Annotated in this window: 113 protein-coding genes, 1 tRNA gene, 2 rRNA genes and 1 pseudogene (2 of these 117 only partly in view); 62 read left to right on the top strand and 55 right to left on the bottom strand. The window is 40.2% G+C overall.

Translation table 11 applies throughout. The annotated features are described in order from the left end of the window. The 5 genes from K1720_RS04170 to K1720_RS04150 form a co-directional block, all read left to right on the top strand. Positions 1-138 carry the end of an ABC transporter permease gene (locus K1720_RS04170; protein WP_251950151.1) on the top strand. The gene continues 1,707 nt to the left of window position 1, outside the view, so 138 of the gene's 1,845 nt are visible here — the last part of the coding sequence; the start codon falls outside the window, past its left edge; its stop codon occupies positions 136-138. A 9-nt stretch (positions 139-147) separates the two neighbouring features. Further along, entirely contained in the window at positions 148-1,209 is a 1,062-nt protein-coding gene (locus K1720_RS04165) for an ABC transporter ATP-binding protein (RefSeq protein WP_251950150.1), read from the top strand. A 28-nt stretch (positions 1,210-1,237) separates the two neighbouring features. Further along, positions 1,238-1,840, top strand: coding sequence for a DUF447 domain-containing protein (locus K1720_RS04160; protein ID WP_251950148.1), 603 nt, complete (start codon positions 1,238-1,240; stop codon positions 1,838-1,840). A 56-nt stretch (positions 1,841-1,896) separates the two neighbouring features. Next, on the top strand, positions 1,897-3,951 hold the full coding sequence (locus K1720_RS04155; RefSeq protein ID WP_251950146.1) for a metallophosphoesterase family protein: 2,055 nt from the start codon (positions 1,897-1,899) through the stop codon (positions 3,949-3,951). Between the two features lie 81 nt (positions 3,952-4,032). After that, the gene (locus tag K1720_RS04150) at positions 4,033-4,644 is read left to right on the top strand and encodes a hypothetical protein (protein WP_251950145.1); all 612 of its coding nucleotides are present in this window, start codon (positions 4,033-4,035) and stop codon (positions 4,642-4,644) included. On the opposite strand, the gene K1720_RS04145 is transcribed toward K1720_RS04150, so the two are convergent. Then, the gene (locus tag K1720_RS04145; protein ID WP_251950143.1) at positions 4,645-6,795 is read right to left on the bottom strand and encodes a restriction endonuclease; all 2,151 of its coding nucleotides are present in this window, start codon (positions 6,793-6,795) and stop codon (positions 4,645-4,647) included. It lies immediately after the preceding gene. Between the two features lie 186 nt (positions 6,796-6,981). Here K1720_RS04145 and K1720_RS04140 point away from each other — a divergent pair, with 186 nt between their 5' ends. Further along, on the top strand, positions 6,982-8,223 hold the full coding sequence (locus tag K1720_RS04140; protein ID WP_251950141.1) for a phosphoglycerate kinase: 1,242 nt from the start codon (positions 6,982-6,984) through the stop codon (positions 8,221-8,223). Here K1720_RS04140 and K1720_RS04135 read toward each other — a convergent pair. From K1720_RS04135 to K1720_RS04125, 3 genes are read right to left on the bottom strand one after another with little or no spacing between them, the layout of a single operon-like run. Continuing rightward, positions 8,213-8,983 (bottom strand): ABC transporter permease, encoded by a 771-nt coding sequence (locus K1720_RS04135; RefSeq protein WP_251950139.1) that lies wholly within the window; start codon positions 8,981-8,983, stop codon positions 8,213-8,215. The two genes, K1720_RS04140 and K1720_RS04135, sit on opposite strands and share 11 nt — an antisense overlap. A gap of 4 nt (positions 8,984-8,987) precedes the next feature. Then, positions 8,988-9,968 carry an ATP-binding cassette domain-containing protein gene (locus tag K1720_RS04130; protein ID WP_251950137.1) on the bottom strand — a complete coding sequence of 327 codons (981 nt, stop codon included), beginning with the start codon at positions 9,966-9,968 and terminating at the stop codon, positions 8,988-8,990. Between the two features lies 1 nt (position 9,969). Continuing rightward, positions 9,970-10,425, bottom strand: a complete 456-nt coding sequence (locus tag K1720_RS04125) for a PadR family transcriptional regulator (RefSeq protein ID WP_251950509.1) — start codon at positions 10,423-10,425, stop codon at positions 9,970-9,972. Positions 10,426-10,521: 96 nt separating this feature from the next. Between K1720_RS04125 and K1720_RS04120 the strand changes: the two genes are divergently transcribed. The 7 genes from K1720_RS04120 to K1720_RS04090 all read left to right on the top strand — a co-directional run bounded on the left by K1720_RS04120 (position 10,522) and on the right by K1720_RS04090 (position 16,061). Continuing rightward, on the top strand, positions 10,522-10,956 hold the full coding sequence (locus K1720_RS04120) for a DUF6849 domain-containing protein (RefSeq protein WP_251950135.1): 435 nt from the start codon (positions 10,522-10,524) through the stop codon (positions 10,954-10,956). Beyond that, on the top strand, positions 10,919-11,623 hold the full coding sequence (locus tag K1720_RS04115; RefSeq protein WP_423837321.1) for an endonuclease III domain-containing protein: 705 nt from the start codon (positions 10,919-10,921) through the stop codon (positions 11,621-11,623). The genes K1720_RS04120 and K1720_RS04115 overlap by 38 nt, the downstream gene beginning before the upstream one ends. A gap of 50 nt (positions 11,624-11,673) precedes the next feature. Next, positions 11,674-12,342: a TIGR00266 family protein gene (locus K1720_RS04110; protein WP_251950131.1), complete on the top strand. Its 669-nt coding sequence runs from the start codon at positions 11,674-11,676 to the stop codon at positions 12,340-12,342. A 34-nt stretch (positions 12,343-12,376) separates the two neighbouring features. Continuing rightward, the gene (locus tag K1720_RS04105) at positions 12,377-13,153 is read left to right on the top strand and encodes a sugar phosphate isomerase/epimerase family protein (RefSeq protein WP_251950129.1); all 777 of its coding nucleotides are present in this window, start codon (positions 12,377-12,379) and stop codon (positions 13,151-13,153) included. A 133-nt stretch (positions 13,154-13,286) separates the two neighbouring features. Then, entirely contained in the window at positions 13,287-14,708 is a 1,422-nt protein-coding gene (locus K1720_RS04100) for an acetate--CoA ligase family protein (RefSeq protein ID WP_251950127.1), read from the top strand. A gap of 35 nt (positions 14,709-14,743) precedes the next feature. Next, the gene (locus tag K1720_RS04095) at positions 14,744-15,451 is read left to right on the top strand and encodes an acetate--CoA ligase family protein (RefSeq protein ID WP_251950125.1); all 708 of its coding nucleotides are present in this window, start codon (positions 14,744-14,746) and stop codon (positions 15,449-15,451) included. A gap of 160 nt (positions 15,452-15,611) precedes the next feature. Continuing rightward, complete coding sequence (locus tag K1720_RS04090) at positions 15,612-16,061, top strand: ester cyclase (protein ID WP_251950124.1); 450 nt, start codon at positions 15,612-15,614, stop codon at positions 16,059-16,061. Between the two features lie 46 nt (positions 16,062-16,107). Here the strand turns inward: K1720_RS04090 and K1720_RS04085 are convergent, their stop codons facing one another. Continuing rightward, positions 16,108-17,160: an MBL fold metallo-hydrolase gene (locus K1720_RS04085; protein WP_251950123.1), complete on the bottom strand. Its 1,053-nt coding sequence runs from the start codon at positions 17,158-17,160 to the stop codon at positions 16,108-16,110. Positions 17,161-17,162: 2 nt separating this feature from the next. Next, complete coding sequence (locus K1720_RS04080; protein ID WP_251950122.1) at positions 17,163-18,266, bottom strand: MFS transporter; 1,104 nt, start codon at positions 18,264-18,266, stop codon at positions 17,163-17,165. 120 nt (positions 18,267-18,386) lie between these two features. On the opposite strand from K1720_RS04080, the gene K1720_RS04075 reads away from it, so the two are divergent. Beyond that, complete coding sequence (locus K1720_RS04075; RefSeq protein WP_251950121.1) at positions 18,387-19,049, top strand: M48 family metallopeptidase; 663 nt, start codon at positions 18,387-18,389, stop codon at positions 19,047-19,049. Then, positions 19,046-19,801, top strand: coding sequence for an MBL fold metallo-hydrolase (locus K1720_RS04070; protein ID WP_251950120.1), 756 nt, complete (start codon positions 19,046-19,048; stop codon positions 19,799-19,801). The genes K1720_RS04075 and K1720_RS04070 overlap by 4 nt, the downstream gene beginning before the upstream one ends. On the opposite strand, the gene K1720_RS04065 is transcribed toward K1720_RS04070, so the two are convergent. The 3 genes from K1720_RS04065 to K1720_RS04055 are packed head-to-tail and all read right to left on the bottom strand — an operon-like array spanning position 19,798 to position 21,390. Next, positions 19,798-20,211, bottom strand: coding sequence for a secondary thiamine-phosphate synthase enzyme YjbQ (locus K1720_RS04065; protein ID WP_251950119.1), 414 nt, complete (start codon positions 20,209-20,211; stop codon positions 19,798-19,800). The genes K1720_RS04070 and K1720_RS04065 overlap by 4 nt on opposite strands. Next, entirely contained in the window at positions 20,186-20,488 is a 303-nt protein-coding gene (locus tag K1720_RS04060) for a VanZ family protein (RefSeq protein ID WP_251950118.1), read from the bottom strand. Before K1720_RS04060 ends, K1720_RS04065 begins: the two co-directional genes overlap by 26 nt. Next, positions 20,485-21,390, bottom strand: a complete 906-nt coding sequence (locus K1720_RS04055; protein ID WP_341480976.1) for a thiamine-phosphate synthase family protein — start codon at positions 21,388-21,390, stop codon at positions 20,485-20,487. Before K1720_RS04055 ends, K1720_RS04060 begins: the two co-directional genes overlap by 4 nt. A gap of 89 nt (positions 21,391-21,479) precedes the next feature. Between K1720_RS04055 and K1720_RS04050 the strand changes: the two genes are divergently transcribed. After that, positions 21,480-23,018: a D-glucuronyl C5-epimerase family protein gene (locus tag K1720_RS04050; protein WP_251950117.1), complete on the top strand. Its 1,539-nt coding sequence runs from the start codon at positions 21,480-21,482 to the stop codon at positions 23,016-23,018. Positions 23,019-23,068: 50 nt separating this feature from the next. Here K1720_RS04050 and K1720_RS04045 read toward each other — a convergent pair whose 3' ends face one another. Further along, entirely contained in the window at positions 23,069-23,653 is a 585-nt protein-coding gene (locus K1720_RS04045; protein WP_251950116.1) for a hypothetical protein, read from the bottom strand. A gap of 129 nt (positions 23,654-23,782) precedes the next feature. Here K1720_RS04045 and K1720_RS04040 point away from each other — a divergent pair, with 129 nt between their 5' ends. From K1720_RS04040 to K1720_RS04005, 8 genes are all read left to right on the top strand, one after another. Next, positions 23,783-24,979: an aminotransferase class V-fold PLP-dependent enzyme gene (locus tag K1720_RS04040; protein ID WP_251950503.1), complete on the top strand. Its 1,197-nt coding sequence runs from the start codon at positions 23,783-23,785 to the stop codon at positions 24,977-24,979. A 34-nt stretch (positions 24,980-25,013) separates the two neighbouring features. Beyond that, positions 25,014-25,649: a class I SAM-dependent methyltransferase gene (locus K1720_RS04035; RefSeq protein ID WP_251950115.1), complete on the top strand. Its 636-nt coding sequence runs from the start codon at positions 25,014-25,016 to the stop codon at positions 25,647-25,649. A 181-nt stretch (positions 25,650-25,830) separates the two neighbouring features. Further along, the gene (locus K1720_RS04030) at positions 25,831-27,033 is read left to right on the top strand and encodes a hypothetical protein (RefSeq protein WP_251950114.1); all 1,203 of its coding nucleotides are present in this window, start codon (positions 25,831-25,833) and stop codon (positions 27,031-27,033) included. Between the two features lie 30 nt (positions 27,034-27,063). Next, entirely contained in the window at positions 27,064-27,648 is a 585-nt protein-coding gene (locus K1720_RS04025) for a hypothetical protein (RefSeq protein WP_251950113.1), read from the top strand. 72 nt (positions 27,649-27,720) lie between these two features. Then, a complete protein-coding gene (locus tag K1720_RS04020) occupies positions 27,721-27,996 on the top strand; it encodes a hypothetical protein (RefSeq protein WP_055280772.1) in 276 nt (91 codons plus the stop codon). Continuing rightward, a complete protein-coding gene (locus tag K1720_RS04015; RefSeq protein ID WP_251950112.1) occupies positions 27,996-28,796 on the top strand; it encodes a hypothetical protein in 801 nt (266 codons plus the stop codon). Before K1720_RS04020 ends, K1720_RS04015 begins: the two co-directional genes overlap by 1 nt. 11 nt (positions 28,797-28,807) lie before the next feature. Then, complete coding sequence (locus K1720_RS04010) at positions 28,808-29,389, top strand: AAA family ATPase (protein ID WP_251950500.1); 582 nt, start codon at positions 28,808-28,810, stop codon at positions 29,387-29,389. A 36-nt stretch (positions 29,390-29,425) separates the two neighbouring features. After that, positions 29,426-29,995 carry a hypothetical protein gene (locus tag K1720_RS04005; protein ID WP_251950111.1) on the top strand — a complete coding sequence of 190 codons (570 nt, stop codon included), beginning with the start codon at positions 29,426-29,428 and terminating at the stop codon, positions 29,993-29,995. Between the two features lie 21 nt (positions 29,996-30,016). On the opposite strand, the gene K1720_RS04000 is transcribed toward K1720_RS04005, so the two are convergent. Next, entirely contained in the window at positions 30,017-30,754 is a 738-nt protein-coding gene (locus K1720_RS04000) for a class I SAM-dependent methyltransferase (RefSeq protein ID WP_251950498.1), read from the bottom strand. 129 nt (positions 30,755-30,883) lie between these two features. Between K1720_RS04000 and K1720_RS03995 the strand changes: the two genes are divergently transcribed. Continuing rightward, positions 30,884-31,354, top strand: coding sequence for a flavodoxin family protein (locus K1720_RS03995; RefSeq protein WP_251950110.1), 471 nt, complete (start codon positions 30,884-30,886; stop codon positions 31,352-31,354). A gap of 666 nt (positions 31,355-32,020) precedes the next feature. Here the strand turns inward: K1720_RS03995 and K1720_RS03990 are convergent. From K1720_RS03990 to K1720_RS03980, 3 genes are all read right to left on the bottom strand, one after another. Continuing rightward, positions 32,021-32,929 (bottom strand): hypothetical protein, encoded by a 909-nt coding sequence (locus K1720_RS03990; protein ID WP_251950109.1) that lies wholly within the window; start codon positions 32,927-32,929, stop codon positions 32,021-32,023. A 221-nt stretch (positions 32,930-33,150) separates the two neighbouring features. After that, on the bottom strand, positions 33,151-34,500 hold the full coding sequence (gene glmM, locus K1720_RS03985; protein ID WP_251950108.1) for a phosphoglucosamine mutase: 1,350 nt from the start codon (positions 34,498-34,500) through the stop codon (positions 33,151-33,153). A 71-nt stretch (positions 34,501-34,571) separates the two neighbouring features. Next, positions 34,572-35,027 carry a hypothetical protein gene (locus tag K1720_RS03980; protein ID WP_251950107.1) on the bottom strand — a complete coding sequence of 152 codons (456 nt, stop codon included), beginning with the start codon at positions 35,025-35,027 and terminating at the stop codon, positions 34,572-34,574. Between the two features lie 127 nt (positions 35,028-35,154). Between K1720_RS03980 and K1720_RS03975 the strand changes: the two genes are divergently transcribed. The 4 genes from K1720_RS03975 to K1720_RS03960 are packed head-to-tail and all read left to right on the top strand — an operon-like array spanning position 35,155 to position 39,922. Next, positions 35,155-36,420, top strand: a complete 1,266-nt coding sequence (locus K1720_RS03975; RefSeq protein ID WP_251950106.1) for a BMP family lipoprotein — start codon at positions 35,155-35,157, stop codon at positions 36,418-36,420. Between the two features lie 49 nt (positions 36,421-36,469). Next, positions 36,470-37,999 (top strand): ABC transporter ATP-binding protein, encoded by a 1,530-nt coding sequence (locus K1720_RS03970; protein WP_251950105.1) that lies wholly within the window; start codon positions 36,470-36,472, stop codon positions 37,997-37,999. Next, positions 37,989-39,020 carry an ABC transporter permease gene (locus tag K1720_RS03965; RefSeq protein ID WP_251950104.1) on the top strand — a complete coding sequence of 344 codons (1,032 nt, stop codon included), beginning with the start codon at positions 37,989-37,991 and terminating at the stop codon, positions 39,018-39,020. The genes K1720_RS03970 and K1720_RS03965 overlap by 11 nt, the downstream gene beginning before the upstream one ends. Next, positions 39,017-39,922, top strand: coding sequence for an ABC transporter permease (locus K1720_RS03960; protein ID WP_251950103.1), 906 nt, complete (start codon positions 39,017-39,019; stop codon positions 39,920-39,922). Before K1720_RS03965 ends, K1720_RS03960 begins: the two co-directional genes overlap by 4 nt. Before the next feature lie 7 nt (positions 39,923-39,929). On the opposite strand, the gene K1720_RS03955 is transcribed toward K1720_RS03960, so the two are convergent. The 3 genes from K1720_RS03955 to K1720_RS03945 form a co-directional block, all read right to left on the bottom strand. Next, complete coding sequence (locus K1720_RS03955) at positions 39,930-40,898, bottom strand: metal ABC transporter solute-binding protein, Zn/Mn family (RefSeq protein ID WP_251950102.1); 969 nt, start codon at positions 40,896-40,898, stop codon at positions 39,930-39,932. A 543-nt stretch (positions 40,899-41,441) separates the two neighbouring features. Then, on the bottom strand, positions 41,442-41,771 hold the full coding sequence (locus K1720_RS03950; protein WP_423837320.1) for a hypothetical protein: 330 nt from the start codon (positions 41,769-41,771) through the stop codon (positions 41,442-41,444). Then, on the bottom strand, positions 41,746-42,393 hold the full coding sequence (locus tag K1720_RS03945) for a phosphoribosyltransferase (protein ID WP_251950101.1): 648 nt from the start codon (positions 42,391-42,393) through the stop codon (positions 41,746-41,748). Before K1720_RS03945 ends, K1720_RS03950 begins: the two co-directional genes overlap by 26 nt. 209 nt (positions 42,394-42,602) lie before the next feature. On the opposite strand from K1720_RS03945, the gene dmpI reads away from it, so the two are divergent. Continuing rightward, on the top strand, positions 42,603-42,791 hold the full coding sequence (gene dmpI / locus K1720_RS03940) for a 4-oxalocrotonate tautomerase DmpI (protein WP_251950100.1): 189 nt from the start codon (positions 42,603-42,605) through the stop codon (positions 42,789-42,791). A gap of 45 nt (positions 42,792-42,836) precedes the next feature. Here the strand turns inward: dmpI and K1720_RS03935 are convergent, their stop codons facing one another. Both K1720_RS03935 and cysS read right to left on the bottom strand, forming a co-directional pair. Continuing rightward, the gene (locus tag K1720_RS03935; RefSeq protein ID WP_251950098.1) at positions 42,837-44,150 is read right to left on the bottom strand and encodes a M20/M25/M40 family metallo-hydrolase; all 1,314 of its coding nucleotides are present in this window, start codon (positions 44,148-44,150) and stop codon (positions 42,837-42,839) included. A gap of 73 nt (positions 44,151-44,223) precedes the next feature. Then, positions 44,224-45,648: a cysteine--tRNA ligase gene (gene cysS / locus K1720_RS03930; RefSeq protein WP_251950096.1), complete on the bottom strand. Its 1,425-nt coding sequence runs from the start codon at positions 45,646-45,648 to the stop codon at positions 44,224-44,226. Positions 45,649-45,779: 131 nt separating this feature from the next. On the opposite strand from cysS, the gene K1720_RS03925 reads away from it, so the two are divergent. Beyond that, positions 45,780-46,646: an FKBP-type peptidyl-prolyl cis-trans isomerase gene (locus tag K1720_RS03925; protein ID WP_423837319.1), complete on the top strand. Its 867-nt coding sequence runs from the start codon at positions 45,780-45,782 to the stop codon at positions 46,644-46,646. 33 nt (positions 46,647-46,679) lie between these two features. Then, on the top strand, positions 46,680-47,276 hold the full coding sequence (gene mrtA, locus K1720_RS03920; RefSeq protein WP_251950094.1) for a CPBP family archaeomyxosortase MrtA: 597 nt from the start codon (positions 46,680-46,682) through the stop codon (positions 47,274-47,276). Here mrtA and K1720_RS03915 read toward each other — a convergent pair. Continuing rightward, entirely contained in the window at positions 47,263-47,931 is a 669-nt protein-coding gene (locus K1720_RS03915) for a DUF4097 family beta strand repeat-containing protein (RefSeq protein WP_251950091.1), read from the bottom strand. The two genes, mrtA and K1720_RS03915, sit on opposite strands and share 14 nt — an antisense overlap. Positions 47,932-48,217: 286 nt before the next feature. Between K1720_RS03915 and K1720_RS03910 the strand changes: the two genes are divergently transcribed. Together K1720_RS03910 and K1720_RS03905 are read left to right on the top strand one after the other, a co-directional pair. After that, positions 48,218-48,688, top strand: a complete 471-nt coding sequence (locus tag K1720_RS03910) for an L-2-amino-thiazoline-4-carboxylic acid hydrolase (protein WP_251950090.1) — start codon at positions 48,218-48,220, stop codon at positions 48,686-48,688. 139 nt (positions 48,689-48,827) lie between these two features. Next, positions 48,828-50,690: a prolyl oligopeptidase family serine peptidase gene (locus K1720_RS03905; RefSeq protein WP_251950088.1), complete on the top strand. Its 1,863-nt coding sequence runs from the start codon at positions 48,828-48,830 to the stop codon at positions 50,688-50,690. On the opposite strand, the gene K1720_RS03900 is transcribed toward K1720_RS03905, so the two are convergent. Then, positions 50,687-51,883, bottom strand: coding sequence for a PQQ-binding-like beta-propeller repeat protein (locus tag K1720_RS03900; protein ID WP_251950087.1), 1,197 nt, complete (start codon positions 51,881-51,883; stop codon positions 50,687-50,689). The genes K1720_RS03905 and K1720_RS03900 overlap by 4 nt on opposite strands. Before the next feature lie 25 nt (positions 51,884-51,908). Beyond that, positions 51,909-54,500 (bottom strand): ATP-dependent helicase, encoded by a 2,592-nt coding sequence (locus K1720_RS03895; protein ID WP_251950086.1) that lies wholly within the window; start codon positions 54,498-54,500, stop codon positions 51,909-51,911. 92 nt (positions 54,501-54,592) lie between these two features. On the opposite strand from K1720_RS03895, the gene K1720_RS03890 reads away from it, so the two are divergent. Then, entirely contained in the window at positions 54,593-54,883 is a 291-nt protein-coding gene (locus K1720_RS03890) for a hypothetical protein (RefSeq protein ID WP_423837318.1), read from the top strand. Here K1720_RS03890 and K1720_RS03885 read toward each other — a convergent pair. Further along, positions 54,859-55,971, bottom strand: coding sequence for an aromatic amino acid transport family protein (locus K1720_RS03885; RefSeq protein ID WP_251950084.1), 1,113 nt, complete (start codon positions 55,969-55,971; stop codon positions 54,859-54,861). The two genes, K1720_RS03890 and K1720_RS03885, sit on opposite strands and share 25 nt — an antisense overlap. A gap of 260 nt (positions 55,972-56,231) precedes the next feature. Here K1720_RS03885 and K1720_RS03880 point away from each other — a divergent pair, with 260 nt between their 5' ends. The 4 genes from K1720_RS03880 (at position 56,232) to K1720_RS03865 (ending at position 60,427) form a co-directional block, all read left to right on the top strand. Next, positions 56,232-57,536 (top strand): 2,3-diphosphoglycerate synthetase, encoded by a 1,305-nt coding sequence (locus K1720_RS03880; protein WP_251950082.1) that lies wholly within the window; start codon positions 56,232-56,234, stop codon positions 57,534-57,536. Beyond that, complete coding sequence (locus tag K1720_RS03875) at positions 57,533-58,432, top strand: 2-phosphoglycerate kinase (RefSeq protein WP_251950080.1); 900 nt, start codon at positions 57,533-57,535, stop codon at positions 58,430-58,432. The genes K1720_RS03880 and K1720_RS03875 overlap by 4 nt, the downstream gene beginning before the upstream one ends. 64 nt (positions 58,433-58,496) lie before the next feature. Further along, positions 58,497-58,907 carry a CBS domain-containing protein gene (locus tag K1720_RS03870; protein ID WP_055280801.1) on the top strand — a complete coding sequence of 137 codons (411 nt, stop codon included), beginning with the start codon at positions 58,497-58,499 and terminating at the stop codon, positions 58,905-58,907. 5 nt (positions 58,908-58,912) lie between these two features. After that, complete coding sequence (locus K1720_RS03865) at positions 58,913-60,427, top strand: metallophosphoesterase family protein (protein WP_251950078.1); 1,515 nt, start codon at positions 58,913-58,915, stop codon at positions 60,425-60,427. Here K1720_RS03865 and K1720_RS03860 read toward each other — a convergent pair. The 5 genes from K1720_RS03860 to K1720_RS03840 form a co-directional block, all read right to left on the bottom strand. After that, a complete protein-coding gene (locus K1720_RS03860) occupies positions 60,424-60,894 on the bottom strand; it encodes a hypothetical protein (RefSeq protein WP_251950076.1) in 471 nt (156 codons plus the stop codon). The genes K1720_RS03865 and K1720_RS03860 overlap by 4 nt on opposite strands. Positions 60,895-60,945: 51 nt before the next feature. Next, complete coding sequence (locus K1720_RS03855; RefSeq protein WP_251950074.1) at positions 60,946-61,542, bottom strand: potassium channel family protein; 597 nt, start codon at positions 61,540-61,542, stop codon at positions 60,946-60,948. Then, a complete protein-coding gene (locus K1720_RS03850; protein ID WP_251950072.1) occupies positions 61,529-62,146 on the bottom strand; it encodes a potassium channel family protein in 618 nt (205 codons plus the stop codon). Before K1720_RS03850 ends, K1720_RS03855 begins: the two co-directional genes overlap by 14 nt. Positions 62,147-62,204: 58 nt before the next feature. Next, entirely contained in the window at positions 62,205-63,392 is a 1,188-nt protein-coding gene (locus K1720_RS03845) for a magnesium transporter (RefSeq protein ID WP_251950071.1), read from the bottom strand. A 143-nt stretch (positions 63,393-63,535) separates the two neighbouring features. Beyond that, a complete protein-coding gene (locus K1720_RS03840) occupies positions 63,536-65,404 on the bottom strand; it encodes a phosphoenolpyruvate carboxykinase (GTP) (RefSeq protein WP_251950069.1) in 1,869 nt (622 codons plus the stop codon). A 116-nt stretch (positions 65,405-65,520) separates the two neighbouring features. On the opposite strand from K1720_RS03840, the gene K1720_RS03835 reads away from it, so the two are divergent. From K1720_RS03835 to K1720_RS03810, 6 genes are all read left to right on the top strand, one after another. Then, complete coding sequence (locus K1720_RS03835; RefSeq protein WP_251950067.1) at positions 65,521-66,606, top strand: nucleotidyltransferase family protein; 1,086 nt, start codon at positions 65,521-65,523, stop codon at positions 66,604-66,606. 10 nt (positions 66,607-66,616) lie between these two features. Next, positions 66,617-67,324, top strand: a complete 708-nt coding sequence (locus tag K1720_RS03830) for a phosphohexomutase domain-containing protein (protein ID WP_251950065.1) — start codon at positions 66,617-66,619, stop codon at positions 67,322-67,324. A 26-nt stretch (positions 67,325-67,350) separates the two neighbouring features. Further along, the gene (gene tmk / locus K1720_RS03825) at positions 67,351-67,983 is read left to right on the top strand and encodes a dTMP kinase (RefSeq protein ID WP_251950063.1); all 633 of its coding nucleotides are present in this window, start codon (positions 67,351-67,353) and stop codon (positions 67,981-67,983) included. Between the two features lie 301 nt (positions 67,984-68,284). Further along, positions 68,285-69,646 carry an acetate--CoA ligase family protein gene (locus K1720_RS03820; protein ID WP_251950490.1) on the top strand — a complete coding sequence of 454 codons (1,362 nt, stop codon included), beginning with the start codon at positions 68,285-68,287 and terminating at the stop codon, positions 69,644-69,646. Between the two features lie 3 nt (positions 69,647-69,649). Then, entirely contained in the window at positions 69,650-71,590 is a 1,941-nt protein-coding gene (gene iorA, locus K1720_RS03815; protein WP_251950061.1) for an indolepyruvate ferredoxin oxidoreductase subunit alpha, read from the top strand. Then, the gene (locus K1720_RS03810) at positions 71,587-72,195 is read left to right on the top strand and encodes an indolepyruvate oxidoreductase subunit beta (protein ID WP_251950059.1); all 609 of its coding nucleotides are present in this window, start codon (positions 71,587-71,589) and stop codon (positions 72,193-72,195) included. The genes iorA and K1720_RS03810 overlap by 4 nt, the downstream gene beginning before the upstream one ends. Before the next feature lie 65 nt (positions 72,196-72,260). Here the strand turns inward: K1720_RS03810 and K1720_RS03805 are convergent, their stop codons facing one another. From K1720_RS03805 to K1720_RS03785, 5 genes are all read right to left on the bottom strand, one after another. Further along, a complete protein-coding gene (locus tag K1720_RS03805) occupies positions 72,261-73,499 on the bottom strand; it encodes an ABC transporter permease (RefSeq protein ID WP_251950058.1) in 1,239 nt (412 codons plus the stop codon). Beyond that, positions 73,489-74,385, bottom strand: a complete 897-nt coding sequence (locus K1720_RS03800; RefSeq protein WP_251950056.1) for an ABC transporter ATP-binding protein — start codon at positions 74,383-74,385, stop codon at positions 73,489-73,491. Before K1720_RS03800 ends, K1720_RS03805 begins: the two co-directional genes overlap by 11 nt. Before the next feature lie 281 nt (positions 74,386-74,666). Further along, positions 74,667-75,047: an arginase family protein gene (locus tag K1720_RS03795; protein ID WP_341480980.1), complete on the bottom strand. Its 381-nt coding sequence runs from the start codon at positions 75,045-75,047 to the stop codon at positions 74,667-74,669. A gap of 344 nt (positions 75,048-75,391) precedes the next feature. Further along, positions 75,392-76,042: a histone deacetylase family protein gene (locus K1720_RS03790; protein ID WP_341480975.1), complete on the bottom strand. Its 651-nt coding sequence runs from the start codon at positions 76,040-76,042 to the stop codon at positions 75,392-75,394. A 30-nt stretch (positions 76,043-76,072) separates the two neighbouring features. Then, on the bottom strand, positions 76,073-76,642 hold the full coding sequence (locus K1720_RS03785) for a TATA-box-binding protein (protein WP_055280817.1): 570 nt from the start codon (positions 76,640-76,642) through the stop codon (positions 76,073-76,075). A 177-nt stretch (positions 76,643-76,819) separates the two neighbouring features. Between K1720_RS03785 and K1720_RS03780 the strand changes: the two genes are divergently transcribed. The 5 genes from K1720_RS03780 (at position 76,820) to K1720_RS03760 (ending at position 81,515) form a co-directional block, all read left to right on the top strand. Continuing rightward, positions 76,820-77,818 (top strand): M42 family metallopeptidase, encoded by a 999-nt coding sequence (locus K1720_RS03780; RefSeq protein WP_251950487.1) that lies wholly within the window; start codon positions 76,820-76,822, stop codon positions 77,816-77,818. Between the two features lie 13 nt (positions 77,819-77,831). After that, the gene (locus K1720_RS03775) at positions 77,832-78,596 is read left to right on the top strand and encodes a sulfite exporter TauE/SafE family protein (protein ID WP_251950054.1); all 765 of its coding nucleotides are present in this window, start codon (positions 77,832-77,834) and stop codon (positions 78,594-78,596) included. A gap of 59 nt (positions 78,597-78,655) precedes the next feature. Beyond that, positions 78,656-79,390, top strand: a complete 735-nt coding sequence (locus K1720_RS03770) for a sulfite exporter TauE/SafE family protein (protein ID WP_251950052.1) — start codon at positions 78,656-78,658, stop codon at positions 79,388-79,390. A 118-nt stretch (positions 79,391-79,508) separates the two neighbouring features. Beyond that, positions 79,509-80,657, top strand: coding sequence for a hypothetical protein (locus K1720_RS03765; protein ID WP_251950051.1), 1,149 nt, complete (start codon positions 79,509-79,511; stop codon positions 80,655-80,657). A gap of 12 nt (positions 80,658-80,669) precedes the next feature. Continuing rightward, a complete protein-coding gene (locus tag K1720_RS03760; RefSeq protein WP_251950049.1) occupies positions 80,670-81,515 on the top strand; it encodes a helix-turn-helix transcriptional regulator in 846 nt (281 codons plus the stop codon). 58 nt (positions 81,516-81,573) lie between these two features. Here K1720_RS03760 and metG read toward each other — a convergent pair whose 3' ends face one another. Beyond that, the gene (metG, locus tag K1720_RS03755; protein WP_251950047.1) at positions 81,574-83,757 is read right to left on the bottom strand and encodes a methionine--tRNA ligase; all 2,184 of its coding nucleotides are present in this window, start codon (positions 83,755-83,757) and stop codon (positions 81,574-81,576) included. 298 nt (positions 83,758-84,055) lie between these two features. Here metG and K1720_RS03750 point away from each other — a divergent pair, with 298 nt between their 5' ends. Then, on the top strand, positions 84,056-84,403 hold the full coding sequence (locus K1720_RS03750; protein ID WP_251950045.1) for a 6-pyruvoyl trahydropterin synthase family protein: 348 nt from the start codon (positions 84,056-84,058) through the stop codon (positions 84,401-84,403). A 54-nt stretch (positions 84,404-84,457) separates the two neighbouring features. Next, on the top strand, positions 84,458-85,630 hold the full coding sequence (locus tag K1720_RS03745; protein ID WP_251950043.1) for a nicotinate phosphoribosyltransferase: 1,173 nt from the start codon (positions 84,458-84,460) through the stop codon (positions 85,628-85,630). A 40-nt stretch (positions 85,631-85,670) separates the two neighbouring features. Here the strand turns inward: K1720_RS03745 and K1720_RS03740 are convergent, their stop codons facing one another. The 3 genes and pseudogenes from K1720_RS03740 to bpsA form a co-directional block, all read right to left on the bottom strand. Then, positions 85,671-85,850 carry a ferredoxin gene (locus K1720_RS03740; protein ID WP_251950041.1) on the bottom strand — a complete coding sequence of 60 codons (180 nt, stop codon included), beginning with the start codon at positions 85,848-85,850 and terminating at the stop codon, positions 85,671-85,673. A gap of 139 nt (positions 85,851-85,989) precedes the next feature. Continuing rightward, positions 85,990-86,295 (bottom strand): annotated as a pseudogene (locus tag K1720_RS03735) (metal-sulfur cluster assembly factor); the annotation flags it as partial. Positions 86,296-86,396: 101 nt separating this feature from the next. Beyond that, positions 86,397-87,449, bottom strand: coding sequence for a N(4)-bis(aminopropyl)spermidine synthase (gene bpsA, locus K1720_RS03730; protein WP_251950039.1), 1,053 nt, complete (start codon positions 87,447-87,449; stop codon positions 86,397-86,399). Positions 87,450-87,568: 119 nt separating this feature from the next. On the opposite strand from bpsA, the gene dph5 reads away from it, so the two are divergent. After that, positions 87,569-88,363 (top strand): diphthine synthase, encoded by a 795-nt coding sequence (gene dph5, locus K1720_RS03725; RefSeq protein WP_251950037.1) that lies wholly within the window; start codon positions 87,569-87,571, stop codon positions 88,361-88,363. Here the strand turns inward: dph5 and K1720_RS03720 are convergent. After that, positions 88,360-89,655, bottom strand: a complete 1,296-nt coding sequence (locus tag K1720_RS03720; RefSeq protein ID WP_251950035.1) for an NAD(P)-dependent malic enzyme — start codon at positions 89,653-89,655, stop codon at positions 88,360-88,362. The two genes, dph5 and K1720_RS03720, sit on opposite strands and share 4 nt — an antisense overlap. A 134-nt stretch (positions 89,656-89,789) precedes the next feature. On the opposite strand from K1720_RS03720, the gene K1720_RS03715 reads away from it, so the two are divergent. Next, entirely contained in the window at positions 89,790-91,127 is a 1,338-nt protein-coding gene (locus K1720_RS03715; protein WP_251950033.1) for an NCS2 family permease, read from the top strand. 29 nt (positions 91,128-91,156) lie between these two features. Here K1720_RS03715 and K1720_RS03710 read toward each other — a convergent pair whose 3' ends face one another. Next, positions 91,157-91,582, bottom strand: coding sequence for a metal-dependent transcriptional regulator (locus K1720_RS03710; RefSeq protein WP_251950031.1), 426 nt, complete (start codon positions 91,580-91,582; stop codon positions 91,157-91,159). Positions 91,583-91,741: 159 nt separating this feature from the next. Next, on the bottom strand, positions 91,742-92,323 hold the full coding sequence (locus tag K1720_RS03705) for an indolepyruvate oxidoreductase subunit beta (RefSeq protein ID WP_251950029.1): 582 nt from the start codon (positions 92,321-92,323) through the stop codon (positions 91,742-91,744). Positions 92,324-92,409: 86 nt separating this feature from the next. Here K1720_RS03705 and K1720_RS03700 point away from each other — a divergent pair, with 86 nt between their 5' ends. Next, on the top strand, positions 92,410-93,096 hold the full coding sequence (locus K1720_RS03700; RefSeq protein WP_251950027.1) for a class I SAM-dependent methyltransferase: 687 nt from the start codon (positions 92,410-92,412) through the stop codon (positions 93,094-93,096). 4 nt (positions 93,097-93,100) lie between these two features. Here K1720_RS03700 and lysS read toward each other — a convergent pair whose 3' ends face one another. Then, the gene (lysS, locus tag K1720_RS03695; protein WP_251950025.1) at positions 93,101-94,681 is read right to left on the bottom strand and encodes a lysine--tRNA ligase; all 1,581 of its coding nucleotides are present in this window, start codon (positions 94,679-94,681) and stop codon (positions 93,101-93,103) included. Between the two features lie 114 nt (positions 94,682-94,795). On the opposite strand from lysS, the gene K1720_RS03690 reads away from it, so the two are divergent. After that, positions 94,796-95,410 carry a diacylglycerol/polyprenol kinase family protein gene (locus tag K1720_RS03690; protein WP_251950023.1) on the top strand — a complete coding sequence of 205 codons (615 nt, stop codon included), beginning with the start codon at positions 94,796-94,798 and terminating at the stop codon, positions 95,408-95,410. Here K1720_RS03690 and K1720_RS03685 read toward each other — a convergent pair whose 3' ends face one another. The 9 genes from K1720_RS03685 to K1720_RS03645 all read right to left on the bottom strand — a co-directional run bounded on the left by K1720_RS03685 (position 95,411) and on the right by K1720_RS03645 (position 103,999). Next, complete coding sequence (locus K1720_RS03685; protein ID WP_251950021.1) at positions 95,411-95,977, bottom strand: DUF366 family protein; 567 nt, start codon at positions 95,975-95,977, stop codon at positions 95,411-95,413. It abuts the gene before it with no gap. After that, a complete protein-coding gene (locus tag K1720_RS03680; RefSeq protein ID WP_251950019.1) occupies positions 95,958-96,464 on the bottom strand; it encodes a magnesium-dependent phosphatase-1 in 507 nt (168 codons plus the stop codon). The genes K1720_RS03685 and K1720_RS03680 overlap by 20 nt, the downstream gene beginning before the upstream one ends. Before the next feature lie 135 nt (positions 96,465-96,599). Beyond that, positions 96,600-99,629, bottom strand: a 23S ribosomal RNA gene (locus tag K1720_RS03675). Positions 99,630-99,750: 121 nt separating this feature from the next. Further along, positions 99,751-99,827: transfer RNA gene (locus tag K1720_RS03670), tRNA-Ala, on the bottom strand. Positions 99,828-99,879: 52 nt separating this feature from the next. Then, positions 99,880-101,364: ribosomal RNA gene (locus K1720_RS03665) — 16S ribosomal RNA — on the bottom strand. The 16S and 23S rRNA genes sit together here with 1 tRNA gene alongside, the layout of an rRNA operon. A gap of 533 nt (positions 101,365-101,897) precedes the next feature. Continuing rightward, complete coding sequence (locus tag K1720_RS03660) at positions 101,898-102,131, bottom strand: hypothetical protein (RefSeq protein WP_251950017.1); 234 nt, start codon at positions 102,129-102,131, stop codon at positions 101,898-101,900. Between the two features lie 26 nt (positions 102,132-102,157). Continuing rightward, positions 102,158-103,012, bottom strand: coding sequence for a ribose-phosphate diphosphokinase (locus tag K1720_RS03655; RefSeq protein WP_251950015.1), 855 nt, complete (start codon positions 103,010-103,012; stop codon positions 102,158-102,160). Positions 103,013-103,058: 46 nt separating this feature from the next. Continuing rightward, positions 103,059-103,757: a DUF1614 domain-containing protein gene (locus K1720_RS03650; protein WP_251950013.1), complete on the bottom strand. Its 699-nt coding sequence runs from the start codon at positions 103,755-103,757 to the stop codon at positions 103,059-103,061. Positions 103,758-103,759: 2 nt separating this feature from the next. Then, entirely contained in the window at positions 103,760-103,999 is a 240-nt protein-coding gene (locus tag K1720_RS03645; protein WP_251950011.1) for a hypothetical protein, read from the bottom strand. A gap of 101 nt (positions 104,000-104,100) precedes the next feature. Here K1720_RS03645 and K1720_RS03640 point away from each other — a divergent pair, with 101 nt between their 5' ends. Both K1720_RS03640 and radB read left to right on the top strand, forming a co-directional pair. Continuing rightward, complete coding sequence (locus tag K1720_RS03640) at positions 104,101-104,739, top strand: MBL fold metallo-hydrolase (protein ID WP_251950009.1); 639 nt, start codon at positions 104,101-104,103, stop codon at positions 104,737-104,739. Between the two features lie 11 nt (positions 104,740-104,750). Further along, positions 104,751-105,440, top strand: a complete 690-nt coding sequence (gene radB, locus K1720_RS03635) for a DNA repair and recombination protein RadB (protein ID WP_251950008.1) — start codon at positions 104,751-104,753, stop codon at positions 105,438-105,440. Here the strand turns inward: radB and K1720_RS03630 are convergent. Both K1720_RS03630 and K1720_RS03625 read right to left on the bottom strand, forming a co-directional pair. Next, positions 105,412-106,827: a ribonuclease FAU-1 family protein gene (locus K1720_RS03630; RefSeq protein WP_251950006.1), complete on the bottom strand. Its 1,416-nt coding sequence runs from the start codon at positions 106,825-106,827 to the stop codon at positions 105,412-105,414. The genes radB and K1720_RS03630 overlap by 29 nt on opposite strands. After that, complete coding sequence (locus tag K1720_RS03625) at positions 106,793-107,551, bottom strand: hypothetical protein (protein ID WP_251950004.1); 759 nt, start codon at positions 107,549-107,551, stop codon at positions 106,793-106,795. Before K1720_RS03625 ends, K1720_RS03630 begins: the two co-directional genes overlap by 35 nt. A gap of 133 nt (positions 107,552-107,684) precedes the next feature. Here K1720_RS03625 and moaA point away from each other — a divergent pair, with 133 nt between their 5' ends. From moaA to taw22, 3 genes are all read left to right on the top strand, one after another. Then, entirely contained in the window at positions 107,685-108,605 is a 921-nt protein-coding gene (gene moaA / locus K1720_RS03620; protein WP_251950485.1) for a GTP 3',8-cyclase MoaA, read from the top strand. 304 nt (positions 108,606-108,909) lie between these two features. Continuing rightward, on the top strand, positions 108,910-109,773 hold the full coding sequence (locus K1720_RS03615) for a DUF835 domain-containing protein (protein WP_251950002.1): 864 nt from the start codon (positions 108,910-108,912) through the stop codon (positions 109,771-109,773). After that, complete coding sequence (gene taw22 / locus K1720_RS03610) at positions 109,745-110,758, top strand: tRNA (guanine(37)-N1)/4-demethylwyosine(37)-methyltransferase Taw22 (RefSeq protein ID WP_251950001.1); 1,014 nt, start codon at positions 109,745-109,747, stop codon at positions 110,756-110,758. The genes K1720_RS03615 and taw22 overlap by 29 nt, the downstream gene beginning before the upstream one ends. 60 nt (positions 110,759-110,818) lie before the next feature. On the opposite strand, the gene K1720_RS03605 is transcribed toward taw22, so the two are convergent. From K1720_RS03605 to K1720_RS03595, 3 genes are all read right to left on the bottom strand, one after another. Next, positions 110,819-112,270, bottom strand: coding sequence for a replication factor C large subunit (locus tag K1720_RS03605; protein ID WP_251949999.1), 1,452 nt, complete (start codon positions 112,268-112,270; stop codon positions 110,819-110,821). Between the two features lie 10 nt (positions 112,271-112,280). Continuing rightward, a complete protein-coding gene (locus K1720_RS03600) occupies positions 112,281-113,273 on the bottom strand; it encodes a replication factor C small subunit (RefSeq protein WP_251949997.1) in 993 nt (330 codons plus the stop codon). Between the two features lie 174 nt (positions 113,274-113,447). Continuing rightward, the gene (locus K1720_RS03595; protein ID WP_251949995.1) at positions 113,448-114,356 is read right to left on the bottom strand and encodes a hypothetical protein; all 909 of its coding nucleotides are present in this window, start codon (positions 114,354-114,356) and stop codon (positions 113,448-113,450) included. 346 nt (positions 114,357-114,702) lie between these two features. Between K1720_RS03595 and K1720_RS03590 the strand changes: the two genes are divergently transcribed. Further along, a protein-coding gene (locus K1720_RS03590) for a glycine C-acetyltransferase (RefSeq protein WP_251949993.1) crosses the window boundary here: on the top strand, positions 114,703-114,803 show its 5' portion. It continues 1,087 nt past the right edge of the window; the window shows 101 of its 1,188 coding nt (coding positions 1-101); its start codon is at positions 114,703-114,705; the stop codon falls past the right edge of the window.

Here is a 114,803-nt window from a genome sequence, read left to right as displayed (position 1 = left end):
GAAGTCTTAATGTCAGCTGCAGGTAGTATCAACATAGCAGCGGCATTAGGTGTGTTATTAATAGTTGTCCAAATCACGGCAATTGTTGTTGTGAATATTATTACAAAGCAAAGATACTCATTCATCGGATTAACATGAGGTGAGAAAATGGTCGAGGTTAAACTTGAGAACATAGTAAAAACATTTGGTGAAACCGTTGCACTAAAGGGTATTGATCTCCATATAAAACACGGGGAGTTATTTACTCTCCTCGGACCAAGTGGTTGTGGAAAATCAACCACTTTGAGAATAATAGCAGGTTTGGACTTTCCTGACAGTGGACACCTACATTTTGATGACGAGGATGTCACGTACAAAAGTTCGAGTGAAAGAGGTGCAGTTTTGGTCTTCCAAAACTATGCCTTATGGCCCCATATGACAGTATACGACAACGTAGCATATGGACTTAAGGTGAAGAAGCTTCCCAAACAAGAAATCGAGAAAAAGGTAAAATGGGCGCTTGAATTGGTTAAGCTCCAAGGTTACGAAGATAGATATCCAACTCAGCTGAGTGGAGGCCAGCAACAAAGGGTGGCAATAGCAAGAGCTCTCGTAGTTGAACCCAAGCTTCTACTCTTAGATGAGCCTCTCTCAAACTTAGATGCAAAGCTTAGACTTGAAATGAGATCCGAAATAAGGAGAATCCAAAGAGAACTTGGAATCACAGTTGTTTATGTTACTCATGATCAAGAAGAGGCCATGGCAATAAGTGATAGGATCGCAGTAATGAATATAGGTCAAATAGAACAGGTAGGAACTCCAAAAGAGATATATGAACAACCCAAAACAGAATTTGTTGCTTCTTTCATGGGTAAGACCAACGTAATCCCAGCGGAAGTCGTGGAAAGAGATGGGGACAAAGTAACAGTAGAGTTTGAAGGATTTAGGCTTGATGGTCTAACTTATACCGGAGAGAACGACAAAGTTGTGGTAGTGATAAGACCTGAACGTATCAGCTTACATCCCATCGAAAACGCTGTCTCAATAACTGGAAAAGTGGATCTAATAGAGTACTATGGCTTTTTCATCGAGGTTGTTGGACTATTTGGAGAAAGGAGAATAATAGCAAGGACAATAAATGATAGGGACGTTGTAGGCCTGAGACCCCAAGGAGACGTCACATTCTACATAGAGAGAGAAGACATCCTTGTACTTCCCAAGACTCTCTAGTTCCTCTCCTTTTATTGGAGGTCTTAGAATGGAAATGTTTGAAGAAGGCAAAGTGTATGAACTTCTCTTAGTCACAAAATCCAATGTAACCCCGGTGGGTGTTGTTAAAAAAGGAGACAAGTTTCATTTTAGACTATTTGAAGGAAAAAGTGCCAAAGATATAAGAAAACACCCTTATGGCGTCCTGCATATAACCTGGGATGTGGATATATTAGTAAGAACTGCTCTTAATTTACCCTGTGAATTGGAATGGGAGGATTCCAAAACAATTCCTTTAAAGAAAATAAAGAACTTGCCTAACATAGAAGGGAAAATAGAATTTCAAGATGACTTGATAAAAGACAGTCTTGGAGAAGCCCGAATCCTGAGATGTTCACTAATCCCTTCAAGAATCGAGGTGTTCCCAGTTTCCAATCCCCCTCTTAGTAGAGCAGATTTTTACCTTCTTGAGATGGCAATAAACCTCACTAGACTGTACGTGGCAACAAGAAAACTAAATGTGAAGGAAGCCCAAAATATATATTCAAAGATATGGATTGGATATAGAACCTACAAACGACTTGGAGGCAAAAATGAACTCGCAGAAAAGATTATGGGGTTTGCTACGGCAGCTTTAAGATGGAATCCTTGAAGTATTTCAAACAACAATTTTTTAATGTTTGAAATCGCTATTATTTTGGTGGTGCTATGAGAAGAATAGTTGCTTTTTTGTTAGTTCTTTTAACTCTGTCTTTAATTAATATAAACCAAGTAAGTGCAGAAGCCCTCCCGGGAGACGTGTTGAAGTATCCAATGCCCGGAGCCCCTGTCGTGGCACTTCCAGGAGAGGTTGTGGAGATACAGCCACAAGATGGAGTAGACATAAACTCTCTCTCAATAGTCTCTGTGTTGAATGGCCCATATGAGCTAGAGATCATTGAGAAAGGTGCTACACTAAAGGTAAAAGTTCCAGAGAACGTTGTTCCAGATGTGTATTTCCTTCAAATTAAATCAAACAAAGGAGAAGTAACAATTCCAGGTGCAGTTTGGATTCTCAAAGAGTATCCCAAAGTTCTTAGAATAGCCCATATGAGCGACACCCACGTTACAAGTGGTACTAAGTTTGGTTATGTTTGTGGAGAATACTTCCAGAGAGATATAAAAAGAATCCAAGAACTATGCGATGGAGGTATAATAGTCCCGTTACACAGCTATGTTGCAACAGATAGTGCTTATACATACTGGGCCATGGATGATAGAGTTGATGTTATGATAACCACTGGAGATGTTGTAGACACAGCAGGAGACGGAAAAGGATACAGGCTACTGCTTGATATAATCTCCCATGCAAATGCCGCTGGAAGGCCAACAATACTTGTTAAAGGAAATCATGATGATCCACCTAATTATTATCCCAGACTTATAGGACCTACGGACTACTACATAGTTATTGGAAAGTTTATCATAATAGCCCTCGACTCCCATGGAGATGAGGCCCACCCCTATATGAACCAGCTAGAATGGATGGAAAAAGTGCTTGAAGACCATCCCGATAAAATCCCAATAGTAATTGTCCACCACCCATATTGGTATTCTGCCCCGCAAGGATGGATCGGGGGTAGAATCGAGGGTGTTTCAGCATTCGATGACGAGGATTGGCAAGAAATGATACAATATGGTAGCTATTATTGGTTTGGAAGAAATCAAGAGTATCTTGACATAGCAAGGCGTTTCCTCCAAGATGTTGAGAAATACAACATTAAACTTATTATGAGTGGCCATATTCACCATGACAAACTCCACATTTACGTGGACAAAAACGGTAATGAGCACTGGTTTGTAACGTCAACAACTACGGGGGCCCCAGATAAAGAAACTAATCCCCCTAGGCCAGGCAGGAGTCCAACATGGTATGGGTCAAAGATAGTCGAGATAGATGAGAATGGAAACGTCAGACTTCCTGAAATTGAGGAAATGTTTGGAAGTCTCTTCAATGACTTTATCTCATTACCGGTTCCACAGGAGTTCATTACAGTCAGATGGACAACAGACTTTGGAAGTGCTGTAAAATTCATAAACCTCCTAGGAGAAGAAAGTGGAAAATTTGCCATTGAAATCCCAGACGGGGCCCAGGTTGACACGAGTGTAACAAACGTCACGTACAAGATCCTAGGAGAGAGAAAAATAGGAGACAAGACATATGAGCTCTTTGAAATAACTGTACCCAAAGGAATATCCCAGCTCGTTATAAGTAAAGGAAAAGACACGGAAAACCCCCAAGTGGATATCTCATATCTTACCCCATCCAAGCCTATGAAAGGAAAGCCATTTAAAGTTTATATCAGCGTAAAAGACAACTTAGGGATCAAGGATATTTATGTAGAAATTGAGGCAAATGGAGTTGTTACGAAGTATCCAGCAGTTCAAAGCAGCGGAGGACAAGCAGAGTACTTTATGGCCGAGATTCCAGGAGTTGATGCGGATGGATATATAATAAGGGCTGTAGCAATAGACTTCTACGGGAACAAAGCCAGCACAGAAAAAACCATAGGAGAAATAGAGACAAGTACAACTTCAACTCCCACTCAAACTACACCTTCCGAAACAACCACGTCCTCATCAACCCCACCAACAACCAGTTCTCCACCAGAAACTACTTCTTCCTCATCCCCCACAACGACAGAAGCGGGTGGGGTGTGTGGCCCTGCAGCAATTGTAGCTCTCGCCTTATTGCCATTACTCGCTGTTAAAAGGAAAAAATGATATTTCTTTTTTTAATTCTTCTTTTTCCCATATAGAAGAGTTTTTAAACCTACCCATCCTCCCCTCTCTAGGTGATGCCCTTTGAAATTTAAAGGGAAAGCTTTTGGAAATCTAGTTAGAATTGAATTTGATATACTAAACCTCAGCGAGCTTAGGATTGAGGATTTGAAGGATTTTGACATAGAGAATTTAAAAATTGAGCTTAGGCCAACCTCTTCTGGCATAAAGCTTATCGGGATATGGGAAGGCGAGATTGAAAACGCTGGTGAGGGAATGAAAAAAGCCCTAGAAGAGAGCTATAAGTTGAGAGACCGTTTATTGAATAGGATGAAAGCAAAAATTGAAAGAATGAGAAGTGTTATGAAGAAACTGGGATTTAATGAAGAGGTCTTAGGATATGGGAACATGATAAAATTCACAAAAAAAGTTGGGGGTTATGAAATAGCAGTTATGGCATCCTCGAAGGATGACGTTATTAGAGTGGAAGTCTATGGAAACGACAAAAAGGTCATTGGGCCTGAAATAGAAAACTTCTTTGAAGATGTAGACATTGAAGAGCTCGAAGTCTATGGACTAGATGAAGAAGGACAAGAAGAAAGGCTCGTAATAAACTTGGAGTTACCAGAGGAAGATGTACCAGAAACAAAAATAGTAGAAGCTATAAAGCTCATCGAAAGCCTCTTAATGACCTAATCACTTGTACTTTGCATCCAGCTGGAGTTTCTTTATTTTTGCCTTCAACCCTTTCCTCGGTATCATATCTTCTTTTAAGATTTTACCTGTACGAAGATCAACTTTTGCATAATAAAACCCATTATCCCCAGAAAGCTTTATAATCGCATACCCTCTTTCCTTGTGAACTATTATTGTTTCTGTTTTCGGATTTTTCTCAGCAAACTTCTCTGAAACATGAGACTGATAAGTTTCTTCAATTATAAATTCTGTTAGGAAAATATCACTCTTTAAGACTCTCCCTGAAACTCGTTCTATGAGAATCTCCCCCACACGTTCTTTACCCGCAAATTTTACCTTCCAGTTTTCATCAAGCTCTAACTCTTTAATATCTGCAGTAATTCCTTTTTCCTCTAAGAATTCTTTCGCTATTTTCTTCACAACATCTTCTTTCAAGTATTTATCGACTTCTGTTAGTAGTTTCCCATCTTTACTAAGAGAGAGTTTTAACAGAAGTTTGTCATTTTCGAGTTCTATCTTATAACTATCTTTTAAGTCCTCTACTTTCTTTATTCGCCAGTCAGGGTACTTTTTCGAGATTATTTTTTCAGCTTTTTCAGGAGTAATTTCCACAAAGTAATCCATTATATCCCCTGTCTTTCCATCAACCTTTACCAAAACTTTTCCATCCTCACTTTTAAGGAGTAGTTCTAGGTTCTTATGATCACGAACCTTAAAATCGCTGAGTTCTAGGTCTTTTATATCAAAATTAGCTTCAATAAGATCTTTCGCTATTTTCGCAAGATTATATGGGTGGACAAGCTTTTCTTTGACCACATAATCCCCTGTTTCCAAGTTAAACTCCAAAACTACAATACCTTCAGGTGCTAGTACATCAATAATTGCTTTATCCTCTCTTTCAGTAAAAGAAATAACTTTTCCTCCTGGGTATTTCTTTGAAACTTCAGAGAGAATCGCATCTCTCTTTATCTTCGATTTTCTCTTTAAAACCCTTCCACTATATATATGAACAGCTGCACCAAAAAGGAACCTGCTAACTTGACCATTTATTATAGCCACATTCTCTTTTGGTTCAAATGAAATCTCCCTAAGTTCTTCCCCAAGTAAATTCATGCACTCCTCCTTAGCAATTTCAATTAACTTCTCCCTTGAAAGAGGCTCTATTTTAACCCTGGCCTCTTTGCTTTTGAGATCAACCTCTCCCTTTGCGGAATTTATTCCAACTTGCAATTCCAGTAATACCCTTTTAGGAATATACACTTTCCTCCGAGAATGTAAGATAATACTACTTTGAGAGACTTTCAGATCCTCTGCAAGTCTAGACTTAACTAATAAAACCGCCTCATTTGGGGTTAATGGCTCAATGACCCTTATCTCTGTCGCTTTAATAGCAGACCCACTCTCTAAAAGGGCCTTGGACACTTTTTTATCTAATTCCTCATCCCTGCTCACAAAGGGCAATATTTCCTCCTTAGAGAATATTACAGCCTTATCTTTTGTATCTCCCACCAGAGCTGACCAAGAGAAGATATAAGCCGTTGAGGCTTCTAAGATCAAGGTTTTTAAAATAATATCTTCCTTCTTTATTTTATACTTTTTCTCAAGTAATGAGGATATTTGCTCAAAAACTTTATCTGGAGAGAAAGAGTACAAAAGTGGAGTATCTAGTCGTATTACCTTTAAAACAGCTTTTCGCTTCTCTTCCAATTTTTCCTGTTCTTTTTTTCTCGTGATTTTTTCGAGTAGTTCTTCACTCACTGGCACTTCTTTGTTGTTTAAATCTTCAACAAGCTTTTCACCATCCCATATAATTACCCTTCCTTTGTACTCCTTTCCAACTAGGAGTTTAGCATCTTTAGTATATCCATTTATTGAGACAAAAATCCCCTTATCAGCCTTTGCTCTCCCTATGGCTTCATTAAAATGCTCAATATCTTGAGAAGACGTTAGAGCTCCTGATTTTACTTTTATTACATATTTTTCAAATCCCGCAATAGGATCGTCCCTAAGAGCGAGAATATCTATCCCCCACTCTTCTGGGCTATCCACCATCTCTACATTCCTAAATCCCATCAGTTCGAGCAGGTTTACCAGAGTTTTGATAAGTGTTTCCCGAGAGGCCTCTTGTAAGATCTCTAAATTCCACTTCATAATATCACACCCAATTAACTCGCATACCTAAAATAATAGAGCAATTATAATATAAATCCCTTTTGCCCATTTTCCAACCTCTCATCTTTTCACCTAAAATTAAAAACCAATAGCCTACGCATCACCACTATAAGTGTTTAAAATAACCTTTTAACTTCCCAAAATTTACAAGAATCAGGTGAGAGCATGTTTAGACTACCAGAGTTCAATTACCACAATAAGGTCGTTTTTCTCAGAGCAGATCTCAATTCACCTGTAAAAGATGGAAAAATTATTAGTGACGCGAGATTTAGGGCCGTGCTACCCACTATACGCTACCTATTAGAGCATAAAGCAAAAATAGTGATAGGAACACATCAAAGCAAACCCTATGAAGAGGATTATTTGACCACAGAGCAGCATGCTGAAATTTTGAGTTCTCTTCTAGGGGTGGATGTGGGATATGTGGAAGATATTTTTGGAAAATGTGCGAGAGATGCTATAAACTCTCTAAAGCCAAGTGAAATTTTAATGCTTGAGAATCTCAGATTTACAGCAGAGGAGACCAAACAACGACCATTAGAAGAATGTGAAAAGACCTATTTTGTTAAAAAATTGTCCCCCCTACTCGACTATGTTGTAACTGAAGCATTTGCTGCTACTCATCGATCTCAACCTTCGCTAGTTGGTTTTGCAAAGATAAAACCCATGATACCCGGGTTTTTAATGGAGAAAGAGATAAAAGCCCTAACAAAAGCCTACGAAAGCGAAGAAGGGCCTAAAGTGTATGTACTTGGTGGAGCTAAAGTTGAAGATTCATTAAATGTTGCAGAAAACGCTTTAAGAAATGGAAAAGCAGACTTAATTCTAACTGGAGGTTTGGTGGGACACATATTCACCCTCGCTAAAGGCTTTGACCTAGGAGATGCGAACATAAGTCTTTTAGAACGAAAAGGGTTAATAAACCTCGTAGATCGGGCTGAAAAAATTTTAAATGAGTTTTATCCATACATCCGAACCCCTGTAGATTTTGCAGTAGAATACAAAGGAGAGAGAGCCGAGATAGATCTTTTAAGTGACAAAAAATGGATATTCGATGAAAGACCCATTATGGATATTGGAAGCAGAACAATAGAAAAATACAGTGAAATCTTAAAAGAAGCCGCTATAATAGTAGCCAATGGTCCAATGGGAGTATTTGAGATCGAAGAATTTGCCAAGGGCACTATTGAGGTATTTAAAGCAATAGGAGAAAGCAACGCATTTTCTATAGTGGGGGGTGGGCACAGTATAGCCAGTATATATCAATATAATATAAAAGGAATTTCTCACATAAGCACAGGTGGAGGAGCAATGCTGACGTTCTTTGCAGGAAAGACTCTCCCGGTTTTAGAAGCTCTTAGAATAAGTTATGAGAAATTTAAAAATAAAAAAGATTTCAATCAATAGTCGCCTTTTCAAACTCTAACATCGCAAAACTGAGGAATACCAGCGCAAGTAATCCCAAAACTATCCAATCAGTCGTTATAGAGAATCTCGTAACATTAGATCCTACCAGATAATAGCGGGCCCCATCAACCGCATAAGTTAGTGGATTTATATATGCCAAAGCTTTCATCCAGCCAGGCATTGCCTCTATGGGATATATTGCACCACTAAGGAAAGTGAGTGGCATCATGAGAACCATCATTATCATCTGAAATCCTTCCATACTCTCCATTTTAAGCGCTAGAGTTGTTCCAAAGCCTGAGAATGCTATTGCTAAGAGGAATCCCATTACAAGAGCGGGTAAAACCCCAGAAAGTTTAAGATTTTCTGCTAAAAGAAACGTTAAGAGGAGTATTATGAGACCCTGAACTGTCGTAAGGAGAGAATCTCCAGTTAGTCTCCCAACAATAGCCTCTTTTCTTGATGCTGGTGCCACCAAAATTTCCTTAAGGAAGCCAAACTGCTTATCCCATATAACACTAACCCCACTTACAAAACTCTGATTAAATATAGTCATGGCAAATATACCTGGAGCCAAGAAAGTTAAGTAATCCACACCTCCAAATATTGTCCTAGCCATAGGAGTGTCGAAAACCTTACTCCAACCAAGACCAAAGAAAATCAACCATATAAGAGGGTTGATTATCATCCCCATAACTCTGGATCTCGCTCTAAAGAAACGCTTCGCCTGTCTGTAAATCATAGTAGTGAATGCCCTCATTTTATCACCTCCTCAGTCTCATACGAGCTATCATTTTGAGTGTACTTTCCCCACGTTCTTCTCTTATCTCTCTTCCCGTCAAGTGCAAGAAAACATCATTGAGTGTAGGTCTATGATAAGTAACCTCTAATATTTTAACTCCTTCTTTTTGAGCAAGGAGAAAGAGTTTTGGAAGGGCTTCTGCAGCATTTTCAACCTCTAAATGGACTCGATTACCACTAAGGAGCTTGCAACCTTTAATGAAATCAGATTTGAGACACTTGAGTTTTTCTGGAGCCTCAAGTTTAAGAGATATTACATCATTGCCCACCAGCTTCTTCAGCCCTTCCGCTGTTCCCTCTGCAATTATTTTTCCATGATCAATTATCGCAATTCTATCAGCAAGTTGCTCGGCCTCATCCATATAATGTGTTGTCAAGAAGATAGTCATGTTATGCTCTTCTTTCATTGCTTTAATGTACTCCCATATATGAGTCCTCGTCTGAGGATCAAGGCCTATTGTAGGTTCATCTAAGAAGAGGATTTCTGGTTCATGAAGAAGTGAACGTGCTATTTCAAGTCTTCTCTGCATACCACCACTAAATGTCTTTACAGGTTTATTCCTGAAATTCCAAAGCTCTACAAATCTCAGAAGCTTTTCTATTTTTTCTTTTAGTTCATTTCCATCCAGTCCATAAATTCTTCCATGAATGTACATGTTTTCATATGCCGTCAGCTCCCTATCCAAGCTAGGATCCTGAAAAACTATTCCTATCTTTTTTCTTACTTCTATTGGTTCCTTAACGACATCATGACCAGCCACAATAGCTTTTCCCGAAGTTAACCTAAGAAGTGTCGTAAGCACATGAACAGTAGTAGTTTTACCTGCGCCATTGGGGCCTAAAAATGCAAATATCTCTCCTCTCTTTACTTTAAAAGAGATTCCTCTAACGGCCTCAAAATTACCATACCTTTTAACTAAGTTTTCAACTTCAATTGCATACATGCTATTTCCCTCCTAAAATTATTAACCTAATTCTTCTCGTGAACTCCGTAATCTCGTTTGAAAGTGCCATTTTTTGCTCTCTGGTGAGCGAGGGAAGAACCCTTAGAACTTCTTTAATTACCTCTTTGAGTTCATTTCCTCCAAGACTTCTAAATTCCTTAAAGGATTCTATCATTCTGATAACTTCAAAGAGTTCATCTTTATGCTCATCGAGATATTCTACCCCTCTATCTGTTATCTGGTAGAGTTTCTTTTCTCTTTTACCTTCCCCAGCCACTTCAATCAGACCATTCCTTTTTAAACTTGATAGAATAGGATATATGGCTCCCGCACTTGGACTTGGGATCCCATATCTATTTTCAAGTTCGGACATTATCCCATATCCATGTTGTGGCTTTTCCTTTAGCAGATAAAGGATAAGGAGCTTAAGATGACCTTTATATTTTGGTCTTTCCATATGCATCACCAGATATATCAAAAGATATATCATTATAAAGCTTACGGTTCAAAACCCTTATTATAACTCATGAGTATATTGAGTTGGTGAAAATTCATGAAAGTTGTATTAAAGCCGCTTTTTGATGCTCCTTTAACACCTGACTTTATAGAGGTCATAAGAGCAAAACTTATAGGAAAAGAAATTAAAGAAGGGGATACTGTAGAGATAGAACTTTTGGGAAAGGCCCTTCAATTTAAGGTAATGTACAGTGAACCAAAACTCATAAGGGTAAACAAAAACACAAAAATAGAGCTTACTGAGGAGGAGATATTTAGCCTAACGTTGGATTTTGAAAAAGAGATTAGAGACGTGTTTCTCCTTAAAAAAAGGATCGTGATACTTCTTGAAAATGAAGTTCTGATTTTAAACCAAAAAGGGCACAAGATTTTTAACCAACGGTTCGACAATCTCAAAGAGGCCAAGGTCTCAGGTGAAATTATAGCGGTGATCCATGATGGGGGCAAAAAACTCACACTCATTCACCTTTGAAGAAAACTGGAATGAGAAGAAAAGGAGAGCTCATGAAATCGTAAAACGATTGATGAACTATCACCAAAGGGAAAAACTTCTAATTGGGGATCCTTATAAAACTCTTATTCATTGCATAATCTCTCAAAGAATGAGAGATGAAGTCACGTATAAAGTGTGGAAAATGTTATTTGAAAAATACAAAAACATTAGAACTATTGCTAAAATATCCCCTGAGGAAATGCAAGACTTCCTGCGAAAAAATGGAGTGGGACTTTGGAAAGCCAAGGGAGAGTGGATAGTTAAAAGTTCCCAGATAATCCTAGAGAAATATGGAGGTAAAGTTCCTGATAAAATTGAGGAACTTATGAAGCTCCCTGGAATTGGAAGAAAATGTGCAAACATCGTTCTGGCATATGGATTTGGACAACAAACAATCCCTGTTGACACTCATGTGAATAGAATAAGCAAACGTCTAGGCCTCGCACCTCCAAAAATTGCACCTGAAAAGGTCGAAGAATATTTAAAGGAATTAATCCCCGAGAGGCTATGGATATATGTAAACCATGCGATGGTAGACCATGGAAAAAGTATTTGTAGGCCCATAAAACCCAAATGCAGTGAATGCTTTTTACAAGATCTTTGTCCATACAATAAGGGGCTCATAAAAAAAGAAGATATAAAATAGATCAAAAAAGGTTTATATACTCCAAAATCCCAGTATTCTTGGTGTCACAAATGAGATATGAAATTATTCAAAGACCAAGCTTTAGCTTGGTCGAAATAGAACTTGAAGATGGGGAGGCCATAAAAGCCGAGCCCGGGGCAATGGTCCACATGAGCCCAAGTATAAAAATAGAAACAAAAACTGGAGGCATCTTTAAGGCCTTAAAGCGCTCAATGCTAGGAGGAGAGAGTATATTCATAAACACTTTTAGGGCAGAAGGAGAAAAAGGCACTATAGGTCTTGCCCCACCATATATGGGTGATATTGAGGCACTAGAGCTTAGAGGAACAATGTATGCTCAAAGTGGGGCATTTTTAGCAAGTTCCGAAACCATAGAAATAGACACTAAATTTGGTGGTGCAAAGACATTCTTCTCAAGAGAAGGTCTGTTCTTATTAAAACTAAGCGGAGAGGGCCCAGTATTTCTGTCCAGTTTTGGAGCAATCTACAAGAAAGAACTTCGAAACGAGAGGTTTATTATAGACACTGGGCATTTAGTTGCATTTACAGAAGGGCTTGACTTTAGAGTAAGAAGAGTCGGAGGAATTAAGAGCACAATTTTTGGTGGAGAAGGTCTTGTTGCTGAATTCTATGGTACTGGTACTTTATACATACAAACAAGGAGCATAGACAGCTTTTTGGACTGGTTGATACCATTTTTGCCAAGAGCTAGAGAGTGATATCTTTTTATACCCTCTTCTTTATGATTTTCGGGTGGAAAAAGTGATAGGAGTGTCAACACAAGCATTATACGACAAAAGCCTCAGTCTAGCTCTTTACAAGATAAGACAACTTAAAGTCAACTTTGTCGAAATAGTGAATGAAGGATACCATGCACTAAATAAATACAATTACAAAACTCATGTAGAGTTCTTAGAAGAGGCCAAATTAAAAAGCGTAATTCATGCACCGTTTAGTGACATAAACATTGGATCATTAAATGAAAAGATAAGAAGAGCATCACTAGAACTTCTCTTTGAAACTCTTAAAATTGCGCACTATATGGGCTCCATGCTAGTTGTGATTCATCCCGCGCATCATTCTCCTCTAAGTGGCCGTTTCCCAAAAGCATATGAAAAGATCCAGAAACGCTCACTAGAGGAAATTGACAAAGTAGCTCAAAAAGTAGGGATAAAAGTGGCCCTAGAAAATATGCCCTCTTTTTGGATTCTGGATGGCCAAACTCCAGAACGCATTAAAGAACTGGTAGAAGGAACCGATATATTTGTCACTTTTGACATCGGCCATTTAAATACAGTTAATGGAGAGTTCACGGAATTTATCAAACTCTTAAAGGACAGAATTATCTATGCGCATTTAAGTGACAATGATGGAGCGCATGACTCCCATCTAGCTCTCGGAGAAGGCAATGTACCCTGGAAAGACGTGATCAGACAAACCCCCAATGTTCCAATGTCACTAGAGGTAAAAAGCTTTGACGGAGTTCTTAAAAGCCTTGAATTTTTGGATGTTATGATAAACGCTGTTTGATGTTCCTTCAATTTTCGGGCAGTAATGCCCTTATTAATTCATCAAAGAGCTTATTTTACCCACATAAAACTTTTATACAGAAGAAGATAAAGTTCAAGTGGAAGATTATTCATAAAAATTTTGAGGTGATACCATGAAAAGCCCAAAAATCATCGAAGAACTTAAACCCTTCTTCGAACCCAATGCTGTTGCTATCATAGGAGCAACAGATAAAAAAGGAAAGGTTGGAAACGTCATTTTTGAGAACTTTAAGAAAAACAAAGAGCAAGGGGTTTTTAAAGGAAACATATACCCAGTGAACCCCAAGCTGGACGAGATCGAGGGATACAAGGTTTACAAAAGTGTGAAAGATCTCCCAGAGGATACAGACTTGGCAGTAATATCCATACCAGCCCCATTTGTCCCACAAACCATGAAAGAAATTGCCGAAAAGGGAATAAAGTCTGTGATAATCATTACGGGCGGTTTTGGAGAACTTGGAGAAGAAGGAAAGAAAATGGAAGAAGAAATCCTCCAGATAGCAAGAGAAAATGGGATAAGAGTTATAGGACCCAATTGTGTTGGTGTGTACGTCCCAGATACTGGAGTTGACACAGTTTTTCTCCCAGAGCAAAAAATGGATAGGCCAAAAAACGGTTCAATTGCATTTGTTTCCCAAAGTGGAGCCTTTGCTGCAGCAATGCTTGATTGGGCGGCCTTAGCAGGAATAGGAATTGGAAAAATGGTAAGTTATGGTAACAAACTTGATGTTGACGATGCTGATTTGATGGACTACTTCATACACGATGAAAGCATAAAGGTTGTTACCTTTTACATAGAGGGTGTAAAAGAAGGGAGAAAATTCATTGAAGCTGCAAAGAGAATAACAAAAGTGAAGCCAGTAATAGCTCTTAAGAGCGGGAGAACCGAATACGGTGCCAAAGCAGCCTCATCCCACACTGGATCATTAGCCGGAGCAGATACAATATACGATGCTGTGTTTAAGCAAACTGGAATTCTGAGAGCAGAGGACTTTGAGCACATGTTCGACGTCGCAAAGGCCTTCGCAAAGTGCAAACTTCCAAACGGAGACAGAATTGGAATCATTACTGATGGTGGTGGAGCAGGAGTTATGGCAAGTGATGCTGTTGCAAAATTTGGCCTCAAAATGGCCGAGCTTAGTGAAGAAACCATCAAATACCTAAAAGAGCACTTCCCACCACACGCCGTAGCTGGCAATCCAACTGACGTAGTAGGTGATACTGACGCTCAGAGATACAAATACGCTATTGAGGCCTTTGTAAACGATCCCAACGTAGACGCAATAGTTATAATAGTCCTCTTCCAAGTACCATTGTTAAACGAAGAAAAGATCATAGAAATTCTTGCAGATTACGCAAAGAAGAGTGAGAAACCAATAGTAGCAGTTGCAATGGGTGGTAAAAAGACAGAGTACTATGCAAAGATACTCGAGGATAAAGGAGTACCAGTATATCCCACACCCGAGAGAGGAGTTAGGGCGATAGCTGGACTCGTCCAATATGCAAAATACTTAGAAAAATTAAATGAGGAGTGATCTGCTCCTTATTTCCTTATTATGGAGGGAATAATATGAAAGAAGAAGCGTTAAAGGTAATTAAAGAGGTTTTGGCTCAGGGTAGGAAATCCTTAGTTGAATACGAAGCAAAACAGGTTTTAAAGGCTTATGGCTTACCCCTTCCAGAAGAAAAATTAGCAAAAACTGTGGATGAGGCCATAAAATATGCTAACGAAATTGGCTACCCAGTAGTCATGAAGCTAATGTCACCCCAAATCCTTCACAAGAGCGATGCAAAAGTTGTCATGCTCAAAATAAAGAACGATGAAGAACTTAAACAAAAGTGGGAAGAAATCCACGAGAACGCCCGAAAATACAGACCAGATGCAGAAATTCTCGGTGTCTTAATAGCTCCAATGCTCAAACTAGGAAGGGAGATTATCATTGGTGTTACCGAAGACCCACAGTTTGGACATGCAATAATGTTTGGTCTTGGTGGAATTTTCGTAGAAATTCTCAAGGATGTCACATTCAGAATAATCCCAATTGAAGAGAAAGACGCGTGGACTATGATAAAGAGTATTAACGGATACCCAATTCTAGCAGGTGCAAGAGGCGAACCACCAGCCGACATGAAAGCAATTGTTGACATGATGCTAAAAGTCTCACAGCTCGTTGATGACCTCAAAGATTACATTAAGGAAATGGACCTTAACCCAATCTTTGTTTACCCTGAAGGAGAAGGCGTGGTCATAGTAGATGCAAGAATTATCTTGAAGTAATGTCTTCTTTTGCTTTATATTTTTGGCTTTTCTCTTGGTAAAGTTAAATGTTACTTTATCTTGACATAATGCTAAAGTATATACACTTTGAGCACAGAACACGTAGACGGAGGAGTCTCATAAACCCCAACTTTCTTTCAGAAATACTAGCGATCGAATAATGAGACAGAAGCATGAAGGAGGTGATAAAATGAGGGCAGAAAAAGAAAGGATTATCCAGCAATCAGTAGACGAGCTCTGGAACAAAGGAGATGTCAGTCTAGCAGACAGGCTTTACGCACCCAATTTCATAAACCACGACCCTAGCAACCCTGACGTTACAAATCTCGAAACCTTTAAGCAATGGGTGCTCTTTTTACATAAAGTATTCCCAGATTTTCACGTAACTATTGAAGATACTATTGCTGAAGATGATAAAATAGTAAAGCGCTGGAGAGTTACTGGAACACAAAAAGATACGTTTATGGGAATCCCGCCAACCGGAAATGGAATAACCCTCGAGGGGATTGCTATATATCGGTTTGAAGAGGACAAAATTGCAGAGTTGTGGTGGGGTTACGATGTATTTGGCATGCTACAGCAACTTGGCGCATTTCCTCCAAAAGAATAGAGGGAATATCAGGGAGATGTTCTCTTTTTAATTTTAGATTTTCTAGTCATTTGATTTCTAAAACCTTTGGCTTCCTCCCTAAAAATTCCGCAGCCGTTAAGACTGTCTTACCGGCCTTTTCTGCTGCTTCCCACACTTCTTTTGTGTGTTCCCTAAAGTGGCGCTCTCTTGGTAGATGATGGTCATATATAATGACTTCCGCATCTATCACCTTTACAATTTTTACTGCATTTTCAATTGTTCTCCTTAAGTTGATCTTATTAAGGAGATAGCCAAGCATGTATGTCATGGGACCATCCAAAACAAGAATATCTGGATTTTCCTTGACTATCCACTCTGCATAATCCTCTATTATTGGCCCATTCAAATCACTTGAATGAATGAATTTTTCTTCTTTGCATTCAATCACTACCGAGATCACCCACCCCACCCTTGAAAACTCTATTCCATGAAAGAGAGGCCTTGTAAATCTAATTTCCGTGTCTCCAAATTGAAATGTTCCTCCATCAGCAAATATGACTTTGAAATTCCCAAAACTCATCTCAGGAATCCTAGGATTCTGGTTCCACTTATTAACCCTATTTTTGAACCATTTGAGACCTTTTTCAAGGAGTTGTTTCCTCCGCGTATTGTAATCACCAAAGTCTTTAGAAAATGCAATTGGTAACTCCTCTAACGGATTTGGGTACTCCTTTGATTCCGATTTTCTCCAAATATCCTCCAATTTTAGATCCCCAAAATATCTGTAGAGATTAGAGTAGAAATACTCCGCCCGTTCTCTCTGAGAATCGTTTATATACTCATTTGGATCCTTAACTAGGAGAAGTTTGCCTTTATACACGTCTAAATCACTTGGAAAGTAGTGATCATAGTGATAGTGTGTGATAACAACAATATCGGCCTTTTCACTGGCTCTCTTTATTGCCTTCTCGCCCTCAATAAGCCATTCGATTTTCTCTTCTTCACTCGCTGGAAAACTCGGTTGCATAATAGCAATTCCAGGATCTATTAAGATCGAGACATCAGAAGTCCTAACCAAGACACACGAGCTTTTAGCACCCAATGAATCAAACCAAATGGGCTTAAATGAGAGTGCCATGGTCATCCCCACTTCATACCCTTAAAAGCCGTTATAAATACCACCAATGCTGCCATTCCAAAAATACCAACAAAAGCAAACCCCACTTTAAAACCAAGAAATCCTACTATTATAGGCCCCAATGCCTGCCCTATATCCTTTATACTCTCCAAAAAACCTAAGGCCGTGCCTCTAAGTTTTGAGATCTCAGTTGCCAAGGGCTTAGTTGAAGCTTCACTCACCGAGGCTCCAAGAGAGAACAAAATAGCTCCTCCAATTATTAGTGGTAAAGAGCCTGAAAAAGCAAATATTAACATTGCAACGCTCACCATTCCCATTCCTACAATTATCGGCTTTATTCTCCCAATTTTGTCACTCAAATACCCCGCATAAGGTTTCACAATGGCCATTATAGAGATTTCAATTGTAAGAATCAACCCAGAGAGCCAAGCTTTATCTTCCAAGAAGTAAAATAGTGGCAAAAAGGTTTCAATACTCTGATAAGCCATATAAACAGCTGCATCTAACAGACCAAGTAACAAGATGGTAGAGCTAAATGAAAATTCAAACCTTCTTAGCCCCCCTTCTGCTTTAGGAAGTGTAAAGGTCAATGCCAATGTGATAAGACCAAGGATAGAACAGGAAATGAAGACGACCCAAAAACCAGCAAAGTATATCAAACTCCCTGCCAATACCGGAGCAATGGCCCTCCCCACCAAAGTCGCAGAGCTCAAGATCCCCATAAAAGTTCCTTTCCTTTCAGGATAGATATCACTTATTAATGCAAGAGACACCGGAACAAAAATTGCAGTTGCTATTCCATAATAAGCTCTTACCAAAGCGAGCGTTATGGCATCATCTGCAAAAAAGTATAGAAGGGGAGCTGAAAAGAAGACAAAACCACTTATTTTAAGTAATCTCTTTCTTCCATAGATATCACTTAGAAGACCAGAGGCAAAGTTTACAAAAATACCAGTTATCGTAGAAGCAGCCGCGATAATTCCAATTTCTCCCCTACTAAGTCCCAAACTTTGAGCATACAGTGGCAAGGTGGGAGACTTACTCATGGTTGAGCCAAGTATAGCGAAAAATCCAGCGATTAAGATTATATAAAGCGTCTTCCTCATATTTCCTCCCAATAAACTTTGTTCTTAAAGTATTAAATCTTTGTTCTATGTGCTACCATACGCTCAAAAGATGGGGCCTGAGTTATAAACACTTAAATCCTGAAAAGTATAAGAAAAAATATGCCAAAGATAAATCTTAATGGAAAGCAAGTACAATATGAGGTTAGCGTAAGAAGGGTAAGGTATGTGAGAATTTACATGACCCCAGAAGGAAAACTTTGGATAGTCTCTCCAACAAAAAAAGTTGAGCAATTTTTAAAGGAAAAAGAAGACTGGATTCTCTCAAAACTTCAAAAAATTGAAAAAGCAAAACAACTTTCAGGTTTTCCATACCTCGGAAAATTTTATTCCGTTAAAAATGGGAAAAAATTTGAAATTTCCGGGGAGGGTATTACACTTCCTTCAGAGGAAAAACTTGAGAAAACATTGAGAAAAGAGCTTAAAATCCTAATAACCCCAATTGTCCACGATAAATCTGAATATCTTGGAGTTAAACCTAAAAAGATCTTCATTCGTAAACAAAAAACAAGATGGGGGAGCTGTTCCCCAAGAGGGAATCTGAACTTTAATTTAGCCATGCTCGCTTTACCTCTGGAGCTTATAGACTATCTTGTAACTCATGAAACTGCTCATTTGATAGAGATGAATCACTCAAAGAGGTTCTGGAAGCTCGTTAGTCACTTCCACCCCGATTGGAGAAGAAAAAGAAGGGAACTGAAGGAGTGGTGGATAATAATCCACAACAATTCAATCTGGAAACAAATTCTGGAGGGGGAAAGATGAGAATCATTCTACTCGGATCTGGTTCTTATAGTGGCACCCCCAAACTTTTTTGCAGTTGTGAAAACTGCACTAGGGCAAGGAAATTTCCCGAGTATAAACGAACAAGATTTTCTATGTATATTCCTAAAATAAATGCTCTTATAGACCCCTCTCCAGATCTGCACTACCACCTCGAACATTTGAATGAAAAAATCGAGAGGGTCCTCATAACCCACCCACATTTTGATCACATAGCAGGTCTCCCAGAACTGCAGATTCTTAGGAGAGTGAGCTTTTATTCCCATGAAAAAACTCTTAAAATGGCAAAACTTTTGCAAGAGACATTTTTAGGTAACAGAGAATGGAGTTATGTCCCCCTTGAATTTAATAGGTGGTACAACTTTGGAAAGTTTAGAATAAAGCACTTTCCTACAACACATCAACCGGGGGATGTGTCCGGTGGATTCATCATTGAAATAAGAGAAAAAAGAATTGTAGTAACTGGCGATACCGGTCCAGAGATTTTAAAGGATAAGGAGCTATTAAACGAGCTCCATAGGGTCGATCTACTTGTCTCTGAGATGACACATAAACACTCAATACCAAAAACCCATTTAGGAGTTGAAGACGCCATTAAACTGGCTCAAAAAATAGATGCGAAAAAGACAATATTTGCCCACATAAGTCACTCAAACTACACTCATGAGGAGCTTGAAGAAAAAGTAGGAGATATCGGGATTGTAGGAAGAGATTTCATGATTCTACAGATTTAACTTCCTATAACCTGTACTATTACTTTTCTCCTTCTTGGTCTCACATCAAGTTCGACAAAAAATATCTGTTGCCATGTTCCCCTAATTACCCTGCCCTCAACAACAGGCAGCACCAATGACGGGCCCAACAAACTGGCTCGGAGATGTGAGTGGGCATTGTTGTCTATGAGATCATGCTTATAACCAGCCCCTTTTGGAACCAATTCTTTTAATAGTCTCTTAAAATCTTCAAGAAGTCCTCTTTCATGTTCTATTGTTACAATTGCTCCAGTTGCTCCTGGAACAAACACTAAAACTTGGCCGTTTTTAACCCCGCTTCTTTCAACAATCTCCTCAATTGCATATGTTATATCGATGAGATCAATTTCGCCATTAGTAGAGAATTTAAGTTCCTCCACCACTGCTTTCATTCCACCACCTCCAAGCAAGATATCCGATGGTAAATCCTATTAGATTTGCGCTCATATCTAGAAAGGAAAAACTTCTTCCCGGTACAAAAAGTTGTAGGAACTCAAATATTACTGGAAAGACAAGAAAAGCTTTGTTTGTACTTAAGATACCCAGTACGAAGAACTCCAAAAAGTGAATTATTTTGTCTCCCCCCATTATTCCTGAGGAAGGCACTTTAGGAGAAAGATTTGCATAAGCCAAAACAAGAAGATAGAGATAAGCAAATTTTTGTTTCATAAAAAGCTCTCCAGTCTTTTGACCTTTTCCACAACCTCTATAGGATCTTCTCCAAAGAGGTAAACACAGGGCTCTATTCCAAAGCCCCCTTTGTCCACAACAGCATCTAACTTGCCTCTTTTCTTAAATTCCTGAGCTATTAGTTGGATAGTCTCGTCTTCCTCACGCTCCTTTTTTTCCACAAACCCTATTGCAAACCCTGCCTTCTTAAGAGCGTCATAGATGTGTTCGTCATACTTTATATTAAGCACAGCTCTCACTTCAGGGAACATCTCTGAAATAGCTATTAAAACCTTCGCCATATGCTCACTTGCCCCAAATTCAGGAGGCAGAGCATACAGCTTATCTTTCACAACAGTTATTCTTCCCGGAATTGCAGCAACATCGTTCTTCTCCTTTGGATTTGAGACAGAATAAGCAAAGTTGCTTCTGATTTCAGGTATTAGCTTTAAAAACTTCATATCCTGTAAAAGTCCATTAAGGGCCAAATTGAGCTCTTCCAAAACTTGAGTTCTAGAAGGTTCTTCACTAAATATATCCTTACATAGAGACTCATCATCACTCCCAATATACTCCAAATATCCTTTACAGAGAATCCCACTCTTAAACATCTTGAAAAAAGCTCGATTTAAAAATCGTATCACGTCTTCTTTTCGTGCACCATAAATGATTAGGGCAGCGATTTCTTCAGATATTGACTCTACTTCTTTAGCGAGTTCTCCACCAAGCTCTTTGTATTTGCCAGCCAAGTATTTGCTCACCATTGCTTGGGTTATACCCAGATGTTCAGCTATTCTAGCCTGAGTAAATCCTTTAGAATACAAGATGCCAGCTACTTTGGCTCTTATATTTGGCATAACCTCTTCGGCCCAGAACTCACATGGAGTCTTCACACCTTTCACCAAATATTTACTTTTTAAAAACCCAGTTATAAACTTTTGCCAGAAAGCTTAATATTCTCCCTCTACGTTTCAATAATAGTGAGGGTACTATGAGAGAAGTTAAAATAATAACTTTTATTGTCATAATGATGCTTTCACTCGGTTGTATAACCGTAGAAGATAATATCTCCCATTCACCTCCCAATGAGAAGGTGGAAGTTTATATCCAAGTAGAAGAGAAGAGCGCCGTTTTTGAATTCTCCAGTTTCCAAGTAAAAGTAGGAAACAAAACTATAAACGAGTTAAATAAGCCAGTTTTTGTAGGATACGTTCAGAAAAAAGATAACGAAACGGAAATAATTTTTGTAGCGAACGTGAAAGCAACTGACTGGTATGGTAAAAAAGTCACTTCTAAAAAGTTAATAGCTCTTAAGCTGCCCGCAGGGGAGAGAGCACTTGTTACATTAGAAATCTACTATGAGGACGAGACACTTATGATCAAAGTTAACCCATACAAATCCGGAATAATTGGTAAAACTGTACCAGAAGAAATTTTTATGTCTCCCGAAGAAGCACTGGTGAAAAGACTCCAAGAAATCTATGGAGAAATTCCACCTAAGATCTCTGAAGAGATTCAGAAAAACAGGGAGATACAAGAAAAGTTCCTGGAAAAATACACAACCACAGGCAACTTAACTTATCTCCGTTCATATAGAGACTCCTTTTATGTAATCAGGGTGTTTGGAGAAATGGCAAAATGGAAAAAGCTAACTGCTCTTGATGTGAAAGCATTTAATATAACTTTGAAAGCGAACAACGAGTATTACTCTCTATATCCTTCTCCTCAAAGGGACTTTTCTGTGGTAATATTTTCCAAGGATACTCCCTACTATTCCCCTATAAGAATCAAGGGTTCCCTAAACATATCCCTACCTTTCCTATATTATAAAGGGAGAGGCTTAAGCTACTATCCAGTAAGCGCCCTTCACTGGGCCGAGATATATTTTCAAAGAGGGAGTTATGAAAAGGCATTAAGAATTCTAAACGACCTACACGACCTTATATACTATGGAGAGCATAACGGAGAAGAGTATGCTCTTTTCCTTAATTATTTTCATTTTGAGAATTCTTCCATCCCATGGGTTTCAGGTTACGCTCAAGGAATGGGAGCAGGCCTATACGCAAAAGCATACCAACTCACAGGCAAAAAAGAATACTTAAACACCGCAAAACTCCTCCTAAACTCATTTGACCTGCCTTTAGATATGAATGGGTTTGTAGCAAACACAAAGTACGGACCGTGGTACCTTGAGTATAACTACAACTCAAACGAGCTCGTATTAAATGGGCATATAATAGCACTTCAAGGTCTTTATTATTACTGGGAAGTTACTAAAGATGAGAAAGCATGGAAACTCTTTCAAAAGGGCGTTGAAAGTACCAAGAAAGGGCTTCAACTTTTTGACACAGGCTCTTGGAGCAAGTATTCAAACATCCATGGAGATGCAAGCGAGTTTTACCATCGATTACACATAAGACTGTTAAAGTGGCTCTATGATGTGACCAACGACGAATACTTCCTTCACTATGCTGAAAAGTGGAATGACTATTTAATTTACAGAGGTTTGCCTCCAGAAGAGCTTGGCTGAATGGAAATATCTTTTTAATCATCTAAGTTTTTGTAGAAAAATGAAAAAACTCACTCAAGAATGTGAGGTAATGCCCTAATAACAGGTAACGAAACAAGGATTCCAATTCCAACATCAACTGCACTCTGGATCGCATTTGGGATACCTATCACTAACCAGAATGGCATGTGAAACCACTCTTCAATAGCTGGAATAACCTGCTCTCTAGGTATGCCCAACCACAAGGGCAAAGCATAGTAGTAGTTCATTGCAACCATGGCAGGTATTCTTATTGCAATCCCCACCAAATAAGCAAATATCACGAATATTAGAAGCCTTTTCTCGGTGTAATTCCTAATGTCAAAGCCAGTAAGTTTTCTGGCAATCTCAAATCCTAAAATCACACTTAGCGTTGCAAAAAACTTCATGCTTGCCCCGAGCCAAGATGCCGAGGAAATCAGACTCAACCCAAAGAAAAGCAATACTAAAGCTGTTAAAGTGCTCCAAAATCCTGTAAGAACGTACAAAACTACTATTGGAACTGCCACCAGGTCTATACTCATTCCCCATTGAGTCGGAACTTTTAAGGGGGAGATCTGTAACACTAGTGACAAGCTTAAGAGCAATCCTATGATTCCTATTTCCCTAGCCTTCACTTACACCACCGTTACCATTTTGTTCCAATATTTATAAAATTTTGTTCCATAATTGGAATATCTGTCTGGACAAAATTGAGAAGCAAAGCCTTTATATGTTCCATGAAAATAAATCTTACGGTGGTTGCTATGAAAATACCGGATGATATTAGAAAAGACATTCCTTTAACTCAGGAGGTCATATATTTTGACAATACTGCCACCTCTCTAACCCCAATACCCGTAGTTGAGGCTATGGATGAGTATTATCTAAAGTATAGAGCCAACGTTCATCGCGGTGTTCACAGACTCTCACAAAAGGCAACCCATGAGTATGAGAAATCAAGAGAAGTTGTAGCTAAATTCATTGGAGCGAAATTTGAAGAGATCGTCTTCACAAAAAACACCAGCGAAAGCCTTAATCTGGCAGCTTTGGGACTCGAAGGAATCTTCAAAAAGGGCGATAAAATCGTGACCACTCCTTATGAGCATCACTCTGATTTACTCCCATGGCAACGCTTGGCCAAAAAGTTTGATCTAAAATTGGAAATAATTGAAGGAGATAACGAGGGAAACCTAGACCTTGCAGATGCAGAAAAGAAAATTAAAGGAGCAACACTTGTAGCAATCCAACATGTCTCCAATGCCTTAGGTGTAATACATGAAGTAGAAGAACTTGGAAAAATGGCAAAGGATGAAGGGGCTATATTTATTGTAGATGCTGCTCAAAGTATTGGACACATGGAAGTTAATGTTAACAAACTTCATGCAGACTTCTTAGCATTCTCAGGACACAAAGGGCCAATGGGGCCCACCGGAATTGGAGTCCTTTATATCAGAGAAGAGTTCTTTGACATCTTTGAGCCTCCGCTCATCGGAGGCGGGACAATTGAAGACGTCGATCTCCACAATTACACACTCACAGCCCCACCAGAACGCTATGAAGCAGGTACTCCCAATATAGGAGGGGCAATAGGGCTTGCAGCTGGAATAAAATACATAGAAAAGATCGGCTTAGATAAAATCGAAAAACAAGAACACAAACTCGTAAAGAGAACAACTGAAGGACTAACTGAACTCGAAATTCCATGGTATGGGCCAAGAAACTTGAAAAAACATGCAGGAGTCGTGAGCTTTAACGTTCCACCCTTGCATCCACACGACGTAGCAGCAATTTTAGATGAGCACAACATAATGGTTCGGTCTGGACATCATTGTGCCTTGCCAGTAATGAAAAAGCTCGGAATAAATGGAACTGTTAGAGCTTCGTTCCATGTCTACAATAGCCTCGAAGAAGTTGAGACTTTCCTAAGTGTCATGGAAGAGTTAGTTAAAAGCCTAAGCTGATTTTTTTCTTTAATATTGTGAGGGGAGTATAAGGATGATAGAAGGAATCCCAGCACCTGGAGCATATCTCTACAATTTTTTGACTAGAAAAAGGAAGAACCTCGATCGGGTGATCGCCGAGGAAATAACCAATAAAATTGAACATGGCAAGATATTGGACATTGGGACAGGCCCAGGCTTTATTCCAATCAAAATTGCGAAATTTAATCCAGACTTAGAAATAATTGGTATAGATATCTCAAAAACAATGATAAAGCTTGCAAAGAAAAATGCAGAAAAAGCTGGTGTTAACAATGTAACATTTGAGGTTATGAGCGCCTACAAGCTGAGATTTCTTGAGGAACAATTCGATCTTGTTACAAGCATTGGAGCTTTGCATCATTTTAATAATCCATTGAAAGCATTTAATGAAATGTACAGAGTCCTAAAATCCCAGAGAGAAGTATGGATTTACGATTTTATAACAGATACTCCGAAAAAGGACATGAGAAAATTTTTAGAAGAAGTCGGACTGCCAAAGTTCCCCTGGTCAATAGCATTTAGGCTCCATGGGCTTAATTACAGAGAATGGACAGGAGAGATTTCAAAAGCTGCAGAACAAAGCAAGTTTGATGATTACAAATTAGAAAGAAATAAAGCTCTTATGAAGCTTATTTTGAGGAAATTTTAATCAGTGTTTTAACTTAAAATACGTTTCTAATCGTTCAAGAGTTTGTATAATAAGTTTTTCTTCATTTAACTTGGAATTTCAGCTGTTTCTAAGTTTAGATCCATTTTTGGAACGTTCCGGAACGTTCTTTTCACCGAGTCCCTAAAATAGATAAAAAGACAAGTTAAGAATGGTGATGGACATGAAAGGGTTGAAGATCTGGTTGTTAATAGCCCTCTTGGTGGGGAGCATAATCCCAGCAGGTTTGAGCCTAGCAGATGAGAATGCCACTATAGAAAATGAAACAGAGCCCCTACCCCCTGAGATTCAAAATATAACTCAAGAGGAAAGGATAGCCAATCACATTGTTGTTGCCCTTGAAAGATTGAGCAACATAACAACAAAATTAATTAATAATGTAAATCTTCCTGAGAATTCAAGTATTATGAGACACTATCAATTAGCGGAACAATATAAAGAAGTGGCCATGAATGCATATGAAAGCGGCGACTATTACAACACAATAATAAACGGCCTCACTGCAATGCACCACTACAGAGAAGTGTTAAAAGGATTTAAAGAAGGAAAGGAGGAGCTTAGAGAACGACTTCCAGAAGAGATAAAGAGAATGGAAGGCTACTTCAGAATGGCCGAAAAGACGATAGAGATTGCTCAGAGACAGGGAATTGACGTAGGAAATGCGCCAGAGCTCTTAATAGAGACCAAAGAAGCTTATAAGACTGTACTTGAGGACATAAAAGCTAAAGATTTTGAAAAAGCTAAGGAAGATCTCGAAATCGCTAGAGAAAAGAAAGCTGCATTAGATGAAGAACTTAGAAGAATCAGAAAAGGGCTTGTAGAAGCAAATGCGGACAAAATAGTAAATGAATTCCTCGAGAAAGGTGCAAGAGGGATAGAAATAGCAGAGAAAGTCGTTGAAATGGCAGAAGAAAAGGGTTACGACGCTCATGAGCTCCAAGAGAGACTTGAGGCATTTAAAGATGTTTATAGTGAAGTTAAGGTCCTTGCAGATGAAGGTAAATACGATGAGGCTCTTCAAGTTATGAGAGAGAACACAGAGACAATAAAAGAATTCCACAGAGCAATGGCCTTCCTTCAGAAGAAATTCCATGAAAGAGAAGTCCAAGAGAGATTGGGAGACTTAAAGGCATTCCTTAGAGAGATGACCGGAAGAATTCAAAAGGATGCAAAAGCCTTGAAAGAGCTTAGGAGAAGAGGAGTGGATACCCGGAGAGCAGAACTCCAGCTTAAGACCTCTATACAAGAGATAAGGCTAGGAATTGAGTTACTCAAGCATAAAAAGCCAGCAGAAGCCAAGATGCACTTTGCAATAGCTCTAGACCTGCTTCACAAAGTTGATGAGTTTATCCTAAGGCACGCTTGATTTCTTTAAATTTTTGTGGAGGTGAAATGAATGAAAAGAGCTCTACTTGCCCTTTTACTTTTCATCCCTCTTGTGAATGCCCAGAGCATAAGCATTGCGCCATATGGAGATGGCTATGCAACTGTGGAAATTGAAGTACCTGTGGATGACTATGCAACTCAAGTTACAGTTTCTTTATTAGGTTCTCACTATGAGGATGTATTTGTTACTGATGTAAATGGAAACCCCCTCGAGTATTCCATAGAGGGAAACGAGATCACAGTAACCGTTCAAAACTCTCAAATAATAAAAATAGCATACTCCACTCCAGATCTAATGACCAAGGAAGGCCTTGTTTGGACTCTTTCATTAAAATCAGAAGCTCCAGTAGATGTAATTTTACCAGAAGAAGCAAGTTTGGTAGATATGAGTGAGTCACCCCTTGAAGTAGAAGGAAACAAGATAACAATGCCTGCAGGTGAAGTGCAAATAAGTTTCATCCTCCAGAATCTCGAAGAGCAAAAACCGGTCCAAGATATTAGCACAAACACAGGCAAGAATTTAACGAAAATTATTCTCCCTCTAGGAGCTCTTTTGGCATTCTTAGTTTTAGGATTCGCACTATGGAAAAGATGAATTTTTCTGGGTTTTTCTTTTCTTCAATTAAATTTATGAACCTACACTCATAAATTTCCTACTGGTGGTTCTATGTTAGTTGCAAAACCATGCACAAGCATGAAGGCCATAAACATCACCCCTCAAGAGAAATTTGATCTTGATCTAGAAGAAGTGTGTGAATGCCTAGCTGAGAGAGGATATCAAATAAAAAGAGTAACAAGGTTTCTAGCTCTTGTGAGAAAAGCATATGATATCAGCATATTCCCAAGTGGGAAGATAATAGTGAAAGAAACAGACAACAAAGAAGAAGCCTTAAAAATCGCTCAAGAAATTTACGAGTGTACAAAAGCCTATCGGGTGAGTTAATGTTTACCAAAGAAGCAATAGCAGAGAGAGTCAACAGAATAAGGAGAGATAACGGTTTTCCCATTGTACCCTTTGTAATAGATGAAGTAAGATACGATGAAGAAGGGGATAAATTATTTATAATCGCTAAAGATAGAAGTGATAAAAGTGCAATCATTGGAAACAGCTTCGTAATTGGGAAACTCAGAGAAGAACTCGGAATAAAACAAGTTACTGTTTACTCAAAACTTGACCTCATCATAAAGAGAAAAAAACTAGAAGAGAACTTGAGGAGAATCAAAGACACTCTTCTCGACTTTCTGACTCCTATAATAGAAGCAGAGTTTAATTTCCCTCCTCGAAAATGGCCTACTCTTAGCAACAATGGAAGAGCCCTCGTATTCCTCAGCTTCAATGCAAAAGCTATGGTAGGTTTTGCTGAAAAAGTTGGCCTAGAAGCCGAGAGAGTCGGAATCAAATATACCTTTCCAAAAATGGAATACACACCAATAGAAGGGTCTCTTAGGGAGCTCTTCTTTCCAGATGAGGAAAAGTTAAAGAAGATTGCTCAAGAAAGGAATATCAGAATAATTATTGCTGATTTTCCTTTTGATCTCAAGTTCCTTGATAATGTAGCTCTCCTTAATCCTCTCAGGTTCCTCCATATTGGATTCTTTGAGGCAAAATATTTCTTTGGGTTTGAAAGACCTGTCAGGGTGGATAAGAATGCAATGATAGATTTTGTCGTTGAAATGGTTGCTGAAGGCTTAATGGAATCAACAGATGGGGCAAACCTTATATGGTGGGCATGGAAAAGATAGAAGGTGGTAAAATGATAGTTGGCGTTGTGGGTAAAATTGCAGCAGGAAAAACCACAGTTGCAAAGTTTTTTGAAGAGAAAGGATTTTGCAGAGTTTCATGTAGTGATCCACTAATTGACCTTCTAACCCATAATTTAAACGATTATTCTTGGCTTCCTGAGATCCCAGAAAGGGGTGAGCCCACAAGAGACAGACTCATCGAATATGGAAAACACTTGAAGGAAACCTACGGAGAAGACATTCTTATAAGACTCGCCATAGACAAGAGAAGACATTGTAAAAACATAGTCATAGACGGAGTGAGGTCAAAGGGAGAAATAGAGGCTATAAAGAAACGAGGCGGAGTCATAATATATATAGAAGCGAGACCTGAGATAAGGTATGAACGATTGAAAAAAAGAAATGCTGGAAAAGACAAGGTGATAAAGAGTTTTGAAGATTTTTTGGACGCAGATAAAGCAGAAGAGAAACTATACCATACAAGCATGCTTAAAGATCTGGCTGATTTCTTGATTGTGAATGAAGGCAGTCTTGAAGATCTAAAAAATAGAGTTAAGACCATTATAAACTCCTTAACGTCTGGAAAAATTTAAAGGCTCTTCAAGATTTCCTTTTATTGGTGAGCTTCAATGAGAATAATTGTCCTTGCTCCCTGTCTTTTAAGCCCTTTCTACGTTTACCGAGGTCCAAAAGATAAGGAGTACAAAACTAGTAAAGAACTATTAAACCTTCTTGCAAAGCATGCAGAAGAAATAAGAGTCTTAACTTACCCCTGTCCCGAATATAAACTTATAGGATGGCCAAGACCCCCAATGAGCAAAGAAGTTTTCGAAAAACTTGGAATGCCTGAAGTTGCTAAAACCATTGTAAATTTTATTGAACGAGCTCTAACGGAAGAAAAACCTGAGAAGATAATTTTTGTTGGTGTCAAAGGTTCACCAACGTGTGGGGTATTCCATACGACTTCAAGTGATCCAGAAAAGTTCCCATATAGAGTAATCAAAGAATTCTCTTATCTAAACAAAGAAGAAAGAATAAAAGAGTCAAAAGAACTCATGGAAGAGCAGAACTTCAGAGTAATATTAGGAGAAGGTGTCCTTTTCCAAATTCTTAAGGAGAGATTTCCAGATGCCATCTACCTAGAATTTGACAAGGACAATATTGAAGAGAGTTTGAAAAAGCTCAGCAAGCAATTATAATCCAAAAGCCAACATAGAAAGCTATTTCCGAGGTTTCTCAGCTACCACCATTATTTCAATGTCATCCATATCTACTTTTCGCTTACCCCATCTCCCAGCTGTTCCTCCCCAAATAGCTTTTACTTCAAATCCAACCATTTTAAACATCAAATAAAGCTCTGTTGGGACATAAACTCGTTCTCGTATTGGAACTTTTGTGCCATCTGGTGCCTCAAGCTCCTCAAAGAAAGTCATGGTGTTTGGGTCAAATGCTCCAATAGCAATATCTTCGTTTGTGGCTTTTTTAATCCTTGAAAGTGCGCTTAGAGCTGTTAGTATAAACTTCCCTCCTGGTTTCAACGATTCATATATATTTCTTAAGATGGCCAAATCATGCTCTATCGGGTCGTCAGATGAACCAAGTAATGAAAAGGCCCCCTCACATAGACATATTACAGCGTCAAACTCTTCATTACGCTTAAATCTAGTTGCATCTGCTTTTATCCACTCAACTTTCACACCCTCTTTTTGAGCCCATTTTTTTGCCTTTTCAAGCATTTTCTGGGAAATATCGATCCCTGTGACACGATATCCTCTCTTTGCAAGCTCTATAGAGTGCCTTCCAACACCACAGCCCACATCCAATATCTTTGCACCTTCTGGAAGGTTAAACTCTTCTAGCAGAAATTCTATTTCCTCTTTCGTGTACTTGGTAAAAGGCTCCTGTAAGTAATAGTCAGATTCCTTGTCAAAAAACTCTTCCCATTCATGCTTTTTCATTGTGATCACAGTTAAAATTTGTTTTTTCAATTAAAAGCTTTTAGATCATCTAACAAAGTGTTAAAAAATAGAGTAGCAAGAATAAACTATAAGAAAATTTGTGAAGAATTATAAAAATAGGTGTGGAGTATGAATACTTTAATTATTTACGTTTCAATCCACCACAGAAATACTGAAAAGGTCGCAAAAGTCATGGCAAAAGCTCTTGACGCAGAACTCACAAAACCCTGGGGAATAACGCCAAAAGAACTTTTAAATTATGATCTTATAGGATTTGGTTCTGGAATATACTGGTGGAGACATCACTGGAGTCTTCTAAAGCTCGTGGAGGAACTCCCCATGATGAAAGGAAAAAGAGCCTTCATTTTTTCTACTGCAGGCATGAATATTCCTTTCTACAATCACCGCCAGCTAAAGAGAAAACTGAAAGAAAAAGGCTTTGAAATTGTTGGCGAGTTCTCGTGTAGGGGCTGGGACACCAATGGATGGCTTGCCAAAATAGGTGGAATAAATAAGGGGCACCCAAATGAGAGTGACTTGGAAAGAGCGAAGAAATTTGCCGAAAAGTTAAGGAGAAATTTACATCCTTCCCCGTTATGAAAGGGAAAGACTTCAAGCGATAACCCAAAAAACTGCTCCCCACGGCAGATATACTCACTATTCATTCAACACCATCAGTTAAAGAGGAAAGAGCGACGATGCAGCTATACTCTGTTAGGGGGAAAGACACAATACATTAGATCCTTGAATACACAATAAAAGAATGAATCGAATGAAACACAACGAAAAAAGCTGAAAAAACAATATAAATAGAGTAATGATATGGTATTTTTATAAAAAGAGATTTCCCAATGAGCCCTATTCCCACGAGCCATATAATCGGTGTATACGCGGGAGCCATGAATCCAAATACACTTTGACTCCAAGAAGATTCAGGAAAATATATCTGCATTACCCAAGACATAAAATATACACACATTCCAATTATATACATTAGAAAACCAATTTTTTGTTGTGGCTCATTGAGTTCTAATTTAAAGAGCAAGGGAAGAAAGAAAACAATTACTCTTAGGATCTTTTCGGGTATCCCGATAGATTTTGGTATACTACTCCAAAAGTGGCTCCTTTGATATGGCTCTGGTAGTTTGCTTGCAAATACGACATTCCATAAGAATACTGGAATTAATAAAATGAAGCAACTTCTCAAATAATCCATTATCCCCGTGATAACCATTATAATCCCTCCCAGTAACATTAGTTGAATTCTCAATTTCCGATATCCGATAGGATGCTAGAATTTGGCACATAGAACATATACCCTATTACTCCTCCATATATACATGCGGAGATAGTTGTTTCTATTGTGTGCCCTATCAAAACATCTGGTGGGAAAATTCCCTGCGCCATTATTATTTGAAAGCCATGATAACTGAACAGCAACATTAGACTTATCATTGTCTTTATTCTGCTACTGTTCATCAATATGATTGGTACTGAGAATACAACCCACAATAACCCTCTGATAAAATGATAAAGCAAAAACAACGGTCTCTCTTTCATTGTCATTATTATTTGACTTATGAAGTTCAATTGTTCCGTAGTCCCAGAGTAGAACAACCTGACGGCTTCAAATTGCCAAGCAACATAATAGCCAAAAAATAAGTATATTATTATATAAAGTAACGCAAAAACAGGAGCTTTTTTCACCCAACTCTCTATTTCAATCTTTGCCAAGACCTCTCTTATGATTATATTCTCTGTGGCCTTTTGTTTTCCGAAAATAATAACTGTAAGTGGAGCTACTATTATGGTTGTTATTACCCCTCTTAACATAATATTTAGGATCTCCATATTTGTCATAAAAGGAAAAGCTTCTCTAAAATAGAACGTTTCTATTTGTGCAACGAAATATTCTATTCCCCAAAAACTCAAACCTAAAGCCAAGATTAATTTAATCCCACTCCATTCTGACAATCTCACATTTACACTTAAGGCAATTGCTCCAAATAAAGAAACCAACAACATCAGTCCAAAAATAGTATTCTGCATATCTTCTGTTACTCTTGATGTAATTTCTGAAGACACCGGTATTATCAAGGTTGGTACCATAATCCCCACGACAAAAACTATTGTAAGTGCTAATATTCTTAATATGTCGGCAACAATGTTTCTCATGATAGCCCCTCTTGTTAATCCCCTTTAATTTCTTGAAATTTGATCTATTATCGAGGAATTGAATGGTTAAAATATAACCCTTTCGCTATCACTACTTTTGTTTGATTGTAGTTAACCTTAATGCGGAGTTAAATATTATTAAGCATAACAAAAGATCCTTGTCTCTATGAACCTGGCGTTCTCTTGACAAATATGCAAAAAACAACAGAGAAAATTCGAGTTCACGCCTCCCTTATTGCCCTCTTCACAACTTCTTTGGCATTCTTCATCAGCCCCTCCGCTTTCTCCTTCGTGTGTGCCTCAAGAGTAATGCGCATTATCGGCTCCGTCCCGCTCGGCCTGAAGAGAATCCACCACTCGTCGTTCTCAATCCTTACTCCATCAATCTCAATGAGCCTTTTGTAGGGGAAGCTCTTGAGCGCTTCTCTCTCTATGAGCTTCATAGCTTTTTTCTTCTTCTCGTTGGGACAGGGTATCTTTGCCCTGAGCGTCACGTAGCGCGGAACTTCCTTCGCGAGCTCGCTCAAAGGCCCAAGCTTGTCAATCATCTCCAAAACCAGTGCCCCAGCGAAGATTCCATCGGGGGTCAGGTTCCATTGAGGCATTATCCAAGTACCACTTGGCTCTCCTCCAAAGATAGCATTCTCTCTCATGATACCCTCAGCAACAGCAACATCACCAACCTTAACTCTAACAACCTCCCCCCCTAAAGGCTTAACGTAGTCATCAAGAGCAAAACCAGCATCCACAGTTGTTATTAGTTTACCCTTCCCGAACTTCTTAAGCATGTATGCACTTATAAGAGAGAGCATCACCTCGTACTCCACAAAGTTACCTTCGTCATCAACGACCCCAATTCTATCCGCATCCCCATCATGAGCTATACCAACGTCTGCCTTGAGTACTTTAACAGCCTTGGAAAGTCCTTCAAGACTTTTAGCATTTGGCTCAAGTTCCCTTATGAAATATCCACTTGGATGAGAGTTAAGGGAGATAACCTTATTTCCAAGTTCTCTTTGGAGATAAGGAGAAATCAACGCCCCCGCCCCATTACCTGCATCAACAATAACCGTATACCCCTTTGAAAGGTCAACCATCTCAAGAGCTTTTTTTATGTATTCTCTTTCAGGGTTAGCTGTTGTTAAGTTCCCAATCTCATTCCAAGGGGCTTTCTTAAAGCTCCTCTCTTCAAGGATCTTCTCAAGCTCATTTTCCATATCCCCTGTATAGGCCATCCCATTTGGCTGCCATACTTTAATACCATTATATTGTGAAGGATTATGTGAGGCTGTAATCGTAACTCCAGCATCTGCTTCATAAAGTCGAATAGCAAAGCCCGTGAGTGGAGTAGGAGAGAGACCAATGTCAATCACATCAATACCAGTACTCAACAACCCTGAAATTATGGCATTTTTTAGCATCTCACCACTCGTTCTAGTGTCCATACCGACAACAACTTTTCCCTCCTCTAAATAAGTCCCTAAGGCCCTCCCAACATTTAAAGCAAGTTCTGGAGTTAGCTTTTCATTAACGATTTCCCTTATTCCACTTGTGCCAAAATACTTCCCCATGATACTCACCATATGATTGCTAACACTAAAAAATACGAAGCAAAGTTAAAAGATTTTTCATTCCATTTCTTTTAGAATCTCCTAACATAGCTTTTCTTTTCAATGACCCTCCCCTTTTCAAGTCGATAAACATCAACTCTATCCATGCCCATAGTTTCCCGCTTATATGAGACAAGATAATCTATGAGTTCCTTAATATCATATTTGAAAAGGGAATCTTTGAAGTACCTCGGTTCGTAGATAAGGATAAGCCTATCCCTATGAGCAGTTATGAAAGAGTAGTACTTTTTTCGCTCTATTTTTGGTCTAGAGAGAAGAGAATAAATAAGATATCCATCAAACTCTACTCCCTCCTCGATATTCCCAATAAAAACATTTTCTGGGTAATTAACCTCAAAAGGAAGATACTCCACAAGAAAAGTATCTCCTCTAGAAAGCCAAGCATTAAGAAAGATCCTAGCAAGCTTCTTTGCATCCCCACTAACTAAAACTACACCAGTCTTAAGATTTGCTATCCTCTTAAGCATGAGTCTTCCCCCTTGTTAATAGAAGTAGTCCTTTTAAAAACATGCAGAATTGCACACCTAAACCATAAAATATATATTCTATTGTTCTCACTCCCATACGATAACCCCCATTATGGAGGTCGACCTAATGAAGAATAGAGGATTAGCAGTATTTTTGATAGGAGTTTTGCTGTTTAGTGTTGCCGTAAGTGGGTGTATTGGTGGAGAGAAAACAGAGACACAAACAACCACTCCCCAATACGCAGGAAAGATTGCAGTGGTTTATGATGTTGGTGGAAGAGGAGACTTAAGCTTCAACGACATGGCATACCTCGGAGCATCCAAAGCAGCTAAAGAATTTAACCTCGAGCTTAAGGAAGTACAAAGCAATACAGAATCAGATTATTTACCAAACCTCAGAAGCCTCGCCCAAACAGGAGAATACAATCTCATAATAGCCGTTGGTTTTATGATGACTGACGCAGTAACACAAGTAGCAGATGAATTCCCAGATCAGAAGTTCGCTATCGTTGATGGATTTATTCCAGACAAACCGAATGTCGTAAGCATCCTATTTAAGGAAAACGAAGGATCAGCCTTGATAGGAGCCCTTGCTGCTTTAATAGCCGCAAACGATGGAAAGGATAAGGTTGGAGCCGTCCTTGGTATTGAAATTCCAGTTCTTTACAAATTCGAAGGCGGTTACAGATTTGGAATTAAGTGGGCCGAGGATTACTACAAGCAAAAAACTGGAAATGAGGTAAAAATAGATCTTCTTTACACTTACACAGGTTCATTTACAGATCCTGCTAAAGGTAAGACAGCAGCCCAAGCCCAACTCGGACAAGGAGCTTGGGTAATTTACCAAATAGCTGGAGCTGTTGGACTTGGTGTCTTTGACGCTGTTGATGAGTACCTCAAGAGCCAAGGAAAGGAGATGGGCCCCCCATTCGCTGTTGGTGTTGACTCAGCCCAAGACTGGATTAAACCAGGCGTTATAATTGCTTCAATGATGAAGAGAGTAGATGTCGGTGTCTACAAGGCTGTTGAAATGGCCATTAAAGGCAACTGGCAAGGTGGAATAATGGAGCTTGGGCTTAATGAGCAAGGTGTTGGGGTAAGCACCATCGATGCAGTCAAAGAGATGTTTAACTCATTACCAGAAGACACCAAGCAGCAAAAACTCAAAGAACTAGGACTCGCTAGCGAAGATGAGCTCTTTGCTAAGCTTGAGGAAACGAGAAAACAAGTTCCAGACTGGATATGGCAGGCCGTTGCAGAGCTTGAAGAGAAGATCAAGAGTGGAGAAATAAAGGTCCCAATGGCAACCACCAAAGAACAAATCGAAGCCATAAGAAATGCCCAAACCTGGCAAGAAATGGAAGACTTAGCAAAACAATGGGAAAGCAGCTGATCTTTCCTTTCCTGTTTTTAACTTTTATAACCTTTTAGGAGGTGCATCTATGGAAGAAGTACCAATTATTGAAATGAAAGGGATTGTCAAAGTATATCCAGATGGCACAAAAGCCCTTAAAGGTGTTGATTTTTCCGTAAGAAAAGGTGAGATTCACGGGTTATTGGGTGAGAATGGAGCCGGAAAAACAACTTTAATGAAGATACTCTCTGGAATGCTTCATCCAACAGAGGGTAAAATACTTGTGAACGGAAAAGAAGTGAGATTTAAAAGTCCTGCTGATGCTCTTGCAAATGGAATTGGTATGGTTCACCAGCATTTCACGCTGGTAGATGTTTTTGATGGACTCCACAATATTATCTTGGGAATGGAGGGTCACGGTCTCTTCTCTAAAATAGATGTTGAAAAAGCGAGAAAAAAACTGCAAAAGCTTATGGATGATTTAAACTTTCAAGTTTCCCTTGATGTTCCTGTAGAAACCCTCCCAGTTGGTGTCCAACAAAGGATTGAAATTTTAAAAACCCTCTACAGAGACGTGGATGTACTTATTTTAGATGAACCAACTGCAGTGCTTACTCCAATAGAAGTGAAAGAGCTTTTCGAAGTACTCAAAAAGCTAAAATCTCAAGGTAAAACGATCATCTTTATCAGTCATAAACTCAAAGAAGTTATGGAGATAACGGATAGAGTAACCGTTCTCAGAAAAGGAGAACTAATAGGAACTGTAAATACAAGTGAAACATCCCCCAAGGAATTAGCCAAAATGATGGTAGGGAGGGAAGTGGTTCTCAAAATAGAGAAACCTCCAAAAGAAGCTGGTAAGCCAGTGCTGCAAGTGCAAGATCTGTGGGTAAGAGGGGACAGAGGTCAAGATGCTGTAAAGGGCCTGACATTTGAAGTGAGAGCCGGGGAGATTTTTGGAATAGCAGGAGTTGAAGGAAACGGACAAACCGAACTCATAGAAGCCATAAGTGGATTAAGAAAAATTGCAAAAGGTAAAGTCATTCTTAACGGAAAAGACATCACTGGAAGACCACCAAAAGAGCTCTACGATCTTGGAGTGGCCCACATTCCAGAGGATAGGATCCACATGGGCCTGGTAACCGAGATGAGTGTTGCTGAAAACTCAATCCTTGGACTTCACTGGAGAGACACATTTAGGGGCCCCGTGGGAATGCTAAGGTGGGATAAAGCTAAGGAACATGCGGCAAAACTTGTAGAGAACTTTGAGGTCTTGGTTCCAAGTATAGAGTCCCCAGCAAAGAGCTTGAGTGGAGGAAATCAACAAAAGCTTATTGTGGCAAGAGAAGTGAGCAAACAACCAGAATTCATTATAGCATCTCAGCCTACAAGAGGTGTTGATGTTGCTTCGACAGAGTACATAAGAAATTACTTGATAAAACTTAGGAATGAGAATAAGGCTGTTCTTTTAGTATCTGCAGATTTGGATGAAGTTCTCCAGCTTAGTGATAGAATGGCAATAATGTATGAAGGAAAGTTCGTTGGAATCGTAAAGCCTGAAGAAGTTACTGAAGAACAAATAGGACTAATGATGGGAGGTATAAAACATGAAAGCTAACATTAAAGGGTTCTTTAAGCCTCTTGTAGAAAGTCTAATAGCCATCATAATAGGAATGTTAATAGGTGCCATTATACTGGCATTCTCTGGATATAGTCCAACTGAGGCATATGTAGCCCTCTTTGATGGTGCATTAGGCTCCAAATATGGATGGGCTATGACCCTAAGTGCAGCAACGCCAATAATTTTAACCGCACTAACCTTTGGACTTGGTGCAAGGACTGGTTTATTCAACATAGGTGCCGAAGGAACAGTGTATTTTGGAGCTATAGCTGCAATTATCTTCACTAATATTCTGGGAAATGTTTTAATAGGACTTCTTGGTGGAATAATTGCGGGACTTGTGTGGATGTCCATTCCTGCCTTTTTAAAGGTCTTTAGAGGAGTTAATGAAGTTGTTTCTACAATCATGTTAAATTGGATGGCATATTTCATTGCCTTATACATAGTCCTTCAGAAGATACCCAATCCAGATGACCCAAACAAAACCATAGCCGTCCCTGTAAGTGCGAGATTTCCAATAGTAATAAGGGGAACAGAGTTATCATGGGCCTTTGTCATTTCCGTGGCAGCAGCTCTCATAGCATATTACATTCTCTGGCATACCACATTGGGCTATGAATTAAGAGTTAGTGGATATAACGAACGCGCAGCACGTTATGGGGGTATAAACCCCAAAAAAGCAGTGATATGGTCATTCCTATTAGGCGGAATTATGAGCGGTCTAGCTGGAGCTACTGAAGTCATGGGGAGACCACCAAGCTATGCAATAAGTCAGGGAATGGCAAACATTTATGGATACGGATTCGATGGAATTGGAGTCTCATTAGTGGGCAGAAACCACCCCATTGGAATAATATTCAGTGGAATATTCTTTGGTATGCTTAAAGCTGGAGCTACAGCTATGCAAATTGAAGCAGGAGTTCCTTTAGAGATGGTTAGAATGGTTCAAGGAATTATAGTCGTTACAGTCGCCATACCAGGACTTTTGGATCTATTGAAAAGGGTGGTGAGAAAATGATGGATGCAGTAATTTCAACCCTCATAGGAGCATTAACAACAATGGTCCCCTTGGTCCTTACAAGTGTGGGAGCAGTGGTAAGCGAGAGAGCTGGTGTAGTGAATATTGGATATGAGGGAATACTGCTCATGAGCGCATTTTTTGGAGCTATTTTTGCCGAAATTACTGGGAATCCATGGATAGGACTCCTAGGAGGGGCATTTGTAGGTGCACTCCTTGGAATGCTCCATGGATTCATAACAGTGTATCTAAAGGGAGATCACGTTATACCGGGTATAGGTGTCAATTTACTCGCATTAGGTATAGTAGCCTTTGGAATCCCTGCATATTGGGGAACAGCAGGTCAGCACCAAGTACCCTCAAACGTTAGAATAGAACCCCTGATAAAGACTGCCTACGGAAGTTTAAGTCCAATGGTCATCATAACAATAGTAATTACTGTGCTGACCCATTGGGTGCTCTTTAGAACTCCATTAGGACTTAGAATACGGTCTGTAGGTGAGAATCCAGAAGCAGCTGATGCGTTAGGTATTAACGTCGAACGTTATAGGTTTTTGGCCACAGTTTACGGAGCAACTCTTGCCGGCCTTGGAGGAGCTTTTATGAGTGTTGATTGGCTCGGTACAGTTACAAAACAGCTTTCAGCAGGAAGGGGTTTCATAGCATTAGCAAACATGGTATTCAGTGGATGGAATCCATTAAGAGCCCTTCTAGGAGGATTCATCTTTGGATTCTTTGACAACCTCTCAGTATGGGTCAGGACAACACCAGCAGTTCAGAAAGTTATTCCATGGCAGTTTGTGGCAACACTCCCCTATCTGGTGACTTTGATCATAGTTGCAGGAATAATAGGAAAAGTAAGAGTTCCCAAGTGGGATGGAAAACCTTACAAGAGAGAGTGATCTCTTTTTATTTCTTTATTATTACGCCTATAGCTGCTCCCAATGTTATACCCACTATAAACGAAAGGAAGATATAAGTGGTGTTCAAGCTTGCAGACTGAGGAACTTCTTTATATGGAGGCTCCTTAAATGCTAGGAGAATGTTAGCAGAATTTTGGGCAAGTACTTCCGAATATTTCTTGCCTATCCATGTCGTAGAGACTTCAACTGCTGGCACTCCACTTCTTCGTGAAAGCTCAAAAGCAGCCTCTTTTAAAGAGGTAGGAGAATCCTCAGAGTAGATTATCACGTCGATAGTTTTTGCTATTTCTAAAAGCTCATCTACACTTCTAGCCGGAACTTCCTCTTCAGGTCTTATTGAACTTACAACTTCCATCCCCATCCATTCCACTGCATACTGTTGAGAAGGAAGTTCAACTATTGCTCTTTTTCCCGTTATGTTAAGAGCTTGATAAGAAAGAATCATACCCTCTATCTTAGCTCTAAATAGAGAGTACTGGATATCAAAATAACTCTCATGAGGATAAAAAGCAGACAAAACATCTTTAACTGCATCAGCAATTGCAAGGGCATTGTATGGGTCAAGCCACACTCCATGAGGGTTATTCTTGTTATAGTACCACCTCTCAGGAAGATAATGAAAACCATGCTTTTGGTAATCTTCTATGCCCAAAACTTCTCCCTTCAAGATTCCTTCTTTCTCAATCTCCTCTATTTTTTCTTCAGCTGGTAAATGACCAATCGTGAGTATAACATCAGCCTTCTGAATTTTTTCAATTTGTTCTGGAGTAAGTTGGTACTGGTGTGGATCAACCCCTGGAGGGACAAGATATTCCACTTGAACACTTTCCCCAAAGGCTTCTCTAATTATTTCTGCTATCGGAGCTATGCTTGTGATTACTAGTGGTCTTTCTTGAGCTATGACTGGGGAAGAGAGTGAAAGCATGATTATCAAAAATATTATTATCTTTCTCATTTTAGGCCACCCTAATAATGTTGGGTTCAGATGTTTTAAAGTTTTGCAGAGATGCAAATAAGTGTAGAAAAGGAAATACAAAAATCCAACATACTATCTACTGACCTCCTCCCCGCCCTGAAGGGTGAGGATTAACCCCTCGCCATGAGCGGTTCGGTTTGCGGGCCCATCACTTACTTGGGTTGCCCCTTTCAGTTCAGCCCGCAGGCCCGGTCTTAGGCCCATTACCCCTACCGCAAAGCGGTTCGGGGTTATCGCCCCAGAGATCACCCTTCAGAGTTCTAAACCACTTGAAGGCGGTTTTAAGAGGACGCCTAACGGCGTCATCCTCCCAATAACGGGAGGACACGATGAACCCCTCATGGAGTTGTTCTTAAGTGGCCTCTTCAGGACTTTGTTACGTTGACAAGTTTAAAAAAGTTTCGGTGGTTTAAAGGTTCACTCGGACAGTTCACCACATCCCGTCCCAAAGGCGAGGCTTTCAAAAGCTAAGATAAGCTACCAAATATACGACGAAGCGAATATAGAGGAAGGATTCTATGTTCATTCATGACCGTTGCTTTTTCCATTCTTTATGTAAGGCTTTCCAATTGCTATGCTGAACCCTTTAAATGAGTCATCTTTGCGATGGAATTCTATGGCCAAGGGTAGATTGTTATCCTCGTTTATCACTATCCTCACGATTCTAGCCCTAGAGTGTCCATTTAAGTACTCCTCTTTTAGCTGCTCATAGTTTTCCAATGCCTCGTTGATGACTTCCTCGTGCATGTCGTAAATCTCTCTGGAATAGTTGCTGTGCTCCTTTATTGATTTTATCATATCTTCTTTATCCAAAGATATCACAACCTTAGGCTTTGCGCCAAGATTGCCCATCTGATTTAAATATCTTTCTCATCTGGGCAAATCTCAAGGCTTCCTCAAGCTTTTCTTTCGGAACCTCCATACCGTGTAATTCTTTAAACAACTCAACTATTTCATCCAAAGTGAGAGTTTCCTTCTCCTCAAAGAGGTTGTTTACAAGGTTTATCATATCCTCAACAAAATTCCATGGGAACACTATCCACGCCCAATCAATCTCTTCTCCAAAATAATCTGGCTGGAACTTCGAGGTTTTGATTGTCAAGAGCGTTGCAACTTTGATTTCAGCTGGGTTTTTACTCTCAACATAGTTCTTTGCAAGAGTTAGGCTTTCTCCTGTGTCGGCTATATCATCAACTATCAAAACTTTTTTACCTTCAAACTCATACTGAGTTCCATATTTCAGTCTTGCTTTTCCATCTGGGGTTGCCGTGACTCCCCAATGCTCTACCTTAATGCTTACAAGGTCTTTAACCCCGATATAATCACAGTAGAGCCTTGCAGCAATCCACCCTCCTCTTGCAAGACCTACAACAACATCTGGTCTCCACTCTTTCTCAAGAATCTTTGTTGCACCTTCTTTAGCCCATCTTTCTATATCGTCCCAAGAAGCTAAGTATGCTGGAAACTTTTTCATGATTTCCCTTACTGACGTTAATAAGAAGGAGATATTTAAGCTTTTCCCACCGACCTCTTTTAGTCGTAAACAACGAGACTTCCAGCCACAAAGGAAGTTAAAATGCCCGATCGTTTTGAAAACTTGGCAACCATTGCCACTTAAACAACTAAGAAAAGAGTAGAATTTTTAATATACTCTAAACTTTAATTTAAGAGTGGGTGAATGGAATGCCAACCATAATTGTCGAAGGCCCCCCAATTAGTGTTGAGAAAAAGAGAGAACTAGTGAAAAGGTTTACGAAAGTTGCATCAGAGATTTATGGGATAGACCATATAACAGTGATTATAAAGGAAAATTCTCCCGAGAATGTCGGAATTAATGGAGAATTATTGTTAGATTTCAAAAAGAAACAGTGAAAAAGAATGAACCCATCATACCCATATAATGTATTTCCAGGTTCCTCAGAGTAACTTAAGTGCAACTTTCTTGTACACTTCAGGCAATATTTTGAGCGATTCTATACTTACATATTCATTTGGTCCATGGATGTTTCCTCCTTTGGGACCAAAGTCTATTGCTTTAACTCCGTAAGGTGTGAAGAACCTAGAATCAGCAGCTCCTGGCCCTTCAACAGGTTCCACACTTTCACTGAATTCTCTGAGTGTTTCAAGCATTGATCTTACTATTCTCTCTTCTGGATGAGTAAAGAGGTAACCAGCCTTTTCATTACTTTTTACTATAAGTTCTGCCTCTGGAATATTAAAATCCAGTATTTCCCTCAGCACCTTTTCGATTTCTACCTGTGAATACCCCATCATTCGTATATCGAGTTTGAGAGTGTGTTTTCCATTTTGAGAGGAATAGAGGTTGGGAGTTATTGAAACCCCATAATCACTGTATTTTTCTGATTTTATTGATGCTCTAACTAATGGAACAATAGCCCTCAAGAGTTTAGTTAAACCCAAATCAACCTCTACATTTTCTCCCTCTCCTGGTTCAAGATATTTGAGAGTCACCTCACTTGGAACCACATTGGACTTTAGAAATCTGCCTTCGAGACTTACTGCAATAAAGTTTGTATTCCTCAAGAAATGGGAAAGAGATATCATTGGATGAGTATCAACTCCTGGAAGGAAATACGCAGCGTGTCGTGTTTCAATTACTGGAGTGTTTATTTTAAAGGTTGTCTCCTTTAGAATTCCTTTAATTGTAACTTTTTCTGCAGGAACAGTTATAGAAGCACCAAAACCTTTTCTCCTTCGGATTATTGGCCTCATTCCAATTCCATCGGCATTTATCATGTATTCTGGTAGGTTTTCCCTCTCTTTGAGTCTCTCAGCAATATGCATAGCTAGAGCTCCACCTATTTCCTCATCACCAGTAAATGCAAACAAAACTTTTCCATTAAGATCCATTTTTGAGAGCTCCCTAACAGCAAGCATCACTGCAGCAACATTTGATTTATCATCAGCGCTTCCTCTACCATAAGCCTTATCCCCCTTGATCGTTAGTTCGAAGGGTTCTGTCTCCCATTCTTCCCTATTCACTGGAACAACATCAAAGTGGGCCATGAAAAGCAATTTTGGTTTTCCTTTTCCAATTTCTCCGTAGACAGCATAGTAGCCGTTTCTCTCTATTAGTTCGCTTTCAATTCCCCATGAAGCTAAAGTATCCCTTATGAAGTGAGGACATTCTTTTGGTGGTTTTATTCCCCTTCCCGGATCATTTGTTGTGTCGAATTTTACAAGCTCAGAAAGAAGTTCAATTACCTCCATAGGAGTACACCATTAAGATTCTCATCGAAAGGATATTTAAAAATTGCTAAAGCCAAAATCAAAAAGAAGAGAGCTAAACATTTATCCTCTTCCAAATTGTCCCTTCGGGGGTATCTTCAAGCTGAATTCCTAGTTCTCTGAGTTCTGCCCTTATCTTATCTGCCAATTCAAAGCTCCTCTGCTTCCTAAGTGTGCTTCTCACCTCAATGAGCAACTCTATGAGTTCTTCTTCTTTGCTCTCTTTAGCTTCCTTAAAGTATTCCTCAAAGATCCCGAAAACTTCACTTATTATTCTGAAGAACTCAATGGCCTTTCTCAGTACACTTTCTTTTGGTTTCTCAACTTTTGTGAGATAAACGTTTACAGCATTTGCAACTTCAAATATAGGCTTCATAGCCTCAGCAGTGTTGAAGTCATCATCCATAGCTTCATAGAACTTCTTCTTAGCTTCTCTTATAACTTCATAGAGCTCAAATTCCTCTTTCTCCCATTTGAACGGTATCTCAGCTTTTTCCATTGCTATTCTTATGTTCTCAATGGTGTTATATAAACGCTCAAGGTTGTTCTTTGCATGTTGAATTCCTTCTTCTGTATAGTCAAGAGGAGAACGGTAGTGCTTTTGAAGGACAAAGAACCTTATAACTTCAGGTGAGTATCTTTCAAGGAGTTCCCTTATAGTGACAAAGTTTCCAAGACTTTTACTCATTTTCTCTCCTTTTACCATCACAAAGCCTGTGTGAAGCCAGTAACGAACCCATTCTACTCCCGTGCATGCCTCTGTCTGCGCTATTTCGTTTTCATGGTGCGGGAAGATCAAGTCATTTCCACCGCCATGGATATCAAAGCTCTCCCCAAGGTATTTCGTGCTCATGGTAGAACATTCTATATGCCACCCAGGCCTCCCTTCTCCCCATGGGCTGTCCCATTTTGGTTCTCCAGGTTTAGCCTTCTTCCAGAGAGCAAAATCCTCAGGATTTCTCTTTCCTTCTCCTGGCTCGACTCTTGCTCCTTTTCTGAGATCTTCAAGATTTATTTTACTTAGCTTGCCATATTCTCCATATTTTCTAACTTCAAAATAAACACCGTCACTACCTTCGTATGCGTATCCTCTTTCCTCAAGTTTTCTGACAAACTCAATTATATCCTGAATGTGCTCTGTAACTCTTGGATAAATATCGGCGGGTTTAACCTTCAACGACTTCATGTCCTCCAAAAAGAATTTTAAAAACCTCTCTGCAAGCTTATTTGGGTCTTCCCCTGTTTCCTGTGCCCTTCTTATGATCTTGTCATCTATATCAGTAAAATTCATCACCATTAAGACACTATATCCCTTATGCTCGAGGTACCGTCTTATCACATCAAAAGCTATGTAGGTCCTTGCGTGTCCAAGATGAGTGTAATCATAAACTGTGGGCCCACAAACGTACATCCTGACCTCGCCTTCTCTCAAAGGTCTGAATTCCTCTTTCTGCTTTGTCATCGTATTGTAAACTTTCATTTTTTCTACCACCCAGAAAAAGTTCTCTAAGGTTTTTATTAGATTATCGCTTTCGGCAAGTGCAAAGCTTAAAAACCCCATTCCATAATCTAAACCAGCTTTTGAAAAAAGGTAATCAGGAGGTTATGATTATGAAAGTGGCAAAGAAGGATGTAATAAAGCTTCACTACATTGGAAAGATCAAAGAGACTGGAGAGATATTTGATACAACTCATGAAGACGTTGCAAAAGAAGCTGGCATTTACAATGAAAAGGGCATTTACGGGCCAGTGCCAATAGCAGTGGGTGCTGGACATGTTATAAAAGGTCTTGACGAAGCTTTAGAAGGCCTGGAAGTTGGGAAGAAGTACACTCTTGAGATCCCTCCAGAAAAGGCCTTCGGGAAGAGAGATCCCAAACTCATAAAAACATTTACAATAGGCCAGTTCAGAAGACAAGGCATTTATCCATTCCCTGGACTTGATGTGGAAATAGAAACAGAAAGTGGAAAAAAACTCAAAGGAAGAGTTATGAGCGTTTCAAGTGGTAGAGTTAGAGTTGACTTTAACCACCCGTTTGCTGGGAAAACTGCAGTATATGAAGTCGAGATTCTTGAAAAAATCGAAGACCCAATAGAAAAAGTAAAAGCTCTAATAGACCTTAGAATCCCAAGAATCGACTTTGAAAAAGTGCAGATTGAAGTTGGCGAGAAGGATGTAAAGATAGACTTCGGAGAACAAACATTAGATCCAAGAACCCTTGTACTGGGTGAGATACTTTTAGAAAGTGACCTCAAGTTCTTGGGTTACGAAACAGTAGAATTCAAGCCTACAGTTGAAGATCTTCTAAAACCTCCAGAAGCTAAGATTGAAGAAGAGGAAACCGAAAAAGTTGAACCTGAGATGGAGGAGAAGACTGAAGAAGCACCAGAAGAAATCGCTAAGGAAGTTGAAGAAGCCGAAGAAATCGAAGAAGCCAATGAAGAAAGCACCGTAGAGAATGAAACCAAAGAGGAGTGATCTTCCCCACCCTCTTTTATTTGGTGGTCACCTTTGAAAAGCTCATTCGCCCTTTATCTCGTCGGAATTTTTCTCGTGATTCTTAGTCGTTCTTTAGGGACTAACATATATGAATGGGCTTTTTATAATATCCTCTTTTATGTGATAATTCCCCTTATAGTAGCGTACTCCCTTGGGTTTAAGCTAAATGAGATGGGGTTTAAATTTGGCAAAAAAGAAGGATATAAATGGGCGTTTATGCTTTTTTTCATGGCGCTTCCTATAAGCATGTATGCCTCCCGATTAGGCACCTTCAGAGATTATTATCCTATTTTCACCTACACGTCCTGGTCAGAGTTTCTCTTCAAAGAACTCCTCATCGGAGTTGTAATGTTTGCCCATGAGGCATTTTACAGAGGAATATTACTCTTTCCCCTGGCTAAGGAAAATGAGTGGCTCGGCATACTCGCACAAAATATCCCATATACTCTTGTACATATAGGAAAGCCAGCACTGGAGGTCCCTTATTCATTCTTTGCGGGAATAGCATTTGCAAAAATAGGTCTAAAAAGTGAGAGCTTTCTACCAAGCTTTTTTCTTCACTGGATGGGTGCAATAGTGTTTGATATCCTCTGCATCATCTCAGCTTAATTGTAATACTCCCATTCACTGCAGATATCTTCAGTTTGTGTCTTCCCTCTCCAAGAATCCCCATGAATGATTTTGGTCCGTAAATAGGTGTCTTTGAAATCTCTCCTGGTATGTCAGTAGTTATCTTTCCATTTACAGTACTTGCTCTAACTTCCACATTGGCGTTTTTTGGAACATAAACTTCAATACTGCCATTTACAGTAGATATACCAGCATCACTGCTAATTCTTGTCATTAATGCTTTTATTGTCCCATTTACGGTCGAAATTTTTCTAGGTTCAACATTCTCAACATGTATTCTCCCGTTTACTGTGGCTATTTTGTCCGCTTTTGAAATGTTTTTAACAGTTATCGAGCCGTTAACACTTGCCACCTCAATTTCAACTTCTTTCGGAATAAGAAGTTCAAAATTAACCGCACTTTCGCCAATGCTTATTCCAAAGCTTCTTTTCTGTTTCACCTTTATTATGAGTGTGTTTCCTTCTTTTTTGATTTTTATCTTAGGTTCAGCACCTAAAAGGCCCCACTTTTTCTCAGCTCTGAGTTTTAATGTATTCCCATCATAACCCTCCATTTTCACGTAACCGTTTATATTGCCAAGCTTTAACTTCATTCCGGGCTCCATTTTGTATTCTCTCTCAACTACTTCAATCATACCTATCACCTAATATATAATAGAGTGGTCAAGAGAAAATAAAAATGTGGTCAAAACTGATCAGTAGTCTGGCACTTCCAACACTCACGAAGCTCACTTCTACTAAAAGCTAGAATGAAAGTTTAAATATCTCTAGGAGCCTTTTTAGTATTCTCTTTAGTCTTATCCCTATTTCATAACTAAACCCACGCTAACCTAAAAGTTTATGGTACGATCTCACAAGAAGGTTTTTAGAGTTATTAAACAATGGTTCATGTGAGAAATCTACTGAAAAGGAGGTACTCTAATGAATGAAAAAAGTAATGTTCAAAAGATGGCTGAAATTATGGCTCTCCTCTTCTACCACCTTTCAAAAGAAGTAATAGACACCTTTGGAGAAGAAGGGAAAAAGGCCTTGGAACGAGCTATAGAGAAATTTGGATCGGAAAGAGGCGAAAATATTAGAAAGGATGTTTTAAGCAAGGGATTGCCTTTAACATTGGAAAACCTATCAAGATATTATGATATGCCATTGAAAGAAGCTTGGAAAAGTAAAGGAAAAGTTGATGAAACAACGTACTACAGTGAGGTAACTTTTTGTCCTTTTGCAAAAGTCTGGAAAGAGAAAGATGCAGGGGAAATAGGCCTCATATACTGTGAGCAAGATGTCGCATTGGTGAAAGCGTATAACTCCGATGTGGAGTTTAAAAGGCCCAAAAACGTGTTAAAAGGCGACGAAGTATGTTTATTTGATGTGAGGTTAAAAACTAAAAACTGACTTTTCTCTTATTTATCTATTTTCAAACCAAAGCATGATCGAGAGTATATTATCTAGCGACTTCCTACTCAAATAATGATTAGAAGAGGTTAGCGATATTCTTATTAACGTTAAATTTAATATCTTAATGGTGACTTCGATGGAAGATCCATACCTCTGGATGGAAAACCTAAGTGATGAGAGAGTGTTAAAGTTCATAGAGGAAGAAAACGCACACTTTAGAGAGTTCATTGGAGATATTCCAGACGAACTTATAGACGATGTTAGGGAGTACTATTACTTACCCAACATCTGGAGGGCCCAGCTTACAGAAAGAGGGATTTTTGTGCAAGTAAAAGAGAGGGATAGACAACTCATAAAACTCTTTGAAACCGGAGAGGTAATAGTGGACTCAAAGGAACTTGAAAAAGAACTTAACGACGAGGTCCTTCTACAAGGATTTACTGTAGATAAAGAAGGAAAAAGATTAGCCTACAATTTCTCCATTGGTGGAGCCGATGAAGGAATAACAAGAATAATCGACTTAAAAAGTAGAGAGATCTTAGAAGAAATAAAGCCATCTCTATGGAACATTGTCTTCCTTGACGATGGTTATTATTTTGCTCGCTTCTATAGAAAAGAGAAAACACCCGATGGAATGGAGCCTCCAGCAGAGAGAGTTTTCCTTAAGAAAGGAGACAAAGAAAGGATGATATTTGGTGAAGGCCTAGCTTCAGGGTATTTTATGAACCTGCAGAAAAGCACAGATGGAAAATGGGCAATGCTAACAGTTACCTTTGGATGGAACAAAGCCGATATATACTTTGGGCCCATAAATAAGCCAGAAGAATGGAAAAAAGTGTACTCAAGCAAAGTTCCTGCTTATCCAATAGACTACAAAGATGGAAAGCTCTACATATATACTAGAGAGGGAAAAGGGCTTGGAAAAATAGTCATGATCGAAGGAGAGGAAATAAAAGAGATTCTCCCAGAAAATGAATTTCCCCTTGAATGGGCCGTTATAGTAGAAGATAAGATACTTACCGGCTACATGGTTCATGCATCCTCACTCTTAAGGGTCTTCACACTAGATGGAACACTCATAGAAGAGATAAAATTTGACGTACCCGGCCAGATTCATCCTCTCGATAACGATGGGAAGAATGTTCTCCTTAGATATGAAAGCTTTACAGTGCCATACAAGATTTACAGATTTAGTGAGAGACTCGAGCTTGTAGATGAAATCAAATTGGGAGACACATTCAAAGTAGAAGAAAGCTTTGCAACTTCAAGGGATGGAACTAAAATCCACTACTTCATAGTTAAAGGAGAAAGAGATGAGAAAATAGCATGGATCTTTGGATATGGGGGCTTCAACATATCCCTCTCGCCAAGATTTTTCTCTCATGTGATTCCCTTCATTAAGAAGGGCGGGATATTTGTTATGGCAAATCTAAGAGGAGGAAGTGAATACGGCGAAGAATGGCACAGAGCTGGTATGAGAGAAAACAAACAGAACGTATTTGACGATTTTATAGCAGTTCTAGAGAAGCTTAAGAGTGAGGGATATAAAGTCGCTGCATGGGGAAGGAGCAATGGAGGTCTTTTAGTCTCAGCAACACTTGTCCAAAGACCCGATGTTATAGATGCAGCTTTAATTGGATATCCTGTTATAGACATGCTCCGCTTCCATAAGCTTTACATTGGAAGTGTGTGGATTCCAGAATATGGAAATCCAGATGACCCAAAGGACAGAGAGTTCCTTGTCAAGTATTCCCCATACCATAACATCGATCCAACCAAAAAATACCCACCAACACTAATTTACACCGGACTATACGATGATAGAGTTCATCCAGCTCATGCATTAAAGTTTGCAAAGAAGCTCAAAGACGTTGGTGCATCCGTTTACTTAAGAGTGGAAACAAAGAGCGGACACATGGGGGCCTCAGCGGAGACAAGAGTTAAAGAATTAACAGATATGCTGGCATTTGTGATTAAGACTCTGGGAGTTGAGGTTTAGCTTCTATCCTCAAAGGTAGCCTTTATCTCCTCATATCTTTTTCTTGCTTTTTCACGCTCCTTTTTCCGTTCCCATAAGTTTATCCAAACCACTAACCAACCTACACCAGAAATTATCACAATTCTCCAAAACAACCCGTTGTTTATTGGAATAGTATCGTTTTCATCCAAAATTTCGTCTTTATCCTTATCAAAAAGTGGATTTATAATAAAACCTACTCCAGCATCTCCATAAGTTATAAATCTTTCATCCGGAGAGAGGGCAATTTTTCCTAAAGCAATGCCTATTTCTGGGTATAAGAGATAATACATCGTATCATTCCAGACTTCTCTTCCAGACCAGTCAAATATATGCAATGCTGCATCGCATACAATGAGATAGTTCTGTGAGATTGCAAAATCTTCTACATGCAGGAAAGTTTTACCCCAAAGAAAGTCGCCATTCTTGTCATAAACTCCTAAAAACTGCCCTTCACGGGAGTAGAAAACCACAACAAGCTTTCCATCATCTGTAAGTCTCATACGATCAACTATCCCTTTCCAAGGTTCAACAATTTTTATAAGCTCGGCATCTCTGGAAAAGAAATAAATTTTACCCTTCTCAGCCACTACAACAATTTTTCCATTTGTTGCGACTTTTTCACCAAAATTCAAACTCCAGAGGTCGTTTCCATTTATGTCAAAGACCTTCACTATACTACCATTTTTTATATAGCCTCTCACTACAACTAAATCATTGGCAGTACTCACTGATGTCGCGTTAAATTCTCTTCTCCAGAGCTCAGAACCGTTTGGAGAATAAACTACAAGGTAAAAGGGAGAAAATGTGAAGGTGGATTCATTGAGCCATTTTAGATCTGCAGTCCCCAGTGCAATAATTCTCTGGGAGGCATCGAAAGAAGCAACAAACCGCAGAAGAGTGACATTTCTTAGCACATTGCCTTTTTCATCGATGATAATGAGATGAGCATTTTTAGCATCCCTTTCGATATCATTATGTGAGGTCGCAATTACTATTCGACTCTCTATAAATTTAATACCCGCAATATTTTCCTCGAAATTTCCAAAATCTAACCTCCACAAAGTGTTCAACACGGGGTCTTTTTCTGAGATTAGTTCAGCGTAATTAGCAGTATAAAGAGCTAACAAAAGCAGCACAAAATTGGCAATCCACCTCTTTTTCACAGATCCCACCACTATCTTTGGCTCGTTGACGTATTTAAGCTTTTTCTTCTATTAGTTTCATTATTTTACTATGCAACTGCTTAATCAACTCTCTCCTATCTTCCATCAGCACAACATCACTAGCTCCAATCACTTCAAGGTTAAAGGCAAAAGGTGATGGCAGTTCATTATGCTCTACCACCACTTTTATCTTACCTTCCCTTACCCAGCTCAAGAAAATTTCCGCATTCTCTATATCCATCTTATCCTCCATTATCTCACGATAAACCTCTTTGAGAAGTGGGAACTCTGGATAATTTTTCTTTAAAAGCCTCAATAAAGTCTGTGCATTGAGTTGCTGTCTACTTAGGCTCTTCTTCCGCCCCATGTAACGTCTTAGTATTAGTAATCCTCTGTTGGCTACGTGTCTAAAACGCCTCTTCAAAAGCTCCGTATTATCCAAGGCCTTCTTTAGAGTTTCTCTTAAATCTTCTACTTGGAAAAGTTCTTTGACTTCATTTTCACTCAGAACTTTTTCTTTAGGCAAAATAAGCATAAAACCATTATCGCTTATAGCTATTCCTACATTGCATCTCTTTTTCTTACTAATCAAATAAGCAAAGGCCCTGCTTAAGGCTTCATTGGCCCTCCTGCCTATCAAGGTATGGAAGAAGTATTTTGCCCTTCTTTCATCAAAGATCTCTTCAACAAGAATTATTTCATCCCCAGGAACGGTTGAATACCTTGCTTGCTCTCTAAAATAGCCCATAATGGCCTTTGCCGCTTTCTCATCTATCTGGTATTTCTTCATTAGAAAACTCTTGGCTCTTTTGTTATCTAAGAGATTTTTAACCTCCCTCCTAAATCTTTGAACATCTAATGCAAGATCAAAACTCAAGGGAAGCATTTCGGAAAACCAAGCTGGAATTGTAGGCTTTGCGCCCTCTTTGGGTTGAACATAAATTCTATTGGCCCTAGATTTCCTAAACTCATATGTCCTTCCAGATAGAACAAAAATATCTCCTGGCATCAATCTCTCAGCAAATTCCTCTTCAACAGTGCCTATAAAGTGTTTATCGAGAGTAAAGACCTCAATCTTAGCCTCATCAGGAATTGTACCTGTATTCATGTAATAAATAGCCCTCGTCATTTTGCCTCGTCTACCGAATTTACCCTCTTCCTCATCTAGCCATACTTTCGCATAGACCCTTTTCTCTTCTAACCCTGTGTATTCTCCCGCCAAGTAACGCAAAACAGACATAAAATCTTCAAAACTCAAGTTACGATAGGGATAGGACCTTCTCACAAGATTATATGCTTCCTCTATATCCCAGACCCTCTCCAGGGCCATCCCAAGAACATGTTGCACGAGAACATCCAACGGGTTCTGAGGAATTTTAATTCTATCAAGCCTTCTATTCCTTGCGTTGTGAGCTAAGACTGTGCACTCTACCAGATCATCTCTATCCAAAACAAGAATTACTCCCTTACTGACCTCATGCAATCTATGACCCGCTCTTCCAATTCTTTGCAAAGCCCTATTCACACTTTTCGGTGATCCTATTAAAACAACCAAGTCAATGCTTCCAATGTCAATTCCAAGTTCCAGGGAGGTACTAGAGACTACTGCTTTGAGTTCTCCCCTCTTTAGTTTCTCCTCTACCTCAAGCCTAACATCTCTAGAAAGACTTGAATGATGGGTTTCAATTAATTCAGCATATTTTGGATATTTTTTCTTGAGATGATAAGCAACTCTTTCGGCACCGCTTCTAGTATTCGTGAATATTAGAGTTGTTCTGTGCTGTTCTATGAGTTCGTCCAAACGTTTGTACAGGGCTTCACTAAGCTCACTCGCAGGAGAATATATGAGATCCTCAACAACACTCTCCACGACAATTTCAGTTTGCTTTGCAAAACTCACATCTACAATTAGTCCTGAACGAGGTGTACCATCCTCATTAAAGCCAAAAACGAACTTGGCAACTTCTTCAAGAGGGTGAATCGTTGCACTAAGACCAATCCTCACAAAATCACCGGCCAAATTTTGAAGCCTCTCAAGACTGAGGGCTAAGTGAGTACCTCTCTTATTTTCAGCCAGAGCATGGACTTCGTCCACAATTACGTATTTAACTGTTTTTAACCTCTGACTGAATTTAGGAGCATTTAGAGCTATTGCTAAGCTTTCTGGAGTTGTGATCAAAATATGAGGCGGCTTCTTCACCATCTTTTGTTTTTCATAGCTTGATGTATCACTTGTCCTCACTGCAACTCTTATCTCCGGCAACTCATAACCTAAAGTTTTTGCAACTTCCCGTATTTCCCTAAGAGGCTCTTCTAAGTTCCTTCGTATATCATTATTTAAAGCTCTGAGTGGGGAAACATAAAGGACGTAAATTTTATCCTCGAGTTCCTCCTTTTTTCCTAGGAGAACAAGCTCATTTATAGCTGCTAAGAAAGCGGATAGAGTTTTCCCACTACCTGTTGGTGAAGAAATCAAAACATTTTCTCCTTTATGAATCTCTACCACGGCATAACGCTGAGGGGGTGTGAACGTCCCAAATTTCTCTCTAAACCACTCTCTAATTGGTTCATCAAGTATAGCATATATTTCATCATCTGAATATTCTCTATCGGCAAAACTTATCATGCCCCTTCACTCATCCTATATAACGAGGCCTTAAAAATTTTCATCCGATTTTCGAACAAAAGCGTTTAAATATTCATAACTAAATTAAAAAAATGAGAACCATGGAGAAAATCCCAAAAGTAATTGAAGAATTTAACAGATTACATGGAAGTGAAGCACGTGCAAAGCTAAAAGAGATTAAAGATGAAGAAGTTATAATCGAGTTTGAAGGCTCATTTTGCAAGACTTGTGGACTTTTTGATTACTTTGATGACATGAAATGGGAAGCGATGGAATTTGGGATAATTGTAGAACCAATTGAAATTTTAGAATTTGAAGAAAAATTTGAAACGGGAAAATATCTCGTAAAATACAAAGTTCAAACAAGAGACGCCAAAGAATAAACAAAAACCATGAGAAATATCAGGCCAGACAAATACACTATCCCATGGGGGATGTGCAAATGGAAATTCACTTCTTTTTTCTTCACCTTAAGGTACATGAGGGTTGGAAGTATCCCAGCATAGATTACTCCCCCAAAGGTTCCTGCAAGCCATAGAGCATTTACAAAGCTTTTAAGACCAGCAAAATATATTACCAAAGGCGGTGCAACTGCTAAGAGCCATGAACTTATCTTACTGCACCCAAGCATTTCCCTAATGTTATCCATCTGAGAAAGTGCTATTCCTATATAACTTGTACATATGGCTGCTAAGGGCAATAATAGACCAAGCCACCTCCCTAAAGAACCATAAAGAGCTTCAAGTACTTTTGTTGCCAGTTCAGGAGTTTCAGACCCAAATGCACCAATAAAAGCCAAGATAAAAAGAGCATAGAGTATCATTGGAGTGAGATACCCTACAAAAACTGCTTTTGTTGCAATTTTGACATCTTTAAGCCCCTTCAGAAGCTCAGGAATTACCATATGGCTAACATAAGCAAATAGTGCTACTCCTACTCCACGTAGAGCAGCGGAGGAGTTTGCATACCTTATATTTTCTGAAGAAATATTCCCAAAGACAAGCACTATTGAAATGATAATGGCAGAAAGAAGGACTCCATTGAGAATTAATTCGGCCTCTCCAGAAGTCTTAAGGCCCATAAATACAATTAAACTCATTACCATCCAGAATATCACTGCAACAATTTCTGCCCTAATTCCAAGTAACGAAGAGAGTATATCTGCACTCCCCGCTATGTATGCTATAAGAGCCCCATAAGCTAAGATTGAGATACTCATGAACATTAGAATCCCACCAAATTTTCCGAGATGCTCTTCGGTAAGTTTTGAAAGACTTTTCCCCTCACTCTTAGAGGCAACTTCCAAAACAAATAATGCAGTTAGAAGTGTTAAAAGGCCCGTAAGAATTATCACAATAACTCCCAATATCGGTCCAGCCTCTCTTAAAGCATATGGCAAACCCAAAACACCAGCTCCAATTTGAGTTCCTATCAGTATTGCGCTTGCTTCAGCGAGTGTCAGCCTCTTCATGCTCCCACCACTGGTGAAAAAAGTTTCACAAATATAAAAGTCTTGCTATATGTAAAAAAGAGTCCTCTAAAAGACAAATAAATGCACCAAAGGACACTTAAATACATCTAACAATAAAAGCAGAATAAAGGTGATTTAAGCCTATATCATCGAAATTCTCTTGTTCTAAAGACTTTCAAAAGGTTAAAGGAGGGAGATATATGTAGGGGTCCTCCAGAAGAATTTTATACTTAAACTAACTAAATCTCTATGGTGGAAAAATGAGAATGGTGCTGATAGATGGGGAGCACTATCCCGATGTAACTGCATGGGCCATTAAAAAGCTTGGAAATGTCTCCTGTGCAGTGTTTTTAGGGGGTACTGAGAAGATAGGAGATATTAAATCCCTAGAAAAAGAGATAGGGGTTAAACTTTATCATGAGGATAATTACCTATCAGCAATTAAGAAAGCGATTAGAGAGAACATAATTGAAGAAGTCGTAGACCTGAGCGATGAACCTGTTGTAAACTATGAAGACAGATTTAGGATAGCTGCCCTTTTATTGAAACTTGGCATTAAGTACAAGGGTGCAGATTTTGAATTCTCCCCAAAGAAATTAAAGAGAATAAATAAACCCACGCTCACAATCCTTGGAACTGGAAAAAGAGTAGGAAAAACCGCTGTAAGCGGATTTGTTGCAAGAACCCTTAAGGAGATTGCAAAACCCATAATCGTGACAATGGGACGAGGAGGACCAGAAGAACCAGAGATAATAGAAGGAAATAAGCTTGAGATAACTCCTGAGTTTCTCATTAAAATAACTGAATCAGGAAGACATGCGGCATCAGACCACTTTGAAGATGCTTTAACAGCAAGAGTACTAACAATAGGATGCAGAAGATGTGGGGGAGGAATGGCAGGCTTTAGCTTCTTTGACATAGTTGACAAAGGTATAAAGCTAGCCGAAGAACTCGAAGGGGACATAGTCATACTTGAAGGTAGTGGAGCAACTTTTCCAGCGGTGAAAGCCGATAAATACATCACTGTTGTCGGAGCACCACAAAAACTTGAGTTCATTAAGAGCTATTTTGGTCCATTTAGAGTGGCACTGGCGGATTTGATTATAGTGACTCTTGCAGACATGGTAAATGAAGAAAAACTTAGAGTCCTCAAGAAACTCCTAAGTGAAATAAACCCTGAAGCCGATATCCATTTAACTGCATTTAAACCAAGACCATTGGGCGAAGTAACAGGAAAAAAGGCAATTCTCATTATGACAGCACCTCCAGAAGGCCTAGAAAAAGCAGCTAAACACTTAGAGGAATCCCACAATGTAGAGATTATTGGTAAAAGCCATAATTTAGCCAACAGACCGAAGTTAAGGGAAGATTTGAAACGTTTTAGTAATTATGACACGATTCTTGTAGAACTAAAAGCTGCTGCCGTGGACGTTGTCACAAGGGAAGCCCTCAAACAGGGGAAAGATGTTATATATCTCGATAACGAACCAGTTAATATAGATGGAAAAGATTTGAGAGACTCTGTGTTGGAAATAGGGCGAGACCTTAAGGGGGTTCAAAGATGATAATCGTAATTGATCCTGAAAAAAGGACAAAAATCCCCTTTTCCAGAGGAATCCTTACTAGGTCTATAACTTCCACCGGTGTTGATGTTGGTATAGCCTATTCTATAGCTGCTGAGATAGTAAAGGATCTAGAGAGAAGAAAGGTAAAACTGATAACAAAAGATGAAATCAGAGAAATAGCGTATAAAAAGCTTCTAGAGCATGGTCTAAAGGATGCTGCAAGAAAATACCTCTTTTGGCACGAACTTAGAAAGCTAAAGTACCCAATGATAATACTCCTTGGTGGAGCAACGGGAGTTGGAAAATCCACTCTTGCAACCGAGCTAGCATTTAGACTGGGTATAAGAACTGTGATAGGCACGGATACCGTTAGAGAAGTTATGAGAAAAATGATCAGCAGAGACCTCCTCCCTGCAATCCATACTTCTTCATTTTTAGCTTGGAGAGAACTTAGGAATGTGCCAAGAGATGTAAATCCCCTTATTTATGGATTTGAAAGCCAAGTAAGATACATAAGCGTTGGAATTAACGCAGTCATAGAACGTTCATATAACGAGGGATTCAACACGATAATAGAGGGAATCCACCTCGTCCCAGGGTATCTAACACTTAACGAAAGAAGTTTTATGTACATGATAACTGTAAGAAGTCTTGAAGCTCTTGAAGCAAGATTTTACGAAAGAGCACGTTACAGCCTTCGACCTGCCGAATACTATGTGAAAAATATCGAAGATATTATCCACATTCAAGACTATTTAGTTAAAAAAGCGAAAGAACATGGAGTTCCCATAATAGAGAATATCGAGCTCGAAGAATCCATAAACACTATAATGACCCATCTGATGAAAGAAATACCCAAACGACTTAAGGAAAGAGGGATTAAATTAGAAATCTAACAACAAAAATCCTTTTATCTTTAAACAAATATTATTATTTATAGATCCCATTATGGTGATTCAAATGGATGAAAATGCCCCAATAAAGGTTTACATGACTAAAAAGTTGATAGGGGTAAGGCCAGATAATACTATCCAAGAAGCCTGTAAGATAATGGTAGAATTTGATATTGGGTCTCTGGTTGTCATAGACCAACATGAAAAAGTTATAGGATTTTTTACAAAGAGCGACATTATAAGAAGAGTTATCGTTCCAGGTTTGGCTTATACGACCCCCGTAACGGAGATCATGACAAAGGATTTAATTACGGTAGATGCAAATACTCCACTAAAAGAAGTATTGAAAATAATGGCAGCAAAGAGAATAAAACACATGCTCATTAAAGAAGAAGGGAAAGTTGTTGGTATTTTTACCCTCAGTGATCTTCTTGAAGCCAGTAGAAGAAAACTCGAAACAGCTATCTCGGTAGAGTGATAAACATGATTAAGATAGCTCACATAAGCGACACTCACATAACAAGCGGGGAAGCTTACAAAGGATACGCCTATGACTTAATAGTTAATGAAGTAAATACACTAGATTACGACCTGGTTGTTCACACAGGCGATGTTACAAACGAGGGATTAAGAGAAGAATACGAACGAGCGAGTTATGAATTAAAAAAGATACAAAAACCCCTTATAGTGCTACCTGGCAATCATGATGCCAGAAATGTTGGATATGAGCTCTTCCAAAAGTACATTGGTGCATTGAATGGTGTATATGAGTGGAAAGATTTAGTCATAATATGGGTGGATTCAACAATCCCAGACTTGAATAATGGAAGAATAGGAGGATACAAATTCCAATGGCTTAAGGAAAAGCTTGAGGAATACTCACACAAGAAGTTTAAAATAGTCGCTTCCCATCATCATCTTGTCCCGCTTCCCGATACTGGGAGAGAACGAAACGTTCTTTTTAATGCGGGTGATGTCCTAGATCTGCTCCTTAAACACGAGGTTAACCTTTACATTTGTGGACACAAACATGTCCCTAACATTTATAGGGTAGAAGGTCTTGTAGTGGCAAACTCCGGATGTACCTCCTGTAGAAAAACTAGAAAAGGAGATGTAAACAGTTATAATATAATTAAAATAAGAGAAGATGGCAAAATTTCTGTAGCGACAAAAAGAGTGACTGGAGATATTCATAAGAGAGAGTTTAAGATAAAGAAACAACGAATTTTCATACCAAAGAGAAGAAGACTATTCAGGATTATTCAGATGAGTGAAAGCAATGTCTCAGATAGAGTATACTTTAGAGAGAGAGTCTTCAAAAATGCTATACGGGCCATTAATGAGAGATATAAGCCAGATCTGGTAATCCACTGTGGAGATATGGTGGATATTGGTATCGAAAGATATTATTCAAAAGCTCACGAACTCTGGGAAAAGATAAAGCCCGAGAAACTTCTAGTCCCTGGACATAATGACATAACCCATTTAGGTTATGAGTTATTTAGGGAATACTTTGAAGAGCCAAAAATCTTGGAAAAGGGCAATTTTATCTTTATTCCCATTATATCAGTCCAATACGAGACGCCTATAGGAGTTGTTGGAAGAATAGGTCAAAAAATCCTTAGAGAACACCTGAGAGAATATGAAGAGAAGTTCCGAGTTGTTGTCATGCATCATAACATAACACCGATACCAAAAAGCAGAGAAATAGGGTTTTTAGAAGATGGCGGAAATGTCCTAAAGATACTTACTGAGGAGGATACAAACTTGGTCCTCACAGGTCATGGAGGAAATAGTCTAGGAATAAAAGTCGAAGAAACACCAATAATAAACGCCGGTTCAATAAGCTGGGAATTACATAGAAACCCCTTTGGTAACTCTTTCAATATAATAGACATCTACGAGGACATGGTAGCGGCCTTTGAAATCCAAGCTACCTGGGGATCCAGAAAACTCTTGGGCTTATGGAAAATAAAAACAAAAGTACCATGGAATTAACCGAAGAATGCACCCATCATATCCATCTGCTCTTCACTAAACCCCTTGACCTTAAATTCTGGCATCTTATCAATGAGCTCTTCATATTTTTCTTCATCAATTTTCTTTGCTTTTCCATCTTTTACATAGAATATTTGCGCACCGGTCTCTGACTTGTAAGCAACTAGGAACTCACTTGTTTCGATGTTCTCAAAACTTACAAATATTGCGTTTCCACCAGTATAGGGCTTCTTACACTTAAACGGAAAGCTCGCTGAATTGAGCATGGCATCCCCAAGAGCAAAGTTTGCCTTTTTGCCATTTATCTCAGTCCAAAAAGGCGTACCCTCAAAGTCTCCCTCCACAACTACGAGGGTTTTTTGTCCATCGAATTCTATAACCGGAGCACCTTTTTTCTCAAGTATATCAAAAAGTCCTTCAATCGTCTCAGCATTTTTCAAACTTGCAACAAATCCTTCAACTTTCATCTCAAAGCCTCCATTTTTCTTTACAAGCAAAATAAACAAAAGGCTTTATAATTATTCCTCTTCTTCTATAAACTCCCCTTCCTCCCCTTTCTCATTGGAGAGCTCCCTTAAACGGTCAATACCAGAACCAACTGCTATAAGTATATCTCCTTCTTCAATAACTTCATCCTTGGAAGGGTTGTAAATATACCGGCTACCTCTTTTTATAGCAATCAACTTGACTCCAACCTTTGTAGGAAGTTTAAGCTGTTTTAAGGCTTTTCCAATTAATATTGATCCTTTGTTAACCTTTACCCTGCCTATCTCTTCGTCAACATCATGCATTATTTTTCTTATTACTGGGTGTGGTTCAACATCCCTAAGTACTAGGTCTGATATTTCATAAGCAGAGTCTGATATCTGTTCATTTATATTTGCCATTTCTATTATACTCAAAAGTTTTTCAGGGTCTTCTTCATACTTGGCAGCCTTTAAAGCCAACTTCTTAACCTTCAATGTAAGCTCATCCATCCTCTCCTCAAGAATATAAACCTCATCGGCAATGTCCTCACTGTTATACATAACTGATGAAAATGCAAGATCGACCATAAGAGAGGAAAGATTTTTCATCTCTATAAGACAGTCTCTAATCTCTTCAAGTTCTTTCATCACCAATCACCCTAATAATCCCTCTCGCAATCTCCTTAAGATGTTCTACCGATGTGTGAGTTCCCCTTCCAATGAGCACGTCATTTGGTTTTATCTTAAACTCTTTATCAGGAGCAAATATCCATCTCTTTCCTCTTTTAACGGCTATTACCCAAACTCCAGTGTTAGTTGCAAGATCAAGTTCTCCTAGGGTTTTTCCTACAAGAATCGAGTCAGGAAAAACTAATATCTTAGTTATAACCTCTTCACTCTCCATAATAGCTTCTGTAATAACGGGATGAAGAGCAACACCTTCTAGGACCATTTTGGCTAAATCTCCAGCAGCATTGGAAATATCTTCTATTGAATTGGCCATTTGTAAAACAGAGGTTATCTGTTCTGCTTCCTTTGGATTTCTTGCAGCTAAAACCGCATGGGTCATTAAGTGATAATTTAGGAGATCCATTCTTTCCTCGAGGTCCAGCACTTCTTCAGCTATCTCTTTATCTCCAAAGAGAATTGCTGTATACGCAAGGTCAACCATGAGTTCAACAATGTTTTTCATCTCTATGAAGATTTCTTTAACGCTTTTGGGTTGATATTCAAATTCCTCGAATTCTTCCATCTACCAATCCCACCTGTTCTTATCTCATATTCCATTTTCTTTTAAGGTTTTCCTCCCTCTAGACAATTAAATGAGCAACTCCTACAGTAAAAAGGGTTGAAAAGATATCCGCCAGAGTAGTTATAGTAGGAACAGTGGCATTATCGGGATCCAAGCCCAATTTATCAAAACTTATTGCAAGGAAGTATCCTATAAACATGTTAATCAAAACTAACAACGGATAAAGAGCTATAAATGGAAATACGAGCCCTACATCCTTTCCTAAACTGAGCCTTACTACCAAAATTCCCACAAGATTCATTAGAAAGGCTATGAAAAAGCTTGTAATGAAATACACAAATATATCCAGTAATGAATCCTTGTTAAAAAGCCCTTCTATCTCGCCAAGATGAAGTTTTGTAGATGTTTTTGCCCCAATAATCGATCCATAGTTTCCTGCAGTCCCAAGTATTGCTGGATACATAACGCTAAATATAACCGATGCATATATAACTTCACTATAAGCTTCAAGCAAACCACCAGAAACACTTGACAACAATGCCAAACTTCCTATTACACCCAGAATTTCTCTAACCATCCTCTTTTCTTCCTTCTCAAGTTTAAGGACAAATAACATGAAAATCAGAAATACAATTCCCACTATCACTAAACTATCGAAAATTAATGGGAGTTCTTCATAAAGTAAGATAAACAGTACTAAAAATGGCATTGTAACAAGATCCCCTGCTGAGGTTACCAGAGGAGCTGCAACTGTATCAGGGTCAATACCTTTTTTAAATGGTATGACTGTGGCAGCTGCTGTAGCATATCCCATTATCAGGCTCACGAAGATAGTAGAAGTTACCACTATTAAAAGCACGACAATCCCAGATGTAGTTTCTTGGACTTTGAGAACTCCTACAAACCATAGAATAAGTACTGGGAGGAGAGAGAGTAATATACTCAAGAAAATATTTTTTACAACATTCTTATCTTTCAAATGAGGTGTCATTTCACCAAGGTGCAACATTGTAGTAAATCGAGAGGCCATTGCACCAAAAATATTTCCTCTTAATCCCATAAGACCAGGGAGAATTACAAAAATTATTGGATAACTCAACATGATTTTCTCAAAGAACCTACCCAAAAAAGCCCCTGCAAAGAAATCCATAAATAAACATGTTACCAAAGCTGGAATAGCACCTATCCAAGCATCTCTGAACCTTTCTGAGAGATCTCTCCCAAGGACTACTTGGAGGTTTCTCATACTCGTCACCTCTCATCTTCGCTCCCTCCCTGCTATTCACGTCTACTCTGCCAAGTAAATCTCCAAAAAATCCTATAAAAAGGTTTTGGTAACTCTAACTCAAGAAAAAGGCCATAAAAAGGAAGGAATAAAAGATAAAAGACTTATTCAAACTGAAACGGTGATATATAATCACCATACTTTTCTTTCGCCTCAAGCAGTCTCTGTTTTTCTTCCTCAAGGATTTTAAAGAGATCCTCTGGTATATTACCTATCTCTTTGTAAATCTTTTCAATTCTCTCGATTTTTGCTAAAAACTCTGGCACTCTTATAGTAAACTGACGCTCATAATCTTCTCTCCGATATTCCTTGTTAAGAACTTCTTTAAAGAGTTTTTTCAAGTCTTCATACTTAGGAATGTATCCAACGGGAGTTTTTATTGCATCCACATCCTCATGGACTCTAAGCTCCATCCACTTAAGCCATACTGCCTTGTCAAGTTTGTGATTAAGCCAGTTGCCATTTTTATCCCTTAAGAAATAATTCACAGCAAATATCTTGGGTTTGACCCTCAATTTTTTCTCAAACTCAAGGTAGTTCTTTAGGTAGTCTCCGATATGAACGCTCAAGAAGTCAAGAATTGCCATTGGATTAAATGCCCTAACCCCTTCCTTCCCGAGTGTTGCTGCTGTTGTCTCACTTTCCAAAGCAGCACCCATTGTTATGACACCATGAGCCCAATCAAAGGACTCCCTTACTGGAGGCCATGTATCTGCATCCCTTCCTCCAAAGATCATGCCACCAACCCTAACACCACACGGAGCTTCCAAAGCTTCTAAATCAGCATTTGGAAAAGCTTCTAAGCTTACAGTAAAGCGAGCGTTCTTGTGACTTGGTGGGATCTCATTGCCCTCTGGGTCTTTCTTTCCTCTCCACCATTTACCACTATGATTTTCTCCTTCATCAGGTATTGGTATACCCATTTCATTCCAGTAAGGTTTTCCATCTTTAACAAGTACATTAGAGAAAATTATCTCGTTTGGTGAGTGAAGAACTTCCCAAATTATTGGGTCATCTTCCTGATTAACTCCCTGAATTATTCCAAAAACACCCTTCTCGACGTTTGCACCTCTTGCTTCTCCTTTCATGTCCACTATGAATGTTAAATCATCCCCCACTATGTTCTCCCATGAGATCATAGCGGTTGAAGTTTTACCACACATTGATGGGTATGCTCCAGTAAAGTAAGTCTTTCTCCCATTAGGACCATTTACACGCATTAAGAACATATGTTCACTTAGCCACCCTTCTTCAACAGCCCTCTTTATCGTTAAACGAAAAGCAAGCTTCTTTAAGCCTATAGTATTTCCACCATATTGTGTATTTGCAGAATAAACAGTTTCACCCTCAAGATCTATGTAAACCCTTCTTTTATCTATGTTCTTACTGGTCTTCCTCTCATCGAGTTCTCCTGCTGAGTGTACAAACTTTAGAAATTTAGCTTCCCTTCCCAAGCGCCTAAACTCTTCATAACCCTTTCTGTAAAGTATAAACTCACTATGAGCAACATAAGCAGAATCTGTAAGTTGAACCGCTGGAATGGTAAAAACTGAATTCTTAGGCCCAAGAACAAAGAAACACACAAAGAGCTCTTTACCCTTTGCGATATCTTTCATTATCTCATGTATTTCCCTAAGGCCCTCCTCTCTATTCATAGTATTTATAAAAGGTATCTCTACACCCTTAGGGACCAATATTTTAGTCCTAGCTTTGTCCCTTGCCTGATCATAATAACCATCGTAGTGAACGGTATGACCTTCCATAACAAGGGGATTTTCTTCCCCATATTCGAGAGCCTTTCTCCTTATGTACACTTCATCTTCTTTTGAATCAGTACAAACAAAGACTTTTGCAGGATTTAAGAGCTTAATGTATTTTGCTAAAAATTCGTGAAGCTCAGGATTGTCAATCGCTCTAATTTTTTCAAACTGTTCTGGTTCAAGCTTTTCCTTTAGATAATCTATGGGGTCCATTTACACCACCGTAAAAGTTTTACATTCGAAAATTAAAAAGGTTTCTCAAAAATCGCGGTATAACGTACCAAAAATTATATTAACTGGGACTCCTCAATTCTTATGGTGCAAAAAGTATGCAAGCAGTGATTTTAGCGGGCGGAAAAGGCACAAGGCTGCTTCCTTTGACAGTTTACCGCCCCAAACCCATGATCCCATTTTTCAATAAATCCATGATGGAATACGTAGTAAAAGCGCTAACAAATGCTGGAGTGGAAGAGATCTTCGTACTCGTAGGTTACCTCAAAAAACGGATCACAAATTATTTCGGAGATGGTAGTGATTTCGGAGTTGAAATACATTATTCAAATGGAGAAAATATAAAACTCGGAACTGCAGGTGCTACAAAAAAAGTTGTAAACAAAATAGAGGATACTTTTATTGTTGCCTCGAGTGACGTGCTAACCAACATTAACATAAATGCCCTTTATGAGTATCATAAGAAAAAAAAGGCTCTGGCTACCATTGCTTTATCTCGTGTTGAAGATCCCAGCCAATATGGAATTGCTATTGTAGATTCTGATAACAGAATACTGAGATTCAAAGAAAAACCTGAGCCTGAAGAGGCTTTTAGCAATTTGGTAAATGCAGGTATCTACGTTTTTGAACCAGAAGCTTTTGATTCAGTTCCCAAAGGAGAAAACTTCGATTTTTCTCTGAATCTATTTCCAAAGATGCTGGAAGAAAACCTCCCTCTTTACGGGTTTCCCTTTGAGGAATACTGGAACGACGTAGGAAGGCCATCAAGCTACCTCCAAGCAACAGCGGACGTTTTTCTAGGAAGACTTAAGCTCTCCCAAGTAAGAACAGAATCGCTTAAGGGAAATCTAGAATATGGTGGGCCGCTCTACAGCGGAATAAGATGTCAAATAAGACGACCAGAGGTAAGAGGATTTGCAGTTTTAGGAGATAATGTTAAAATAGGGAGAAACGTTAAAATAGAACGTTCAGTTATATTCTCAAATGTGACTATAGAAGAGGGAGCAGAGATTTATGAAGCAATCATAGGAGAAAACGTTCATATTGGAAAAGGTGTAATTATTGAAAGTGGGAGTGTTGTTGGCGATAACTCTGTGATTGAAGAATTCACAAAGATTGGAGCCAATGTAAAAATTTGGGCCGAATCAAGAATTGGAAAAGAAAGTATAGTACTCCCTGATTGAGGTGGTTGTGATGGAAATTTATAGGTCTGAGGAATTCAATCCAGAAGAACTTGCCCTGCTCGGAAGGGCCATTGGAACAGTCGCTCAAGGAACTATAATAGTAGGAAGAGACGGAAGAGCAATTTCAAGGTACGGGAAAAGAGCCTTAGTAGTTGGAATAGTTAGTACAGGTTCAGCTACAATGGATGTAAGGCTGATTCCCCTCATAGTTCTTAAAGACTTTGCTCATAAACGTGGCCTACCCCTTGTATATATTTATTACTACAATGGAGTGAGAGTTGAGATTAGTGGATTCGACCCCGACGAAATAAATGCTTTATTAAAGACAAAGAAGTTTATAGAGGCTCATCCTAATGATATCGGAGCTACCGTTTATTACCCAAATGCCTTGGATGATTTTCTCCAAGACATCTTCAAGCACTACAACTTCACTATAGAAGGAAAAGCCTTAATCGATTGTATGAATACTCCCGCAGTGCTTTTATTTCCTCAGCTAAATGAACACTTAAGGTTTGAAACAGAGCTCCTTAATGATATGATGACCAGCTACTTACCACCTAAACCAAAAGAAGTTTATTTACAAAAACTTAAAAAAGGAGATTACACTTTTGGACTTCGTTTCCGTCCTGATGGATATGTAGAGTTTCATAAGGATGGGGAAGAAAAAGAATTCGGAAGTATGTGGAGACTACTAGATCACATGAAGAAAGTCCTTTAATAGGGAAATCAGTCGGAGGTGCACTCATGGGAATGTTTATAGTCCTAGAAGGCATAGACGGCGCTGGAAAATCAACACAAGCTAAGATGCTTGCAAACTGGTTTGAAGAGAGAGGGTATGAAGTTGTACTTACAAAAGAGCCAACTGACACAGCCTTTGGTAAGTTGATTCGACGTTTGGTATTAACAGGAGGAAAAGAGGGTATAATTGATGGTGCTAGAATAAGTAAAGAAGCTGAGGCTCTACTTTTTGCTGCTGACAGAGCAGAGCATGTTAAAAAACTCATAGAACCTGCATTAAATGCCGGGAAAGTTGTTATTTCGGATAGATATTTCTACTCATCCCTTGCTTATCAATGGGCAAGAGGTCTGGACTTAAATTGGCTTATTAACTTGAATGGGTTTGCTCCCCGTGCTGACCTAGTTATACTACTAGACTTGCCCGTTAAGGAGAGTATAAAGAGAATAAATGGAAGAAGCATAAGATCCGAATTCGATAAAATCGTAGAACTACAAAAGAAAGTCAGAGAGAACTATTTGAAACTTGCAGAGAAGTTTAATGAGATAAGGATAATTAATGCCCTTGCTCCTGTAGAAGACATCCACAATGACATCACCGCCCTTGTAGAGCACGAACTCTTTGAAAATCCAAAAAAGTAAATCCAAAATCCTAAACCTTTTAACTCCCTTTTCTTTAAAATAATTGGCCGATGACGAACGTTAGCCACTCTGATAAGATGAAGAAAAGAGGGTTAGCTGAGGCCTTTCTAGATTGTACTAATTCAACATCCCGATTCTTATGGATTACAATGTTTCAGAAAGAAAGAGGTAAGCTGCATTCATGTCCCTTTATGCTCATCAAAGATGTATTTGTGCTTTCTTGTGCCCAAACTTGCTTAACTGCACTTTCTCGGAAAGCTTATATAGACTTTTACCGATAGGAAAGTCGGTGATTGTAAAAATGCTTGATTATTTCTTCACTCCAAAAAGCATAGCAGTGCTTGGAGCATCAAATGATCCACTCAAGCTCGGTTATGAGATCTTCAAGAATCTCAAGGGGTATGGAGGGAAAGTATATCCCATCAATATAAAAGAAGAAACCGTTCAGGGAGTCAAAGCTTACAAAAATGTCAAAGACATTCCAGAAAACGTTGATTTAGCAGTTATAGTTGTCCCAAGGAGATTCGTCAAACAAGCACTCATTGATTGTGGCGAGAAAGGTGTTAAAGGAGCTATCATAATTACGGCTGGTTTTGGAGAAATGGGCGAAGAAGGTAAAAGAGAAGAAAGAGAACTCGTAGAGATAGCACACAAATATGGAATGAGAATAATCGGGCCCAATTGTGTCGGTGTAATGGACACTCACAGCAACATGAATGCTACATTTATCATGAATGCAAAAAAAGGAAGTGTGGCCTTTGTTTCACAGAGTGGTGCTTTAGGAGCTGGGATAGTCTACAAGACTATCAAAGAAGATATCGGATTCTCAAAGTTTATAAGCGTTGGAAATATGGCTGACGTTGATTTCGCAGATTTGATGGAATATCTAGCCGAAGATAATAATAGCAAGGCAATAGCCCTTTATATTGAAGGAGTAAAGAATGGGAAACGATTTATGGAGATAGCAAAGAAAGTGAGCAAAAAGAAACCAATAATAGCCTTAAAAGCTGGAAAAAGTGAGAGTGGAGCAAGAGCAGCGTCTTCCCACACTGGTTCACTTGCAGGAAGTTATGCCATCTACGAGGCTGCCTTTATGCAGAGTGGAGTTCTTGTAGCTGAAACCATAGATGACCTACTTAGTATGGCAAGGGCCTTTACTCAGCCTCTACCAAAAGGTAAGAAAGTAGCAATAATGACCAACGCTGGTGGTCCCGGGGTTCTAACTGCTGATCAGCTCGATAAACGTGGACTTAAGCTGGCCAATTTAAAAGAAGAAACAATGGAAAAGCTTAGGGAATTTTTACCCCCAATGGCAGCTGTTAAAAATCCTGTTGACATGATAGCAAGTGCAAGAGGAGAAGATTATTATAAAACAGCTAAACTTCTTTTAGAGGACGATAATGTTGATATGCTCGTGGCAATTTGTGTTGTTCCAACTTTTGCTGGAATGACCCCCACAGAGCATGCAGAAGGTATTGTAAAAGCTGTAAAGGAAGTCAACAATGGAAAACCTGTTTTAGCACTCTTTATGGCTGGATACGTTAGTGAGAAAGCTAGAGAACTCCTAGAAAAGGAGGGTATTCCAGCATATGAAAGACCAGAAGATGTTGGTTCCGCAGCATATGCTTTGGCTGCTTTTGCAGAGAGAAATTTGGAGGTGTAATTAATGGCTAAGGTTAGTGATATAGTCTTATGGGATAAGCCTGGAGAAAGAGTTCTCCTTTTAGGAAACCAAGCAATAGCCAGGGGTGCCTTGGAAGCTAACATAGCAGTCTATGCTGCTTATCCTGGAACTCCAAGTTCCGAACTTACAGACACCATGGCAATTGTAAGCAAAAAGGCAGGTGTTTACATGGAATATTCTACAAACGAAAAAGTAGCCTTTGAAACGGCCCTAGCTGCAGCATGGAGTGGCCTTAGAGCCATGACAGCAATGAAGCACGTTGGATTAAACGTAGCTGCCGATACTTTCATGAGTGCTGTTGGAATGGGTGTTGAAGGTGGATTCGTTATAATGGTTGCTGATGATCCAAGTATGTGGTCTTCTCAGAACGAGCAAGACACTAGGGTTTATGCCAAATTCGCAAATGTCCCTGTTCTTGAGCCAATAAGTCCCAATGAGGCTAAAGAAATGACAAAATACGCTTTTGAACTCAGTGAAAAGTTCAAACACTTTGTGATTTTAAGAACAACTACAAGAACCTCCCACGCAAGAGGAGATGTAGTTTTAGGAGAGCTTCCAGAGGAGATAAAACAAGGAAAGAGAAAGTTCGGCAAGTTTAAGAAGGATTCAAGTAGATTTGTTGATGTCCCTTCAAATGCAAGGAAGTTCCATCCACAAATCCTCGAGAAAATTGAGGAAATCAGAGAAGAATTAAACAATTGTCCATTCAACTGGATAGAGGGCAAAGGAGACGCTAAAGTCGGCATAATAGCCCCAGGATTGAGCTATGCGTATGTAAAAGAGGCCCTAGCATGGTTAGGAATCGAAGATGTAAAGATCCTCAAACTAGGAACACCATTTCCCGTCCCTTACGGTCTCCTTGAGAAGTTCTTTGAAGGGTTAGAGAGGGTATTAATAGTCGAAGAACTTGAACCAGTTGTAGAAGAGCAAGTGAAAACATGGGCCTTTGATAAAAAGCTCAACATAGAAATAAAGGGCAAAGAACTTGTCCCAAGAATCTATGAAATGACCACTAGAAGAGCTGTAACAGCTATAGCAGAATTCCTCGGTCTTGAAACACCAATAAACTTCGAGGAACTCGATGAAAAATATGAGAAGGTTAAACCATTGCTCCCACCACGACCACCTTCACTCTGTCCAGCATGTCCACATAGAAACAGCTTCTACGCGATAAAGAAAGCAACAGGCGGAAAAGCAATATACCCAAGCGATATTGGATGTTATACTCTCGGTCTTCTACCGCCACTCAAGACAGTGGACACTACAGTAGCTATGGGTGCTTCAATAGGGATAGCTCATGGTTTGAGCATAGCCCAAAATGGGAGCCTAAGCGAGGAGCAACAAGGCCCAGAAAAGCAAATAATTGTGGGCACTATTGGTGATTCAACGTTCTACCACACTGGACTGCCAGCGTTAGCAAATGCCATATACAACCGTTCTAATGTCCTTATTGTAATCCTTGATAACCTCGTCACTGCAATGACTGGCGACCAGCCAAACCCAAGTACTGGACAAACACCACACGGCATGGGTAAGAGAATACCAATAGAAGACGTGGCTAAGGCCATGGGTGCCGACTTTGTTGCTGTAGTTGACCCATACGATATCAAGGCAACTTATGAGACTGTAAAGAAGGCTCTAGAAGTCGAAGGTGTTAGTGTCATTGTCTCCAGACAGATCTGTGCCCTCCACAGAATTGGACAAATGAGGAGAAGAGGAGAGAAGTGGCCAATTTACTACGTAAACGAGGACAAGTGTACTGGCTGTAGGATATGTATCAATGCTTATGGATGTCCAGCAATTTACTGGGACGAAGAGAAAAGACAAGCGAGAGTCGAGCCTACAATGTGCTGGGGATGTGGAGGTTGTGCCCAGGTATGCCCATTTGGGGCTTTTGAGCCTATGAAGGAGGGAGAACAATGAAAGAATATAACATTGTCATCACAGGAGTTGGTGGCCAAGGAGTATTAACGGCGGCCAACATTCTCGGATGGGCTGCACTCCATGCAGGCTATAAAGTGAGACTTGGTGAAGTTCACGGAATGAGCCAAAGATTCGGAAGTGTAATAAGTTATGTACGCTTTGGTGAAGACGTTTATGGTTCTATGGTTCCTGAAGGAAAAGCAGATGTGATGCTCTCCTTTGAACCAGTGGAGGCGCTTAGATACGTCAACTACCTTAAAGAAGGAGGAATGGTGGTTGTAAACACAAAACCCATAGTTCCCGTTCAAGTTTCAATGGGAATGGCAAACTATCCAAGCCTTGAAGAGATAAGAAAAGTCTTTGAAGAAGAATTCAAGGCAAAATGGATTGGATTTAACGCAGAAGAGCTAGCAGAACAAGCAGGACATGTGGTTACAACAAACACGGTCCTAATCGGAGCTTTAACTCAAATACCCGAGTTTCCACTTGACGCAGAACACGTTAGAGAGGTCATAAAGATAAGCGTTCCACCTAAAGCCGTTGACATCAATATGAAGGCCTTCGACCTTGGAATAAAAGCTGCAAAAGAAATATTAGGGCTTTAGGCTCTTTCTTTATACTTTGTATTTTTCACCTTTTCTAAAAAAGTGGAAGAATACCCCCAGCAATCTTAGACTTCCAATCTTTTAACCGCCCAATTATAAAGCACTACCGCAATTATGAGGGTGCCGAGTGTTGCCAGACTTAACCACAGGACATCGGGCATTATCTCACTCACTGGTCTGTGGTAAATCTCCAAAAGTCGGAAGTCCTTTAAAGCCCTTCCAAGAGGGAAGTAGTTCACTATGGGCTTTGCCCATTTTGGAAGAGCACTTTCCGGGACAACTATACCCGCCAGAAAGAGCAGGGGCATTGATATAAAGTTCACTACTGCTGTTGTTGACCTTATGCTCCTCGTCCCCATAGCTATTGCTAAGCCAAGGCTCATGGAAAAGAGCGACGCGATGAATATTATGAGCCATCCCAAGGTGCTCGGCACTATGGTTTCGCCGAAAACTGCTTTGGCATAAACCAAGCCAACAACTATACTGATCATTATAACTAAAAATGTGGAGAGCATCTTTCCCATCAGAAAGTCCCACGCGGTAGCAGGCGAAGCAACTATTCTTCTAAGAGTTCCCTTTTCAATCTCCTCCAGCGTGCCAGACCCTACGGTGAGCATTGTGGCAAAGAGGAATTGAATCCCTATGAAGCTTGTTATGTAGAACTGTATCGGCGTTGCTGTTTTGCCTTCCACCTCTTTTTCCTCTATCACAATGGGCTCAGCGCTCGCGAGCATGTACTCTTTGATCGTCTCTGTGGTGAGATTATACCTTGCAATAAGCTCTTTTGGAAGGTAGGACTCCATATATTCGAGCTGCATCTCAATGTTTCTGCGCTTCATCTCCTTCTCCACCTCTCCAAAAAAGCCTTTAACAACCCCGCTTACTATTTGATAATCTTGGGGATCACTTTTATCAAAGTAGAGGTAAATTCTCGCCTGCTTACCGCTTGTGAGGTTTGTTCCAAACCCTTTGGGAAAAACTACAACGGCATCTATCTTTCCGCTTTTGAGAGCTTCAACAGCACTGGTTTCGTCTTTAAACTCGAGGACGTTGAAGAGGTTTGTCTCCTCAAGTGTTACGTTTCTCATTATCTCAATTATATCATAAGCTGTAAATGGGGCGCTTTCGTTTGTGTAAACAACTCCAACGTCTACACTAATCGGTGGACTCTCACCGCCCCACATTGTTCCAAAGAGAGTAATCCACATGAGCGGAAATATGAATATCCAAAAGAGGGCCATCTTTTCTCTGCGGAGCTCTTTTAAATCCTTTAGGATTATGCCCTTAATGACCCTAAACTTCATCCAAAGCTCTCCCTGTTAGTTTTAAAAAGACATCTTCCAGAGTGGGCTCCTCCACCTTAATGGCCTTTATCTCGCTTCCGGCAGATATTAAAAGCTCAACAATCTTCGGTAAAGCTTCCCTCGAGTTCTTCACATGAATCCTGAGAGTCCCGCTTTTCTCAATAAACCTTGGGAATATCTCTCCAATTCCTTCGACTCCTTTTAGAATCCCCTCTACTTGAATAATGCTTTCCTCTCCTATTAAGGCTTTCAGCTCATCCGCTGTACCGACAGCAACAACTCTTCCTTCATTCATTATCGCTATCCTATCAGCTAACGCCTCGGCCTCCTCCATATAATGTGTGGCAAGGAGTATTGTTTTCCCTTCACGTTTAAAGCCTTTTATAATCTCCCAGAGCTGTCTCCTTGAGGGAACATCTAAACCTGTTGAAGGCTCATCCAAAATCAAGATTTTGGGCTCATATAACAGAGAGATAGCCAAATTTAAACGCCTCTTAAATCCTCCGCTCAATTCCCTAGCTTTTTTCTTAGCTGGCAGATCAAAACGTTTAATGAGCTCTTTGATCCTTTCTTTAGGCGCATCGTAGAGATCTGCATAGAAAGCAAGGTTTTCCTCAACAGTCAGGAGATCATAAGAAATACTTTCCTGAGGAACATAACCTATTAAACGCGCTGTTTTCTTACTTAACTTCTTTCCAAATACTTCAATATCCCCACTGTCAAACTTCAGACCCTCTGCCAAAATTCTTATGAGCGTTGTTTTACCAGCGCCATTTGGCCCAAGAAGGGCAAATATTTCACTTTCTTTAATTTCTAAGTTTATCCCCTTCAACGCTAAAAAATCTCCATAACTTTTCATTAGATTTTTGATTCTAATAGCTGACATCAATGCACCCAATACTCCAACAACCAATAGATATTTAAAGATTATCATTTATCTTTGTAGAAAATAGAAAGTGCTTATTATTGATATTTTAGTTAATATTTATTGTATTTACAAAAACACACAAGTAATTCTTAGTGAGTATTTAGAAAAAACGGGAATATTACCACCCTATAGGTTATGCATAAACTTATAATGCACTAAAGTTCAATCAATTTGTAGTCAACTGGTTAATTTGTCCATTCTAAAACACACCATCAAGAGAAACGCTCCACATCACTGAGTTAAATACCCCACCATTCACCCTGTATCTCCCTAACCTCTCCAACAACTTTAATTGTTCCATATTTTGGGGAAATATTCTCAAGTTCAGGATTCCCTTCGAGATAACCCCCAATAAAAGCAGGGAATCCCTTTCTTAAGCCCACACTGTATCCTCCTTCAAGAATAACGGCTAGACTAAACCTTGAAAGCGAAGCCCCAGCAAAATGATAAAATCTCTCACTCAGCTCTATCGTAGCTAAACCATCCCCTTTAAAGGCATCAAAGCCCGCTGAGACTACGAGAATCTTTGGCTTGATATTCTCTAAAATAGGAAGGACTATTTCCTGCCAAACGAAGATGTAATCATCATCTTTTGAATAGTGCGGCATTGGGAGATTTATCTTACCTTTTGAAAGCCTCGCCTTTGGGACGGGATGTGGTGAACTGTCCGAGTGAACCTTTAAACCACCGAAACTTTTTTAAACTTGTCAACGTAACCAAGTCCTGAAGAGGCCACTTAAGAACAACTCCATGAGGAGTTTCATCGTGTCCCTCCATCATCGGAGGGAAGACGCCGTTAGGCGTCCTTTCAGAACTGTCGTTGGGGCGGTTGAAACTTGAAGTGATAACCCCGAGCCGCTTTGCGGTAGGGGTAACGGGCCGAAGACCCGGCCCGCGGGCTGAACTGAAAGGGGCAACCCGAGTAAGTGATGGGCCCGCAAACCGAACCGCTCATGGCGAGGGGTTAATCCTCACCCTTCAGGGCGGGGAGGAGGTCAGTTCCTTCTGCACCCTTTCCACCAATTTCATATATATTGCCACTCCCTGGATAGATTCCCCCTTCATGAAGATCTATATGAATAATATCTCCATCGTCCCAGAATATATCCTGAGTACCATTGCCGTGATGAACGTCAAAATCAATTATAACAACCTTCCCAACTTTTTCTTTTAGCGTTAATGCCGCTCCTGCAGCATTATTAAATATGCAAAAACCAAGGGTAGGTGCACCAAGGGCTCTTCCCTTTTTCCCTGCATGATGTCCTGGAGGCCTAACCAAAGCCAAATAGACGTCCTTCTTTTTGAGTGCGAGCTTTGCCACTTCCATAGATGCTCCAAAAGCTGTGAGGGCTGCTTCCCATGTGTGCGGAGAAACGTATGTATCCGGGTCTACAAAAGAGAATCCCCTCTCAGAAAGGCCCTGTATCTTTTTAACGTATTCATTTGAGTGAACTTTTAAAATATCATTCATCCCTGCCATAGGAGGTTGCTCAACATTAATCCAGAGAGCATGTTCTTTAAGTCCTTCAATTACAAGTTCAAGCCTTTTTGGATTTTCAGGATGATAGCCCTCGGGTTTATGATCCTTAAAGACCTCGGAATAAAAAATTCTCATGTTCCCTCCCTTAGAAAAGTGGAAAAAAGATTAGAATTCCTCTTCTTCAATAAGCCCATATTTATCAAGCTCGTGAAGAAGCTTTCTAACGGCCTCCCATGCATCATGTTCACTTTTTGCACCACTACAAACGATCTTTCCAGAGCTAAAGAGTAGTATAACTGCTTTAGGATCTTTAACACGATAGATGACGCCCGGGAACTGTTCGGGCTCATATTCACAGTTGGGCAACACAAGAGCAACAGCATCAAGATTAAACTCCATCTTAAGATCGCCGCTAAACACCATATTTTGAATATCTATTTCAGGAGCCCTGCTGAATTTAGTCCCGATTTTTGAAAGCATTTCAACGAGTTTGGAAACCGCTGCTTGGATATCATCAACGCTTTTTGCCCCAGTTACAACAAGTTTTCCAGAACTAAATACCAGAAGAGCAACCTTTGGCTCATCAAAACGGCATATTATCCCTGGGAATTCCTCCGGATTATACTTTGAATGGGGACATATCTCTATAACTTTCTCAAGGTCTAGTGAAGCAAAAAGATCCACTGAAGCGACGATATTCTCTATTCTAAGCTCCACATTGCTCATGTCAACCAAGTTTTGCACCTCCTTAAGCTGGGTTTAAAAACCCTTTTATAAATAACTCCACTGGGGTTTTTAAAGTTTAGCTGACAAAAATTAAAAGAAATTCAAGTACCCCCATTAAGACTTCTATCTTAACGCTCTCAAAAAACTTTAAGTAGTTTGACTCAGGTTATTTTTTAGGTGAAAACCATGCTAGTAGAGATGCTCAGAGAAATAACTCAAATCCCGGGTATATCGGGATATGAAGATGAAGTAAGGGCAAAGTTGATTGAATGGATAGAACCATACGCCAATTACAAAGTAGACACAATAGGAAACCTTATCGTAGAGCTTGGAGAGGGTGAAGAGAAAGCCATTTTTATGGCACATATGGATGAGATAGGGCTCTTAATCACAAGTATAACAAAAAATGGAAAACTTAAGTTTAGAAAAATTGGCGGGATAGATGACAGACTTTTATTAGGTAGGCATGTAGAGCTTGTAACCGAAAAAGGAAAGCTTGATGGAGTAATAGGAGTTACTCCAGTCCATCTGAACTTAGAGAGAAAGTTTGAGACTCTTCCATGGCATGCTTTAGAAATAGACATTGGAGCAGAATCAAAAGAAGAGGCCCTTGAAATGGGAGTTAAAGTACTGGATTTTGCCGTTTTTAAGAAGCACTTTAGCGTCTTGAACAAGAAATACGTGGTTACAAGATCATTGGATGATAGATTTGGTGTCATTGCCCTTGTAGAGGCAATAAAAAATTTAGTCGATCATGATTTAGATGGTAAGTACATCTTTGCATTCACAGTTCAGGAAGAAATTGGTCTTAAAGGTGCAAAATTCCTAGCAAATACTCACTCCCCCAAGTATGCTATAGCCGTAGATTCCTTTGCGTGCTGCTCATTCCTAACCGGAGATGTAAAATTAGGGGAAGGAGCAGTTATAAGGGCCGTTGACAATTCAGCCATATACACTCCTTCTTTAGCAAGAAAGGCCCTTGAGATAGCACAGAAGAACAACATTCCTATACAGATTGGTGTTACTGGAGGAGGAACCGATGCATCAGTATTCGAAACTAAAAGCCAGACATTAGCCTTAAGCGTTCCTATAAGATATCTTCATAGTGAGACGGAAATGTTACACATAAGAGATTTAGAGGCCCTGATAAAACTAATTGAGGCATTAGCGTTTGAGCTTGAATAATGGAGGTGGTTAAGTGCTAAAATCCATTGGATATTTTGGTGTTGGAGTTTTCATAGGCATACTGGCTGCGTTATTCGGACTTGGGGGAGGCTTTTTAGTAGTTCCCACCCTGAATCTCCTAGGAGTTGAAATTCACCATGCCGTTGGTACTTCAAGCGCTGCTGTTGTTTTTACATCCCTAAGCTCCGCTATAGCCTACCACAGGCAGGGGAGAATACACCATAAGGCAGGTTTGCTTTTGGCAAGTACTGCTGTTATAGGGGCTTATATTGGGGCATGGATAACGAGTTACATCAGTGCAAGCCAGCTAAAAGTAATCTTTGGTGTTGTTCTCTTTCTAGTTGCAATAAGGATCTACCGCAAAAAGAGCAGAGAGCCTCATGAGGTAGATTTAACCCAAATACAGCTCGATTATAAGATAGTTCCTATCGGAGGGTTTATAGCAGGAATAGCCAGTGGACTGCTTGGGATAGGGGGTGGAGCAATAAACGTCCCATTTTTGACTTACATGGGGTTGCCAATCCACTATGCTGTAGCAACTTCAAGCTTTGCTATTGTGTTCACAGCCACAAGTGGGGCCTTGAAGCATTACATGCTTGGTAATGTCGAAGTAGAGTGGCTCCTCCTGCTTGTCCCAGGGTTAATAGTTGGAGCCCAATTGGGAGCAAGAATAGCAAAAAGAACAAAAGCAAGCAGTCTAACAAAAGCTTTTGCAGTAGTAATGGCATTCTTAGCAATTAGGATGGTTCTCAAGGGTCTTGGGTATCCTGTTCCTTGACTCTTATTCTTTATTAAGGGCAACAAAAGAGATTTAAAACGTTTTTATAAACCTCTTCCATGATCAGCTATCTCCTTGATTTCATCCTTGGGACTGCAATAGGCACGATCGCTGGCCTTTTTGGAATAGGTGGTGGATTTCTGATAGTACCATCCCTTATTTTTATGGGCCTACCCGTCCACACTGCCATTGGTACAAGTCTTAGCTGTATAGTAGTTAGCTCTTTTGCCTCAGCTTATACCCACGTTAGAAGAGGGAAAGTTCTTCTCAAAGTTGTGGCAATTAAGGAGGTCTTCTCAATACCAGCAGCTTTAATTGGGGCCTATATAACCATATATTTGGAAGAATCTCTTCTACAGACTGTCTTCTCGCTTCTCCTCTTTTATCTGGCATACAAAATGGCAACGGCCCCTTCAAGGGAGAACTCTGAAAAAGCTATGGATATAAAATATCAAAATATCCCGATAGTGGGTATACTTTCAGGTTTTATCTCTGGTCTCCTCGGGATAAGTGGAGGGATTTTGAACGTTCCCCTTTTCCACGTTCTTGTTGAAATTCCTGTTAGATACTCAATAGGTACTTCGAGTGTGGCCATCTTTTTCACAGCTCTAGCTGGAACTTATGGTCATTTCAAAGTAGGACACGTAAACATAGAAACAACACTCCTCTTAGCGCCTGGATTAATAGTTGGTGGATATCTGGGAGCAAAAGGTGCACATATCTTACATCCTGAGAAATTAAAACGATGGTTTGCTCTTATGCTGATTTTGATTGGAGTTAAAATGCTCCTCTAATCCTCAAATTTATTAAGTTTTGTTTCGTAATTAAAAAGGGAGCCTCGAAACATTTTGAAACTATCGTTTCATCGGGTTCCTAAAGTAGGATAAAATCATGATAATCCTGGTGAGGAACATGAAGTTTGGCGCTATCTGGCTCATCCTTATATTGGTGGGAGGTCTAATACCTATAAGCATCGCACAGAATCAACCCAATGATGAATACTTGGGAGAGCAGAACGAAGATACCATAGCCGGAGAGATAATAGATCAGTTAACTAAGCTCAGCAACTTTGTAGATGCAAAGGTAAAACCTATAGAAGACAAGTTGCCCCCAAAAGTTTTGGAAAACTACAAAAAGGCTGGAGACTTCAAGGAAAAAGCTCTCTCAGAATACCAAAACGGGAAATACATAGGAGCTATCCAAGACGCTTTAACTGCTATGAGATATTATAAAGAGGTTCTCAGAAGTTTAGAAGCAGTTAGAGAAACCCCAGAAGTATTAAAACAGCAAATAAGTGAAGAAAGTGCAAGGGTAATAGCATATTTTACCTACGTTGAAAAAGTAATAACAATAGCACAGAGGAAGGGGATAAACACAAAAAATTTAGAGAAAGCTTACGAAAGCACAAAAAGTTCCTACAATGAAGTTCTTGAGAACCTAAAGGCTGGAAATCTGGAAAATGCCAAAAACAGCTTGAAACGTGCCAGAGAGAACCGGATTGAGCTCGATAAGGAATTAAGAAAAGTTATTGCAGAGATCACATCTAAAAATGCTGAAACACTTGTAAGATCATTTCTAATAAAGACAAACCAGAGCCTTACAATCGCTGAGAAAGCTATAGAAGATGCAAAAACAAGAGGTTTAAACCCAGAAGAAGTTGAACGAGAAGTAAAAATGGTAAGAAGTGTTTATCTTCAAGTCGAAAGACTGGCGAAAGAGAAGAAATGGAAGGAAGCACTTCAGATAATTAGAGAGAATGCAGGCAAAATAGAGAGATTCTTCAGAGCAGTTGAGAATATTAGAAGAGAAAATGTAAACATAATGGGGATTATAGAGACCATGAAAGAGAGAATAAAAAGAGATGCCACCGCACTTGCTATTCTCAAGAACCAGGGGATAAACACTGCAAGAGCTGAGCTCCAGCTTAAGGGAGCCATTAACGAGCTCTTCATCTCAATAAATCTCCTTAAAAAGAATGACATAAACGGGGCCGCTTTTCATCTTCAAAGAGCCGATAAACTCCTCAAGGAAGTGGAAGAATTCATAAATGCGAATTCCTAAGGGGGTTGGGAGATGAAGAAAATCCTAGCTTTAATCAGCATCCTTACAATTTTACCCCTTATCAGTGCCCAATTTACAGTCTCTGAGATGGAATTAACTGTGTACACTGATGGTTATGTCAAAGTTCATTATCAAATAATTCCCGATGAATACTCCTCCCAGATAATTCTGCCGTTTTTAGGAGAGAACTACGAAGGACTGGCAGTCGTTGATGAAAATAACAGCCCATTAAATTTCGAGATTTACGACAGACATATAGTGATATATGTTGGCGAGGCCCAAATCGTTGATGTTTCCTATTATACACCAGATATTACATATAAAGAGGGACTAGTATGGACAATTAATGTTTCTAGTGAGTTTCCCTTTGATATAATCCTACCAGAAAATGCTGTCGTTGTGGATCTTTCAGAAGTGCCCCTCAAAATAGCCTCTAATTTAATAACAATGCCCCCTGGGAATCAAAGTATATCATACACTCTGGAATTCAAAGAAACTCCTGTGGAGGAAGGACAAAATTATGGCAAATACCTTTTACCATTAGGAATTTTGGTACTTATACTCCTGATTTCTATTGTCCTTGCCAGAAACAGGAGAAAAGAGCCCAAAAGAACAGAAACCCACATAGACAAAGAAGAATTCTTGAAAAAACTCGAGTCTTTTAATCTAAATGAAGACGAAAGAAGAGCATTACTTTATATCTTAGAGAAAGGTGGAAGAGCCAGCCAAGCAGAAGTGAGAACTGCTCTGGAGATACCAAAAACCACAGCTTGGAGAATGTTCAAACGTCTTGAAAAGCAAGGGTTAGTGAAAATAATCAAAGGAAGAAAAGAAAACTGGGTGGAACTCAAGCTTTGAGTTTACTCACCCCCATTCTTTCCCAATTTATCCAACAAGCATAAAATGGAAAGAAGACTCACCTCACCTTTGCTCCAAGTTTAACTTCTTTTTCTGGAGTTAGCAGAGCAACGTTTTTGCCATCATCTGCAGCTAGGATCATTCCCTGACTCTCGATTCCTCTGAGTTTCTTAGGCTCAAGGTTTGTTATTACAGCTACATATCTGTTGAGCAACTCTTCCTTTTTATAATATTTCTTCAGTCCTGCTACGAGTTGTCTGACTTCATCTCCAAGATCCACCTTAATCAAGTAAAGCTTGTCTGCATTTGGATGGTCTTCAATACCAATTATCTTTCCAACTCTTATGTCAAGTTTTGCAAATTCCTCAAATTTCACATAGCTCACCTTACTACCCTCCTTTTTTTCTCTTTTAGGTGTGATTTTCATTTTCTCCCCATAAATCCTCCTAAGAATTATCTCACTTTCATCCCCAAGTCTCTCTTTAGCTATCTTAATAACATCCTCCATTTTGTAGTACTTATCTAAGAGAATTCTTGCGCTTTCTGGATTCCCTTTGCCTATGTAGTTAACGACATATGCTATAATGTCTTCATCGCTGACCTTTCTAAAGAGAATCTCAGCCTTTCTAACTTTGTGGCCTGCTTCTAGTGGGACGAATTCCCATCTTTTCACTTCCTCAATGTTAAGCAGATGCCATATTTTTTCGCTTGCATCTGGAAGGAATGGCTCAAGGAGGATCCCAAGGGCCTTAACTAACTGGAGAGAAATATTTATTGTAGTTCCTGTTCTAACTTTATCAGTCTTAGCAGTCTTCCATGGCCTCTGATAGTCAAAGTACTGGTTTCCAAATATTGCTAGGGCCATTACTCTCTTGAGAGCTTCCTTAAACTGATATCTCGAAATAAGCCTACCTACTTCCTCCAAGGTTTTTTCAATTTCTTTAAGTGCTTTTCTATCAAGATCATCAAGTTCTCCAGTTTCTGGAACCTTTCCATCAAAATACCTGTTCACAAAGGTCAGTGCTCGGTGTACAAAGTTTCCAAGATTGTTCACAAGTTCCTCGTTTATTTTCTTTTTGAAGTCCTCAAAGCTAAAGTCACTGTCCCTTGTTTCAGGCATTATAGCCGTTAGGTAGTACCTCAAATAATCTGCAGGAAATGCATCGAGGAACTCATGGACCCATATCGCCCAATTTCTGCTTGTTGAGAACTTTCTTCCCTCAAGATTCAGGTATTCGTTTGCTGGTATATCATATGGAAGATTCCATTCAAACTTAGCATTATTATCCTCATACGTTCCATAAGCCATTAGGAATGCTGGCCAGAATATGGCGTGGAACGGGACATTGTCTTTTCCAATGAAATGAATTACTCTTGTTTCACCATCAATGTTGAACCAATATTTTTTCCACTCATTCTCTTTTCCAAGCTTTTTGAAGTGCTCTATTGTTATTGATACATACCCAATTGGGGCTTCAAACCATACATAGAGAACTTTTCCTTTAACATCTTCATCTTCTAACGGAACCGGAATCCCCCAACTTAGATCCCTGGTTATTGCTCTCTCTTCCAAACCTTCATTAATCCACCCTAACACAGTGTTCCTAACATTTGATTTCCAGTGTTCTTGCCTGAGAACCCAATTCTTAAGTTTTTCTTGAAAGTCTTGCATTCTTATATAGTAATGAGCTGAGTCCCTAAAGGTAATTGAGTTTCCGCAGATATTACATTTCGGATTTATAAGTTTCTCTGGAGTTAGTGGATGTCCACAGACTTCACATTGATCTCCTCTTTGCTCTTCTGCACCACAGTAAGGACATGTTCCAATAACATACCTGTCAGGCAAGAACATTTTATCGTGCTCACAATAAGCTTGTTTTTCAACTTTCTTAACTAAGTAACCATTTTCAAGAGCTTTAAGGAAGAACTCTTGACTTATACGATAATGAACCGGGAGCTCAGTTCTACCAAAGTAATCAAAACTAATTTTAGCCCTCTCAAAAGTTGTCTTGATGTGCTCATGATAATAATCAACTATTTCCCTTGGGCTCTTTCCTTCTTTAAGGGCTCTGAAAGTTATTGGTGTACCATGCTCATCTGTTCCACATATAAATACAACGTCCTCTCCTTTTAACCTCAAGTAACGTACGAATATATCCGCTGGCAGGTAGGCTCCAGCCAAATGCCCCGCATGAATAGGGCCATTAGCATAAGGCAAAGCAGATGTCACTGTGAACCTCATCCCTATCACCCCCAAAGACTAACTCGCTGCCCTTTATAAGTTCTCGCCAATTTTAAATATTACGGTGGGTTATTTTCATCTCATAAAAATATGCCTAGTAATATATATCTGTTCTCTATTCCAAGAGAGTTTTAACGCTTGAATTCTTATACATTTCCTTTCAAAAGCCTTATCATTGAGACTGATTTCATCTCCACCTTGAAGGGAGAGGCTTTCAGAAGAAAAAAGTGAAAGGAATATCTGAATTAATATTACCAAAGTATTTTAACTTTTGAATCAAAATTCCTCTGGTGAAAGTATGAAGGCAAGGCTCAGAGAAAAGTTTAGTTTTGATGCCGCACATGCTGTAGTAATTAATGGCGAACCAGAAGAAATACATGGCCATACGTTCAAAGGAGAAGTTCTAATCGAAGGGGAAGTTAAAGAAGGCTATATAATGGACTTTCTGGAACTAAGAAAGATAATAGAAATGACAATAACACCATTGAAACATAAAAATCTCAACAGAATATTTAAAAATCCAACCACGGAAAACATAGCCCTATGGATTGCTGAACAGATTAAAACAAACTTGCCGGAGAATATCAGACTTTACAAAATTGTTTTGTGGGAAGGAGACGAAAATGGGGTTGAATTCGAGTTTTAAGGCCTACCAAAAAGCTAAAAGTTGCACTACCAAAGATATAACGGGGGGTAGAAAATGAGAGACTTTTACATCGCTCATGAAGATGAGATAAAAAGCGGTGAAACTACTGATGTCTATTTTATCAGAACAAAAAAAGTTCTCGAGGAAAAGAATATTCATAAAAAAGTTTTTGCAGACATAAGCACCACATCACTCCCAAAAAATTGGAAATGGGGAGTTTTAGCAGGAGTTGAGGAAGTGGCAAAACTTCTGGAAGGTCACCCAGTGAACGTTTATTCTATGCCAGAAGGCACAATCTTCCACCCATACGAACCAGTAATGCAAATCGAAGGATACTACAAAGAATTTGGAATTTTTGAGACTGCTTTACTCGGAATGTTAAGTCAAGCAAGTGGAATCGCAACTGCAGCACTGAGAACAAAGATTGCAGCCAAATTTAAACCAGTATATTCATTTGGAATAAGACATATGCATCCAGCTATAGCACCAATGATAGATCGCTCAGCATTTATAGGGGGATGTGATGGTGTCAGTGGTGTTCTTGGAGCGAAAATGATAGGAGAAAAGCCTGTTGGAACGATGCCTCACGCTCTAATATTAACTATTGGAGACCAAGTCAAAGCATGGAAATACTTTGATGAGGTAATGCCTGAGGAAGTACCAAGAGTCGCTCTTGTAGACACGCTCTATGACGAGAAGCTAGAGGCATTAATGGCTGCTGAGGCCCTAGGAAAGAAACTAACAGCAATTAGACTAGATACACCAAGCTCTAGAAGAGGGAATTTCAAACGAATAATTGAAGAAGTAAGATGGGAGCTGGATTTAAGAGGTTACGAACATGTAAAAATCTTTTTAAGTGGGGGACTTGACGAAGAGAGCCTTAAAGAGCTCGTAGAGGTTGCAGATGCTTTTGGTGTGGGTGGAAGTATAGCAAGTGCAAAGCCAATAGACTTCTCTCTCGACATAGTAGAAGTTGAAGGAAAAGCTCATACAAAAAGAGGGAAACTCAGTGGAAGGAAACAAGTCTACCGCTGTGAAAAGGGACATTATCATAGAGTTCCAGCAGATAGACAACTCAAAAAATGCCCCTTATGTGGAGCAGAAGTTGAACCCCTCCTAAAGCCACTAATAAAAGATGGAGAAATAGTAGCAGATCTACCAAAGGCAAGAGAAATAAGGAAATACGTACTAGAACAAGCTAAAAAATTTGGACTCACATTAGAATAGTTTACTCTTTTTCAATATTTAATGAAAAAAGGAAAGAAATTCACTCAACTGTAATTGCTCCGGTTGGGCAGCTCTCTGCTGCTTCTTTTGCACATTCAAGGTCAGTTTCAGGTACAAGAACTTTGGCTTTTCCTTCCTCATCCATCTCAAAAACGTCTGGACAAATGCTTGCACAAACTCCACATCCAATGCATGTGTCCCTATCAACGACAACCTTCATTTCCGGCACCTCCTAAGAGCTTCAAAAATAGAAGGAGATAGAAGCTTAAAAACGTTTTCCCCACCAAAGGTGTGGGAGGGTATTTCCAAGCTCAACAAAAATGCAATACCCATTTAAAAAATGTTAGAGAATAATAAACTCAAATCATCCCAAAGCGCTTCCTAACTTCATCACTTATTCTATCTGGGGTCCAAGGCGGATCAAAAGTTAACTCTATTTCAGCATCTTTAACCCCTGGAATCTCAAGAACCTTTTGTTCCACTGCTTGAAGGAGCCACATGGTTAATGGGCACCCTGGAGTCGTCATAGTCATTTTAACATACACAGTATTATCGGGGCGCAGATCAATTTCATAAATGAGGCCTAAGTTGACAATGTCTATCCCCAGTTCTGGATCAATAACTTCTTTGAGCTTTTCTAGGATAAGCTCCTTCGTGAGTTTAACTTCCCTATTAACAGCTTGTTCTTCGTTCATTTTTTTCACCTGAAGAAAACTTTCAAACAACAAATTTAAACCTTATGGAACAAAAATGTGGAAAGAAAAATTCAAGTTGTAGAACTCTCGTCATCGTCGTAGAGTTCTTGCCCAGCAGTAATCTCATCTTCGTAACCTTTTGAACCTTCAATAGTTTGTATTCTAAACATGTAGCTCTTATACCAGTTATACTCTGGCATAACTTTTATTGGCAAGAGTTTCCATGCTCTAGTCTCTTCCACATAACCCCAGTTGACATATTCATTAAAGTTCCTTATTATATCTGTGATAACAACGTTGAACTCGGTTATGAGAAGCTTTTCTATCTGGTGCCATTTATCAGTAGAGCTTTCTCTTCTTGTTATACCAAAATACCCTGCACATCCAGGGCCTTTCAGTGTAGCTATTCCCCTTCCTACAAATGCTCTAACTGCATCTACTGTTTCGGGGGGATCTGTGATGAAAGTATCAAACTTTCTCAAGGCATACTCTGGTAGGGGTTTTCTAAGATCGAAAGTGAATATTTCTACATTATCATATCCTAGCTCCTCTGCTGTTTTTTCAATAAAGTTTGTAAGGCGTTCATCAATATCAAGAACCGCAATTCTCTTTGGAAGGCCTGAAAGCATTAAAGCAATGCTTGTGAGATCATCATCCCCCAAAACAAAGACCTCTTTATTCTCCAAGTCCCCTCTAGTATGCATTAAAGCAATTCTTGAGACTGTTGTTTCAGGAGTTACATAAGCTTGATCAAACTCATGTTTCGGTTCAGGCCTCTCTTTTACAATCTCTTTAAATTGCTCAAGAAGCTCGCTAAATGCATCGAGTTCAACCGTCTTTCCTTCACAATGTTTACAGGTATAATCCTCTCTTTTTCCAATCCCATACTTCTCCACGAGCTCCTTCCCCTTTTGAGTAAGAATTATGCCCTCTCTGAATTCAACGTAGTTTAACTCGTGGAGTGCTTCAACAACTGCAACTACAAGTGGAAGTGGTTCCTCACTTAGATCAACGATCCTCCATGGATTATTACTCGCTAAAATAGCACTTAATACATTCTCGATTTTTCTCTCATAAACCGGAATGGGGGTTTTCTCTTTAACTCTCTCCACAATATCCATCATCTTCACTCCCTCCGATTAAATTTTTAACAAAACCGTTGGAAGAAGTTCAGATGTACCCATTTTAAAGTTTTTGGAATACATTTTTAGCCTGTGCTCCCTTAAGAAGATGGGTGAATAGAATGGCAATTTATTTCATAGGTCTCGGACTTTATGATGAAAAGGATATCACTCTTAAAGGTCTAGAGATAGCAAAGAAGTGTGAATTATTATTCGCAGAGTTTTACACCTCCCTTTTAGCAGGAACCACCATAGAAAAAATAGAGCAACAGATAGGAAAACCTATTAGAGTTCTAAATCGAGAGGATGTTGAACTAAACTTTGAAAAGATAGTTCTCAAGGAGGCCAAAGAAAAGAACGTTGCTTTTTTAACCGCCGGAGATCCAATGGTAGCTACTACACACGCAGATCTAAGGATAAGAGCAAAACAGATGGGAATAGAAAGTTACATTATTCACGCCCCATCAATATACTCAGCCATATCGATAACAGGACTTCATATCTATAAATTTGGAAAAAGCGCTACTGTTGCCTATCCAGAAAAAAATTGGTTTCCAACAAGCCATTATGATGTACTAAAAGAAAACAAAGAACGTGGGCTCCATACTCTCCTCTTTCTCGACATAAAAGCAGAACAAGGAAGGTACATGACCGCAAATGAAGCTATGCGCATCCTTCTACAGATAGAAGAAATGAAGAAAGGGAATGTCTTCACTGAGAACACATTAGCAATCGTACTCGCTAGAGCAGGATCACTAACCCCCACACTTAAAGCAGGATACGTAAAAGAGATGATAAAAGAAGATTTTGGGAACCAACCTCACGTATTAATAGTCCCAGGCAAGCTTCACATAGTAGAAGCAGAATATCTCGTGGAATTTGCCAACGCCCCAAAGGAAATACTGAAAGAGGTTTAACCAAATTTCTTTCTTTTTCTGTTTATTGGGGCAATGTAGTGTTGATAAAAGGCTCTCAGCTTTCTTGTGTACTCTTCTACCCATTCTCCACTTATTTTCCTTCTAGCCACTCCATCTTTCATAGCTTGTTCTGCAACTGCTCTTGCTTCCATTGGATAAACTTCCGGGTGCAGGGGAGTAGGAATTATATACTCCTCAGAAAGTTCCTCATCTGAAACAACGTTAGCTATTGCCTCTGCCGCTGCTATGTTCATATTCAACGTTATCTCCTTTGCTCTCACGTCCAACGCTCCTCTGAATATCCCCGGAAATCCCAGAACATTATTTATTTGGTTAGGATAATCACTTCTGCCAGTAGCAACTATCTTAGCACCTGCTTTTTTGGCCTTTTCAGGCATGATCTCCGGAATGGGATTTGCCATTGCAAAAACTATAGCATCATCGCTCATTTTTTGGATTATTTCTTCATTTACACTCTCTCCTACACTGACTCCTATGAAAACGTCTGCTCCTTCAATGGCATCGATCAAATTCCCTTCTACGCCGTATATGTTAAATTTGGCCACTTCTCTTTTGTATGGATTTAAGCCTTCTCTGCCCTCATAGATTACTCCCTTCCTGTCTACCATCACTATTTCCTTAACCCCTTTATGGTGAAGAATTTTGGCTATTGCAATCCCCGCTGCACCAGCTCCTTTTATGGCTACTTTTATCTCTTCAAAGTTTTTCCCAACAATTTTTAATGCATTTATAAGTCCCGCTAAAGTAACAACCGCTGTTCCATGCTGATCATCGTGAAAAACTGGGATGTCCAGCTCCTTCTTTAATCTCTCTTCAATTTCAAAACATCTCGGGGCAGAAATATCCTCAAGATTTATACCTCCAAATCCCCTTGAAATCAGCTTTACAGTATTTACAATCTCATCGACTTCTTTAGTGTCTATTAGTATTGGAAAAGCATCTACTCCCGCTAACACTTTAAAAAGAACACATTTTCCCTCCAGAACGGGCATTCCGGCCAAGACACCAATATCTCCAAGACCCAGTACTGCAGAACCATCAGAAATAACAGCTACAGTATTTGGAATTACAGTATAATCCTCATAACTCCTCCCAGCAACAATAGATCTGCACGGTTCAGCAACCCCTGGGGTATAAGCCAAGCTGAGATCATAAGGATCCCCAACTTTCACCTTTGGAATAATTTCTATCTTACCATTTCCTGGAAAATTATTCCTATGATATTCAAGAGCATGTTCTGCAAGCCTTTTTCTAAATTCTTCATCAATCATTTACAACAACCCCTTCCTTCTCTTGTATGATCTTTTAAATATTTACGCTTCTTTTAATTTAACATATTTATGTCCAAAAATATTTAAATATCCTTATTATTTTAGCATTTTTGTATCAATTTGAGGTGAGCGAAATGTCGTGGTTCGAAGAGTATTTTGAGTTCACTGAGTATAGAACAAATATGAAAACCGAAGTGCTCGCCGGTATTACAACGTTTATGACTATGGCATACATACTCTTTGTGAACCCAGCTATATTGAGCGATGCAATAGGTAAGGAAGCATTTAACTCACTTGTAGCTGTTACAGCATTAGCAGCAGGAATATCCACAATAATAATGGGACTCTATGCAAAGAAGCCTTTTGCATTAGCCCCAGGAATGGGCCTTAACGCTTATTTCGCATACAGCGTTGTTATTGGAATGGGTTATGATTGGAGAGTTGCCCTCGCAGCTGTTTTCGTTGAAGGTATACTCTTCATAGTACTAAGCGTCACAAAAGTAAGAAGCGCCATAATACACGCAATCCCCCTGAGTCAGAAATATGCCGTTGGAGCAGGTATAGGTCTTTTCTTGACATTTATAGGTCTCAACGATGTGGGCCTTTTAACGGCCTTTGTTGATGAAAGTGGTGTCTTAAAGTTCACTGGCTTTAATGTATCCGCACTTGCCACGAAGCCCATAATACTATTCTTCTTTGGACTATTCCTTGCGGGAGTCCTTATCGCCCTTAGAATTAAAGGAGCTTTATTGATCTCAATCATCACTACCAGTATACTTGGATGGATAACTGGTGCTGCACCCTGGCCAGACCATATCTTTTCAACACCAAACATAAGCTACACCTTCCTAAAGCTTGATCTCCAGGGACTTCTCAATGTGGGGGCTATTGGTGTAGTATTTGCCTTCTTTATGGTAGATTTCTTCGACACGCTTGGAACAGTCACAGGATTGAGTGCCAAAGCAGGATTTCTAACAAAAGAAGGAAAAGTACCAGATGCTGAAAAGGTACTTTTAACTGATGCAATAGGTACGACTTTTGGAGCGTTGCTTGGCACTTCAACGGTTACTACATACATAGAAAGTGCGGCTGGTATAGAAGAAGGTGGAAGAACAGGAATGACAGCCCTCGTTACAGGCCTTTTGTTTCTAGCAGTAGGATTATTCATAGCCCCACTTGCCCAAGCTATCCCTGCATTTGCAACAGCCCCAGCTCTTGTTATAGTGGGTTACTACATGCTAAGTGCAATAAGAGGGGTAGACTTTGACGACGCAAGTGAAGCTATTCCAGCATTCCTAGTACTCATAACCATACCTTACACTTACTCAATTGCAGATGGAATAGGAATGGGCTTCATAAGCTACACCATACTTAAGCTCTTCAGTGGCCGTAGAAAAGAAATACACCCACTCATGTACATATTAACCTTGATCTTCATAGGATACTTTGCATATTTAGGAGGGGTCTTCTGACCCCCTAAAATTTAAGAAAAGAGCTTTTCTCAACTTTTTTCTTTAGACTCCTTCAGAAATTGCTTAAGCACATAAGGACAGTGCTCCTCTATGTACTTGGCAAATTCTTTCATTCTCTCAGCTGTTATTTCATGCACATAATGTTCAAACTGGCATGCATCTTCTTCTGCTATCTCAGGGGGGATCCCAAGGATTTCGGTGAAGAATTTCATTAAAAGTAGATGCTTTTGGTAGGTAGATTTTGCAACTTCTACTCCCTTCTCAGTTAGTAAAATCCTATCATATTTTTCATACTCAATAAATCCTTTCTCATTAAGCTTTTTGAGCGCATCAACAACACTCGGAGGCCTTACTCCGAGTTTTTTTGAGATATCTTTTACCCTAATTATCCCCTTATTCTTTTGAAGAATATACATAGTCTCCAAGTACTCCTCTTCCCTTTTACTTATTTCCACACACCTCACCTAGGTTAGAGTAACCTAAATAATTTAAGTGCTTTTTGGTTTTACATTTTTCTTTTGAAAGTCTCGCTCTTTAGGGTGGGTCTGAATGAAACCCCTCAAACCTCCCCATCTTGAAAAGCGGGGAGGAGGTCAGAAAGAATAATGGAAAAATTATCTAGCCAGTTCAATACCCCTCTCTAAGGCTAGAATATTAACTTCCCACAGCTTAGCCTTCAATGTTTCTTTAATACCCTCAATGAGGCTCTCCTTCCTTAGTGGTACCAAGCCCCTACCGTAAGCATAACCAAGCATTAAAACTCCAAGGGTCCGTGGATTAATTTTATCTGCCTCCTTTTGGAAATCCATCATTTCAACAGGACATATTCTTTTTAAGGCCTTCTGGACGTCATTCAGATCTGGATATTCCTCTTTCCCGACCAAAGTGGTGGCTGTGTGAATAGGATATGCATTAACTATTGCATAACTTTTTCCACTTAAAAAGCGAGCATTTCTTAAGGCCTCTGCAGGTTCAAGGGCCAGCATTAAATCAGCTTCTCCTTCTTCAATTAGAGGAGAATAAACCTCTTCTCCAAAACGAAGATAACTAAGCACGCTTCCATACCTCTGGCTCATTCCAAGAGTTTCACCAATTCTGACATTATAACCTTCTTTCATTGCGGCATTTCCAATGATTCTTGAAAGTGTAAGCCCCCCTTGACCACCAACACCGGTTATGATTAAATTGAACTCCATGCCTGTCACCGAGAATATTAAGAGAGAGGGGTTAAAAATCTGGCGCTCGAGAGAAGATTTATTTATTAGACACCCTATCTATTCTCATGGGATTTGAAGAATACTATCAGGCATTTAGGGCATATACTGATATTTACTCAAAAGAATATCAAAAAAGAATAGAAGAACTCGAGCCCTATTTACTCAAATTCATGGAGAAGAAAGGAAAAGTTTTAGATTTGGCTTGCGGGGTCGGAGGATTTTCATTTCTTCTTGAAGAGTATGGATTCGATATAATCGGAGTGGATATCAGTGAAAAGATGATAGAGAAAGCCAGGACTTATGGAAATGAAAAGAACTCTAAAGTCGAATTCCTTATTGGGAATGCTATGAATCTTCCCTTTGAAGATAATATATTTGACTATGTAATATTTCTTGGAAACACAACGACACATTTTTTACCAAGAGAACTAAATAGGGTCTTCAAAGAAGTAAGGAGGGTCCTTAAAAAGGAAGGGCTCTTTTTAATAAACTTTATAGATATGAGAGAGCTACTCTCTCGAATCCAGATGGGGACTGTCATAGGAGAAAAATATTGGATTAATAAAGTCGTTATAGATAAAGAAGAGAAAACCGCCCTGATAGAATACAGAAGTGATGAAATCACTTTTCGAGTCAGATTTGTTATTTGGGGAAGTACAACTATAGATCTACTTGCAAGAATGTATTTCACTCCAATAGAGACCATTAAACTTGATGAACTTTCATATCTAAATATCTACAAGAAAAAATAAGAAACTAAGACTCGAGTCTAAGCCTCTTAATGACAAATTCCCTGTCCAGTGACGCTAAGAATGGAGCTAATCTTGGACCCCGTTCTTTACCTATAAACAAACTATAAAGCACTTTAAAGTATTTTTTACTTGAAATTCCCCGTTTTTTAGCAGCATCGAAGATAACCGTGTTTAACTCATCGACTGTAAATCTTTCCTTTCTTTCAATCCATTCTGCGAGTTCTTCCAAAGCTTCTTTGATGTCTTCACTCATCTCTACTGTGGGCAATTTTTCTTGAAGTTCAAATTTAACTCCTTCAGGAGCATATTTCTCTACCCAGTTTTTAGCAAGCTGTATCCTCAATTTTATTCTCTCTAGATCTTCTTTTCCCAGATCAGTTGGAATATGACCCTGTTCCTTTAGCACATTTATTATTTTATCCTCGTCCAAATGGGGCATCTGAACTAGCACTACGAGGAACCTAAAAGGTGCCTGCGCTATTAATCGCTCTGGAATAAAGGGCATTGAAAGTTCATAAGTCCTCTTAAGCTCTTCCCCTTCTTCAGGGTTTTTAGCCTCTTCCATACCAAAATACAGCCTCTCGACCTTATCAAATTCATCATAAAGATTTAACAAACCTAATTCGAGGTCGATTTTTATTTCCTTGTTCGGCCTATGTCTCGCATAGAGGAACCTTATTACTCCCGGCTCTAGAACTTCATAAAGATCGCTCAGCAATATAACGTTTCCCTTAGATCCACTCATCTTACCTTTTTGACCTTTTATGCCTACAAACTCATACATAAGCGGCATCGGAGGTTCTTTTCCATAAACTGCCTTTATTATCTCAATACCCGTTTCATATCCTGAACCTGCTGCTAGGTGATCCTTTCCAGCTGGTTCAAAATCCACATTAAAGTGAGCCCATCTCATGGGCCAGTCTACCCTCCATCTGAGCTTAACATTCCCGTCTCTGATGTCTGTAACATCTTCACGGTCACAATGTATACATCTATACTTTATCTTCCATTCGCCATCCCATTCGACAAATTGAGCCTCTTTGCGGCAGTTAGGACAATAAATTTGAACTGGTTGCCAATCTTCAGGCAAATGGGGCTGTTTTGCCATGTCTCTAAACTTATTTAAGATCTCCATAATCTTGTTTCTCTTTTCAAGGGCTATCCTCACATCATTAGCGTATTCTCCACTTTTGTAAAGTTCGCTCGCCCTTAGGAAATCCACAGCAATGCCTAACTTTTCTACTTCTTCTTCAAAGAGCTCTCTAAAGTGATCAGCATAACTCTCATGACATCCCCAAGGATCAGGAACTTCACTTACAGGCATTGTGAGATACTCTTGCCATTCCTTGGGAACGTTTTTCGGGACTTTTCTAAACCTATCATAATCATCCCACATATGAATATGTCTAACCTTCTTTCCTTTGTCTTTTAAAGCGTGACCTACTATATAAGTGGTGAAAAGTTCTCTAAAGTTTCCTATGTGGACATAACCACTAGGAGTGATTCCACTCTCAACTACATAGGACTCTTTATCCCCCTTTTCTCGAATAATTTTCTCAGCCATATAATCAGCCCAATGAACCATTTTTCATCCCCCAATGTAGACTCATAAAGATCATTTTTAAGTTTTGGCTCTGCGTTTTCAAATAGAAATGCGAACAAACAAAGTTTAAATATTTTGACCTCCTATTAACGGGTGATGGAAATGAACATAGCAACGGCAGTATTTTTTGCAGCACTCCCTATTTTAAGTGCAATATTCATAACAAAGTACACAGGCAAAGAATATGCATGGGTAAACAGAAAAATAATTCATTTCAGCATTGTGCCTGCAACACTCCTCTACTATTTCGAACAAATCCCCAAAGAAATATTCTCTCTAGCAGCACTTCTTTTTGGAACCGCCCAATTATATTTGCACATAAAGAAGGGAGAACTTCAGTGGTATCAAATAGATAAGAATTATGGGGAGGTGTTCTTTGCATTCTCTGCAGCCGTAGTAGTGTTTTTCCTCCCCAGAGAATATGCAACAGCACTTCTTTTGGTTATGGCAATAAGTGATGGGGTTACTGGAATCATAAGATTTCATTATTTCAGAAAAAGAGGGTATAATGTAAATTTAAAGAAACACTGGAGTGGTAGTGTAGGATACTTTTTCTCAAGTCTTTTAATAGCCTTCTTTTTCCTTCAGAGTGTTTCTTGGTACTCAAAGTTCTTATGGAGTATTATTCTTACATTTGCTGAATACCAGCGATTTATAGACGACAATCTCTCCGTACCAATCATAGGGATACTAATTAGGAGTATACTCTAGCTATTCAGCCCATCTAACTTTTAGACTATCCTTTTTGGCCTTTAAGAATTCTTCCACTAGCGCTTTTCCACTTGCTTCCATAAATTCCTCAATGTTATTTATTCCAAGCTCTTTTAGACCTATTGCAGTGACTTCTTCTGGAATTCCTTTTGCTTCCACGTTTATCCCTATGTGAACTTTAATACTCATCGGAGAGATTGTAGCAATAGAAATACTAAGTTTCTTATCATTGACGTAAATGTCATCGCCGCGTCTGGAAGTTTTTATTCCGTATGCCTCCAAAACTTCACAGAGCCTTACTATAAAGAGCTTCTGAAGGACTGACGCTAAGAAAACATTTGGAACCTCAAAAACCTCTATTATATAATGGACCATGTCATCACTTTTTATCTCCTTTTTCTGACGGAGATCCTCAATATCGATCATCTCTTCAACTTTGACATTACATTTTCCCCTGAAAATGACTATTGAATTTCCTAGAACTCCAAAGTTCCTGTACGCCCAGTGACTCTTTATGGCAGAGCCGTCATAATCAATCCTCTTATCCCTAACTATCAAAAGTTCCATTTTCCTCACCCCAACTTCTTTCTATGAGGTAGAATTTAAGTTCTTCAAAATTTTTTACATCTCTCCACATATGAACAAACTTTATCTCTGGAATTGCCCTTTTGACTTCTTCTAGATGAAGAGTCCTATCGTCAACATAGATTACTTCATTTATCTCATACCCAATGGTTTGAAGTTGTTTGAGAGTCCTAAGTATCATATCGGCTTTATTTGGATGGTTTTCAATTTTAGGAAAAACAAAGTAATGCCAAATACCAAATTCTTCAAGAATAGGTCGAACCAATTCTTCTACATTCCAGCTTGCAATACTCAAGAGAAATCTGTCTTTTGCCCATTCAAGAAACTCCCTAGCTCCTTCAAAAAGTCGCAATTTATTTCCATAAGAGTCAACTAATTCATTCCTATTGACTTTAAATGGAGGGGTCAACCTAGATGCATCATAGTGATCCCACAAAGTACCATCAAGGTCTAGAATCAACAATTTCATTATTTTCACCAAGAAATAATCATAACTTAGATTTTTGAAATTATCGTTAAACTGGAATATACATTCAGAAGAGATTAAAGTTACAAGGACCGTGCATAGGTAGATTTGGCCTATCAAATGCCCAGCCCCCTTTCGGGGGTAAGAACCTCGGGCTATTGGGAGCGGCAGACTAAACGGGTCGGTTTCCCTTCCCGCTTACATCCCCGCTCCATCAAACCCGTCTTCTGCGGGCGCCCTCGTCCCTGGCAACGGACCGGTCACCCGACCCCTTGCGCCAGGGAGTGGCCGCCTATTTTCGGGGGCCGCTTCGGCCTTAGATGCCTTCAGGCCTTATCGGCTACGGCGTAGCTGCCCGGCTATGCCCTGTAGGACAACCGGTAGACCAGAGGCCGCGGCACCCTGTTCCTCTCGTACTAAGGGCGCCTTCCCCTCAGGCGGCCAGCACCCCCGGTAGATAGCATCCGACCTGTCTCACGACGGTCTAAACCCAGCTCACGTTCCCCTTTAATGGGTGAACACCCCCACCCTTGGCCCCTGCTGCAGGACCAGGATGGGAAGAGCCGACAGCGAGGTAGCAAGCCTCGGGGTCGATATGGGCTCTCGCCCGAGACGACTCTGTTATCCCCAGGGTAGCTTTTCTGTCATCCCAGGCCCCCACCGGGGAGGCTCTGGGGTTCGCTAGGCCACGCTTTCGCGGCTGGACCCGCCTCTGTTACGGGTCCAGTCAGGCCGGCTTTTGCCCTTGCACTCTACGGCGGATTCCTGACCCGCCTGAGCCGACCTTAGGGCACCCTCGATACCTTTTCGAGGGTGTGCCGCCCCAGCCAAACTGCCCACCTACCGCTGTCCCCGCTTTTGCGGGTTAGCCATACGGCAAAGGGTGGGCGGTGTCTCATGGACGGCTCCATCCGGCCCGGAGACCGGACTTCGACGCCTCCCGCCTACGCTGCGCACCCTCCGCCGTATGGCAACGGCAGGCTGCAGTAAAGCTCCATGGGGTCTTCGCTTCCCACCGGGGGTCCCTGGCATATGCGCCAGGCAGTGGTTTCGCCGGGCCCCAGCCGGGGACAGTGGGGACCTCGTTACGCCATTCATGCAGGTCGGCATTTAACCGACAAGGAATTTCGCTACCTTAAGAGGGTTATAGTTACCCCCGCCGTTTACCGGCGCTTCACCCGGTTGAACCCGGGCTTCACGTACCGGCACTGGGCAGGCGTCGGCCCCAGTACAAACCCTTTCGGGCTAGCTGGGACCTGTGTTTTTACTAAACAGTCGGGCCCCCCTAGTCACTGCGACCTGCGGTTTACGCAACCGCAGGCACCCCTTCTCCCGAAGTTACAGGGCCAATTTGCCGAGTTCCCTCGGCTGGGTTTCCCCCGACACGCCTTAGGCTTCTCACCCAGGGGCACCAGTGTCAGTTCTCGGTACGGTCGCGGAGGATCGTTCTCCAAGGGCTTTTCACGGGCCCCAGGGATCGGCGGAACCCCCCTTACGGGAGGCCATTCGCGCTTTCACCCGGTTCTCGCCATTACGGCACTCCCCGGGCTTATACGCTTAGCCGGCCTTGTGGACCGGTCCGCCTACCCCGAGGCGTCACCCTCGGAGCTTGCGTTGCCGCACCTACCTCCGCGGTACGGGAATATAAACCCGTTTCCCTTTCGCCAGCACCGAGTTACGGGCTGGCTTAGGACCGACTAACCCACGGCTGACGAACATTGCCGTGGAACCCTGGCCCCTTCGGCGGCCGGGATTCTCACCCGGCTATGCTGCTACTCCCGGCAGGATCCGCAATCCCGACGGGTCCACCGGACCTCACGGCCCGACTTCTACCCCATCGGGACGCCCGCCTACCCGATCACGGACCAATCGGTCCGTGCGCCGGGGTCTCGGCGGCCGGCTTGAACCCCGTCCATTTTCGGGGCCCCTGACCTCGACGGGTGAGCTGTTACGCACTCTTTAAAGGATGGCTGCTTCTAAGCCTACCTCCCCGCTGTCTAAGGCCAGGGACACCCTTTGGAGTAATACTTAGCCGGCACTTTGGGGCCTTAACCCCGGTCTGGGTTGTTCCCCTCTCGGTGGACGGCTTACACCGTCACCCTACTCCCCCCATCTACGGCGGTAGTGGGTTCGGAGTTTGACAGGGTGCCGGAGGCTTTCGCCCCCTGCACACCCAATCAGTGCTCTACCCCACTACCTACCTCCGGGGAGGCTATCCTGCGGGATAATTCGGCGGGAACCAGCTATCTCCGGCCTCGATTGGCCTTTCACCCCTAGCCCGAGGTCACGGGAGCGAATTGCACATCAGCATCCCTAACGGGCCTCCATCCCTCTGTTGAGGGACTTCACCCTGCCCCGGGCTAGATCGACCGGTTTCGGGTCTCACGGCCGTGACTCCGGGCGCTTTCACACCCCGTCCCTCGGCGAAGCGCCTGCGGACCTGTCGGTTTCCCTGCGGCTCCGGGGATTTATCCCCTTAACCTCGCCACGGCCGTGAACTCCCTGCCCCGTGTTTCAAGACGGACGGTGCAACCCCGGTCCTCTTCCCTCGTACTCTCCCGTCGCCGGGATTTCCTTCGGGAAGAATCATTCCTTTCGGGCCGCACCCAACTATCGCCACCTGGTTTCAGGCTCTTTTCACCCCCCTCCCGGGGTGCTTTTCAGCTTTCCCTCACGGTACTAGTTCGCTATCGGTCTCGGGACGTATTTAGGGTTGGGAGCCGATGCCTCCCAGCTTCCCGCCGGATATCCGACCGACGGTACTCAGGAACCCCGCAGGAGCCTTCGGGCTTACGCCTACGGGGCTATCACCCTCTCCGGCGCCGCGTTCCAGCGGACTTCGGCTTCACCCGAGAGGCTCCAATGCAGGGCCCTGCTACACCACATCCCCTGAGTGTTTCCACTCAGGGTTCAGTTTGCCCTGTGCCGTTTTCGGTCGCCCCTACTCACGGCATCGCTTTTGCTTTCTTTTCCTGCGGGTACTAAGATGTTTCAATTCCCCGCGTTCCCTCTCCCTGGTGGGAGTGCGGCAAAGCCGCAGGAAGTCCCATTCGGGAATCCCCGGCTCGAAGGCTGCCTGCGCCTCACCGGGGCTTATCGCAGCTTGCCACGCCCTTCGTCGGCGCCCCGAGCCGAGCCATCCACCAGGTGGCTTAGGTTTCTTACCCCCTACTTGGAGGCTGGACATTTTTTGGGCCAAATCTACCTATGCACGGTCCTCATCGTGACCCCTATTTCGGGGCCTAGGACCCTTCCACCCCGAGCTTTGCTCGGGATGTGCACCTCTTCGTGGTGGACCGGCCGGGATTTGAACCCGGGGCCTCCGGCTTGCAAAGCCGGCGCTCTCCCAGGCTGAGCTACCGGCCCACTTCAAGCAGACCCAACACCCCTTAAGCCCCCCGGATGGGTTTCCGGCGATAGGAGGTGATCGAGCCGTAGGTTCCCCTACGGCTACCTTGTTACGACTTCTCCCCCCTCACGGAGCCCGGACTCGACCCCGCCCAGAGGACGGAGCCTCATCCAGACCCCGCTCGGGTGGAGTGACGGGCGGTGTGTGCAAGGAGCAGGGACGTATTCGCCGCGCGATGATGACACGCGGGTACTAGGGATTCCAGCTTCACGCGGGCGAGTTGCAGCCCGCGATCCGAACTGGGGGCGGGTTTAGGGGATTCCCTTCCCCTTTCGGGGTCGGATCCCATTGTCCCGCCCATTGTAGCGCGCGTGTAGCCCGGGGGTTTCGGGGCATACTGACCTACCGTCGCCCGCTCCTTCCTCCGGCTTATCGCCGGCAGTCCCCCCAGAGTGCCCCCTTCCCAACGGGAAGGGCTGGCAACTGGGGGCACGGGTCTCGCTCGTTACCACACTTAAGTGGACGCCTCACGGTACGAGCTGACGGCGGCCATGCACCTCCTCTCGGCGTGTCCGGCAAGACCTTCAGCCTGGCCTTCATCCTGCCGTCGCCCCCGGTGAGGTTCCCGGCGTTGAATCCAATTAAACCGCACGCTCCACCCCTTGTAGTGCTCCCCCGCCAATTCCTTTAAGTTTCAGCCTTGCGGCCGTACTCCCCAGGCGGCGGGCTTAACGGCTTCCCTACGGCACCGGGCGAGCTCGAAGCTCACCCGACACCTAGCCCGCATCCTTTACAGCCAGGACTACCCGGGTATCTAATCCGGTTTGCTCCCCTGGCCTTCGTCCCTCACCGTCGGACCCGTTCCAGCGGGGCGCCTTCGCCACTGGCGGTCCCCCTGGGATTATAGGATTTCACCCCTACCCCAGGGGTACCCCCCGCCTCTCCCGGTCCCAAGACCCGCAGTATCCCCAGCAAGCCCCACGGTTGAGCCGTGGGATTTCGCCAGGGACTTACGGGCCCGGCTACGGACGCTTTAGGCCCAATAATAGCGGCCACCACTCGGGCCGCCGGTATTACCGCGGCGGCTGCCACCGGCCTTGCCCAGCCCTTATTCCCGGAGCTTTTTACACTCCGGAAAAGCCGTGGCGTTGCCACGGCACTCGGGGTCCCCCCGTCGCGGTTTCCCGCATTGCGGAGGTTTCGCGCCTGCTGCGCCCCGTAGGGCCTGGACCCGTGTCTCAGTGTCCATCTCCGGGCTCCTGCTCTCACAGCCCGTACCGATCTTCGGCTTGGTGGGCCGTTACCCCACCAACTACCTAATCGGCCGCCGGCCCATCCTCGGGCGGACAAAGTCCCTTTCGGCCTGAGGACCTTCCAGTACCTCAGGCCTATGGGGGATTAGCCCCAGTTTCCCGGGGTTATCCCCCTCCCGAGGGTAGGTTACCGACGTGTTACTGAGCCGTCCGCCGGTGGTGCCCCAAAGGGACACCCCCGTGACTCGCATGGCTTAGTCGGACCCCGATAGCAGTGGCCTCCGGCAGGATCAACCGGAATTGCTATTAGGAGTACGGCCGGTGGGACTCCCTTCAAAAGGGAGTACCATAAAACCCATCCGGGGTTTGGTCGGGGTGTTGGGCCTGCCTTACCCCCAAGGGGTCCCCTTTCGGGTTTCCTTGGGAGCGCACTTTGCTGTGCCCAAGGCTGGAGGGCGGGGTTCATTGTTGGGTGCTTTGCACCCACTCCCCTCGACGCCGCCGTTTTATGCCTGGGCTTTGGGCACCCTCATTCGGGCGCTCCACCCTATAGTCCGAGACCCCCACAATGAAAAATTTTTGCAAAACCCTTCAGTAAGGAGATTTTTGAAAAAGAAACTGTCAAAAAACATTCCAATAATACCCACTTTTTAACAAATAAATGTAAGATTTCTTGCAACTTAAGCTAGTGTAACCATATATCCTCAAGTATATTTTCTTCGCTAAATCTTCTAAAAGAAGTTTAAGCCTCTCACCAAGCAGTATTTTTAAATGGACATACCATAGAACACTTGAGGAAAATATATACAGAAGGAAGTAAACATAAGAATGATACTAGCAAATACCCTCCACCATATCTCGTGACAATATGCCCTTTCCACCACCTTCATCTCTCTCAATGTGCTTGACTTCATTGAATTTAGAGTAATATCTACCTATTTCCAACAGCTCTGGTACTCCTCTTCTCAAGTGCTGAGAAGTATCAATGCAGACCTGCAGTACTATTGAACCACGAATATACCAAAAGACTAGATATAACCCTTGTGAGAAGTTCAACTTGAAATCCAAAGTTGAATCTTTAAAATTAAAAAAAGTTAAAGCCCCAAAATATCTTCAACAATGCTTATTTTCGAGACTGGTGTAGGAATTGTGTTTATAACAGCAAGTTCATCAACAGCGGCGCTTACTCTTTCAATGGCCCCCTCTGCAAAAACTCCATGTGTAGCAACAACAAATATTTTATCTGCTCCCATGTTTCTGAGAATATTTGCAGCTTTTATCATAGTTCCACCAGTGCTTATAATATCATCTACTATAAGCACGTTCTTGCCTTTAACGTCCACATCCACAGGTGTCATTTGTACTTCTGTTGGTGAGATGCGTTTCTTTTCAAAATAACTGAAGTCCAACCCCAAAATATCTGCAACAGCTTTTGCTCTTTCTAATGCACCCTTGTCTGGTGCAAGAACTAAACCGTTGTCAAGGTTATCTTCAAAGTACTTGGCTATGGCTTTGGCAGGGCTCAAATTCACAGCTTTGCCGGGGAAAAATTCCAGTGTTTTAGGATTGTGGAGATCAAACACATAAAGTTCATCATAATAAAGTCCAATCATCTTCATGATTGCCCTAACACTTATGGGCTCACCTTTCTTGGTTACTCTATCTTGCCTAGAGTATGCTAAGTAAGGGACAACAGCTTTAAGATGCTTGAATCCTTTTTCCTTAAGTGCATCTCCTAGGAGCAAAAGTTCAATTAGATGTTCATTTTGAGGATTAAAGGTCGATTGTATAACTAAAGCTTCTTCGCCGTCTCCAAGCACTCTAACATACTTCTCCCCATCAGGGAAAGTTTTTATTTCTACCTCAACAACAGTTTTTCCAAACTTCTCAGCTTTGTTCTTAATTTCCTCTGCCATGTGATATGCACCACTACCTAAGATTACTTTCATTCTTGTCACCTCCATGAAAGGTTCCCCCAAGACTTAATATCTTTTCTCATACTAAGAGAACCGCTATAATACCAGCTAAGAATATACCATCAAAGGTTCCCGCTCCTCCAATGCTCACCATTGGAGCACTGAGTTCTTTGAGTTTGTCCCAATTTAAGAGATCGGCTCCTATTAAGACACCCATGGTCCCACTGGTATATGCAATAAGGGGTTTATTATAGGCACCTATCGAAAGAGCAAGTATTACCGCAACTAAAGGTGGAATAAAGGTTGGGATAGCTATTCCCAAGCCTTTCACGGGTCTAGAGAAAGCTTTACTGACCACAGCAGAAACCAAAATAGCCACTATCATCCTAGTGAGAAGGAACGTTTCATCAAGGATTAAAAGTCTTACTACTTCATACACAACAATACTTAAAGGAACGAGTGCACCACCAACGTTTATACTAACAATAGTCTTCTGCTCTCCCCAGTCCACATATGGAACTGGATACGTAACTCCAAAGAAAGAGACTTTTGCCACCTTTACGATTGGACCATAACTCCTTATTTCTGTAATTGGAATATTCACAAAACTTCCTATCAAAGCTGCCCAGAATAAAGTAAACGCTACAGGTAAAGGAAGTCCCAGCTTCTGGAAAGCAATAGTTATTGTACTAGCAAAGAGTATGAATAACAAAGGTAACAACAAGACCAGGAAAATTAAAAATGGCAAAGTCAGAGGCAGGAAAAAATATCTTCTCAATTTTAAACCCCCCTAACATTAAACCATGTGAAGAAATCCTTCTGGATTATGATATTACCCAGCTTATTCTTATTAAGAGAAAAGACCCCAGGAATCTTTGCAAGCTTTACTTTCTCAATAGCAAATCTCTTATTTGTATTGCAAGTTTCCTCTTTAGTTCTACTTGGAATATTCCAAACGTTTCCTCTTTTTTCTCTAAACTTCCATACTGAATAAGGTCCTCTAACTCTCAGGTCTTTCATATGGCTTCAAATCGAAATAATGAGAACTCCTTTATAAAACCAACGTTATATGGGAAAGATTTAAGTGGAGTTCCACTCTATTATCCGTGGAGGCTACGCCTATGAAGATTATTTGGTATGGACACGCGTGCTTTTGGATCGAAACAAGAGGGGTAAAAATCCTCATAGATCCTTATGAGTATGTAAATGATGATGCCATAGACGGCATTGACTACATCCTAGTAACTCATGAGCACAGTGATCACTATGGAAAGACTCCTCTCCTAGCAAGACTCAGAGATGCTACAGTGATTGGACCGAAAACCGTTTATTTGATGGCAATAAGCGATGGAATCACCAAAGTGAGGGAAATAAGAGGAGGAGAAGAGATAGAATTAGAAAACAATGTGAGAGTAAAAGCGATTTTTGTGGAGCATCCCTCCAGCCAATATCCTCTTGGTTACATTATTTCCAATGGAAAGAAAACTATCTTCCACCCTGGAGACACATATTATACCCCAATTTTCAAAAACTTGCGTGGAGAGGTTGATGTTCTTTTTGTTCCAATAAGTGGGAGATCAACAGCAAATGTGAGAGAAGCTGCAAATATTGTAGAAATCATGCGACCAAAGATTACAATACCTATGCATTATGGAGCCTACAGTGAGGCTGACCCAAACAAACTTATCAATGAACTCCGAGAGAAAAGGGTTTGGAGCCTAGTGAAAGTCTTAGAGATCGGCAAGCCTTTTGAGATTTAACGGTGTGAACGATGCTAACTACTGGCAGTAAAGCCCTAGACGAGTTATTAGGGGGAGGTATAGATAAAGGAGTTCTAACACAGATATATGGACCATTTGCCACTGGAAAGACTACACTAGCAATGCAAGTAGGGCTTTTAAATATGGGAAAGATAGCATATATTGATACTGAAGGAGGCTTTTCTCCAGAAAGGTTAGCCAAAATGGCGGAGTCACGAGGTATGGATGCAAATACAGTTCTCCAAAGATTCCTGATATTTGAAATATTTGACTTCAAAGAGCAGAGGAAAACTATATCAAGGCTTAAGAAAATCGTTAACGAAACGTTTTCCATGATTATTGTTGACTCAATAACAAACCACTATAGAGTTGAAGAGAACAAAAGTGCTATAACAGTAGATTTAGGAAAACAACTCCAAGTGCTCCTATGGTTATCAAGAAAATACAATTTAGCAGTTATCGTAACCAACCAGGTGTATTTTGACTCAAAACAAAATACGCTAAAGCCGATAGCTGAACACACATTAGGGTACAAATGTAAGGATATAGTACGTTTAGAAAAATTGAGACCTGGTTTGAGAATAGCTATCTTGGAGAGACATAGGTTCAGGCCAGAAGGTGGAATTGTATATTTTAAAATAACAGATAAAGGAATAGAAGATGTGGAAAAAACTAAATCTTCTCAAACAATTCTTGAGTAAGCCTCAATATAGCCTTGTATAACTTTTCGCTTATCACTCCATCTTCGTAGTGCATCTTTAGTTCCTCTTTATCAATTATCTCCTTCTTTCCATCGGGCCACTTGACAATATCAACTTCTAGATCAACATAACGGGCTTTGTCTGGATAGATCTCAACTGGAGTACAAATGTTGTAGTATTCTCCTTTCAGATTCCCTTCTTTGTCATAGTAGCTGTGTTTGAACCACCATTTACCATCCTCTATCTCTGTTATTGCATAATCTCCGTGTTCTATTGGTACATCCAGCCCATCATAAAACTTACCTGGCTTTAGATACCTCTTAACCTTAAGTTTGAGTGGATTTAATGAGACCTCTAAAATTTCTCCTGGCCCAATCTTAATTATTTGGCCATCTGGCTTTACATGTTCAAATCTAAAAAGCCATCCAGACTTTGGACCTTTATTATTAACTAACGTCTCTAAAAAGCCTTCACTAACTTTTTTTCGTTGAGATGGCATTTTAGCTAGAATTCCTTCTCCTATCTCAACTGCAAACCCAAACTCGGGGTCGTAGGCCTTGAATTTATGGTGGCCCTCTATTGTGGGAACCACGGTGTTTCTAATATCGTCAAGCTTTGCCTTAGCCGCTCCTCCAAATTCTACTTCGTATATATCCCTTCCATCTACAATTTTTGCTGGAGCTGAGTATTTATCTGCGTCTTTAAGCTTTTCAGCGATTTTTGAAAGTTTAATAAGCTCATCTCGTAATAAATTCCAATCTTTGTATGCTGCAGCTGTCCTCCATAGAACTCCCCATTCCCCTAAATCCACACTTAATCCAAGTATTCTAAGTCTCTCCCGCTCACTCTGCTCCCTAATTTTCCTAGAAATTTTAACGTGTCTCTGTGTACCAATTGGCTTTGGAATAAGAACTGCATAATCTCCTGGGATAGTAAGAAGGACGCTTAAATGTGGAAGCAAGTTGTTTTTCTTTACCTGAACTAGCACTTCGTCTCCTTCCATAGCATCTGGGAATTCTTCAATTAGCAATGTCCCAATGGCACTTCCTATATCAACATAGACATATCTGTCGTCTCTCTTAACCACCATTCCTTTATATATGCCATACAGCTGATATGGCATCTTTCTGAAAAAAACATCCAAAAATTTCTCTTCAAGAACTTTTTTAACTTCCTCAACTTTTGTACCAACTAAAACTACACCATGGGAATCTCTTTTGTCCTGAATATCTACATCAAATTCATCATAAGCTTTTTCAATGTTTAACCTTTCGACGATTCTCTGACTTGGCTGGCTTATTTTAAATCCTTCGTCAAGTAGCAGTTTTGTTAATGCAGTACTGTATATTCCTCTAATCCTCACCGAAACCTCTGAGTTTGTAGACATATTCACCACCTCTTTCCCGTTTTTCCACAACACCGATGAGCATTAAGCCTTCAAGGATTTTAGCGGCATGAGTTCTCTCAACACCACTATTTTTTTCTACGTTCCTCACCTCAACCCACAATAGGCCTTTGGAATGCCAGTCTCTCAAAGCCTCTTCAACTTTATGAACCCATGAAGGGTAGTAATACAAGTAATACACAAAGGATATGAGGGTATCAATTGTATTTTCTAACATCTCTATTTTTTGCATTTTATTCACGATATTGGTCGGTGGTAGTTTTCTCTCTTCGCTTATAAATATAAGCCCTTCAAGCTCCCCAGTTAATTTCTGAATTGCTTGAGTTATAGAGTAATCATAGATCCTATAAAACTGCAAAAGTCTTTGAAGTGAAGCATTTATCCTAGCTCTTTCACTAAAACTAATTTTAGGACTCTCAACTAGTGGAAGAAGTTCTTCTACACGAAATTTTATCTGATGTTCATTCTTTTGAAGTTCCTTTGCAAAAACTTCAAAACGACCCCCAATTAAAGAAGACAAGCTAACTATCTCAGACGCAACATCAAATTTTTTCTCAATTATCTCATGAAGGGTTAAGAGTAGTCCCCTTAGCTCATCAAAGTCCCAATTTGAAGAGAGTGAATAAGCCTTCAGAAAAGCTTTCTGAAATTCTTTATGGAGAAGCTCTGCTTTTTTAACAACTTCGCGAATTTTCTCTACATCCACGGTAATTCCCCCCTAAAATATAATACACTCTCATCGTTCTTTTACTTTTCGCCAAGTAATAGGTTTAACAAATATGTTTATCCAAAAGCTTTTTTTAAAGCAAAATACTTTAATAATTAGAGGGAAGCTCATGATCTTAGTGGATCGTTTTGGAAGGCCAGTCACGAACCTTAGGATCTCTCTAACTCATGAGTGTAACTTGAACTGCTTCTACTGTCACAGAGAAGGCCAAACACTCAACTTTCAAGAGATGAGTCCAGAAGAGATAGAACGAATAGTCAGAATAGCCTCAAAGCTGGGGGTAAAAAAAGTAAAACTAACTGGAGGGGAACCAACAGTAAGAGAAGATATAGTTGAGATAGTAAGAAGGATAAGACCGTATGTCGTCGATCTGTCAATGACAACAAATGGAACAACGATGAACATCCTAGGGGAAGCCTTAAAAGATGCAGGACTTGATAGGGTAAATATAAGTCTAGACACATTAGATAGGAATAAATATAAGGAGATCACAGGTTTTGACGTACTCCCACAGGTTATCAAGGGGATAAAAAAGGCAGTTAGGCTTTTCTCTCCCGTTAAACTAAATATGGTTGTTATGAAAGGGCTTAATGACGATGAAATTTGGGATATGGTGGACTATGCTGCCCAAAATAACGCTGTTCTTCAGCTTATTGAAATCGAAGTTCCTAGAGAGATGGAAAACTCGTGGTTTTTTAAGAAATATTTTTATCCATTAAAGCCATTAGAGGAAGAATTCCAAAAGATTGCTATAGAAACGAAGGAAAGAAGAATGCACAGAAGGAAAAAATACTTCATACCAACAAAATATGGCACAGCTGAAGTTGAGATAGTTAGATCGATGCATAATACCGTTTTTTGTGCAAACTGTACAAGGATAAGGTTAACCTCAAGTGGTCATCTAAAAACATGTCTCCTTAGAAAAGATGACCTAGTAGATATCGTGACCCCAATAAGAAATGGAGCCAGTGATGAAGAGCTTATTGAAATCTTTAAGAAAGCTATTCTCATGAGAGAACCCTATTGGAAGTGAAATATTCTACACAAATTGTGAGTTACCTTTCCTCCTTTCTTTGAGGAGCCTGAAGAATGAGTGTGAAGATCTTTAGATAAGTGTGTTAGAGTGCGAAGAGGTTTGTACGTCTTCTTGTCCGCTGGAAGATGATTCTTTTGCGTCAAGTACATTAGTATCATTAATTACTATGCAACAGAGTAAAAAGTATTTAAACTTTTCGGGCTCTCATCCCCTCCCTTTCAAAAGGAGTCCCCACACCTAAAAAAGATAAAAAAGGTTTTAATATAAACTACATCCAACCTATAATTTGAGGGGGAGAAGGATGACCATTAATTTATACGGGCTAATAACAGGCCTCGTGATAATGCAAATAGGAATTTTTGGGGTTTTTAAGGCTTATAAATACTATCGCTCACTTAAAGAACCGAGAAAGATTTTGGCTAAAATACTTTTGATATCTTTTATACTCTTCACTTTGGGTTCAATTGGCGTTATTATCGACTCTATCAGCCAGAAACACTTGTGGGAAATAGGAGCAATTTCTTTTACTGCTTCCTATCTCTATCTTGCAACATCATTACTGCGATACTTATACATCACCATGGAGGAGAGAAAGGAAACAAAAAGGACAGTCGAAAAACGTAGTAAGTTACCTATATCTGGAGCTTATATAATAAGAAAACCTCTTTCTCCAGAAAGAATTGAGTTTTTCTTCAGATATTCAAGTGGATTGCTTGTAATAAGCAGGACTCAAAAGCCACTCTGGGTTAAAAAGTATGGGCTAGAGCCGGATAAATTTCTCTGGATAAGTAGGATGGAAGGAAAAGATAAAGCAGATCCACTAAAACTACATGTAATTCAAGATGAGATCCTTAAATTCATTAGACGGCGCAAAGGTGGATGCGTGATTTACTTTGAGGGGATTGAATATCTGATGTTGTACAATGAATTTACTTCTGTCGCGAAATTCTTCTTTTCACTAAAAGACTATGCAATTTCAGGGGACTCTTTGCTGATTCTATATCTACCTCCGAAGATATTAGAGACTTCTCAAGAGGCTACAATTCTTAAAGAATTCAAAGTAAGGGAAGAAAAAGAGTTAGTTAGAGAAATCTCACAAAAACTACTTGCAAACATGTTGGAGGGTGAAGATAAGAATGCCAGCAATAAAAGTAAAGAAAAGTGAGGCTGAAAGGGTCAAGAGACTTCTCAAAAAAATAGGGGTATATGATGGCAAGCGAAGACCAAAAAGATCTAACGAGCATATTTTCCTTCCAGTACTAAATCCACAAAAAGTGAGAGAACTAGGATTTGAAATAGTTGATATTGAGCTTCCAATGAGACCCCAAAGACAGATATACCAAAGTCTTGAAAGCGTTTTAAAGAACAAGTTTACAGAAGAAGAGCTAAAATTCGTACGGCGGTATGATGTAATTGGTGATATAGCAATCACCCAGATACCTCCAGAGATCGAGCATAAGCAAAAAGAGATTGTAGAGGGTCTCCTAACAGTCCACCCATTTCTTAAAGTTATAGCAAGAAAAGGTTTTCATACTGGAGCTTTTAGAATACGAGAGTACTCAATAATCTGGGGAGAAAATCGCTTAACAACAATCCACAAGGAAAACGGTGTGAAGATCAAGGTGGATTTAAGCAAAGTTTTCTTTAACCCAAGGATGAAAGGGGAAAGATATAGGCTGGCCCAACTTGCCAATGATGGTGAAAAAATTCTCTTGCTTTTTGCTGGAGTACTTCCCTATGCTCTTGTTCTCGCCAGATATAAGAATGTCAGCATTACAGCAGTAGAGCTCAATAAAGAGGCTGTAGCTTTAGGCATTGAAAACATTGAGTTAAATAAACACCGACTCAAAGGAAAGATAGAGATTATCCAAGGAGATGTCTTTGCCATTGTTCCAAAGCTGGGAAATTTCGATAGAGTTATAAGTCCAACCCCTAAGGGAGTAGATGCTCTAAACTTAGCTTTAAAAAAGGCTGAAAAGTGGGTTCATTACTACGAGTTTGTTCATGAAAATGAGCTTGAAGAATTTAAACAGCGGATTCTTAGAGAATGTAAAAAGCTTGGAAAGGAGTGTGAAGTTAAAATAAAGAAGGTATCTGATTTTAAACCCCATGTGTATAAGGTGTGTGCTGATATTAAGATTCTTAACTAAAACATTCCAAAAAGTAACCTACCGCTTCCTAAAGAGGGTTTTTCGAAAGAAAAAGAGAGGTTATTTTTTCAAAAACTCAAATAAAGTTGCTTGTTTATCCTTCTTTTTCTCTTTTGCTTCTTTTTCCTCCTTTGGCTTTATTTCTTCCTTTTTACCTTCTGCTTCTACGGCCTCCTCTTTTTCACTCTTTTTATCCATCCCTTCAGCTTTCTCTTCTTTTTCTTTCCCTATTACTTCTTCCACTCTTGCTTCCAACTCTGTCTTTACTTTTTTGAGCTTTCTGTGTATTGAAAGGGTCTTTCCTTTAATTTTCGCTGCTTTCTCTTTATCTTCAGTTAGAAACTCTAATTCTTTATCACCTAATTCCAAGAAAACAGCTATATGAGCAGCAACATCGAGATTATTGGCGAATATTGCTTTAAATATTTGCATTGTCTCAATGGCCTCAAGTTTGCTCATATGCATTCCTTTCATTATCTTCTTCACGATTGAATCTCTAATAGAACGTTCTTCTTTTGTATCACGAAGAATCCTCAGGGTTTTTGGAGGATAAAATCTCATGAATCCTTTTTTCTTTACCCCTGCAACTGCAACCCCTGCAGTCATCATATCCATAGCGTACTTCCACAACCCGTAACTTCCTGATCTCTTAGCTCGTCCTAGGTAAATGTCTGCCCTACTAAGGGCATCATAGGCTCTCGCTATATCTTCTGGCTTGTAATATACGTAAGGAATATTCTCGTCTAGCCAAAGAAGAACCTCATCTGGAGTGTTATCAAGATTCATTAGGGCCATTTTAGCCCTTTTAGCGTTGTCAGTTGCAAATATAGTCCCTAATGCCTCAAATATGGACTTTTCAACATCTCTGTATGCTAAAATTAGCTCAGCATCCTCCACTCCACCACTTACCACGGTCTGAAGGTCGTTTATAGCAGCTCTTAAATCCCCTCTAGCTCTCTTGGCAATCATCTGGAGAACTTCTTTAGGAACAAAGATCCCTTCTGCCTTAATTATCCTAAATAGCGCCTTTAATATATCTCTCTGGGTCAATCTCTTGTACTCAACGATTTCAGCTTTATTTCTTATTTCTATCGGAACCTCCCAGTATCTATTGGCAGACATTATTATTGGATTGCGAGCCTTGGTTATGAGTTTGGCTATTTCTCTAGCACCACTTGGCTCTATGTTATCCGCTTCATCTAAGAAGATAAGTTTCCTTCTCCTCCCAAAAACATCCATTGTATAAGCAGCGTTTAAATAACGCTCTATCTTCCCAAATGTTCTGTCATCGCTGGCATTAAGTTCAATAACCTCAAATTTGTATTCATTTGCCAAGGCATAGACTGTAGTAGTTTTTCCACTACCTGGAGGACCTGCCAAGATAAGAGCCTTCTTTTTAGGGGCTCCATGAACCCATTGCTCAATCCACGGCTTGACCTTTTCTAAGGCCTTATCTTGGTTTACAATATCCACAAGCCTCTTTGGTCTATATTTCTCAGTCCAAGGAAGCATTTGAACTCACCTAATCCTTGCCAAGCAATGTAAATTGAGCAAGCAACGCTTCAAGTTGGATCATTTCATTGGAACCTTCAACAAGTCTAAAGTTGTATTCACCAATTTTATCTGCGAGGGCCACTTTCTTTGGCTCACTTATTGGAAGGTTAAACACCTCTTTGTGCATCTGTATAAGAACATCCTCCCCGCTTAATCCTTGTTTAAGAAGAATCTCTCTTAGTTTGTCCCTAGCTTTAAGGAAATTTCCTTCCAAAGCGAAAAGCATCATTTCCCTAACATCCTCTGGACGAGCTCTACTTGCCACTAAGAAAACGTTTTCGTCAGTGATCTTTACGTCCAAAGCTGCAGCTGCTTGAAGTACGTTTATAGCCCTTCTCAGGTCTCCCTCAGCTACATAAAGTATAGCTTGAAGGCCTTCTTCAGTGAGCTCTAATTCTTCATTTTCTGCTATGTATTTGAGTCTCTTGGCTACATCTTCATCTCTAAGTGGTCTGAAGCGGAAAATAGCACATCTACTCTGAATGGGCTCAATGATCTTAGAGGAATAGTTGCAGCTCAAGATAAAGCGAACGTTGCTTGAGAACATCTCCATTGTTCTTCTCAAGGCTTGTTGAGCGTCTTGAGTTAAAGCATCGGCCTCATCGAGGAATATTATCTTGAAACTTACTCCTCCAATAGGCTTTGTTCTTGCAAACTCCTTTACTTTCTCCCTTATGACGTTTATCCCTCTTTCATCGCTCGCGTTGAGTTCTAAAAAGTTATGACGCCAGTTTTCGCCAAACAGCTCCCTCGCTAAACACAGTGAAGAAGTCGTTTTTCCTGTGCCTGGTGGTCCAGCTAGGAGAAGGTGGGGCATCGAACCAGTCTTAACATAATGCTTCAATCTCCTCACTATATGATCCTGACCAACAATGTCATCAAGTCTCTCAGGCCTGTACTTTTCAACCCAAGGTTTTTCAAGAATTTTGACTTCTTTAACCTCTTTTACCGCCTCAACCATAGCGATCACCTATTATCGTAACCTAACTTCTTTATACTCAAGCAGATATTTAAAAGCTTTGGACTTTTCATAGTTTTAGAGAGAGTTGATTTTTACTTAAACATTGTTATATAGAAACTTACATCCCAAAAATCTAGAACAGAAAAGCAAACTCTTCTTAAATTGGGAAAACTATTAATTTGTGCACCTTTCTGTTATTCTAACAAATTCCATTGTTGCTCCGGGCATGAAAAAAGTACTATTGTTCAATTTGTACTCTATTTTTGGTCTCAATAAGAGCATTTCAACTGTAGGATCAACTTCGATATACATGACAAGGTATCTTTTTTCTCTTGGAGGTATCTGACACCCTGTGGAAGAAAGAAGATTCTCTTTTGGAATTTTTGATCCATCTTCCACTTTTGGTAAGTCTAAAATGGATGTGGTGTTGTAACAAGCTATAGCGAGAGTTCTTAAGCTTTGAGAGTCTAGGGGATGAAAAATGTTCATAATGTAGATGCTCTCATTTGTTGGGTTAAACAACCCTATCTCATATTTTACCAGTTTAGAATCGTTTACAAATGTAGTAGCATATCGGCTGTTTTCGGTAATAATTAATTTTGGGGCAATTTCTTTGCCAGTTTCAATGATCCAATTTCCTAAGGAGATGGTAAACTTCTCTGTTCTAGTTGGAGTGGTAACATAAATGTAGGAGTTTACATTCTCCAACTCGTAGCTCCCAGACTCAAAGCCCAAAAGCTGCATTGGTATAATCATTCTAAAGTATCCTCTGAATGACCTTTGCAGATCTTCTCCTTTGTATTGAACCAGTGAACCTAAGGGCGTGGAAATAGTTACACTAATATTATCTTTCAGCTTATCTTTCTCTAATTTCATAGAGGAAGGACACCAGAAAATAGTTGCCTCTATACTCTCATTTGGAACTACATAAACGTAGGCTAATCTTTCACCAATGAATCTATCCCAGAACTCATTCTTAGTCATCTTGTCCTTGTAGATTCCAAGCGAAACAGAAAAGATAAGGATAAAAGCCACAGATAAAACAAGAACTAAATAAAAGTCCCATTTTAATTTTCTTATCACTAGGAATTCACCCCTTGTGTTTCTACATCTTATATAATCATCTACAACCTCCTATTTAGCACAATCATATCCCTAATCCTGAAATTTAATTATAATTAAAAACCAAGCAGGCCAACATTCTAACTTTGCGGCTTTGCTCTGTCCTCCCTACGAAGACCCACAAAAATTAAGCACTTGAAATATATAAAATTTACGGCCGATAATCGTAAATTTCTAGGATCTAATCTAAAGCAATACATACAAAAAAGCCATTATATTGTCTCCAGGGGTAACCGTAGACATATCATTGAGATACATGAAAAACTTTTATAGGTGTAAAAAGTAGATATTCTACTCGGTGGTGCATATGGCGAAGCTTGATTGGATTACTGAGGAGCTTAATGAACTTAAAGAGAAAGGCCTCTATGTTAAGATTAGAGTCCTTCAAAGTTCTCAAGGCCCCTGGGT

Source organism: Thermococcus argininiproducens (genome assembly GCF_023746595.1).
GTDB classification, from domain to species: domain Archaea; phylum Methanobacteriota_B; class Thermococci; order Thermococcales; family Thermococcaceae; genus Thermococcus_A; species Thermococcus_A argininiproducens.
This window is presented reverse-complemented; position numbering and strand designations above follow the sequence as displayed.

Excerpts from the sequence above, each read along its gene's own strand:
- K1720_RS04100 (WP_251950127.1), top strand. The coding sequence starts at position 13,287 with ATGAAAAGCCCAAAAATCATCGAAGAACTTAAACCCTTCTTCGAACCC.
- K1720_RS03950 (WP_423837320.1), bottom strand. The coding sequence starts at position 41,771 with ATGGGCAATCTTGGCGCAAAGCCTAAGGTTGTGATATCTTTGGATAAA.
- K1720_RS03820 (WP_251950490.1), top strand. The coding sequence starts at position 68,285 with ATGCTTGATTATTTCTTCACTCCAAAAAGCATAGCAGTGCTTGGAGCA.
- K1720_RS03705 (WP_251950029.1), bottom strand. The coding sequence starts at position 92,323 with ATGGAGTTCAATTTAATCATAACCGGTGTTGGTGGTCAAGGGGGGCTT.
- K1720_RS04110 (WP_251950131.1), top strand. The coding sequence starts at position 11,674 with ATGAGATATGAAATTATTCAAAGACCAAGCTTTAGCTTGGTCGAAATA.
- K1720_RS03845 (WP_251950071.1), bottom strand. The coding sequence starts at position 63,392 with ATGAGAAACCTCCAAGTAGTCCTTGGGAGAGATCTCTCAGAAAGGTTC.
- K1720_RS04050 (WP_251950117.1), top strand. The coding sequence starts at position 21,480 with ATGAGAGAAGTTAAAATAATAACTTTTATTGTCATAATGATGCTTTCA.
- K1720_RS03745 (WP_251950043.1), top strand. The coding sequence starts at position 84,458 with ATGAGAGACTTTTACATCGCTCATGAAGATGAGATAAAAAGCGGTGAA.
- K1720_RS03990 (WP_251950109.1), bottom strand. The coding sequence starts at position 32,929 with ATGAGAAACATTGTTGCCGACATATTAAGAATATTAGCACTTACAATA.
- K1720_RS03890 (WP_423837318.1), top strand. The coding sequence starts at position 54,593 with ATGAGAACCATGGAGAAAATCCCAAAAGTAATTGAAGAATTTAACAGA.
- K1720_RS03715 (WP_251950033.1), top strand. The coding sequence starts at position 89,790 with ATGTCGTGGTTCGAAGAGTATTTTGAGTTCACTGAGTATAGAACAAAT.
- dph5 (WP_251950037.1), top strand. The coding sequence starts at position 87,569 with ATGGCAATTTATTTCATAGGTCTCGGACTTTATGATGAAAAGGATATC.
- K1720_RS03720 (WP_251950035.1), bottom strand. The coding sequence starts at position 89,655 with ATGATTGATGAAGAATTTAGAAAAAGGCTTGCAGAACATGCTCTTGAA.
- K1720_RS03960 (WP_251950103.1), top strand. The coding sequence starts at position 39,017 with ATGATGGATGCAGTAATTTCAACCCTCATAGGAGCATTAACAACAATG.
- bpsA (WP_251950039.1), bottom strand. The coding sequence starts at position 87,449 with ATGATGGATATTGTGGAGAGAGTTAAAGAGAAAACCCCCATTCCGGTT.
- K1720_RS03770 (WP_251950052.1), top strand. The coding sequence starts at position 78,656 with ATGATCAGCTATCTCCTTGATTTCATCCTTGGGACTGCAATAGGCACG.
- K1720_RS03965 (WP_251950104.1), top strand. The coding sequence starts at position 37,989 with ATGAAAGCTAACATTAAAGGGTTCTTTAAGCCTCTTGTAGAAAGTCTA.
- K1720_RS04075 (WP_251950121.1), top strand. The coding sequence starts at position 18,387 with ATGCCAAAGATAAATCTTAATGGAAAGCAAGTACAATATGAGGTTAGC.
- K1720_RS04070 (WP_251950120.1), top strand. The coding sequence starts at position 19,046 with ATGAGAATCATTCTACTCGGATCTGGTTCTTATAGTGGCACCCCCAAA.
- K1720_RS03865 (WP_251950078.1), top strand. The coding sequence starts at position 58,913 with ATGATTAAGATAGCTCACATAAGCGACACTCACATAACAAGCGGGGAA.
- K1720_RS04155 (WP_251950146.1), top strand. The coding sequence starts at position 1,897 with ATGAGAAGAATAGTTGCTTTTTTGTTAGTTCTTTTAACTCTGTCTTTA.
- glmM (WP_251950108.1), bottom strand. The coding sequence starts at position 34,500 with ATGGGGAAGTATTTTGGCACAAGTGGAATAAGGGAAATCGTTAATGAA.
- K1720_RS04160 (WP_251950148.1), top strand. The coding sequence starts at position 1,238 with ATGGAAATGTTTGAAGAAGGCAAAGTGTATGAACTTCTCTTAGTCACA.
- K1720_RS03935 (WP_251950098.1), bottom strand. The coding sequence starts at position 44,150 with ATGGAGGTAATTGAACTTCTTTCTGAGCTTGTAAAATTCGACACAACA.
- dmpI (WP_251950100.1), top strand. The coding sequence starts at position 42,603 with ATGCCAACCATAATTGTCGAAGGCCCCCCAATTAGTGTTGAGAAAAAG.
- K1720_RS03925 (WP_423837319.1), top strand. The coding sequence starts at position 45,780 with ATGAAAGTGGCAAAGAAGGATGTAATAAAGCTTCACTACATTGGAAAG.
- K1720_RS04000 (WP_251950498.1), bottom strand. The coding sequence starts at position 30,754 with ATGAAAAAGCATGAATGGGAAGAGTTTTTTGACAAGGAATCTGACTAT.
- K1720_RS03640 (WP_251950009.1), top strand. The coding sequence starts at position 104,101 with ATGAAGATTATTTGGTATGGACACGCGTGCTTTTGGATCGAAACAAGA.
- K1720_RS04145 (WP_251950143.1), bottom strand. The coding sequence starts at position 6,795 with ATGAAGTGGAATTTAGAGATCTTACAAGAGGCCTCTCGGGAAACACTT.
- K1720_RS04025 (WP_251950113.1), top strand. The coding sequence starts at position 27,064 with ATGAAAAGAGCTCTACTTGCCCTTTTACTTTTCATCCCTCTTGTGAAT.
- K1720_RS04035 (WP_251950115.1), top strand. The coding sequence starts at position 25,014 with ATGATAGAAGGAATCCCAGCACCTGGAGCATATCTCTACAATTTTTTG.
- K1720_RS04015 (WP_251950112.1), top strand. The coding sequence starts at position 27,996 with ATGTTTACCAAAGAAGCAATAGCAGAGAGAGTCAACAGAATAAGGAGA.
- K1720_RS03600 (WP_251949997.1), bottom strand. The coding sequence starts at position 113,273 with ATGGTTGAGGCGGTAAAAGAGGTTAAAGAAGTCAAAATTCTTGAAAAA.
- K1720_RS03830 (WP_251950065.1), top strand. The coding sequence starts at position 66,617 with ATGGAAATTTATAGGTCTGAGGAATTCAATCCAGAAGAACTTGCCCTG.
- K1720_RS04135 (WP_251950139.1), bottom strand. The coding sequence starts at position 8,983 with ATGAGGGCATTCACTACTATGATTTACAGACAGGCGAAGCGTTTCTTT.
- K1720_RS03835 (WP_251950067.1), top strand. The coding sequence starts at position 65,521 with ATGCAAGCAGTGATTTTAGCGGGCGGAAAAGGCACAAGGCTGCTTCCT.
- K1720_RS04065 (WP_251950119.1), bottom strand. The coding sequence starts at position 20,211 with ATGAAAGCAGTGGTGGAGGAACTTAAATTCTCTACTAATGGCGAAATT.
- K1720_RS04165 (WP_251950150.1), top strand. The coding sequence starts at position 148 with ATGGTCGAGGTTAAACTTGAGAACATAGTAAAAACATTTGGTGAAACC.
- lysS (WP_251950025.1), bottom strand. The coding sequence starts at position 94,681 with ATGGTTCATTGGGCTGATTATATGGCTGAGAAAATTATTCGAGAAAAG.
- K1720_RS03905 (WP_251950088.1), top strand. The coding sequence starts at position 48,828 with ATGGAAGATCCATACCTCTGGATGGAAAACCTAAGTGATGAGAGAGTG.
- iorA (WP_251950061.1), top strand. The coding sequence starts at position 69,650 with ATGGCTAAGGTTAGTGATATAGTCTTATGGGATAAGCCTGGAGAAAGA.
- K1720_RS03700 (WP_251950027.1), top strand. The coding sequence starts at position 92,410 with ATGGGATTTGAAGAATACTATCAGGCATTTAGGGCATATACTGATATT.
- K1720_RS03870 (WP_055280801.1), top strand. The coding sequence starts at position 58,497 with ATGGATGAAAATGCCCCAATAAAGGTTTACATGACTAAAAAGTTGATA.
- K1720_RS04115 (WP_423837321.1), top strand. The coding sequence starts at position 10,919 with ATGATGGGGGCAAAAAACTCACACTCATTCACCTTTGAAGAAAACTGG.
- K1720_RS03685 (WP_251950021.1), bottom strand. The coding sequence starts at position 95,977 with ATGGAACTTTTGATAGTTAGGGATAAGAGGATTGATTATGACGGCTCT.
- K1720_RS03655 (WP_251950015.1), bottom strand. The coding sequence starts at position 103,012 with ATGAAAGTAATCTTAGGTAGTGGTGCATATCACATGGCAGAGGAAATT.
- K1720_RS03875 (WP_251950080.1), top strand. The coding sequence starts at position 57,533 with ATGATAATCGTAATTGATCCTGAAAAAAGGACAAAAATCCCCTTTTCC.
- K1720_RS03805 (WP_251950058.1), bottom strand. The coding sequence starts at position 73,499 with ATGAAGTTTAGGGTCATTAAGGGCATAATCCTAAAGGATTTAAAAGAG.
- K1720_RS03630 (WP_251950006.1), bottom strand. The coding sequence starts at position 106,827 with ATGTCTACAAACTCAGAGGTTTCGGTGAGGATTAGAGGAATATACAGT.
- K1720_RS04080 (WP_251950122.1), bottom strand. The coding sequence starts at position 18,266 with ATGAGGAAGACGCTTTATATAATCTTAATCGCTGGATTTTTCGCTATA.
- K1720_RS03915 (WP_251950091.1), bottom strand. The coding sequence starts at position 47,931 with ATGATTGAAGTAGTTGAGAGAGAATACAAAATGGAGCCCGGAATGAAG.
- K1720_RS03980 (WP_251950107.1), bottom strand. The coding sequence starts at position 35,027 with ATGCTTAAGAGGATAGCAAATCTTAAGACTGGTGTAGTTTTAGTTAGT.
- K1720_RS03680 (WP_251950019.1), bottom strand. The coding sequence starts at position 96,464 with ATGAAATTGTTGATTCTAGACCTTGATGGTACTTTGTGGGATCACTAT.
- K1720_RS03970 (WP_251950105.1), top strand. The coding sequence starts at position 36,470 with ATGGAAGAAGTACCAATTATTGAAATGAAAGGGATTGTCAAAGTATAT.
- K1720_RS04140 (WP_251950141.1), top strand. The coding sequence starts at position 6,982 with ATGTTTAGACTACCAGAGTTCAATTACCACAATAAGGTCGTTTTTCTC.
- K1720_RS03855 (WP_251950074.1), bottom strand. The coding sequence starts at position 61,542 with ATGAAAGAACTTGAAGAGATTAGAGACTGTCTTATAGAGATGAAAAAT.
- K1720_RS03850 (WP_251950072.1), bottom strand. The coding sequence starts at position 62,146 with ATGGAAGAATTCGAGGAATTTGAATATCAACCCAAAAGCGTTAAAGAA.
- K1720_RS04030 (WP_251950114.1), top strand. The coding sequence starts at position 25,831 with ATGAAAGGGTTGAAGATCTGGTTGTTAATAGCCCTCTTGGTGGGGAGC.
- K1720_RS03750 (WP_251950045.1), top strand. The coding sequence starts at position 84,056 with ATGAAGGCAAGGCTCAGAGAAAAGTTTAGTTTTGATGCCGCACATGCT.
- K1720_RS03740 (WP_251950041.1), bottom strand. The coding sequence starts at position 85,850 with ATGAAGGTTGTCGTTGATAGGGACACATGCATTGGATGTGGAGTTTGT.
- K1720_RS03690 (WP_251950023.1), top strand. The coding sequence starts at position 94,796 with ATGGAAATGAACATAGCAACGGCAGTATTTTTTGCAGCACTCCCTATT.
- K1720_RS03895 (WP_251950086.1), bottom strand. The coding sequence starts at position 54,500 with ATGATAAGTTTTGCCGATAGAGAATATTCAGATGATGAAATATATGCT.
- K1720_RS03860 (WP_251950076.1), bottom strand. The coding sequence starts at position 60,894 with ATGAAAGTTGAAGGATTTGTTGCAAGTTTGAAAAATGCTGAGACGATT.
- K1720_RS03885 (WP_251950084.1), bottom strand. The coding sequence starts at position 55,971 with ATGAAGAGGCTGACACTCGCTGAAGCAAGCGCAATACTGATAGGAACT.
- K1720_RS04005 (WP_251950111.1), top strand. The coding sequence starts at position 29,426 with ATGAGAATAATTGTCCTTGCTCCCTGTCTTTTAAGCCCTTTCTACGTT.
- K1720_RS03975 (WP_251950106.1), top strand. The coding sequence starts at position 35,155 with ATGAAGAATAGAGGATTAGCAGTATTTTTGATAGGAGTTTTGCTGTTT.
- K1720_RS03810 (WP_251950059.1), top strand. The coding sequence starts at position 71,587 with ATGAAAGAATATAACATTGTCATCACAGGAGTTGGTGGCCAAGGAGTA.
- K1720_RS04085 (WP_251950123.1), bottom strand. The coding sequence starts at position 17,160 with ATGGCACTCTCATTTAAGCCCATTTGGTTTGATTCATTGGGTGCTAAA.
- K1720_RS04120 (WP_251950135.1), top strand. The coding sequence starts at position 10,522 with ATGAAAGTTGTATTAAAGCCGCTTTTTGATGCTCCTTTAACACCTGAC.
- K1720_RS04125 (WP_251950509.1), bottom strand. The coding sequence starts at position 10,425 with ATGGAAAGACCAAAATATAAAGGTCATCTTAAGCTCCTTATCCTTTAT.
- K1720_RS03955 (WP_251950102.1), bottom strand. The coding sequence starts at position 40,898 with ATGAGAAAGATAATAATATTTTTGATAATCATGCTTTCACTCTCTTCC.
- K1720_RS03840 (WP_251950069.1), bottom strand. The coding sequence starts at position 65,404 with ATGGACCCCATAGATTATCTAAAGGAAAAGCTTGAACCAGAACAGTTT.
- K1720_RS04010 (WP_251950500.1), top strand. The coding sequence starts at position 28,808 with ATGATAGTTGGCGTTGTGGGTAAAATTGCAGCAGGAAAAACCACAGTT.
- K1720_RS03945 (WP_251950101.1), bottom strand. The coding sequence starts at position 42,393 with ATGAAAAAGTTTCCAGCATACTTAGCTTCTTGGGACGATATAGAAAGA.
- K1720_RS03880 (WP_251950082.1), top strand. The coding sequence starts at position 56,232 with ATGAGAATGGTGCTGATAGATGGGGAGCACTATCCCGATGTAACTGCA.
- K1720_RS04060 (WP_251950118.1), bottom strand. The coding sequence starts at position 20,488 with ATGAAACAAAAATTTGCTTATCTCTATCTTCTTGTTTTGGCTTATGCA.
- K1720_RS03910 (WP_251950090.1), top strand. The coding sequence starts at position 48,218 with ATGAATGAAAAAAGTAATGTTCAAAAGATGGCTGAAATTATGGCTCTC.
- K1720_RS03615 (WP_251950002.1), top strand. The coding sequence starts at position 108,910 with ATGACCATTAATTTATACGGGCTAATAACAGGCCTCGTGATAATGCAA.
- K1720_RS03605 (WP_251949999.1), bottom strand. The coding sequence starts at position 112,270 with ATGCTTCCTTGGACTGAGAAATATAGACCAAAGAGGCTTGTGGATATT.
- K1720_RS03780 (WP_251950487.1), top strand. The coding sequence starts at position 76,820 with ATGCTAGTAGAGATGCTCAGAGAAATAACTCAAATCCCGGGTATATCG.
- K1720_RS03645 (WP_251950011.1), bottom strand. The coding sequence starts at position 103,999 with ATGAAAGACCTGAGAGTTAGAGGACCTTATTCAGTATGGAAGTTTAGA.
- K1720_RS04040 (WP_251950503.1), top strand. The coding sequence starts at position 23,783 with ATGAAAATACCGGATGATATTAGAAAAGACATTCCTTTAACTCAGGAG.
- K1720_RS03995 (WP_251950110.1), top strand. The coding sequence starts at position 30,884 with ATGAATACTTTAATTATTTACGTTTCAATCCACCACAGAAATACTGAA.
- metG (WP_251950047.1), bottom strand. The coding sequence starts at position 83,757 with ATGAGGTTCACAGTGACATCTGCTTTGCCTTATGCTAATGGCCCTATT.
- K1720_RS04095 (WP_251950125.1), top strand. The coding sequence starts at position 14,744 with ATGAAAGAAGAAGCGTTAAAGGTAATTAAAGAGGTTTTGGCTCAGGGT.
- K1720_RS04020 (WP_055280772.1), top strand. The coding sequence starts at position 27,721 with ATGTTAGTTGCAAAACCATGCACAAGCATGAAGGCCATAAACATCACC.
- K1720_RS03800 (WP_251950056.1), bottom strand. The coding sequence starts at position 74,385 with ATGTCAGCTATTAGAATCAAAAATCTAATGAAAAGTTATGGAGATTTT.
- K1720_RS03790 (WP_341480975.1), bottom strand. The coding sequence starts at position 76,042 with ATGAGAATTTTTTATTCCGAGGTCTTTAAGGATCATAAACCCGAGGGC.
- taw22 (WP_251950001.1), top strand. The coding sequence starts at position 109,745 with ATGCCAGCAATAAAAGTAAAGAAAAGTGAGGCTGAAAGGGTCAAGAGA.
- K1720_RS04090 (WP_251950124.1), top strand. The coding sequence starts at position 15,612 with ATGAGACAGAAGCATGAAGGAGGTGATAAAATGAGGGCAGAAAAAGAA.
- radB (WP_251950008.1), top strand. The coding sequence starts at position 104,751 with ATGCTAACTACTGGCAGTAAAGCCCTAGACGAGTTATTAGGGGGAGGT.
- cysS (WP_251950096.1), bottom strand. The coding sequence starts at position 45,648 with ATGAAAGTTTACAATACGATGACAAAGCAGAAAGAGGAATTCAGACCT.
- K1720_RS04130 (WP_251950137.1), bottom strand. The coding sequence starts at position 9,968 with ATGTATGCAATTGAAGTTGAAAACTTAGTTAAAAGGTATGGTAATTTT.
- K1720_RS03765 (WP_251950051.1), top strand. The coding sequence starts at position 79,509 with ATGAAGTTTGGCGCTATCTGGCTCATCCTTATATTGGTGGGAGGTCTA.
- K1720_RS03760 (WP_251950049.1), top strand. The coding sequence starts at position 80,670 with ATGAAGAAAATCCTAGCTTTAATCAGCATCCTTACAATTTTACCCCTT.
- tmk (WP_251950063.1), top strand. The coding sequence starts at position 67,351 with ATGGGAATGTTTATAGTCCTAGAAGGCATAGACGGCGCTGGAAAATCA.